Below are 111,522 nucleotides of genomic sequence, written 5' to 3' on the forward strand. Positions count from 1 at the left end.
TGCCGACCTCGCGGGCCACGCGCGTCACTTCGGAGGTGAACACGCCGAGCTGCTTGATCATGGTGTTGACGATGGTCGCCGACTGCAGGAATTCGCCGCGCAGGGGACGCCCATCGACGTCGAGCTTGACGGTCTGGAGCAGGTCGCCCTGTGCCACGGCTGCGACCGCGCGCGTCACCTCGCGGGTCGGCCACAGCAAATCGTCGATCAGCGTGTTGACCGAGCCCTCCATGTCGGCCCAGGAGCCGGAGGCCAGGCCGAACTTCACGCGCTGGCGCGTCTTGCCCTCGCGGCCCACCACCTGGCCGACCAGCTCGAGTTGCTGCGCCATGCGCTGGTTGGCGGCGATGATGTCGTTGAAAGTGTCGGCGAGCTTGCCGTCGATGCCGAGATAGTCGCCGCTCATGCGCACGGAGAAATCGCCGTTGCGCATGGCCTGCAGGGCGAGCAGCAATTCTGCCCGGGAATCGGGCTCCGACATGCCGTTGGTTTTTGGCTTTGGAACGCGACGACCGGAACGTGATGCAGATCCGGGATCGAGGTCGCTCATAATTTGTCCCCCGCAGGCGTCGGCCGATTCCCAGGCAAGACGCGATTGTCAAAATAGAGCGTCAGCCAAATTCGAAATCAAGCGCCAACGTGACGGCGCCAGGAAGTGGAACCTGCTTTGCTCAGCCCGATTAACACAAGTGCGATCCCTCGGAATGGTTCCATCCGGTTCCCAGTTTTTTCCGGGCGGAAGATTTTTTCCGGGCGGAAGAGAAGATAAGGCCGCCTTCGGGTCACCGTCATCTGCCTTCCGGAACGGAGCGCCGGGCGTGCCGTTAGCCCGCAGATACAGGGAGAGCGCACATGAAAGCAGGATTCGTCGTCATCGGCACAGTGATGTTGTTGGCCGGATCGGCGTTGGCGCAGGGCGGCGCGCCCAGCGGCCGTGGTGCCGTGACCGGCGATCCAGCCGCAAGCTCCGCCACCCCACGCGCGGACACACCAACCACGGGTACGTCGACCCGGTCCAATCCCAGCGGTAGCGGCACGTCGAGCTCGGGCGGCAAGGATGACAATGGGGATGCCGGCCGAGACAAGATGCTGGAGGGTAACCGCAGCGCGCAGCCGGAGAGCCGTCAAAAGTAAGGGGCTGCTTGGCAGTCCTACTTGTCTGCCATGGTGCGCTCGGCGTCCCTGACCTGTGAACGCAACATCGGGAGCTGCTCCCGCGCGAAGGCTGCAAGCGCGGCATTGTCGGGCGCCTTGAGATAGCGTTCGAGCAGCTCGATCACAGATTCATACTCGGGAATTTGCGCGGCATAGAAGCTTCTGACGAAAGTCGGTCCGTCCGAGGTTTCGGGCTCGACCAGGCTCGCGCTCGCCGGGGTTGTCTTTGTGACGCGCGGTTCGGTGCCGATCGCCTCCTGAATCTCCTTCAGGGCCTTGTCCCGCCGGGCCGCTTCTTCGGCGCGCAGGGCGGCGAGGTTCTTGACCTCGGCATTACCCTTGAGGTCGGTGCTCTCCAGCAGACCCTGCTGGAAGCGGCTGAAGCTGTAGAGGTCGCTGATGGTCTCGGTTGCGGTCGGCGTGCGGCCGGCCGGCCTTCGCTCCCCGGTGCTGTCGGCAAGCGCTGCAGTGCTGATGAACGCCAAAACTATCGCGAGAAGAATCCGCATGGATATCCAATGGCGGATGGCGGACGAAAGTTCCGCAGATGTTACGATCCGGTAAGGGCGGTTGCGACGCGACGGTTCCGTCCCCAATTCATGTTGATGAAACAGTCCGAGATCTTCAGAGATAACGCCGACAACTGCCTCCAGCTTGCTGAGCGCGCTGAAGGACAGCCGTCACACAATCGTTTTCTGCGCATGGCGAACGCGTGGACGGCACTCGCCAACGAGCAGGATTGGCTCGATGGCGAGGTGCCGCCCGTTCCAGCCCGCATCCGTCAAAAGCAGGATGCGTAATAATGCTCTCGTTTCGTGGATCTGCGTGTGAGACTGCTCACGGACGGCAAGCATGATCATTCGTAACAGTCGATCGCGTTGATTTCCTATTCCGGGAGGTTTTTGCAATGGCTCCACGTCTGGCTCTTCTTTCGCTCATCCTCGCCTTTGGCGTGTCGGTCGCGTTCGCCACGGTGACGACGGTGCGGCAGGTGCATCATGAAAATGCATCGGCCCCGGTGCACTCGGCGCACAGTTAGCAGTCTGATCTCGCGGGTCGGAACCTTCGACGCTCCGGCGCGTAAGCGCTTCAAGACAGCAAAGAGGCGAGAGCTATCATGGCCCATTCCGACCAAGGCATCATCAGAGATCAACGCGGTGAACAGCAGCCACGGGACAAGCAGCGCGCGCAGACCGTACACAAGTCGGAGCCAAAGGGCTCGCCCTCTCGTGAGGCCACGCGCGATCCCAAGCTGAACGACAACAGCAAGACGCCCGGCTCCGGCATGGCGCCGGATGATTCCGGCGACGCGCCGAGCGGCTAATCCATCAGGAACGAAACCGCTCGCAAAGAGTCGAGAGATTGCTTCCGTTGTCATGCCCCCGGTGATCCGGAAGTAATCTCCAAGGACGGCCCCGGCACTCCGTGCCGGGGCCGTTTGCTTGAGCATCAGGCTGGACTAATCCTCGGCGTCCTGCTGCGGATGCCGTTGCGTGTGGCCGTCCGGGCCGCGCCCGAAAACCCCGAACCTGCTCGATTTGACATTCGCCCCCGCGTCGACCGCGGCGGTGGCCAGTCCGAGCTTGAGGAGCTCGCGCACGGCCGCGGCTCGCGTCGGCATGCGATGTTTGAACCGGAAGTCGTCGACCGCGGCCAGTTCTTCCGGTGTCAGCATGACCTGGAGCCGCTCGGCGCGAAGGTCGTTCATGATCAATCACCCAAAGTGAGCAAGTTGAGTAGTTTACTCAACGAACTCATTCGGCCACGGTTCCACAAGATGCGGCTATGGCGCCAAGTTAGCAAAAAAATATAACAAAATCAATAAGTTATATGATGCAAAGGCTCTTGGGCAGGTGTATGCTCCCGGCAAATGGGAGAGACGTCATGACGAACGAAGTCCGATTCCGGCGCAACCATGTCGACGAGAGCGAGGCACCCAGCCCGGTGCGCCTCAGCCACCAGAAGGTCATCGAGCAGGTCGAGCGCTGGGCCAACAGCCCGGGCCTTCAACCGCCGAGATTGCAGCCGTCAACGCATGCCAAGGCGGGCTAGCGCTTCGCAAGGGAAGAGCCCTTGGCCGATAGCGAATGGGCGGACCGGTGCGGTTTGCGGGAGACGATGCGCAGCTTCCGCCTGAGCCACCAGGCCAATACCGAAACGAAGGCCCAGGCTATCAACGCGGCAGCGAAGGCGCCCGGAACGCTCGCAGCCACGGTGAAGTGAAAGACGGCGGCGAATGCCAAGAGACCGATGCTTCCCCAGGCGGCGCCGGCCGCGTCCAGCGCGGCGGCCTCTTGCCCGCGGCGCGTGCCGCTGAGGCCGGCCTTCTCCTTGGTGCGGCGTTCATGGCTTTCGACCAGCGTGGCGCTGGCGCAGAAGATAGCGGGAAGCGCAAGGAAGAGTCCGCCGACGGACACACCGAAGCGCGCCCCCAGAACCCCCGTGAGCACGGTCGCCAGGCCGCCGAGCAGGAAACGAATGCCGTATTCGTACCAGCGTGTCTGCTTCAGCGCGGAGAGCGACAGCTTGACCGGCATCAGGCCGCACCTCCAAAGCCGGCGAGCAGGCCGAAGGCGACCGCAAGCCACACGATAACAGCGAGGACGGTCGCCGGCAGCGCGGACACACGGTATCTGATCAGCAGATGGCAGACGACGACGCTGTAGCAGCCGAGCGCGACCGCGCCATAGATCATGGTCCAGCTTTCGGCCGCGGCATATTGCGGGCCGTGCTGGACGACGGCGATGCCAAGCGTCGCCAGTGCGACTGACGGTGCTGCGCCGAGCAACCCCGCAAAGCTTTTGGGTTTGAGCATATCCCCCAAGATCGCAAAAGCCGAGACGATGATGCCACCGGCGATGAAGCGCACGATATATTCGGTCACGGCTTTTCTCGCCGATTGACTTGCTTGCGGAACGATTGCGTCAGTGTCCATGGCCGCACGAGTCTCTCTACGGCCGCGCCAAGCGCGAAGCCTGCGACCACGTCGCTTGCCCAGTGCGCGAGCACCGCAATCCGTGTCAGCGACAGCGCGATCCCTGCCGTGCGCAGCAATCGGCGCGGCGTCTTCGGCAGCAAGCCCGCCGCCGAGGCAAGTGCGCCCATATGGACTGCGTGACCGGACGGGAAGGCGTCGCGCGCCTGTCCTGAGATGGGTACTCCATGTCGGTGTCCGCGTATGGTCAGCCGGTCTGGCCTGGTCTGATCGAATACGGATTTCAGGACATGCGGCAGGACGGCCGTCGCCAGCGACACGGCCAGAATGTGATTTGCCACGGGCCGCTGTTGCGGCTGCCGAATGTGAGTGTACAGCCACCCTATTGCGGCCAGCGCGAGCAGCACGTGCTCGTCGGCGGCCCAGGTCAATGTCTGCGCCGTATGCTCGACGCCTGAATTGGTGTGATCAGCGATCGTATCCGCGATCGCGGTATCGATCCGGCTGGGTTTGACCTCTACCAATGCCATCGGTCTGCAAGCGTGATGTCCTTTGTGACAGTTTTGTAAAGCCGGGAGACAAAGAAGGTTCCTGGGCTTTGCCTCGTGGCATCAACCTGCAGCGCCCGGACTACGGCTGTCCCGATCCACCCGCGGACCCATACACCTGGCCGGTCGCATAGCTCGCGTCGGCTGCGGCAAGCTGCACGTAAATCGAGGCCAGTTCGGCGGGCTGGCCGGGACGGCCGAGCGGCGTCATGCCGCCGAATTTTTCGAGCTTCTCCATGGTGGCGCCGCCGGAGACCTGCAGCGGCGTCCAGATCGGTCCCGGTGCGACGCCATTGACGCGGATGCCCTTCGGACCCAACTGCTTTGCCAACGATTTGACATAGTTCATCGTCGCTGCCTTGGTCTGCGCGTAGTCGTAGAGCTCCGGCGACGGGTCGTACGCCTGCTCCGATGTCGTGCCGATAATGCACGAACCGGGCTTCAAATGCGGCAGCGCCGCCTTGATGATCCAGAACGGCGCATAGATGTTGGTCTTCATCGTCGCGTCGAAATCTTCGGACGATACGTCGAGGATCGATTCACGGCTCTGCTGGCGTGCGGCATTGCAGACGATGATATCGAGGCCGCCCAGCCCCTGCGTGGCCTGCTCGACCAGCTTCTTGCAGAAAGCCTCATCCTTGAGGTCGCCGGGGATCGCGAGCCCGATACGCCCCTCCTTCTTGATCAGCGCGATAACGTCCTGCGCATCGGGCTCTTCCGCCGGAAGATAGTTGATGGCGACGTCGGCGCCTTCGCGCGCGTAAGCTATCGCAGCGGCGCGGCCCATACCGGAATCGCCGCCGGTGATCAGCGCTTTACGGCCGGCGAGCCGGCCGGAGCCCTTGTAGCTGGTCTCGCCGTGATCCGGAGGCGGCTCCATCTTGCCGGCGAGGCCAGGCCAGGGCTGCGATTGTTTTTTGAACGGCGGCTTTGGAAAGCGGGTGACGGGATCGACCAGGTTCTGCTCGGCCATTTTCTGCTCGGCCATGGAGGCGTCTCCTTTCGCTGTCGAAGAGGCCAGCGAAGCAGCAGCAAGCGTTGCGCTCGCCGCTTGGACGACGTGCCGGCGGGATACTGAAGTCTTGTCTGGATGCGTCATGACGGTCTCCGCGATATCGCGATCTCAATGCGCGGAGAGAGGCATCGTTGCAAACGGGAGGACGCCGACCAGGAGGCCGGCGTCCTCGGAAGATGTTTACTTGGTCTGGCCGACGCTCGGCGCCTTGCCGAGCTCCTTGGCCATGTCGAGATGGTGCTTGAGCGCGGGCAGCGTCTTGCCGGCCCAATCCTTCAGGTCGGAATTGTCGCCGCCCTTGGCGTAACGCTCGAACAGCGAGACCGCGTCCTCGTGGGCACTGACCTGATACGAGTTGTAATCCGAGCTGAAGTCCTTGCCATTCGCGATCTTGAGCTTGTCGAGCTTGCTCTGATGCGAGCTGTCGAGCGCTGTCGGCAGGGTCGCCTGCACCTTGCCGCCGCCGACCAGGCCCTTCAGTTCGCTGCTGGTCTTGGTGTGGTCAGTCACCATCTGCTGCGCAAAAGTCTTCTCCTGCGCGTTGCCCTTCTGCTCGGCAAGTTTGCTCGATTCGATCTCGAACATGTCGCTGATGGCGACTTCCTTGACGAAGTCGGCGGTGGCAGGCGCGACGCCGAGCGCCGAGTTGACGCCGGTTTTCTCGCCGAGCGACTGGGCGAGTGCGGGGCCTGCGAGCAGCACGCAGGCAGCTGCGATGATGGTACGTTTCATGGTCCGATCCCTTTGAATGGGCGCGCAGCCTCTGGCCGCGCGACGTTGCGCCCACCAACACGCTGCATCGGCCGGAGTTCCTAACGGCTAATCCGTCGGTCTCCTCCCGCTCCGTGGGTTGATTGGGTCCGTCGGCTTGCGCCGAAGTCGTTCGGGCAGAAACGGCTCGGTCGGCGTGGCGGTGGCCTCGGCACGTACGTCTGCATGGCTTTGTGCCCGTTCATGCGGCGTCCGGTTGTCGTTGATCTGTCGCTTCACGTCGAGACCATCGACGGGATCGTTGACGCCGTGCTGGATATCGCGGAAATCGCTCATGCTTCACCTCATTCACTTCCAGGCAGGATCTTTGCCAGCACCTGCCGCGCCGCGCCCTTTATCACTCCGCTCTCGTTGGGATCGCCCTTCATCAGCGCAAGAGAGAAGTTCTTGGCCTGCTGCAAGGTGATGTGCGGCGGCAGCGGCGGCACTTCGGGGTCGGTCTTCACCTCCAGCACCACCGGCATCTCGCTCGCGAGCGCTTGGTCCCAAGCCGAGCCTAGCAGCTGCGGGCTGTCGACGTAGATGCCGGAGAGGCCGATCAGCTCGGCAAACCGCGAATAGGACACGTTCGGGATGCGCTGCGATGCCTCGAATTTCGGATCGCCGTTGATGATGCGTTGCTCCCAAGTCACCTGGTTGAGGTCTTCGTTGTTGAAGACGCAGACGATGAAGCGCGGATCCGTCCAGTCGCGCCAATACTTGGCGGCGGTAATCAGCTCCGCCATGTTGTTCATCTGCATCGCGCCGTCGCCGACGAGGGCAATCACCGGCCGGTCGGAATGGGCGTATTTCGCGGCGAGCGCATAGGGCACCGCGGCACCCATCGAGGCGAGGCCGCCTGAGAGCGAGGCCGTCATGCCGCGGCGCATCTTCAGGTCGCGCGCGAACCAGTTGGCGCAGGAGCCGGAATCGCTGGTGATGACGGCACGGTCCGGCAGGCGCGGAGACAGCTCCCAGGCGACGAGCTGCGGATTGACCGGTGCCGCAGGCTGATGTGCACGATCATCCAGCGTCTTCCACCATTTCCCGACGTCGTCCTGGATCCCCTGACGCCAGGCACCGTCACTCTTCGGTTTCAGTCGCGGCAGCAGGGCGCGCAGCGTCTCGGCGGCATCGCCGACGAGACCGACCTCCATGGGAAAGCGGATCGACATCATGCTGGCGTCGATATCGATCTGCACGCCGCGCGCCGCGCCTTCCTTCGGCAGGAATTCGGCATAGGGAAAGGCGGAGCCGACCATCAGCAGCGTGTCGCATTCCATCATCATGTTGTAGCTGGGCTCGGTGCCGAGCAGGCCGATCGAGCCGGTGACCCACGGCAGATCGTCCGGGAGCGCTGCCTTGCCGAGCAGCGCCTTGGCGCAGCCGGCGGACAAGCGGTCGGCGACCGCGATCACCTCCTCGGTGGCGTGGAGCGCGCCGGCGCCGATGAGCATCGCGACCTTCTTGCCGGCGTTGAGCACCTGGGCGGCGCGGTCGAGGTCAGCGTCACGAGGCTTGATGCTTGGCGCGCTATAGCCGATGCCGGAGTGCAGGGTGCCGTGAGCGCGCGGCGGATCCTCGTAGGGCTCCTCCTGGATATCGTTGGGCAGGATGATCACCGTTGGCGTCCGCCGAGCCAACGCGATCCGGATCGACCGATCGATCAGATGCCGGATCTGCGCCGGCGAGGATGCTTGCATGACGTAGGCGCCAGCCACGTCCTTGAACATCGAGACCAGATCGAGTTCCTGCTGATAATGTCCGCCCAGTGCATTGCGTGCCTGCTGACCGACGATCGCGAGCACCGGCTGGTGATCCAGCAGGGCATCATAGAGCCCGGTGATCAGATGCGAGGCGCCGGGGCCCGAAGTTGCGATACAGACCCCGATCTGGCCCGAGAACTTCGCATAGGCCGTCGCCATGAAGGCGGCCATTTCCTCGTGCCGCGCCTGGACGAAACCGATCTTGCCCTCAGCGCGCTGGAGGGCGCCGAATACGCCGTTGATGCCGTCGCCGGGATAGCCAAAGAGGTGGCGCACGCCCCATTGATGCAGACGTTGAACGATGAAGTCGGAGACGGTCTGGGACATCGAGGGCGGCCCTTCGTTTTCCGGTATTTGGTTTCCGGGATTTGAAGCTGAGAGAACCGCCCGTTTCCGGCGATGTTCCTCAAGTCTGACGGAACATGCCGGAACGATCGCGCACCTCATCGGGTTGTCTCCACACTGGCTGAGTGGAGAATTGAGATGTTGAATCAGGGTGAACTGGACCGAGACGAAATGGGTCGGTTGATCGGTAGCGACAAGGTCGAGGGAACATCGGTCTACGGCGCCGATCGCAACAAAATCGGCTCGATCGAACGCGTGATGATCGACAAGGTCAGCGGCAAGGTGTCCTACGCCGTGCTCGGCTTCGGCGGATTTCTGGGCCTCGGCAACGACCATTATCCGCTGCCGTGGCAGTCGCTGAAATACGACACGGAGCTCGGCGGTTACGTCACGGGCATCACCACCAAGGAACTGGAAGGCGCGCCGAAATACGGCGAACGGAGTGATTGGAACTGGGGTGATGACGCCGCGGTTCGCGGCATCAACTCCTATTACGGCGTCCCCTTCGCGTAAGCGTTTCCGCCGAAAGGAAGCTCGATGAGCAAGGAACGGCCTAACGACGATCCTCGGCAGCAGAGCGACTGGGGTTCGCACAAGCAGACGGACAAGCCCTGGAAGGGCACTCCGGAAAAGGAGCAGGGATCGGACGAGGTGAAGCCCGATCTCGAGAAGTGGCACGCGACGAAGACGCACTGACTCCTGGTGCATTTCCCGTGAGAGGCGTGCGCGGCACCCAGTGTGCCGCGCTCGCTTTTTGGGCAGGCGTTCACGAACGCGATGGTGCTCGCAACACAAGCGGAACCATGATCAGGAGTTGCAGTTGGGCTCGCGGCGCGTGTGCCGGCTTTGGCGGCTCTGCCGCCAGTTTGATCCCCAAGAAAGGTGTTCACCGTGGATGCTCAAACACGGGAGCGTGGACCGTCCGCGGAGCAGCCGCTGAGGGCAAAGCAAGCTCCGAAGACATCTCCTGATCAGGCCCCCGACGCCGAGGACGCGAAGCCGGCGCAGGCACCGTCGCTGCGCGACCGAATTCGCGAGCATTGGTTGCTGGCAAGCGTCGGCGCCATCGTCTTGCTGGCAGCTCTGATCGTCGGATTGCTCTACTGGCTCGAGGTGCGCCACTATGAATCCACCGACGATGCCTTCGTCGCGGCGCGCAGCTTTTCCGTGGCCTCCAAGGTCGGCGGCTACGTGACCGACATCCCGGTCACGGACAACCAGCACGTCAAAGCCGGGGACCTTCTCGCCAAGATCGACGAGCGCGACTATCGCATCGCCATCGATCAAGCCAATGCGCAGGTCGCGGTCGCCAGGGCGAACATCGCCAATGTCGAGGCGCAGATCGTTTCGCAGCAGGAGCAGATCAAGCAGGCCCAGGCGCAGCTCGAACAAGCGCAGGCGCAGCTCCAGTTCTCGCAGGAGGAGTTCAAGCGCGCGGAAGATCTTGTCGAGAAGGGCGCTGGCACCGTGCAGCGCCAGCAGCAGACCCGCTCCGATCTTCAGGCGCAGCAGGCCAATACCGAGCGCGCGAAGACCGCGGTAACGGCCGCGCAAGTCGGCATCAAGACGCTGCAGGCGCAGCTTGAGGGCGCCCGGGCGCAGCTCGAGCAGTCGCAGGCGCAGCTCGATCAGGCCAAGCTGAACCTGCAATACACCAGTGTCGTTGCGGCGCAGTCCGGCCGCGTCGTCAAACTCAGCGGCGCCAAGGGCACCTTCGTCAACGCGGGCCAGAGCCTGATGATGTTCGTGCCCGACGAGGTCTGGATCGTCGCCAACTACAAGGAGACGCAGCTCAACGACATGCGGCCGGGCCAGCCGGTCGAGATCCGCATCGACGCCTATCCCGGGCGCAAGCTCACCGGCCATGTCGAGTCCGTGCAGCCGGGCTCCGGCACCGCGTTCAGCCTGCTGCCGGCAGAGAACGCCACCGGCAATTACGTCAAGGTGGTACAGCGCGTGCCGGTGAAGATCGTGGTCGACAGCTGGCCGGCCGATTTGCCCGTTGGTCCCGGCATGTCGGTCGTACCCTGGACCAGGGTGCGATGACCGACACGGCGCAGGGCGGCGCGTCCGCGGGCGGCTGGTCGCCCGAGCGCTCGGCGGCGGGCGGTCATAATCCCTACCTCATCGCATTCGTCGTCTCGATCGCGACCTTCATGGAGGTGCTCGACACCACCATCGCCAACGTTGCCTTGCGCCACATCGCCGGTGGGCTCGCCGTCGGCATCGACGAGAGCACCTACGTCATCACCAGCTATCTCGTCGCCAACGCCATCGTGCTGTCGATCTCGGGCTGGCTGTCGACCGTGATCGGTCGCAAGCGCTTCTACATGATCTGCGTTGCGATCTTCACGGTCTCCTCGCTTTTGTGCGGCTTCGCCTGGAATTTGCAGGCGCTGGTGCTGTTCCGCATCCTTCAGGGCCTTGGCGGCGGCGGCATGGCGACCAGCGAGCAGGCGATCCTCGCCGACTCCTTCCCGCCGCACAAGCGCGGCCAGGCCTTCGCGATCTACGGCGTCGCGGTCGTGGTCGCGCCCGTGGTCGGTCCGACGCTCGGTGGCTGGATCACCGACACCTACACCTGGCACTGGGTGTTCCTGATCAACGTTCCCATGGGATTGCTGTCGCTGTTCCTGGTCGGCACACTGGTCAAGGAGCCCTCGAGTGCGGAGGAGGAGAGGGAGAAGCTGCTGAGCAAGGGCCTGCGGGTTGACTATGTCGGCTTCCTGCTGGTCGCGATCGGGCTCGGCTCGCTCGAATACGTGCTCGACGAAGGCCAGCGCAGCGACTGGTTCGGCTCGAACATGATCGTGTTCTTCGCGGTGCTTTCGGCCGTCTCCCTGCTTGCGCTGATCCCGTGGGAGCTGACGCGCGAGGATCCCATCGTCGATCTCCGCCTGCTCGGCCGCCGCCAGTTCGCCGCCTGCTTTCTGGTCATGCTTGCGACCGGCGCGGTGCTGATCTCGACGACGCAGCTTTTGCCGCAGCTGCTCCAGAGCGATTTGAACTACACCGCGATGCTGGCGGGTCTCGCGCTGTCACCGGGCGGAATCGCGACCCTGGTGCTGATGCCGGTGGTGGGGCGTCTCGTCAGCAGCGTGCAGCCGAAATACCTCATCATGTTCGGTGCCGCCATCGTCGCGTTCTCGATGTGGCATCTCACGGGTCTCACCGGCGACATCACCTATGGCTACGCCGCGATGTCGCGCATCTTTCTCGCCCTCGGTCTGCCTTTCCTGTTCCTGCCGGTCACGACCGCGTCCTATGACGGCGTGCCGCCCGACAAGACCAACCAGGCCTCGGCGCTGATCAACGTCGCACGCAATATCGGCGGCTCCATGGGCGTCGCGCTGGCGCAGACAATTCTGGCGCAGCGCCAGCAATTCCACCAGAGCCGCCTGATCGAGCACGCCGCGCCGTCGGATCTCGGCTATCAGCAGACCATCGAGACGATGACCCGCTTCTTTCAGGCTCAGGGCTCGAATGCCAGCGATGCGGCCGCGCAGGCGGTCGCCTGGGTCGGCCGCACTTTGCAGCACCAAGTCGATTTGCTCGCTTATATCGACGTGTTCTGGACGCTCGCGATCATCGCGGTGCTGATGATCCCGACCGCCGCGGTGCTGCGCCCGATCAAGCTGGGCGCTCCCGCGCGGGGGCATTGAGCCAACGGCCGTTCGGAGAGAAAGGGTGACCGCGGCGCAAAAGTCCGGCTAGACTGGTTCAAGCGTCAAGCAAAAGCCCGGGAGGTAATTTAAGTGAAGACCGCGATCACCGAACTGTTCGGCATCGAGCACCCCATCATCCAGGGCGGCATGCATTTCGTCGGCTTTGCCGAGCTGGCGGCTGCCGTCTCCAATGCCGGCGGGCTCGGCATCATCACCGGTCTCACGCAGAAGACGCCGGAGCTGCTGGCAAAAGAGATCGCACGCTGCCGCGACATGACCGACAAGCCGTTCGGCGTGAACCTCACTTTCCTGCCGACCTTCGCCGCGCCGCCTTATCCGGAATACATCGCGGCGATCGTCGAAGGCGGCATCAAGTCCGTGGAGACCGCCGGCCGCAGCCCGGAAGCCTACATGCCCGCGCTGAAGGCCGCCGGTATCAAGGTCATCCACAAATGCACCTCGGTGCGCCACTCCCTGAAAGCCGAGCGCATCGGATGCGACGCCGTCAGCGTCGACGGCTTTGAGTGTGGCGGCCATCCCGGCGAGGACGACATTCCCAACATGATTTTGCTGCCGCGCGCGGCGGAGGAATTGAAGATTCCGTTCGTCGCGTCCGGCGGCATGGCCGACGGCCGCAGCCTCGTCGCGGCGCTGTCGCTAGGGGCGGCCGGCATGAACATGGGCACGCGCTTCATCGCCACCAAGGAAGCGCCGGTGCACCAGAACGTCAAGAATGCGCTGGTCGCGGCGACCGAGCTCGACACCCGCCTGATCATGCGCAGCCTGCGCAACACCGAGCGCGTCCTGAAGAACGCCAATGTCGACCGCCTGCTCGAGATCGAACGCGAGAAGGGCGACAAGCTGAAGATCGACGACATCCACGACCAGGTCGCGGGCGTCTATCCCAGGATCATGCTGGACGGGCAGATGGACGCGGGCGCGTGGAGCTGCGGCATGGTCGCAGGCCTTATCCACGACATCCCCACCTGCAAGGAACTCGTCGACAGGATCATGGCTGAGGCGGAAACCATCATCCGCACCCGTCTGATGGGGTTTCTTGAAGAGACGGGTGCACCGCGAAAGGTCGCCTGACACCGCCAAACTTCTTAACCACGGCGGCAGTTGACCGCTGGAATTGCGCGCGACGCCTCCTAAATAGAGGTAAATTACCTCTTAACAATCAATTTCAGGAGGCGTCCGTGATTCCAAAGAGCGCTCCTTTTGCAATGGCCGTTGCCCTCGTGCTCGCATGGGGCGGCGTCGCGCGCGCTGACGACTACAAACCCAGTGAATATCTCGGCCTCGATCTTTCGAAGGCGGTGTTGTCGCCGAAGCGGCTCGGGCCCGAAACCCAGTTCGCGCCGGTCGCGCTGGAGGCGCGCGGCGGCAACGAGGCGCAGGCGCGCGCCGAGCCGGTCGACGTGCCGAAGAAGGTCGCCGCCGAACGCGTGCGCGTGTCGGAGCCGAAGGTCGCGCACGCCAAGCCCGCGCAGCCGCGCGGCGCGGCACGCACCAAGCTCGCGCATCGCCATGGCAATCCGCTCGACGCGCAGGCGATGGACACCCGTATCCAGACCTGGCCGTGCCGCAGCGGCGGCATCTGCAACTGGAAGCATTAGGTTCAGCTCCGAGCCGTCATCCGCACGTCGTAAAACCGTAGGCCCGCGGTCAAGAAACCGTAAGCCGGGGGTCAAACGACGCAGGCACCTTCCGTCGCTAGTCGACGAAGGTTTCCTGAATGGTAGCGCTCCGCGCCTCGCGCGCCTGGACCCGGCGGCAATTCCTGGTCCGTTCCACCTCGAGCCTCGCCGTTGCCGCGCTCGCAACGCCGCATCTCAGCCGCGCCGCGGATCGTCCGCAGATCGCAGGCGGCATCCAGTCCGGCGACGTCTCGGATGGCTCCGCCGTGATCTGGGCGCGTGCCGACAGGCCGGCGCGGATGCGGGTGGATTATTCGTCCGGGGAAAGCTTCAAGACCGTCATCGCGTCGGCTTCGCGCGATGCGTCGCCCGATACCGACTTCACCTCGAAACTGCTGCTGGAAGATCTGCCGCCCGGGCAGGACATCTTCTATCGTGTGCGCTTCGACGACATCGCGACCGGCATCGCCGGCGAAAGCCGCATCGGCCATTTCCGCACTGCGCCGGCTGCCGGCCGGTCGATCTCGTTCCTGTGGTCCGGTGATACTGCGGGGCAGGGCTGGGGCATCGACACATCGCGCGGCGGCTACCGCAGCTATCGCACCATGCTCGACAATCGCCCCGACTTCTTCATCCACTCCGGCGACCACATCTACGCCGACTGCACGATCCCCTCCGAGCAGAAGCTGCCGAACGGCGAGATCTGGCGCAATGTCGTGACCGAGGAGAAATCCGAGGTCGCGCACACGCTGGCGCAGTTCCGCGGCAATTACAAATACAACCATCTCGACGAGCACTTCCGCGCCTTCCATGCCGAGGTGCCGATGTTCGCGCAATGGGACGACCACGAGGTCACCAACGACTGGTCGCCGACCGGCAGCTATGACGCCGCCGGCCATGAGGATGACGGCACCCCGCGCCTGGTCGCGCGCGCCCGCCGCGCGTTCTTCGACTTCATGCCGATCCACGACATCGGCGCGCGAAAGGGGCGGGTCTATCGCAAGATCGCCTATGGCCCGCTGCTCGACGTCTTCATGATCGACATGCGCAGCTATCGCGACGAGAGCTGGAACAAGGGCGAAGATCACCGCGGCTGGATCCTGGGCGCCGAACAGCTCGCCTGGCTGAAGCGTGAGCTCGCGGCCTCGCGCGCGACCTGGAAGGTGATCGCGGCCGACCTGCCGATCGGGCTGGTCAGCCTCGATGCGGTTGCACTGGGTAATGGGCCGCTCGACCGGCGCGAGCACGAGATCGCCGATCTTCTCGCGTCCATCAAGCACGCCGGACTCCGCAACATCGTCTGGCTCACCGCCGACATGCATTACACCGCCGCGCACTATTACGATCCGAACAGGGCGCAATTCCAGGAGTTCGAACCGTTCTGGGAATTCGTCTCGGGGCCCTTGCATGCCGGCACCTGGGGGCCGGGCGAGCTCGACAATACCTTTGGTCCGGTCGCGATGTACCAGAACGGGTGCAGCGAGGCGCAGGGGGAAAACCTCGCGCCCTGTTTCGGACTGCAGTTCTTCGGCAAGGTCGACATCGATGGCCGGACCGGCGTGATGACAGTGACGCTGAAGGACGTCGACAACCGGGACCTCTGGTCGGTCGATATCGAGCCGCAGCCGCAGGCGCGTCCAGCCGTGATGGCGCAGCATTCCTGAGGGACGCTAACCCGATCTTGATTGGCCGCATTGCGCCTGCCGCGCTATGCTGTCCATTCCCGCCACCTCTTTTCCATTCCCAAGGAGTCTGCTCACGCAGCATCGCTGCTGGCCTCCGGCGGGCTGAACGATGTCAGGAGCCTTTTCATGGATCATCTCAAGACACAGGGCATCAGCATGCCCAAGCTCGGCCTCGGGACCTTCCGCATGCAGGGCGATGCCTGCCGCGCGGCAGTCGAGAGCGCGCTGTCGATCGGCTATCGCCATATCGATACCGCCGAGATGTACGGCAACGAAGAATCGATCGGCGCCGCGCTCGCCGCGGCCCGGCTGCCCCGGGGCGAGCTGCACGTCACGACGAAAGTCTGGCACGAGAACCTCAGCCCCGACGCCATTCGCCGCGTTTTCGACGCCAGCCTGAAGAAGCTGCGGCTCGACCATGTCGAGCTCTATCTCGTGCACTGGCCGTCCAAGGCGGCGAACTGGGGCGCGGTGTTCGAGACCTTGATGAAGCTGAAGGAGGAGGGGCGCACGCGGGCGATCGGCGTCGCCAACTTCACCACGGCGCTGCTGAAGATCGCGGTCGAGGACATTAAGGCGCCGATCGCCTGCAATCAGATCGAATATCACGCCATGCTCGATCAATCGAAGGTGCTGGCCTATCTCAACGCCAAATCGATCCCGCTGGTGGCCTATTGCCCGTTGGCACAGGGGCGCGCCGCCTCCGATCCGGTGCTGGCCGAGATCGGCGCGAGGCACAATGCAACCGCCGCGCAGGTCGCGCTGAAATGGCTGCTCGACCAGGACGGTGTCGCCGCGATCCCGAAAGCCTCACGCCGAGAGAGCCAGCAGGCCAATCTCGACGCGCTGAAGATCACCCTCGATGATGCCGACCGCAACAAGATCGCCGCGCTGCCGAAGGACAGGCGCTGCGTCAATCCCGGCTTCGCGCCGGCATGGGACTGACCTCGCCGAACGTTTCGTGCAAGCAAAGAAATGGCCCCGCGAGGGGCCATTTCCATATTGCGTTGCGCATTAGTCCCAATGATGGCGGTGACCACGCTTGATCACGACGACGCGGTCGCGATGGCGCCAGCCGCGATGCCAGCCGTGATCGCGATGCATGCCGTATTCGGCGCGGGCACCATACATGCCGTGATGATGACCTCCGCGCTTGATCACCACCGTCTCCGCGCTGGCGAGCGTCGGCAGTGCAACCGCGAGCGCGCCGACAGCGGCAAGCACATAACCAAACTTCTTCATGATGTCCTCCTCCAATGGAATGCAAATCTAAACGGCGCATTCGCGGGAACGTTCCGGAGGAATCGCAGGAGATTTCTGAACGCCTGTTCAGGTGGGTTAATCGCAGCGCTGTTGTGCAGGTGTTGGCGCGCCGGTCGCGACGTATTTGCCGTCCCTGATCGTGTACTCGCCGCGCTCGCTGCGATTGTAGATTGCGCGCAAGCTGCCTTGCTTCGAAAGGAGCAGGCCAAACTCGCGCGTCTGCTGCAGCGATGGGAAGTACACCATCACATTGAGCATGCCGTCGGCGCTGACCGTCGCCGATACCACTTCGTTTTCGTCCTTGGTCTCGCCGAAATTGCGCCGGTACATCACCCTTCCGTCCTTGCGGATCTCGTAAATCAAGAGCGCGCCCTTGTCGCGGTCGGGCCGGACCGCGCAGTCGATCGCCCATGAGCCGAGCAGACCCCATTGCTCAACGGTCGCCGCGAGCGACTCGGCACCAGCCGCCGGCTCGAACGCAACCCACAGCACTGCTGCCGCGATCCAGCGGTTCAAACAACGCCTCATGTTCTGAAAAGCCCCACCTCCGAATGATTCCGAACTGTAGCATCCTGCGAGCAATCGTCCACGCTGACCGCCAATCGCGCGCGAATTTGATCCGCGTCAATGAGGCCGGCCGCTTCCGGGGTAGGATGGCGCTCCCGAAGGCGAAATTGGATAGACCGATGCTGAATCAAGTCAGGGATTTCGCAGGCGAGGTGCTGCCCGGGAGCTGCGCCGTGCCGCCTTATTCCGAGAGCGCGTTTCTGGCCGAGCTGGGCGACCGCTTGAAGTCCTCACGCATGCGCTGCGTCCTGTCGCGGCGGGAGCTTGCCCGCCGCTCCGGGATTTCCGAGCGCTACATCGCCCAGATCGAGGCCGGCAAGGGCAACGTCTCGATCGTGCTGCTGCTGCGGCTGGCCTCCGCGATCCACGGCAGCCAGCCTCAGATCGTCTGAAGGCTCAGGCTCGCTTCTCCACATTGGCGCTGCGGGCCGGCACGCCGAACTCCTTGCGGCAGATCTCGGCTAGCACGGCGACGCCCTCGCGGATCTGCTGATGCGAGGGGCTCGCAAAGCACAGCCGCAGTCGCGATCTGGAGTGGGTTTTGTCGGTCGACCATTCCGGCCCCGGATTGATCGAGACGCCGGCGGCAAGCGCGGCCTGATACAGCTTTAGCGTATCCACCTGATCGGGCAGCTTCACCCACAGGAAGATGCCGCCCTTGGGCTCCTCGAACTCGGCTGCCGTCCCGAACTGCTCGTTGACGGCCTCCATCAGCGTGTCGAGCTTGGTGCGTAGCGCCTTGGTCAGCGCCGGCACGTGGGTCGAGAAATACGGCTTGCAATAGGCAGCGAGCACCATCTGCTCCAACGCGCCGGAGCCGGCGTCCGTCTTCAGCGCCAGCATCCGCGACATCACATCCCAGGGCGCGACGATGAAGCCGACGCGCAGCGCGGGCGCGATCGACTTCGAGAACGAGCCGATATGGATCACGCCGCCGTTCGGGCTCATCGCATAAATCGCCGGCGGCCGCTGCCCTGACCAGACCAGATCGGCATAGCAATCGTCCTCGAAGATCGGCACGCCGTAGTCCGCTGACAGCCGCAACAGCTCGGTGCGGCGGCCCTCCGGCATGATGCTGCCGGTCGGGTTCTGCACGGTCGGAATGGTGTAGATGTATTTCGGCCGGATGCCGCGGCCCTTGAGGTCGGCCAGCGTCGTGGCCAGCACGTCAATGCGCATGCCGTCCTTGTCGAGGGGAATGCCAATCACGTTGACCCCGAGCCGCGCCAGGCGGGTCAGCGAGCCCTGATAGCTATCCTGCTCGAAGATCACGGTATCGCCGCGCGTCAGCAGCGTGGCGTTGACGAGGTCCAGTGCCTGCAGCGAGCCGGACACGATCAGGAGGTCGTCGACCGTGCAGTTGATGCCGGCATCGCGCTTGAGTTTTGTCACCAGGAATTCGCGCAAGGGCAGATAGCCCTGGGGACCATGTGCCAGCCCGTAAGTGGCGAGCGAGCGGCCTTCGCGTTGCAGAGCCAGGTTGGCCGCCTCGATCAGATGATCGAGCGGCACCTGCTCGGAGTCGTTATTGCCGCCGACAAAACTGTATTTGGCAAGGCCCGTCCAGCGCGCAGAGGGGGCCGGCAGCCCTGCGGGAAACAGGGGCGCAAAATCGAAGCTGGACGTCATTGGAGCGTTCCTCGTTCTATTCTTGTCAGGCTGCCGGCTTTGCGCCGGTCAGTCATGCTTCTTGCTTATTTCTTGCCGACCGTCCGGGTCGGACGGCCCTGGCTGATGAAAGCGTAATGCGCATTGGCGACGCCGCCAACCATCAAGGCCTCGACGGCAGGCTCGGCGATCTCGCTTGTTGCGGCCCAATCGACGAGGAAATTGGCTCCGGTCCCGCCGCGTACGTCGTCGGTCGGAATGAAGATCGAGACGGTGGCGAGGGGCTTCAACGCGACGGGTGCCTTCAGATAGCTCTCGACCTGCTTGCCCGCGGTGTCGAAATAGGCGATGCGTTTGACCACCAGTGCTTGCGTCTCGGAGGCGTTGTGCACGCTCAGGGTCACCGAGAAGTCGACGCGCAGCTTGCCCTGGCTCATCGCGACGCTGGAATAGGCGGGCACGTAGAACCCGCCGGAGACGGCGAGTTCTTCTTTTGGCAGTGCGGTGAGGGAATCGGCAAAGCTTTGTTCGATATTGACCTTGGATTGAGCGAACGCGGGCACGGAGCAGGCGAGGGGGCATAGCAGCATTGCAATGGCGAGCCCCATCCGCATGTGACGAATTGCTCGCTTGCCGCGCCGCACTCGATCACTAGGGTGCGGCAAAACGGACCAATCTGGCATGCACGAGCTCATTCGCGACATCACTCTCTGTATCCTGTTTGCCTGGATGCTGGGCCTGCTTGCCCACTTCTCCAGGCAACCGCTGATCCTGGCCTACCTTATCGCGGGCTTCTGTATTGGTCCATTTGGCGCCGGCTGGGTCAAGTCGCAGGAATCGATCAGCGTCATCTCCGAACTCGGCCTGATCTTCATGCTGTTCATGATCGGCTTGGAGATCGACCTGAAGAAGATCGTGCGGGCGGGAAAGGTCATCCTGTTCGCGGCGGGCGGCCAGCTCCTCGGCGGCTGCCTGCTCGGGGCGCTGTTCTTCGTCGGCATCGGCCTGTCGCTCGGTGGGGGCCAGTTCGACGCGGTTTATCTCTGCGTCGCCTGCGCGCTGTCGAGCACCGTCATCATCGTCAAGGTGCTCTACGAGAAGCGCGAGCTCGACACGCTGCCGGGCCGCATCACCCTCGGCGTGCTGGTGCTCCAGGACATCTTCGCGATCCTGTTCCTGGCGGTGCAGCCGAGCCTCGCCAATCTGGAAATCAGCGTCATCCTGCTCTCGATCGGCCGCGTCGCCGTGCTGGTCGCCGCGGCACTGCTGGTGAGCCGCTACGTGCTGCCGCGCCTGTTTCACCAGATCGCCCGCCGCCCCGAGCTGATCCTGCTCGGCGCGCTCGCCTGGTGCTTCCTGGTCGCCGAGACCGCCGAGCGGCTGTCGCTGTCGCGCGAGATGGGCGCCCTGATCGCCGGCGTCTCGCTCTCGACCTTTCCCTACGCGCTCGACGTCACGGCCAAGGTCACGACGCTTCGCGATTTCTTCATCACGCTGTTCTTCGTCGCGCTCGGCATGACCATTCCCGTGCCCGGCCTCTCCGTGATCGGGCTTGCCCTGATGATCGCGGCGTTCACGGTGGTGAGCCGCCTCGTCACCACCTTCGTCCCGCTCTATCTAATGAAGCAGGGCCTGCGCGCCAGCCTGTTGCCGGCCCTGAATCTCGCGCAGATCTCCGAGTTCTCGCTGGTGGTGATCCAGACCGGCGTGGCCGACCATCACATCGCAGCCCAGACGGCGAATGCGGCCTCCTTCGCCTTCGTGGTGCTGGCGGTGCTCTCGACCTTCGTGATGACCCGCAGCGATGAGATCACCCGCTGGGCAATCGGTCCCCTGAAGCGGATCGGCCTGCGCGATCTCGACCACGGCAATGGCCAAGGCGAGGAAGGGCACGAAGGCCATGGCGAGGCGCGCCGCATCGTCATCCTCGGCTTTTTCCGTGCGGCGAGCGCGCTGCTGGCCGAGATCGAACGGCAGGCACCGGTGCTGCTCGAGCAGATCACCGTGATCGACTTCAACCCCAATGTGTACCAGACGCTGCTTTCGCGCGGCCTGCATGTGATCTATGGCGATATCAGCAGCGCCGACACGCTGCTCCATGCCGGCGTCGGCAAGTCCGAGATGATCATCCTCAGCGTACCGGATGCGCTTCTGAAGGGGGCCAGCAACGAGAAGCTGGTCCGCCACGTCCGCACCCTCAACCCGACCGCCATGATCATTGCCACGGCCGATCTGTTGTCGGATGTGGACGAACTCTACGCGGCTGGCGCCAGCTATGTCACCGTGACCCGGCTCAGCGACGCCCACGAGTTGTTCACGGTGATCGAGGCCGCCCAAGCCGGCCTGTTGGCCGACAAGCGTGCCGAACTCGATCAGCGGCTTGGCGAGCGGCGCGAGGTGCTGCCCTGACCGCGCCAGGCCCGCTTCTCACCGGGGCTTTTCCGCGCCCATATCTCTGGAATGCCCGGTGCAAGCCGCCCGTCGGGCAGGGCTGCGGTCCGGCATATGGGTTGCGCCGGGGACACTAGCGCCCCGGCCCAAGTCCGGCTAAGCCTCCGGGCCATAACCGATAGAGATTGGGAAATGCCGGATAACGTCCAGGAAGTCTTGCAGGCCTTTGCCCGGGGTGAGCTCGTGGTCGTCACCGACGACGATGACCGCGAGGGCGAGGGTGATCTGATCGTCGCCGCCTCGTTCTGCACCGCCGAGAAGATGGCATTCATCATCCGCCACACCTCCGGCATCGTTTGCGCGCCGATCACCACCGAAGATGCGCGCCGCCTGCGGCTCGATCCGATGGTGGCCCACAACGATTCCGCGCACACCACCGCATTCACGGTCTCGATCGACTACAAGCCCGACGGCGGCACCGGCATCTCGGCCGAGGAGCGCGCCTCGTGCTGCCGCGCACTGTCCAATCCCAACGCCGGTGCCAACGATTTCGCCCGTCCCGGCCACATCTTCCCGCTGATCGCCAAGGACGGCGGCGTGCTGCTGCGCTCCGGCCATACCGAGGCCGCGGTCGATCTGTGCAAGCTCTCCGGCCTGCCGCCGGTCGGCGTCATCAGCGAGTTGATGAATGACGACGGCAGCGTAATGAAGGGCGAGCAGGTCGCCCGCTTCGCCGCCCAGCACAAGCTCAAGCACGTCACCATCGCCGACATGATCGCCTACCGCCAGGTGCGCGAGAAGCTGATCGAGCGGGTCTCGACCTTCGTCACCGAAAGCCCGATCGGGCCGCTTCAGGGCTATGCCTACCGCTCGCCGTTCGATTCCATCGCCCACGTCGCCTTCGTCTATAACGGCGTCGGCGACGGCAAGAACGTCCTGACACGCTTCCACAAGCCGAACATCGTCAAGGACATCTTCACCGGCCACAAGCGCATGGCGGCGGTGCTCGAGCACTTCAAGACATCGGGCCGTGGCGTTCTGGTCTATCTGCGCGACGGTGCTGCCGGTGTCCCCGTGGCGCCGCTGCCCGATGAGAGCGCGACCGAGGCTGACCGCAACCGGCAGTGGCGTGAAGTCGGCGTCGGTGCACAAATCCTGCGCGATCTCGGCGTCACCTCGATCCGGCATCTCACCTCCTCCGTGCACGACTACAAGGGTCTTTCGGGCTTCGGCATCGAGATCGTCGCCAACGAGCTGCTCGAAAGCTAGCGCTGTCATCCCGGGGTGCGCGAAGCGCATCCCCCGAGGCGCGCCTCGCAGGTCCCCGGGATTCACGCAGACCCGATCATCTGCAACGCAATTGCACTTGTTGCCGCGGCGCTTTACGTTGTCGGGCAAATTTTGACGGAACCAGACGAAAGGACGTTTCATGACCGCGCGCCCTCAGGCCAAGGACAAGCCGGCTTCGGCTTCTTTCCAGTGGGACGATCCGTTCCTGCTCGACGAGCAGCTCACCGAAGACGAGCGCATGGTGCGCGACACCGCGCGCGCCTACGCCCAGGACAAGCTGCTGCCGCGCGTCGCCAAGGCCTATCTCGAAGAGAAGACGGATCGCGAGATCTTCAACGAGATGGGCGAACTCGGCCTGATCGGCATCACGTTGCCGGAGGAATATGGCTGCGCCAATGCAGGCTATGTCGCCTATGGTCTGGTCGCGCGCGAAATCGAACGGGTCGATTCCGGCTACCGCTCGATGAACTCGGTACAGTCGTCGCTGGTGATGTATCCGATCTACGCCTATGGCGACGAGAACCAGCGCAAGAAGTACCTGCCGAAGCTCGCCAGTGGCGAGTGGGTCGGCTGCTTCGGGCTGACCGAGCCTGACGCCGGCTCCGATCCGGCCGGCATGAAAACCCGCGCCGAGAAGGTTTCGGACGGCTATCGCCTGACCGGCAGCAAGATGTGGATCTCGAACGCGCCGATCGCCGACGTGTTCGTGGTCTGGGCCAAGTCGGCCGCGCACGACAACCAGATCCGCGGCTTCGTGCTGGAGAAGGGCATGAAGGGCCTGTCGGCACCGAAGATCGGCGGCAAGCTGTCGCTTCGCGCCTCCATCACCGGCGAGGTCGTGATGGACGGCGTCGTGGTTCCGGAAGACGCGCTGCTGCCCAACGTCTCCGGCCTGAAGGGCCCGTTCGGCTGCCTCAACCGCGCCCGCTACGGTATTTCCTGGGGCGTGCTCGGCGCGGCCGAGGACTGCATGCACCGCGCCCGCCAGTACACGCTCGACCGCAAGCAGTTCGGCAAGCCGCTCGCTGCGACCCAGCTCGTGCAGAAGAAGCTCGCGGACATGCAGACCGAAATCGCGCTGGGCCTTCAGGGCTCGCTCCGCGTCGGCCGCCTGATGGACGAGGGCAAGTTCGCGCCCGAGATGATCTCGATCATGAAGCGCAACAATTGCGGCAAGGCGCTCGACATCGCCCGCGTCGCGCGCGACATGCACGGCGGCAACGGCATCTCGATCGAGTATCACGTGATGCGCCACGTCCATAACCTCGAGACCGTCAACACCTACGAGGGCACCCACGACGTCCACGCCCTGATCCTGGGCCGCGCGATCACGGGTATTCAGGCGTTTTTCTAGGCACGTATTCCGTGGCCGTCGTTTTGCTCAGCTGTCATCGTCCGCGAAAGCGGACGATCCAGTATCCCAGAGACCTCGCCTTCGCCACCGGCGCCACGGCGTACTGGATACCCCGCCTTCGCGGGGTATGACGGCGAGGGTTGGGGCTGCAGTGCACAGGAAGTCCCATGTCCGACAACGACGACGTCCCGTTCAACCGCGAGTTTCCGCTGAAGCCCGGCATCGTCGAGGAGGTCCGCCCCGGTGTGCGGCGCGTGCTCTGTAACAATCCGAGCCCGTTCACTTTCACCGGCACGGTCAGCTACATCGTGGGCCGAGGCAATGTCGCGATCATCGATCCCGGTCCGGACGACGAGGCGCATGCGGCGGCGCTGCTCGATGCTGTCAGCGGCGAGACGGTGAGCCATATCTTCGTCACCCACACCCACCGCGACCATTCGCCGAACACCGCGCGGATCAAGCGGGCGACCGGCGCGGCTGTTTACGCCGAAGGCCCGCACCGCGCCTCGCGCCCGCGTTTCGAGAGCGAGAAGCACAACCCGGAATCCGGCGCCGATCGCGACTTCGCGCCCGATATCAGGATCGCCCATGGCGACGTGGTCGAAGGCGACGGCTGGCGGCTCGAGGCCGTGGCGACACCTGGCCATACCGCCAATCACCTTGCGTTTGCCTGGCCCGAGCGGAAATTCAACTTCGTCGGCGATCACGTGATGGGTTGGTCGACCTCGATCGTAGCGCCGCCCGACGGCTCGATGATCGACTACATGGAATCGCTGGATCGTCTCGCCGCGCGCAAGGAGGATGTGTATTTCTCCGGCCACGGCCCCGAAATTCCGGACGGTCCGCGCTTCGTGCGCTTCCTGATCCGTCATCGCAAGGCGCGCGAGGCCTCCATCCTGCACCGCCTTGCCAAGGGCGAGACCGATATCCCGACCATGGTCCGGGCGATCTATATCGGCATCGATCCAAGGCTCACCACCGCGGCGGGCTACTCCGTGCTGGCGCATCTGGAGGATCTGGTCGCCCGCGGCGTGGTGGCGACGGATGGCGATCCCGTGATCGGCGGGACCTATCGGATGGCGAACGCCTAGCGTTCCGTCACTTCTTCACAGTTTTCGCCGGCGCCTTCGGCGGCGCCACCGGCGTCTTCTTCACCGGCTTGAGTGCGTCGGCATCGGCGGCGGTGTTGAGATCGTCGATGAATTTCTTCACGCGCGCGGCGTTGCTGCCGAGGTCGCTCTCGAAATAGCGCGAGGCGGAGCGGATATCGACGCGGGAATCCTCGCCGTCGGGCACGACGCGGATCGCGATGTCCTCGCGGAACCCCATGATCGGCGAGCGCGCCACCGCCTCGATGCGGCCGATGCGGCGCGGCGGCTGCGGCGCGCGCTCGTCGATGACAAGCCATTTGCGCTTGTTGACCAGCTGAAGCGCGATCGCATAGGCGCGGTCGACTGAAATCTCGAGCTCGATCGGCTCGATATCGGGATAGAATTGACGCTGCTGCTCGGCCGAATAGAGGCCGGCATACACAGCGGTATTGGCACCATCGCCGGTGCGCAGGCGGGCCAGCGCGTCGAAGCGCGGCGGGTCGATCGGGTCGGTGGTGATGTCGTGGATCGCCGGCAGCTTGCGGTATTGCAGGCCGAGATAGGCGGGATAGGCGAGGATCGCGCCGTCGATCAGGAAGGCAAGCAGGATGCGCGCCATGCCGCGCGAGCCGTTCTGCCAGATCGCGGCAAAGCCGGCGAGCCCGAACAGGATCGAGAGCGCCGCAATCCCGAGCCCGCCGAAGAAGGTCGCGAGTGCCGGCTTCATCTCCAGGAAGCCGAACCGGACGATGATGATCGAGACCACCACCGCCACCACCGCGAACACGGCCAGATTGCGCGCCCAGCTCGCGAGACTGGACACGGGCTCCGACTGATAGGGAGCGGAAAACCTGCGGGCCATCGGGTGAGCTCTGCCGGGGTCTTGAGGGCGATGCCGGCCGATCGGGCACGACGATGGGCCGTTGAGACCACGGCTCCGAGGCAAATTCAAGGGTTCCCGGGATGTTACGGCCTGTCATTCCGGGTTCGATGACGTTGGCATCGCCCGGAATGACGGTGTTTGGTTTGGCCGCCTACGCCGCCGCGTTCGGGAAGCGGTATTCTTTGAACTGGTCGCGCAGCGCGGTCTTCAGGATCTTGCCCGTCGCCGTGTGGGGGATGCCGTCGACGAAGGCAACGTCGTCAGGCATCCACCATTTGGCGATCTTGCCGTCCATGAACTTCAGGATGTCCTCGCGGCTGGCCTGCTGGCCCTGCTTGAGCTGCACGATCAGCAGCGGACGCTCGTCCCATTTGGGATGGAACACGCCGATCACGGCGGCTTCCGCCACGGCGGGATGGCCGACGGCGAGGTTTTCCAGCTCGATCGAGGAGATCCACTCGCCCCCGGACTTGATCACGTCTTTGGAGCGGTCGGTGATCCGCATGTAGCCGGCTTCGTCGATGGTCGCGACGTCTCCGGTATCGAAGAAGCCGTCCTCGTCGAGAATATCAGTGTCGACCCGGTAATAAGCCTTGGCGACGGCCGGGCCGGCGACCTTGAGGCGGCCGAAGGTCGTGCCGTCCCACGGCAATTCCTTGCCGGCATCGTCGGTGATCTTCATCTCGACGGCGAACGGCGCATAGCCCTGCATCTGGAGCACGTCGAGCCGGGCCTCGCCGGTCGCGTTCTGGAACGGCGGCTTCAGCGCCGCGACGCTGCCGATCGGGCTCATCTCGGTCATGCCCCAAGCGTGGCGGACGTTCGAGCCCATGTCGAGGAAGGCCTTGATCATCGAGCGCGGCATCGCCGAGCCGCCGCAGATCACCATCTTCAGGTCCGGCAGCTTCAGATTGTTGGCGGTCATGTGCTGGAGCAGCATCAGCCACACCGTGGGCACGCCGGCGGTATGCGTCACCCTCTCGGTCGAGAGCAGCTCATAGACCGAGGCGCCGTCGAGCTTGGCGCCGGGCATGACGAGCTTGGTACCCTGCGAGGGCGCGGAGAAGGCGATGCCCCAGCTGTTGGCGTGGAAGAGCGGCACCACGGGAAGCATGGTCTCGGAGGCGCTGGTACCGAGCGCGTCGACATTGTTGGCCATCAGCGCGTGCAGCACGTTGGAACGATGCGAATACAGCACGCCCTTGGGGTCGCCGGTGGTGCCTGATGTGTAGCACATCGCGGCCGCCGTGTTCTCGTCAAAGTCCTTCCATTTAAACTTGCCGTCGGCCTCCGCAATCCAGTCCTCGTAGGCGACCACGTTCTTCAGCGTCGTCTGCGGCATGTGCGCCTTGTCGGTGAGCACGACGTAGCGTTCCACGCTTGTCAGCTTGTCGGCGATCTTCTCCAGGACCGGAATGAACGTGATGTCGGTCATCACGATGCGGTCCTGCGCATGGTTGATGATCCAGGCAATCTGCTCGGGGAAAAGGCGGGGATTGACGGTATGGCAGATGGCGCCGATCCCCATGATGCCGTACCAGACCTCGAGATGGCGCCAGGTGTTCCAGGCAATCGTTGCGACACGGTCACCGAGCTTGATGCCGTCGCGCTCCAGCATCTGCGAGACCTTGAGCGCCCGCTTGTGGATATCGGCATAGGTGGTGCGATGGATCGGCCCCTCGACCGATCGCGTCACGACCTCCTGCTTGCCATGAATCTTGGCGGCGTGTTCGATGATCCGGTGGCAGAGCAGGGGCCAGTCTTGCATCAAACCAAGCATTCCGTCGTTCCTCCGAGAAGCCGCTGGGCGGATTGTCGCTCTCAGCGTTGGGCCAAAGAATTGTCATGAGTCTTAGCCTGCCCGCCTTTCGCCGCAAATGGTCTTGTCGCGGCTATATGTCCGTCGGCGCGGCAATGGTTACCGTCGTGCTCGGGTTCGCGGATGGGGCGGAGGCGCGCAAAAAATATGGGTCCCCGCTGGACATCTTTGGTATTGCTGCACCACGGCCGCGCGCGACGGTTCATTCCGAAAATGTCTCTGGCAAGATCCCGCTCCCGAGGCCTCGCCCCGAGGAGGCCCCCAAGGCCTCAGCCAAGGCATCGGACGAGTCTCCTTCGGAGACCGACGACAAGCCTTCCGCGGACAAACCTGGCGCCCCGAAGCCCGCCGAGGCGGCGCCGCCGCCCGAGAAGCAGGCCTCGGCGTGCCGCCTCGCGCTGACCGAGGAGATCGCGATCGCGCCCTCGATTCCGGATATCCGCGGGCCGGGCGCCTGCGGCGGTGAGGATCTGGTGCGGCTCGAAGCCATCGTGCTGCCGGACAAGCGCAAGGTGGCGGTCAAGCCGGCGGCGATCCTCCGCTGCACCATGGCGTCCGCAATCGCCGATTGGGTGCGCAAGGACGTGGTGCCGCTGGCCGCGAGCCTCGGCTCGACCATCAGCGATCTCGACAATTTCGACAGCTTCGAGTGCCGCGGCCGCAACCGCGTTGTCGGCGCCATGCTGTCCGAGCACGGCAAGGCCAACGCGATCGACGTGCGCGCCATCAAGCTCGCCAACGGGCAGTCGATCGGCCTGACCGACCGCACCATGCCGCGCGAGGTGCGCGAGCGCGTGCTGCATTCGGTCTGCTCGCGCTTTTCGACCGTGCTCGGCCCCGGCTCGGATTGGTACCACGAGGACCATATCCATCTCGACCTCGCGCAGCGGCGCAACGACTATCGGATATGTCAGTGGAACGTCTGGGATCCCCTGCCGCAGGTTGCCCCGCTCCTGCCGGCGGAACGGCCCGAGGAGGCGCCGCCGCGTGAGGTCGCGGCCAAACCCGAAGCGAAGCCCGAGGCCAAACCCGAAGCCAAGCAGGGAGTTAATGACGAGGCGGCGGAGAAATCTCCTGCGCCCGCGGACAAGCCTGCGGCCGATGGCAATAAAACCCAGCCGCACAAGCCGGCAACAAAAAAGCGCCGGTGAAACCGGCGCTTTTGAATGTCTGAGATCAGGAACCTGATCAGTAGCTGCCCGCCTGGCCGGTTTGGCTGCCGCCGAGTGCGAGGCGCGAATTGTAGGGCGAGTCGCCGTGCTTGGGCTCGAGCACCACAACGAGGGTGCCGACCTTGACGCGATCATAGAGGTCGATCGCGTCCTCGTTGGTCAGGCGGATGCAGCCCGACGAGATCGAGGCGCCGATATATTCCGGCTGGTTGGTGCCGTGAATGCGGAACAACGTGTCCTTGCCGCCGGAGTAGAGATACATCGCGCGGGAGCCCATCGGATTGTCCGGACCGGGGGCGACGAAGGTGGGCACGCCCAGGCGCGAAATTTCGCCGGGGGTGGGGTGCCAGGCCGGCCACTCGGTCTTGCTGCCTACCTTGGCGATGCCCGACCAGGCCATGGCTTCTTCACCGACGGTGATGCCGTAGCGGATCGCCTTGCCGCCATCCATGACGTAGTAGAGGTAATGGTTGTCGGAATCGACCACGATCGAGCCCGGCGATTCCTTGCGGTGGTAATCGACGATAGCGCGGCGGAACGGCTCTGCGACCGCAGTTTTCTCATACCTGACCTTGGCGAGGAGTTCCTTGTCTTTCGGCTTGAACGCCTTGGTGTCGGTCGCCTCGTAATGTGTGGCCTGCATGCAGCCCGACAGCATCAGGCCAGCGGCCAAAATACCAAGCGTAACTTTCAGCGACGACATGATTTGGTTCCAATCAACAACAACAAGCTTTCGCAGGGCTTGAGCAAGCCCAATTCCACGATTCCGTTGGCTCCATTATCGTTGAAATCTGCCACAATTCCAACCTTTCGAAGCTTCTCCCGCGCTGCAAGACCTTACCTGTGGCTTTTCTGCCGCAAGTTTTGCGGGTCAGAGTCGGTTTCTAGGCAAAACCGTCGTAAGTGTCGATTCCGTGCCACAGTTGGGCCACGGCGTCGCCACAAATGCAAACGTTCCGTTAATGTGCTTGTCATCATCAACTTGTCAGAATCGCGCTAAGGGCTGTCAGTCTGTCGCAGGCCCCTGCTGGAGTTGTGCATGTTTTCTGTGTTCGTTTCCTCCGACGCCTCCCTCAAGAAGGCCATCGTCGAGGATCTCGCGGCAGTCCCGGAGCATGCGGTCTGGATCGACCTCGTCAACCCGACCGCGGCCGAGGACAAAGCCGTCGAGAGGCTCTCGGGGATTGCGATCCCCACCCGGGAAGACATGCAGGAGATCGAGATCTCCAGCCGTCTCTATATGGAGAACGGCGCGCGCTACATGACCGCGACGCTGATGTGCCACTCCGATACCGATATGCCCCGGACCACGGCGGTGACCTTCATTCTCGGCGACCACCGCCTGGTAACGGTGCGCTATGACCAGCCCAAGCCCTTTGCGCTGGTCGAGGCCAAGCTGGCGCGTTCCTGCACGCCGGCCGTCACCGGCGAAATGGTGCTGATGGAGCTGCTCGATGCCGTGATCGACCGCTGCGCCGACATCCTGGAGCGCTGCGGCGCCGAGATCGATCAGGTCTCGCATGACATCTTTGAGCCGGAGAGCGAGCGCCACGGTCACGCCAAGCAATATTCGCAAATCCTGATCTCGATCGGCCGCAAGGGCGATCTGACCTCCAAGGTTCGCGAGAGCCTGGTCTCGATCGGCCGCGTCGTCGCCTTCCTTTCCGCGGTGGTGGAGGGCGTGAAATGGTCGAAGGACATGCGTGAGCAGCTCAAGACCATGCAGCGCGACGTCGTCTCGCTGACCGACCACGCCTCCTACCTCTCCAGCAAGATCACCTTCGTGCTCGACGCCATGCTCGGCGTCGTCAATCTCGAGCAGAACAACATCATCAAGCTGTTTTCGGTCATGGCGGTCGTCCTGATGCCGCCGACGCTGATCGCCTCGATCTACGGCATGAACTTCAAGTCGATGCCGGAACTCGAATGGGCGCACGGCTATCCGTTCGCGCTGGTCTTGATGCTGATCGCGGCGATCGTTCCCTATTGGATCTTCAAGTGGAAGAAGTGGCTGTAATAGCTACCGAGACCTTACGCCGGACGCAGAGACACGGTGTCTGGTGTCGCAGAATAGAGCGGGATTGCGGCCGCACCGCGATGTATGCTCGCCGCCCCAATTCCTCCGGTAAAATTTGAGCGGTGGACTGAACGTTTGCGCGAAACTTGTCTGCGATAAGCAGAGTGTTAGCCGCGAGGAACAGCCATGGTTGAAAAACAAATAACGTCGCCCCGCAACGTCATCAATCTGGCGAACTATCGTCAGGTCCTGGCGAGCGGCAAGGCGTCGTCGATGTCGGCGCGCATGTGCCGGCACTGTGGTGCTCCGCTGCTCGACGGCGAGAACGACGACGATTGCTCGACTGCAATCAGCACGGCCGCTCCGCAGCCACGCGAGAGGTCACGTCGGATTCGACTCGATTGAGGAACGGAAGCTAAGGGCGATCCAGGTCTTGCGGCGGCGTTGTCTGGATCGCCTTGCTTCCCCGGCGTTGTTTCCAACATCATCATTGCGAGGAGCTCGCGACAAAGTTGCGAAGCAATTTTGCGCTGAAGCGACGAATTAATGACGAGGTAGCCTACACGTGCTGGCCGCCGTTGATGTGGATCTCGGCGCCGTTGACGTAAGAACTGGTGTCCGTGCACAGCACGTAGATGATCTTGGCGACCTCGTCGGGCGTGCCGAGCCGGTGCATCGGGATCTGCTGGTCGACGATCTTCTCGGTGCCCGGCGACAGGATCGAGGTGTCGATCTCGCCGGGTGCGATCGCGTTGACGCGCACGCCGACGCGGCCGAAATCGGAGGCCATCTCGCGCGTCAGGGATGCGAGCGCGGCCTTCGAGGTGGCGTAGGCCGCGCCCGCGAAGGGATGCACGCGCGAGCCCGCGATCGAGGTGACGTTCACGACAGAGCCCTTGGCCGTCTTCAGTTCCTCGATCAGTCCGCGCGCCATCATGATCGGCGCGAAGAAGTTGACGTTGAACACGTGCGTCCAGGTGTCGAGGTCGGTGTCGATCGAGCCGAGCCTGGAGCCGCCGGCGCCCTTCGGTGAGATCGCGGCGTTGTTGACCAGCGCATGCAGCATTCCGCCTTCGAGCCGGTCGCGGATGTCGGAGATCGCGCGGGTGGTATCGGCGGGGGTGGCGAGGTCGACCTGGATATGGTCCTCAGGGCCTGCGTCCCACGGACAATCCTCCGGGAACGGATGTCGCGAGCAGGTGATCACGCGCCAGCCGGCCGAGGAGAAACGGATCACGGTGGCATGGCCGATGCCGCGGCTAGCCCCGGTCAGGAGCAGCGTGCGGCGCGGCGCATTGGAAGGCTGCGGCATGAAGGTCTTTCAGGTTGGAGCATGATCCGGACCCGGAGGGGCTTTCCGAAAGGATCATGCTCGAACAAAACACTAGGGATACATCCGCGTCTTGGACCATTTCTGGCCGGCCGCGTCACGGCGAAATTCGATGCGGTCGTGCAGGCGGAATGGGCGGTCGTGCCAGAACTCGATACGCGCCGGCGTGATACGCCAGCCGCTCCAGCCCGGCGGACGCGGCACCTCGCCGATGACGTGCTTGGCGGCGACCTTGGCGATCGCCTGCTCGAAGGCGAAGCGGCTCTCGAGCTCTTGCGACTGCTTGCTCGCCCAGGCGCCGATCTGCGCCTGCTTCGGGCGGGTGGCGAAATAGGCGTCGGCCTCGGCCTCGGTCACCGGCGTCACGTTGCCGCGGATGCGGACCTGACGGCGCAGCGACTTCCAGTGAAAAAGTAACGCCGCCTTAGGATTTGCGGCGAGTTCGCGGCCCTTCTGGCTGGCGATGTGGCTGTAGAAGACGAAACCATCGGTATCGAAGCCCTTCATCAGCACCATGCGCACGTCCGGCAGGCCATCGGCATCGACGGTGGCGAGCGCCATGGCGTTCGGATCGTTCGGCTCGCTCTTGATGGCTTCGTTCAGCCAGGCCTCGAACAGCGCAAAGGGCTCGTCGGCGGCGGTGAAATCACCGGATGTTAAGGGTGTCTGGTGTTTCATCGAGGTCGTGTCGGTCATGTCTGGGGTCCGAGTTGCGTCCTGCGGTCCAAAACGCGTTGTTGTCTGCTACCGCCCTATATAGGGTATGGGGACGCGTTGGCCTATCGGCGATCCGGCCGTCCGGCTTCGTCATGACGATCATTCTGATCGGGCTCGGCACCGGCGGTTGCAGCTTTTCCCGCAATGACAAGAGTGCCTACGCCAAGGCCGACGACAGCGACCTCACCGGCTCGATCGCAATGCCGGCCAAGGCGCCGACCGACACTGATCTCGCCTTCGCCCGCAACGCTGCCTCCGACGTCCTCAGCAAGAACGACAAGGATTCCAGCCAGCATTGGGAGAACCCGGAAACCGGGGCGCGCGGTTCGGTCACGCCGATCGCGCAATCCTATGCCGCTGAAGACGGCCGCAAGTGCCGCGACTTCCTGGCGAGCTACGTCAACGGCAGCACCGAAAGCTGGCTCCAGGGTGCGGGCTGCCAAAGCAGCCGTGGCAGTTGGGAGATTCATACGCTAAAGCCGTGGCGGAGCTAGGAATCGCTTCACCTGGCTAGTTGCAAAAATGCCACTCGCCCCCCACATGAGGCTCAAGTGGGGCGGGGAGCCCTTTGAACAATTCGATTTCTTGAAGGAGACGTGACGGATGCGCGACCCCTATGAGGTCTTGGGGGTGCCGCGGAGCGCCAACGCTGCCGCGATCAAGAGCGCCTATCGCAAGCTTGCCAAGAAGCACCATCCCGACAGCAACAAGAACGACCCGAAGGCGGCCGAGCGCTTCGCTGAGCTCAATACGGCCAACGAGATCCTCGGCGACGAGGACAAGCGCAAGCAATTTGACCGCGGCGAGATCGACGCCGACGGCAAGCCGCGCTTCCAGGGTTTTCCGGGCGGCGGCGGTGGGCCGCGCGGGCGCGCGGGTCCCGGCGGGTTCGAGAGCTATACGTTCCGCGGCGGCGGCGCAGGCCCTGGTCCGGGCGGAGGCGCGTTCGAGGACATCCTCAACAGCATGTTCGGCGGTGGGCCGCGTCCGCGGCCCGGCGCCGGCGGCGGTGCCCAGTTCGAATTCGACACCGGCGGTATCGGGCTCGATCTCGACGTTAATGTCGCCATGACCGTCTCGCTGGAGGAGGCGGTCAAGGGCGGCGAGAAGCGCGTTCGGCTGCCGAATGGCAAGGAACTCAACGTCAAGATTCCGGCCGGCGTCACCGAGGGCCAGCAGATCCGGTTGCGGGGACAGGGCGAGAGCGCTCAGGGCCATCCGCCGGGCGATCTCCTGATCACGATCGGCATCGCCCAGCATCCGTTCTTCAAGATCGAGGGCGCCGATCTCAGGATCGACCTGCCGGTCACGCTTTACGAGGCGGTGCTTGGCGGCAAGGTCCGCGTGCCCACCCTCGGCAATGCCGTGGAACTGTCGGTCCCGCAAAACACCTCCAGCGGCCGGACCTTCCGCCTTAAGGGCAAGGGACTGCCAAAAGCTGGCGGAACCGGGGATCTCTTCGTCACCATCAGGATTATGTTACCGGACGGGAACGACGCCGAGCTTGAAGCATTGATGGAGAAGTGGCGGGACCAGCACCCCTACAATCCGCGTAGCGGGCTTGGTTAAGCGTGATCCGGAAAGTGTGAAGGGGTTCTCCTAAAGACTGAGAGCGTCGTCCATCGAGATGATGCTCATCATATGCCCGAGGCGTGGTAGCCCTTCTTGGCTCACATGCTCGACGTGTCGGCTGTCCGGCGGGGCAGCCGATAAAAAGGTGCGGCCTCGAGAGGGGGACCAGCGCGGTACCAAAAACCCCAATCGAGGCCGCCCGCGTCGATCGGCGGATCGAACGCTGCTCATTTTCGCGTGATCATCCGGTGCGATAATGAGACGCGCCGATGTCTTCATTCCAAATTTTCAATGTCGGAATCGAGGCACCGCGTTTGCGTGGTTGTCTAGGTGCCGCTTTTCTCTGCCTGGTCGTAGACCGCCTGCGCCACTTTGGTCAGCCGATCCCGGTCGCCGCCACCGCTGACGACGTAGCCGACGCCGCGCTCCGACCAGAACAGCGCCCCGTCCTTGTCCGTTCTGGCGTAGCGCATCTGCGTCGCGCCATTCTCGGTCTTGGCGGTGTAGATCGTGTACCGCTCGCCCGAGGCGCCCTCATACATCAGGAACGACGCCGGCCCGTTCGGCCCCGGCAAAAGCCGGCCACCGACGAGCTTCAGTCCACTCGCCTCCAGGTTCGGTGCAAACACGGTCCAGCCGCAGCGTCTGGTCAGCCAGGCCTGGAGGTGGTCGCGCTCGTTGCCGCCGACCTCGACCGGATGGCGGACCTCGACGACATAGAGCCGGTGGGCGTCGAGCGCGTCGGTCGTAAAACTCTGGAAGGTCGACGGCGCGTTGGCGGCGCCATGCCCCAGCCAGCCGGCGGCGCCGCCGGCGACGAAGGCCACCAGCACGGCCGCGGCTGCGCCATAGAGCCAGTGCCGCGGGCGGCGCTCCAGCCGTTCCAACTCAAGCCGCGCCGGCACCGGCTCCTGGGCAACCGAATCGTAGCGGGCGTGCAGCATCTCGGCCATGGCGCGCCAGGACTGCACGCGCTCGCCATCCTCAGGCTGCGCGGCAAGCCAGGCCTCGACGTCGGCGCGGCGTTCGGCCGGCAGCTCGCCGTCGACATAGGCGTGCAGTTCGTCCTCGGTCACTGGGATCTTGCGGTCGTTCATATCGATCGTCTCTGGCTCTGCGGCCCAAAATGTTCTTCGTGGTTCAACTGCGCCGCTTCCCATGCCATGCAGGAGGAACGACCGGCGCGATGCATCAATCCTGGCATCATTTCACCCGCCTGAGCGCCGGGCGCTCACCCTCCAGCGAGGCTTTGACGTGGGCGCGGGCGCGTGCCAGGCGCGACATCACCGTGCCGATCGGCACGCCCTGGATGTCGGCGACCTCGCGGTAGCTCATGCCCTCCAGCATCACCAGGAGCAGCACCGAGCGTTGCTCCTCGACGAGCGTCGCCAGCGCCCTCTCGATATCGCGCCCTTCGGCTTCGGTCCCGCTGGCATCCGGATTGTTCTCCGTCAGCTGCATGAATTGCGGTCGCCGTGCCAGCGAGCGCCGCCGGTTCTTGTTGAGGTTGGTCAGGATCGTATAGAGCCAGCTCCTGACGTCGCCCCCGAGAAACAGGCGCTCCGAACGCAGCGCCCGCACCAGCGTATCCTGCACCAGATCGTCGGCCGCATCCGCCTCGCGCGTGAGCGCGCGGGCGTAGCGGCGCAATGCCGGGATCATGGCTTCAACGCTTTGGCGAAACGCACTCATTGCGGTCTTGACGTCCTGATGTTCGGCGCGAGCGCCACAACGATCATAACACCCGAGCGGAACGGCTATTCCGGCGCTTGAAACAGCGTTAACGCCGCGTATTAGGACTGTACCGCAACGGAGGGCTGGTGTACCTCCAAACCTCACCGGGAGCTCGACGGGACGTTAGCAAATGGCGCAGAATTCAGGTCTGATGCAGGGCAAGCGGGGCGTGGTCCTCGGCGTTGCCAACAACCGCTCGATCGCCTGGGGCATTGCCAAGGCATGCCACGCGGCCGGCGCCGAGCTTGCCTTCACCTACCAGGGCGATGCGCTGAAGAAGCGCGTCGAGCCGCTCGCCGCCGAGATCGGCGGGCTCGTGCTCGGCCATTGCGACGTCACCGATGCCGCAACCATCGATGCGGCCTTCGCGGTGCTGAAGGAGAAGTGGGGCAAGATCGACTTCCTGGTGCATGCGATCGCCTATGGCGAGCAGCTCGACGGCCGCTACGTCGACACCACGCAGGAGAATTTTTCGAAGTCCCTGCTGATCTCCTGCTATTCGTTCACGGCCGTGGCGCAGCGCGCCGAGAAGCTGATGACCGACGGCGGCTCGCTCATCACGCTCAGCTATTACGGCGCCGAGAAGTGGATGCCGCATTACAACGTAATGGGCGTCGCGAAAGCGGCGCTCGAAGCAAGCGTGCGTTATCTCGCCGCCGATCTCGGCGAGAAGAACATCCGCGTCAACGCGATCTCGGCGGGGCCGATCAAGACCCTCGCGGCGTCCGGCATCGGCGATTTCAGATATATCCTGAAGTGGAACGAAGCCAACGCACCGCTGCGGCGCAACGTCTCCACGGAAGACGTCGGCGGCAGCGCGCTGTATTTCCTCTCCGACCTCTCGCGCGGCGTCACCGGCGAGGTGCACCACGTCGATTCCGGCTATCACGTGCTCGGCATGAAGCGCCCGGACGCGCCGGACATTTCGTTCGGCGGGAAGGACTAATTTTTCAGCCAGCAATGCCCGTGCCCACGATCTATTATCTGCGCCACGGCGAGACCGAGTGGAACGCGCTCGGGAGGCTTCAGGGCATCAAGGACATTCCGCTGAACGCGCGCGGTCGCGGTCAGGCCGTGCAGGCCGGCGGCATTCTCGCCGATCTGTTCAAGCGCGAGGGCCGCGACAAGGCTGCATTACCCTACGTGTCGAGTCCGCTTGGCCGCGCGCGAGAGACCATGGAACTGGCGCGGAGCAAGCTCGAACTGCCGACTGCGGACTATACGCTCGACGATCGCCTGCGTGAGATCGGCTACGGCACCTGGGAGGGACTGACGCTGGCCGAGTGCGAGGCCTCCGATCCCGACATCTACGCCCGGCGCCTCGCCGACAAATGGACAGTGGGCCCCGCGGGCGGGGAGACCTACGCCGATGTCCAGGTCCGCGTGCGCGCCTGGTACGACCAGCTTCGGACCGACACCGTCGCAGTCGCCCATGGCGGGACCTGCCGGGCCCTGATGGTTTCACTCGGCCTGGAGACGCCGGCGAGCGCCGCCGAACTCTACATCGAGCAGGGCGCCGTCTACGTGTTCCGCGACGGGCGGCTGGAGAAGTTTAGTTAAGCCGGCTCGCCGTCTCCGTGGCGGCTGCGGGTTTGACCCCCGGCGCCCCGCGCGTTACCACACGCGGGAACCGAGCCTGCGAGCAGCGATGTCCTTCAACACCTTCGGCCACATGTTCCGCGTCACGACCTTCGGCGAGAGCCATGGGGTGGCGATTGGCTGCGTGGTCGACGGCTGCCCGCCCATGATCCCGCTCGTCGAAGCCGACATCCAGGGTGATCTTGATCGCCGCCGGCCCGGCCAGTCGCGCTTCACGACCCAGCGTCAGGAGCCGGACCAGGTCAAGATCCTCTCCGGCGTGATGGCGCATCCGGAGACCGGCGTGCAGGTGACGACGGGCACGCCGATCGGGCTCCTGATCGAGAACACCGACCAGCGCTCGAAGGACTATTCCGAGATCAAGGACAAGTTTCGCCCTGGTCATGCCGACTTCACCTATGAAGCGAAGTACGGCCTGCGCGACTATCGCGGCGGCGGCCGCTCGTCGGCGCGCGAGACCGCCACGCGCGTCGCCGCCGGCGCGATCGCGCGAAAGGTGCTGCCCGACGTGAAGGTGCGCGGCGCGCTGGTGCAGATGGGCCCGCACAAGATCGACCGCGCGAAGTGGGACTGGGACGAGATTGCGAAAAATCCGTTCTTCTGTCCCGACAAGGACAAGGCCGCGTTCTTCGAGATCTATCTCGACGGCATCCGCAAGAGCGGCTCCTCGATCGGCGCGGTGATCGAGGTCGTCGCCGAAGGTGTGCCGGCAGGCCTTGGCGCGCCGATCTACGCCAAGCTCGACGCCGAGCTCGCCGCCGCAATGATGAGCATCAATGCGGTGAAGGGCGTCGAGATCGGCGCCGGCTTTGCCGCGGCCGAACTCACCGGCGAAGAGAACGCCGACGAGATGCGCACCGGCAATGACGGCACGCGTTTTCTGTCCAACCACGCCGGCGGCGTGCTGGGCGGCATCTCCACGGGGCAGCCGGTGGTGGTGCGTTTCGCGGTCAAGCCGACCTCGTCGATCCTGCAGCCGCGCCTCACCGTCGATCGCAACGGTGCCGACACCGAGATCATGACCAAGGGCCGCCACGATCCCTGCGTCGGCATCCGCGCCGTCCCCGTCGGCGAAGCCATGATGGCCTGTGTGCTGGCGGATCATTTCCTGCGCGACCGCGGCCAAGTCGGGCGCTAGCGTTGCGCGAGGCGCTTGTACCGCGCTACTAGCCCACCGCGCAGCTTGACGATCCCACAACTTCGTCGGCAAATGCAGCCATGGAAAGCTCCGATCTCCAACGTATCACCAGCTGGCTGATCGACGGCGCCTGGTCGTCCAAGGCCCCGGCCGAGATGACGGCGGAAGCCTGCGAACGGATGGTCGCAGCCGGTCTGCCGCTATGGCGGTTCGGCATCTTCATCCGCACGCTGCATCCCGAAATTTTCGGTCGCAACTTCATCTGGCGGGAGGGCGAGGAGGTCGAGATCGGCACGGTCGATTTCGAGATACTGGAGACGCCGGAATTCGCCAGAAGTCCGCTACGGGTCGTGTTCGAGCAGGGACTTGAGGTGCGGGGACGCATGGACGATCCCGGCAGCAAGTATTTTCCGTTTCTCGACGACATGCGTGCCGAAGGCGTAACCGACTACGTCGCGATGCCAATGCCGTTTCTCGACGGCTCGGTCCACGCGACGAGCTGGACCACGCGCCATCCAGGCGGCTTCACCGATGACCACATCGCGGCGATTCACGCCATCGTCAAGCCGCTCGCGCGCATCACCGAGATCATCAGCCTGCGCCGCACCGCCGAGATGCTGCTCGACACCTATGTCGGCAATCGTGCCGGCGCGCGCATCCTTGGCGGTCAGATCCGCCGCGGCCACAACGACACCATGCAGGCTGCGATCTGGCTCTCCGATCTGCGCGGCTTCACCGCACTGTCGGACCGGCTGCCGGCCGAGACCGTGGTCGAGATCCTCAACCATTATTTCGACTGCCAGGTCGCCGCGATCCGCGGCCATGGCGGCGAGGTGCTGAAATTCATGGGCGATGGCCTGCTCGCGGTGTTCCCGATCGACGAATACGTCGGCGATGCCGCGCATGTCTGCACGCGGGTGCTGGAGGCGGCGCGCGAATCCCGCGCCAGCGTCGAGGCGCTCGCGTATCCTGTCGGCGACGTCATCGAGCGCTTCCGTTTCGGCGTGGCGCTCCACGTCGGGAATATCCTCTACGGCAATATCGGTGGCGGCAACCGCCTCGACTTCACCTGCATCGGCCCGGCCGTGAACCTTGCCGCCAGGCTCGAGAAGATCACGGGTCGCCTGGGGCGGACCGTCGTGGCCTCGGAAATGTTCGCCAATGTCTGCCGCCACGACTGGCACGAGCTCGGCGAATTCCCGATCGCGGGCTTTTCAAAGGCGCAGCGCGTGTACGGGCTGACGGAGGAGAGGCCGGTGGCGATGGCCTGAGGTCGTCCTCGGAGGTCCGCCGCCGCCAACCCGGTGAGCAGAATTCAGGCGTTCGACGCCATCACCGACTTCAGCGGTACATCCAGCTGATAGACAAATCCGGACGGTTCGTAGGCCAGCCGCACCTGTCCGTTCAGTTGCTGGCCGAGCGACTCGATCATCCGGGTGCCGTAGCTCCGTCGTGTCGGCGGCGCCACCGCAGGGCCGCCGCTTTCGCTCCACTTCAGGCGCAGCCTTTGCTCGATCTCGTCGACCGTCCATACGATCTCGACATGGCCGGAGGAACTGGACAGCGCGCCGAACTTCGTCGTGTTGGTGCAGAGCTCGTTGAATGTCATCGCGAGCGCTATCACGGCACCGGATGTGATCCTGAGGTCCGGCCCATTGAAATGGAATCGTCGGCCCCCCTGACTGTCATAGGGATCGGTGGCGCCGCTCAGGGTATGAGTGAGGCTCGCATTTGACCAGCTGACCTGTATCAACAGGTCGTGGGCACGCCCTAACGCCAGCAAGCGGCCATCCATGGCTTTTTGGCCTTGCTCCAGACTGATTGCGGTCCGGAAGCTCTGGGCTGCGATTGCGCTCACCGTCGCGAGCGTATTCTTGATGCGATGATGCAGCTCTCCGAGGATGAGCTTTTGCAACTTGTCGGCAGCCTCGCGTTCGTGGGCTTCGATGCCGGCTTGAGCGAGCAGGACCTTGGCGTCGGTGTCGGCCTGTTCCAGCAACAGGCGCAGATTGTCGTTTTCCGCTACCAGAACCGATTCCTGTGGCGATCGAGCAACCTCAAGGTTGTCCCCAGGATCCGTCGTTGTGGTCGGAAGGATTTTTAGCGCGCCCGCTCCGATCATGGTTTGCAACTGCGAGATCATTTCGTCGACGGCGAGCGGCTTGCGAAAGAAGCGGCTGTCGGCCGGCGTTTCGTTTTCAGACGGCTTTACCTGACCGGAAACCAGCACGATCTTGATGGCAGGCCAGCGATCGTGCACCGCGTGGGCCAGCTTCAAGCCGTCCATGGTCCCGGGCATCTGGATGTCGCTGAACAGAAGCGAGATGTCTGACCGCGACTCGAGGATCGCGATGGCTTCGTCGGCGTTGACGGCCTGCACAGGGCAGAAGCCTGCATCCTCCACGATATCGACCGCGCGCATGCGCAGGATCATCTCGTCTTCGACGACGAGAACATTCGGCAAGGAGGTTGGAGGTGTTGACATCTGTGCACGATACTTTCCTGGACATCCGACAAGCTCGGCCGGCGCTTTGCGATTGTTGGTTTAGCGGCGCGCCGTCACCAAACGAGCTTCATGAACCCTGACATCGGATTCACCTCGGCGCAGACACGACGCTTCGAAGTCCGGCCAGACCTGGCCCAGGCAGTTCCGGGTCACCGGGTGGCTCGCCAGCCGGTCCGCCTTCGCCAAAGCAACGGTTTCGCGCGCTTTCACTTGCGGAGCGAAGCCGGGCAACACCATTACGGACACTCCGAGGAGCGCGAACATCGCGAACGCGATAAAAGATTTCATCATGGGGGCTGCTTTGGCTGTTGACCGCCCCGTTTCGTTTGGGGACGCTGTTACAACAACCAAAATGAAATATAGTTCATTTCATACAACTTATATTTGAGGTGTGATTTGCAGGCGGATGCCGCCCTCGGCCCGGATCGTCACTCGACGTGAACAGGCCGCCGACCAGGTTGGCTTGCCACTACCTCGGTGTTTTGGGACCAGGCAGGCTTATCCAGTCATGAATGTGCGAGGCCGTTTCGCTCAATCGCGCCGCTCTGAGCAGCGCTTCCCGCTGGACGCCGGGCGGGGCAATCTCTGCGCGACGACGAGCCTCGGCTGCCAATTGGGCAAGGCGATTGCTCAGCGGGATGGTTCTCTTGGTTGTGTCTTGCATAGGACGCTCCGCATTGGGCGGGAGCGCAAAGACTCTCTCAGTCACCGACGGATGCCGTGACGGTCCGGTGATGGCTTACCATGCGCCTGTTGACGGCCAATAGATACATTATTCGGCAGGGCAGATTCGGCGCCGAAATCGAAAGAGGGCGCCAAAGCACCAAAGCCGGACCGGTGCCGCTACTCCTCCGGCTCCGTCGTGAACAGCAGCGGATAGCCCTTGGTGCGGCCGGCGTCGGTGGCGCGGGTGGCCTTGGTCTCGGCGACGTCCTTGGTGAAAACCGCGACCACGCAGGCGCCGAGCTTGTGGGCGGTGATCATCACCTTGTAGGCCTGATCCTCGGTCATGCGGAATTCGGCTTTGAGGATCATCGTGACGAATTCGCGGGGCGTAAAGTCGTCGTTGATCAGGATGACCTTATGCAGCTTCGGTCGCTCGACCTTGGTCTTCGTCCTGGTTTTCGGTTTGGCAACAGTGTCGGCCATCGCTTCTGAAACGCCTTGGTGCAGTTGAGCTTCCAGCCAACCGATCATATTGCAGGACGCCGTCCTTCTCCAAGATGCTAGGCGCGCTTGTCATATGCGGCTCCGGATGAGCAGGAATGCGCCGCTGCGCTCGGCTCTTACGGAAGCGCGCGGACGAGTTGCATTGCGGCGATGAGGGATGCAACGGACAACACTACCGATCCAATCATGTAGGCGGCCGAGGCCCATGTCTGTCCACGCTCGACCAGAGACCAGGCATCCAGCGAGAACGTCGAGAATGTGGTGTATCCGCCGCAAATCCCCACCGTCAGAAATATCCGGACGGCTTGCGGCAGGTTCCACCTCGTCGCGAACATCGCGGTGAAAACCCCGATCAGGAACGATCCCGTTACGTTGATGATCAGGGTGCCCCAGGGGAAATCGGTGCCGAACGCTCGGCCTGAACCGATCGCAACGAGATAGCGCACGACTGCGCCAAGCGCTCCACCAGCGGCGACCGCCAGAATGAATTGGACGTTCAACGTCTCGTTCCCCCGTTTGCCATTTCCATCATGTATCCTCCGTTACCAGCCCGCCGCCGACGGCAAATAGTCCCATCAGCGCGATCAGCGCAAAGCCGAGCCCGGCCAGGAAGGTGCCGGCCGGACCATAGCTATCCCACAGCGCGCCGGCGATCACGCTTGCGGCCAGCAAGGCAAGGCCGGTGAACAGGTTGAAATAGCCGAACGCGGTGCCGCGCAGGCTCGGTGGCGCTGCGTCAGCGACGAGGGCCGAGAGCAGGCCTTGCGTCAATCCCATATGCAGTCCCCACAGCGCGACGCCGAGGGCGAGGCCGCCAAGGTTTGGCAGCAGTGCGAGCGCGAGATCGGCGCCGGCGAGGAAGACGAGGCCGAGCGCGAGCAGGCCGGTGCGGTTGATCCGGTCCGAGAGCACGCCGGCCGGATAGGCCGACAACGCATAGACGATGTTCATCAGCACCAGCACGGCCGGCACCCACATCGCATTGAGCCCGATGTTCTGCGCGCGCAGAATCAGGAAGGCCTCGCTGAAACGCGCTAGCGTGAACACGACGCCAACCGCGACGACACGCCAGTACACGGATCCAAGCTGGCGCATCGCGGCCATGTTGAGCGGATTCTTTGACGGCTCCCGGCCTGGGTCAGGCTCCGGCTCGCTCACCGCGAACACGATCAGTCCGAACGACAGGAACGCCGGCAGCACCGCCACCCAGAACACCAGCGTAAAATTGTCCACCGTCCACCACATCAGGCCGATCGCGATGAGCGGCCCGACGAACGCACCGATGGTGTCGAGCGACTGCCGCAGGCCGAAGCTCGCGCCGCGCAGGCCGATGGGCGCGATATCGGCGATCAGTGCATCGCGCGGCGCGCCGCGAATGCCCTTGCCGACGCGGTCGATGAAGCGCGCGGCAACCAGCCATCCGACGCTGGGGGCAAGCGGGAACAGCGGTTTTGTCAGCGCGGCCAGCCCGTAGCCGAGCGCGGCGAGCAATTTGCGCCGGCCGAGCCAGTCGGACAACGCGCCGGAGAAGATTTTCGTGATCGAGGCGGTCGCCTCGGCAATGCCCTCGATGAAGCCGACGGTGAGCGTGGAGGCGCCGAGAACGGTGACGAGATAGACCGGCAGCAGCGCGTGGATCATCTCGGAAGAGACGTCCATCAGCATCGAGACGAAGCCGAGCACCCAGATCCCCCTGGGCAGGCCCGCACGTGCAGCATTCGGTGTTGTCGTCGTCACGTCCAGGACTTCTCCTCGGCCTCTGCTTGATCTCTGCTTGACCTCTCCTCGGCCTTCGCATCCAGGCAACAAAAAACCCGCCAGCGGCGGGTTTGTCCATGCTCCCGCCGAAGGCAGAGGCCTGAAAATTGCCCCTCCTCAAGCAGGAGTCATCAGCCCACTACGGTCACAGGCCGCCGGGCGGTTGTCGGGGGACTCCATCCCCATCTGTCCGGCCAGCCTAACATGGAAATCGCGCCGGACAAGTGGGCGAGGGTGCACTGTCCAGTGGCCCGTCGGTCCGGGAGCGCACCGCGCGTGACGGCGCCAGTCCAGCGGCGCGAGCGCGGCAACATCGCGGCAGCTTTGCGCAATGCTTCGCAATTCCCGCCCGCAAATGCCTGACTGGCAAATGCCTAACTGGAATGTGAAGCGCGAGCGATCTTCGGACTTTGCGGCAAGGCGATTGCATGTCACCATCACGTCATACGACGGGAGGCTGCGATGCGCTTGCTGTTCTCGATCGGGGCTGTGCTGGTGACCGGCATGTTCGCCGGAGGGGACGTCGCGGGCATCGCGGCACCAGGACCCAAATTTGAGTCGCCCAGACTGGCGCTGCTCAAAAATCAGCCGCAGCGGCAAGCAGCCGACAGAGACGCGCAGACAGTCGATGTCGAGCTGATCCTCGCTGTCGATGTCTCCTACTCCATGGACATGGACGAGCTCGCGATCCAGCGCGAAGGCTATGCGCAGGCGATCCAGTCGAAGGAATTCCTGCAGGCGCTGAAGCTGGGTCCGAACGGCCGCATCGCGGTGACCTATTTCGAGTGGGCCGCCTCGACCGACCAGAAGATCATCATTCCCTGGCGCCTGATCGACGGACCGGAGACCGCCGATGCCGTCGCCGCCGAAATCATGAAGACGCCGATCCGGCGCGCCTCGCGCACCTCGATCTCCGGCGCGATCAGTTTCGCGATGCCGCTGTTCGATGAGGATCCCTATCGGGGGCTGCGTCGCGTGATCGACATTTCCGGCGACGGTCCCAACAACAATGGCACTCCGGTCACGATCGCGCGCGACGCGGCGATCGAGAAGGGCATCGTCATCAACGGCCTGCCGATCATGGTCAAGGAGCCCTCCTATTCGACCATGGATATCGACAATCTCGATTTCTACTATGAGGATTGCGTCATCGGCGGTCCCGGTTCCTTCGTCATCACGATCAAGGACCGCGACAAGTTCAAGGAAGCCATCCGCACCAAGCTCTTGATGGAGGTTGCGGGCCGTATGCCGGAGCGCCCCGTGACGCGGGTTGCGGAGAAGGACAAGGAGCCGCGTGTGAACTGCATGATCGGCGAGAAGATCTGGTCGGACCGCTGGGGTCGCTGAGCGCTGTACCCGAACGAGACCTTTTGCCCTATTTGCCCGCGATGGAATTTTAACCATGCGTTAACTGTTGCGTGGCCCTAATCGGCTGCTTCCAATTGTTTCCGGATACTGTTCTGACGTTCCTGTCGGGGCGCGAACCAAGCGGGCCCGTCAGACAAATCCGCCGAGCAATCCAATGGCCATCGTCTCATCGAGCACCAGCCAGATTTCTCCCGCTCTCGAGCGGGTGTATCACCAGAGCTCGCTGCTCGGTGAGTGGAAAGGCAATTGGGCTGGCAACAACCAGCCCGTCAGCTTCAAGGTCGTGAACATCCGCGGTGCCCGGGCGCAGGTCGAGTACACCCATAACGGGCGCACGGAGCGCGGTTTTGGCGAGGTCGCCGGTTCGCTTCTCACCTTCGGCACGGTCACGGTCGGCACCAAGGACGGCAAGAGTCTGGTGCTGTTGTCATCTGCGGGCGCGGGCAAGCAGACCGCGACTCTCGAGAAGCAGGCGCCGCCGGCCTCCGACAGCCGCCTGATGGGAAGCTGGGGCGGCTATTCCAGTGACAATGGCAAGAGCGCGAGCTTCAGGGTCCTCGCTGTCAACGGCAACGAAGCGCAGGTCAGCGTCACCACCGATGGCGTCACCCGTCAGGGCACCGGCACCGTCTACAAGAACGTCATCATGTTCGGGCAGGCCCAGATTGCGACCGACGACGGGCAGAACGGCAAGATCATCTACCAGGTCCGCAACAAGTCCTTCGTCGTGCCCGTGACGAAATATCCGCCGTCGGATACATCGTCCTCGGTGGACAGAACGGCGTAACGCCTCGCCGTGGTTTGCCGCGGCCTGATGTCGGCGCCGCCACAGTACCGCAATCGAACGCTTCGAGTTACCTGGCACGAGCGGTGGCGGCGGCGGAACGCTCTCGACCTTTTTGTCGCCGTGGGAACCGTGCAAGACCTCGGAAACGCGTGCGGGAGTTGATTGAAACGACGCTCCGGGCCGACTCCACTGGCCTTCGGGGCATCCGTCGCGTATAATTTCCGCACTTCCTTGACGGTCATCTCAATGTCCAGCCTCACAGATTCCCGCGCCTTCGCAATTCTCTTCGCCGTGCTTTGCCTCGGCGGAGCATCGGCTCATGCGCAGGTGGCGCCCGTGAGGTATTGGATACCGGGCGGTCCTTTCGGTTGGGGCGGCAGTGTCGGCCAGAGTGCCGACGCCTACGGCAACTTTCCAAGCTTGAAGGCCGGCGATGCCGACGGAAGCTACAGTTTTCGTCCCGGGTTCTTTGTCGGAAGCGAGCGCGGCAATCTCGGTTTGAACGGTTTCAGCCAGAGCGGGCCCGTCGGCAATTTCAGCGCGCTCTCCTACGATGGCACGCAATTTGGTTACAACACCAAGACCGCGGGCGGCATGCCCGTCACGTTCTTTGCCGGTTTCGACACGCTGAAATACGGCGGCGGCATTGGCAGCTCGCTTGCGCCGCTCACCTCCAGCGCCTCGCCCGGCTATGGCGCATTTGCGGGTGTCGAGTTCAAGCCGACCTCCAACCTCAGCCTGTCGTTCGGCGCCGGCTTCACCCAGCAGCAATCCGGGCGCATGGACAGCGACATCAACTCGTCGATACTGCCCGGCGAGTCACCGGCGCTGGGCGGTCTTCGCCGTTAGCGCGTGAACTTCGCCACCAGTTCGACATGCGGCGTATGCCGGAACTGGTCGACCGGCACCACGGCATCCATCTTGTAGCCGCCGTCGATCAGCAGCCGCGCGTCGCGGGCAAAGGTCGCGACGTTGCAGGAGACCGCGACCACCACAGGCACCTTGCTCGCGGCGAGCTTCAAGGCCTGCGCCTGCGCGCCCTGGCGCGGCGGGTCGAACACGACGGCGTCGAAATCGCGCAGCTCCGGCGCCACCAGGGGACGGCGAAACAGATCGCGCGGCTCGGCCTTGATCGGCTTGAGCCCCGGCGTCCGCGCGGCTTTTTCGAGCGCTGCAATGGCGCCGGCGTCATTGTCATGGGCGGTGACGCGGGCCTTCTCGGCGAGGCGCAACGCGAACGGACCGACGCCGCAGAAGAGGTCGAGAACGTTCTTCGCCTTGCCGATGCGCTCGGCCACCAGCGACGCAAGCGTCTCTTCGCCGGCGACGGTTGCCTGCAGGAACGAGCCCGGCGGCAGCGTCACTTCGGCGCGGCCCATCTGCACGGTCGGCGGCAGGCGTTGCAGCACCAGCTCGCCGTGCCGTGTCATCCGCGCCAGGCGATGCTGCTCGGCGACGCGCGAGAGCGCCGTCACGAGCGGCGTTGGCAGCGGGCCGGAGCCGCGCACGTCGATGTCGAGACCGTTGGCGGTCGCGGTGACCTGGATGTCCAGCGGTTTCGTCACCGGCATTCTGGACGTCAGCAGTTCGGCGAGCGCCCAGCCGGCATCGAGTGCACCCGCGAGCCCGGGATCGAGGATCGGGCAGCGATCGATCGGGATGACGTCGTGCGAGCTGGCAGCCGAGAAGCCGACCTTGAGGATGTCATGGGTGCCGAACCGCCCGTGCAGCGTGATGCGCCTGCGTCCCGCACCGTGGGCATCGACCAGCGACGCCACCTCGCAGTCGATGCCGGCCTGGGCCAGGGTCTCGACCACGATGCCGCGCTTCCAGGCGTGATACGGTTCACTCGCCCAGTGCTGGATCGCGCAGCCGCCACAGACGCCGAAATGCGGACAGAACGGCGTGACGCGCTCGGGGCTGGCGACGTCCACCGCGAGCAGCTTGCGGCGGTCGGGATGATTGCCGACGACATGATCGACTTCGACGGTCTCGCCGCCGAGCGTGTAGGGCACATAGATGGCTTCCCCAGCGTCGAGCGAGACGCCGTCGCCGCGATGGCCGACGTGATCGATCGTCACGCGCTCAACCACGGCGCGCGCCCAGGAAGAATTCGATGTTGCCGTCGCCGCCGGTGATCGCCGATGGGAACACCTCGATATCGGTGCAGCCGAGCGAGGCCGCAAAGGCGGCGATGTCGTCGCAGATCTCACGGTGCACGGCGGCGTCGCGGACGATGCCCTTCTTGTTGTGCTTCCGGTCCGCCTCGAACTGCGGCTTGATCAGTGCCAGCAGGCTCATCGGCGCGGCCGCCAGCGACAGCGCCACGGGCAGCACCGTCTTGAGCGAGATGAAGCTGACGTCGATCACGACGACATCCGGCCGCGCCGGCAAACGCTTGCCGTCATAGGCGCGGATGTCGGTCTCTTCCATCGACACGATCTTGGAGTGACCGCGCAGCGAGGGATGCAGCTGACTGGTGCCGACATCGACGGCAAAGACGAGACTTGCGCCATTCGCCAGCAGCACCTCGGTGAATCCGCCGGTGGACGCGCCGACGTCGAGGCAGACATGGTCCTCGATCTCGATCGGGTAGCGCTCCAGTGCGTCGGCGAGCTTGACCCCGCCGCGGGAGACGTAGGGGTGCGCGGGCTCGGCCTGGATCACGGCGTCCTCGGCGATCGTCTCCGACGGCTTTGCGACCTGCTTGTCGTCGGCCGTGACGAGCCCGGCCTCGATCGCCGCGCGCGCCCGCGCCCGGCTCTCGAACAGGCCGCGCTCGACCAGCAGAACATCCGCGCGCTTGCGGGCAGGGGACATCATCTCTCCGAAAGACGCCTGAGGCGCTTATGTAGCGATCAATCGCGCGGCCGCCATCCGGACGCAAGCCTCGAACGCGGCCAAATCGTGCCAGACGTCGATCGGCATCTGCGCCGGCGTCACCAGCGGGCAGCCATGCAGCTCCAGCGCATGGATCATCATGAGATTGTCGACGAGGCCAAAATCCTCGACCGTCAGCCCCTGCGCGTCGACTAGTCGCCCGTCCTCGGACGTCACGACCATGAAGCGACTGAGGCGGTCGGCATAGGCGGCGCCGTCATTGGAATAGGCGAGGCAGAACTTGCGGCGGCCGGCCATGTAGCCGAGCTCGTAGACGGTGCCGGGATCGGCGCCCGCGCCGCGGAACGGCGTGAGGTTGGCGATGATCGCATCGGCCGAGTCCATCATCGCCTCGTTGCCGCAAAAGATCTGCCGCGAGGCGTCGGGAGCGGCGAGGTCGATCTCGTTGTCGAGGGGATAGAGGCCGGTGAGGCCGTGCGCAGCACAGATCGCGGCCTTCTGCCGGCCGATTTCGACCGCATCTGGCAGGAACACGTCGGGGCCTGCCAGGTAGATTTTCATCGAGCTGCTTCGCGGAAGGTCGAAGCTCGCTGTCAGGCGAGCTTGACCGTCTCGGCCTTGACGTCCTTGCCGAGCGCCTCGAACACCTTGGCGACGATGCCCTTGGCGTCGAGACCGGCACGACCGTACATCGCCGCCGGGGTGTCGTGGTCCTGGAACACGTCGGGCAGCACCATGGTGCGGAACCGCACCAGGCCGCTGTCGAGCGCGCCCTGATCGCTCAGGTACTGCGCGACATGCGAGCCGAAACCGCCGACCGAGCCTTCCTCGATGGTGATGAGGATCTCGTGGTCGCGCGCGAGCTTGAGCACCAGCTCGGTGTCCAGCGGCTTCATGAAGCGCGCATCCGCGATCGTGGTCGAAAGGCCGTGGGCTGCGAGCTCGTCGGCGGCCTTCTCGCATTCGGCAAGGCGCGTGCCGAAGGAGAGCAGGGCAATCTTGCTGCCCTGGCGGACGATGCGGCCCTTGCCGATCTCGAGCGGAATGCCGACTTCGGGCATCTCGATGCCGCGGCCTTCGCCGCGCGGATAGCGCAGCGAGCTCGGACGATCGTTGATCGCGACCTGCGTTGCAACCATGTGCACCAGCTCGGCTTCGTCGGCCGCGGCCATGATCACCATGTTCGGCAGACAGCCGAGATAGGCGTTGTCGAACGAGCCGGCATGGGTGGCGCCGTCGGCGCCGACGAGGCCGGCGCGGTCGATGGCGAAGCGCACGGGCAGGCTCTGGATCGCGACGTCATGCACGATCTGGTCGTAGCCGCGCTGCAGGAAGGTCGAGTAGATCGCGCAGAACGGCTTGTAGCCTTCGGTGGCTAGGCCGGCGGCGAACGTCACTGCGTGCTGCTCGGCAATGCCGACGTCGAAGGTGCGGTCCGGGAACGCCTTGTTGAAGATGTCTACGCCGGTGCCGGAGGGCATCGCCGCGGTGATGGCGACGATCTTGTCGTCCTTCTCCGCTTCCTTGACGAGGCTCTGGCCGAACACGTTCTGATAGGCCGGTGCATTCGGCTTGGACTTGGCCTGGGTGCCGGTCGCAACGTCGAACTTGACCACGGCGTGGTACTTGTCGGCGGAGGCTTCCGCCGGGCCGTAGCCCTTGCCCTTCTGCGTCACGACGTGAACCAGGATCGGGCCGGTCTCCATGTCGCGCACGTTCTTCAGCACGGGCAGGAGATGGTCGAGGTTATGACCGTCGATCGGGCCGACATAGTAGAAGCCGAGCTCCTCGAACAGCGTGCCGCCGTCCATCATGAAGCCGCGGGAATATTCCTCGACGCGGTTGGCGCGGCTGGCGATGATCTTGGGCAAGCGCTTGTTGATCTGCTTGGCCGCATCGCGCAGCGTGCGGTAGGTCTTGCCCGAGTAGAGCCGCGACAGGTAGGCGCTCATCGCGCCGACCGGCGGCGCGATCGACATGTCGTTGTCGTTGAGGATGACGATCAGGCGCGAGTTCATCGCACCCGCATTGTTCATGGCCTCATAGGCCATGCCCGCCGACATCGCGCCGTCACCGATGACGGCGATAACGTTGTTCTTGCCGCCGGCGAGGTCGCGCGCGACCGCCATGCCGAGGCCGGCGGAGATCGAGGTCGAGGAATGCGCGGCGCCGAACGGATCGTAATCGCTCTCGCTGCGCTTGGTGAAGCCGGACAGGCCGCCGCCGGTGCGCAGCGTGCGGATGCGATCGCGCCGGCCGGTGAGGATCTTGTGCGGATAGGCCTGGTGGCCGACGTCCCAGATCAGCCGGTCGCGCGGGGTGTCGAAGACGTAATGGATCGCAGTGGTGAGCTCGACCACGCCGAGGCCTGCGCCGAAATGACCGCCGGTCACCGAGACGGCATCGATGGTCTCCTGACGCAGCTCGTCGGCGACCTGGCGAACCTGCTCGACCTTGAGCTTGCGCAGGTCGTCCGGCGTCCGGATGGTGTCGAGAAGCGGCGTTTTACTATATGCGTTCACGGCGATTTCCAATTTGTCAGCGCCGGAAGATCGTTCCGGTGCGCGATGGGTTTGCTCAATATCGGCGCAGCGCGAGTCCTTAAACCGTCGGAGCCACCTGCATGGGGCAAAGCCCCGTCTTCAAGCTTAGGTGAGCTTAAGTGCTCTCCGGTTCAGTCTCTGTGATCCCTGTCACTTAGATCGGCTTCGTCCATTCCAGCCAATTCATCAGCAGTTTGAAGCGCTTGTCGTCGGTAATCAGTGCCCACGCAAGGCTTACAAAAAGCCACACTCCGCGCAGCTTTACACCAAAGCTTGGGCCAAAGCCAACCCGCTGGGCCGATTGCGGGCATGCACCTGCAACCCCCGGGCCAAAGTGGTTAATCCCGGCGCCAGCTCAAGAGTTCCAAGCTTGCTCGGTTCCTCGGCAGGTTTTTGGGGTGTGAGAAGCTGCTTTAGACGGAATTTCAGGAGACGACGGGCCCTCGTGAGGGAGTTCCATGATCTTCCTGGGCCCCGGTTCCCTGGATCAAAGCAGCCGCAGCGGCCCGACACGGGCGTGCAATCATGAAAAATTGCGGGTGGCCGATGCGTAGGATGGGCGGCTTTGAAGGCGGCCCTTACTGGACGTCGAGCGGCGCGGTGCCGATGGCCTGGCCGCTGGCATCGGTGGTGATCTTGTCGACGCGCGCCTCAGCCTGGCGCAGCAACTCCTCGCAGCGGCGCTTCAGGGCCTCGCCGCGCTCGTAGATCGTCACGGATTCCTCGAGGGGCACCTTGCCGTCCTCGAGCCGCTTCACGATCGTTTCGAGCTCCTCGATGGCGCGTTCGAAGGTCAGCCTGGAGACGTCGATTTGGGTATTTTCGGCCATATAAGTTTCCGATTGCCCGATTCGCTTCACGTCGGAGAAAGCAAAGTTTTGCGGGCGCAATGTGGCGGGTGCGTCAGGCGCCCATCAGGGCGCCGACATGCGCCGTAACAGATTCTTTCAGTCCTTGCAGGTCGTAGCCGCCTTCGAGCACAGAAACAACGCGCCCCCCTGCGGTCTTGTCGGCGAGGTCCATCAGCTTGCGCGTCACCCAGGCATAATCCTCCGCGCGCAAATTCAGCGACGCCAGCGGATCGCGATAATGCGCGTCGAAGCCGGCAGAGATGACGAGCAGCTCCGGGCTGAATTTTTCGAGCTGCGGCAGGATCAAATTCTCGAACGCGATGCGGAATTCCGGCCCGCCGTCCTCGGAGGCGAGCGGCGCGTTGACGATGGTGTCGTGGTCGCCGCGCTCGCTCTTGGCACCGGTGCCCGGAAACAGCGGCATCTGGTGCGTCGAGCAGTACATCACGGTCGGGTCCGACCAGAAGATGTCCTGCGTGCCGTTGCCGTGATGCACGTCGAAATCGACGATGGCCGCGCGCTTGATGCCGTATTTGCGCTGCGCGTGGCGCGCGGCGATGGCGACGTTGTCGAAGAAGCAGAAGCCCATCGGTTTGCCGATCTCGGCGTGGTGGCCGGGCGGGCGCACCGCGACGAAGGCATTGCGATGCTCGCCCGCCATCACCGCTTCGGTCGCCGCGACCGCGCCGCCGACGCCGCGCATCACCGCTTCCCACGTGCCCGGCGACATTGAGGTGTCGCCATCGATATAGACCTGTCCGCTGGTCGGCGCGATGTGGCGCAGCTCCGTGACGTAGTGCTCGTTGTGGCAGAGCGTGACGAGATCGAGATCGCCCTCCGGTGCCTGGTCGCGCACCAGGAACTGGAAGCGCTCATGCGACAGCGCCTCCTCCACCGCGCGCAGGCGGTCCGGCCTTTCAGGGTGTCCCGGCGGCGTGACGTGGTCGAGGCAGGCCTTGTGGGAGAGGAGAAGCGTACTCATCAGTCGGCCTCATGGGATGCGGGCTCTCGACGTCGCTTGGCGCATCCGGCGCCAAAACGCAAATGCAAAACCCAATCTATGCGTTCCCCCGGGAATGGCAAAGGGTGGTCCCGGACCGGTCCGTTTGATCCGGATCAATTCACGCGCAGGATGCGGCTCAGCGGCAGCGGCCCGATCGGTCCGTGCGCCCTGAAGAACGCGAACAGCGCGTCGGCGTCGTAGCCGCCATATTGCAGCCCCGTGCCTTGTTTGACGACCGTGAAGCCGTCGCCACCGACTGCGAGGTAATCGTTGAGGGTGACGCGGTAGCCGCTTCCGGCTTCGATCGGTCTGCCATTGAGCGTCATCTTCTCGTTGATCACGCGCTCGCCGTACGGCTTCGCCGCATCCCAGGCGTAACTGAACCCGTTCGAGACCTGGAGAATCCGCGGCCGCTTCGGATCGAGCCATTGCTGCTCCGGCATGTCCTTGAGCTGGCTGCCCGTGAGCGTCATGGTGACGAGCCGATTGCGAAACGGCTGGCTGGCGAAAACGTCGCCGAAGGTGATCGCGCCGTTCTCCTTTGGAACGATGTCGGTGCGGATGCCGCCTGGATTGGTGAGCGCGATGACGGCACCGCCATCCTTGGCGTCCCGGGTCGCGGCGAGCTGCGCGTCCGCAATGACGTCGCCGAGCGCGCTTTCGCCGGCCTCGTTCGGCACCCGCGACAGCGTCTGCGTCACCGATCCAGCCGGGCGATTGGCGATCGGCGCCGAAAGTCTGTCGTAGGCATCGATCAGTGCGGTCTGCTCGGGATCCCTAGGCAGCGAGGCATTGGCGACGAGGACGTTCTCGGCCTTGGCGCTGACGACGTCGCGCGTTGCCGGATCGAGCTTGAGATCGATCGCGGTGACCAGCGTACCGTATTTGTCGCCGCTGGTGACGAGCCGCCCGTCAACATCGCAGACATAAGCACGATGGGTGTGGCCGCTGACGACGACGTCGACGGCGCGATCGAATTTCTTCACGATGTCGACGATCGGCCCGGTGATGGCAGGGCATTCATTGTAGTCACCGGCCGGCTCGCCGCCCTGGTGGATCAGCACCACGATCGCCTCGACCCCGCGCGCCTTCAGCTGCGGCACCAGCGCGTTCACAGTCTCGGCTTCGTCGCGGAATTCGAGGCCCGTGACGCCCGATGGCGAGACGATGCCCGCGGTCTCCTTCAAGGTGAGCCCGATGAAGGCGATGGGGATGCCCTCGAACTCCCTGATTTCGTAAGGCGGCAGCACGCTCCTGCCGGTCGTGGTCTCGATGGTGGACGCCGCGAGATAGTGGAATTTGGCGCCCGTAAAGGGATGCGGCCCCTGACAGCCGTCGACGGGATGACAACCCCCGTTCTGCATCCGCAACAGCTCGGTCTTGCCCTCGTCGAATTCGTGATTGCCGACCGAACTGATCGCGAGCCCCATCATCGAGAGCGACTCGATCGAAGGCTCGTCGTGGAACATTGCCGACAGGAACGGGCTCGCGCCGATCAGGTCGCCGGCGGCGACGAAGATCGTGTTCTTGTGGCCCTCGCGCAGCTGCTTCACCAGCGTCGCCATGTATTCGGCACCGCCGGCGGCCACCATCACCTTCCTGGACTTGTCCTCGGGATCGCTGATCCGGATGCCGCCCGGCGGCTGGCGCAGATTGCCGTGGAAATCGTTGATCGCGAGGATGCGCAGCTCGACGGGTGCGGCGGTTTGGGCGGACGCGGGCAGGGCGGCGAGCGCGAGCGAGAAGACGGTCAGGCGGAGAACATGTCGCATGGAACCAGACTAGTCGTTCCGCACGAAGATTTCACGAAAGTTCTCGCCGTCATTCCGCGGCGATGCGCCGGACGACAGCCTATTTTTTCTTCTTCCTGTTCGCAAACGCGTTGAAGGCAGCGGTGGCTTCTTCCGACTTCAGCCGCTCACCGAACAAATGGGCCTCCTGATCGATGCGGCGGGTGAGCTCCTCGGATGCCACGCGCAGCAGTTTGCGCGAGGTCGCGACCGCTTCGGCGGGGAGCCTGCAGATATCGCGCGCCACCTTGCGCGCCTCGACCTCGGTATGCCCCGGCGAGACCACGGTGTTGACGAAGCCGGCGGCATGCGCTTCGGCGGCCGTAAAAGTCCGTCCCATCACCAGCATGGCGAAGGCGCGCTGGTAGCCCATCGTGTTCGGCATCAAAAGGCTGGACGCGCCGACCGGCACCAGCCCGAGATGGATGTAGGGCGCGGAGAAGGTCGCCGCGTTCGAGGCCAGCACATAGTCGCAATGGAACAGCATCACGGTGCCCATGCCGATCGACGCGCCGTCCACGGCCGCGATCACTGGCTTGGCGTTGAGTGCGAGCGAATAGAGAAACTTGGCGCCGTCGGACAGCGTCTCGGGGCGCGACGTATCGGCGTGCATGAAATCGTCGATGTCGTCGCCGGCGGTGAACACGCCGGAGCCGCCGGTGATGATCATGCAGCGGATGTCGGGATTGTTCTGCGCGGTGTCGATCGCGCGGCTCATCTCCCGATACATGTCCTGCGTGATCGCGTTCTTCTTGCTCGGGCGACGCAGGGTGATCACGCGCGTTCCGCGCTCTTCGGTGACGATGATGTTGCCATTCGGCATGAAGGGGCCCCTGCGGTCGCCGCGACACTGACATTGGCTAGACTCGCGAAACGTCAGCCTACATCATCTTGCAGGCGTGCCAATGCGCTGGCTCGACCTTTTGGAGACCGAATTCGCGTGAGACGGGCGCATCACGCTCCCCGCCGTGCTGCGCGATGCAACAATCGGCTACTTTTTCATTTGAAAAACCCCTGGTTGTGGTGCACGATCGCCTCGCGCCGTTCCATTTGGCCGATTGCCCGATTGATGATTGCCGCTACGCGTGTTGACGAATCCTCGCTGCACTATCGCGGCTGGCGCGTCGTGCTGGCCTGCTTCCTGATGGCTTTCTTCATGTTCGGCTTCGGTCTGTACGGCCAGGGCGTCTATCTCGCCGAGCTGCAGCGCGCCCATGGCTGGCCGGGCACGCTGGTCTCTGCGGCCAGCACCTTCTCCTTTCTCCTGACTGCCGTGCTCGTCATCTTCACCGACGATCTGCTCGCCCGCATCGGGCTGCGGTCGCTGATCCTGTGCGGACTGTCGGCGCTCGGCGCTTCGACGGTGCTGCTGGCGCTGCTGCAGACGCCCTGGCAGCTCTACCTCGCCTATGCGCTGATGTCGGTCGGCTGGACCGGCATGGGCACGGTGGTGATCGCGACCGTGCTGAACTCCTGGTTCGAACGGCGCCGCGGGCTCGCGCTCAGCCTCGCCTACAACGGCGCGACCTGCGGCGGCATCGTGCTCGTGCCGCTGCTGCTGACGCTGAGCGGCAGCATCGGCTTCCGTTCCGCGATGCTGGCAGCCACGCTGGCGATGATGGTGCTGGTGCTGCCGGTGGTGGTCATCTTCACAGGCTGGCCGACGGAAATGCCGCCGACGCCGGGCGGGGATTCATTCGATGGCGGCACCGCCGTGCCTGCGGTTCACTCGCGCAAGACGCTGCTCGCCAACGCGGCGTTCTGGACCATGGTGCTGCCGATCGCGATCGCGCTGCTGGCGCAGATGGGATTCATCATCCACCAGGTGACGTTCCTCGAACCGCTGATCGGCCGCGCCAGTGCGGGCCTTGCCGTCACCATCATGGCGGCGATGGCGGTGGTCGGGCGCCTGTCGCTCGGCCTGTTCGTGGACCGGCTCGATCCGCGGCTCGCCTGCGCGGCATCGATGACGAGCCAGGCGGCGGCTCTGTTCGTGCTTCTGCAAACCACGAACCCGACCGTGCTGCTCGCGTGCTGCGCCGTCTACGGTTTCTCGATCGGCAACATGATCACGTTCCCGCCTTTGATCATCCAGCGCGAGATCGGCGCCAGCGCCTTCGCCGCCGCGATGGGACTGGGCACCTCGATCAGCGGCATCGTCAGTGCCTTCGGCCCCGGCATCGTCGGTCTTGTACGCAGCGTAACCGGCGATTACACGAGCGCGTTTGCGATGTGCGTGGTGCTAGATCTGGTGGCGACGGCCGTTGTGCTGTGGCGGCCGGGGAGACGCACGAAGCTCGCGGCTTCGTAGCCCGGATGGAGCGCAGCGCAATCCGGGGCCGTCATCGCTCGTGGCACGAATCCTGGATTGCGCTGCGCTCAATCCAGGCTACGCATCGCAGCTATCCCAGCAGCACCGCATCCGCCGCCGCGACCGACTCCGCGCTCTCCGTCACGGTGCGCTCGAGCGCGCCAGCCTGTACGGCAATGTTCTCGGCGAAGAAGCGCGCCAGCGAGACGTAGCGCGCGGCGTCCGTGATGCCATCGGATTTCGCGGCGAGCGCTTCGGATGCCAGCATGCAGCCGCCGAGCGTGGCGCCGAACTGCTGCAGATATGGCGTCGCGCCGGCCAGCGCCTCGTTCGGCGCGGACGCAACCCGCTCTAGCAGCCATTTGCTGGTGCGGGTCAGCGCCTCCAGTGCCTCGCGCAATTTCACGCCGGTGGTGCCGAAGGCGGGATCGTTGGAGGCTTCGACCTGCTTCACGATGGCCGAGAGCTCGTCGAGCAGCGCCCACACCGATGCGCCGCCGTTGGCCGCGAGCTTTCGCGTGACGAGGTCGATGGCCTGGATGCCGTTGGTGCCCTCGTAGATCGCGGTGATGCGGGCATCGCGATAGTGCTGCGCCGCGCCGGTCTCCTCGATGAAGCCCATGCCGCCATGCACCTGCACGCCGAGATAGGCGACCTCGTTGCCGATGTCGGTGGAATAGCCCTTGGCCATCGGCGTCAGCAGCGCCGCGCGCGCGGCAGCGTCGGCGCGGACCTTCGGATCCCTGGCGCGCGTCGAGACGTCGATCGCCACCGCGGTCGCATAGCAGATGGTGCGCGCCGCCGCGGTCTGCGCCCGCATCCGCATCAGCATGCGCTTGACGTCGGGATGCACGAAGATCGGATCGGAGCCGTCACTCTTGTTGCCGAGGGCGCGGCCCTGCTTGCGCTCTTGTGCGTACGATAATGCCTGCTGATAGGCGCGGTCGGCGACACCGACGCCTTCGAGGCCGACGCCGAGGCGGGCCTGGTTCATCATCGTGAACATGCAGCGCATGCCCTGGTTCTCTTCGCCGACCAGGAAACCGATCGCGCCGCCATGATCGCCCATGGTCATGGTGCAGGTCGGGGAGGCATGCATGCCAAGCTTGTGCTCGACACCAGAGGCAAAAATGTCGTTGCGCTGCCCCAGCGAGCCGTCTTCGTTGACCATGAATTTGGGAACGAGGAACAGCGAGATCCCCTTGGTGCCGGCGGGCGCGTCCGGCAGACGCGCCAGCACGAAATGCACGATGTTGTCGGTCATGTCGTGCTCGCCATAGGTGATGAAGATCTTCGTCCCCTTGATGCGATAGGTGCCGTCGGCCTGCTTCTCGGCGCGGGTGCGCAGCGCGCCGACGTCGGAGCCGGCCTGCGGCTCGGTCAGCTGCATCGTGCCGGTCCATTCGCCGGAGACGAGCTTCTCGAGATAGATGTTCTTCAGCTCGTCGCTGCCATGCGCGTCCAGCGCCTCCATCGCCGACGCCGTCAGCAGCGGGCAGAGGCCGAAGGCGACGTTCGAGGCGCTCCAGATCTCGGTGCAGGCCGCGTTGATCGCGAGCGGCAGGCCCTGGCCGCCGAAATCCTCGGGGCCGGAGACCGCGTTCCAGCCGCCCTCGGTCCAGCGCTTGTAGGCATCCGGCCAGCCCGGCGCGGTCGTGACCTTGCCGTCGCTGAGCTTGATGCCGTGCTCGTCGCCGACCTTGTTCAGCGGCGCCAGCACGTCGGTTGCGAACTTGCCGGCTTCCTCCAGCACGGCGCTCACGATATCGCCGTCGAAATCGCCGTAATGGCCGGCCTCCATGGCAGCCTTCAGGCCGGCGCCGTGGTTGAGCGACAGCAGCATGTCAGAGATCGGCGCGCGGTAGGTCATGGCTCACTCCCGGAGAGACAGGTCTTGGCGTCGTATTCCCATGAAACGGCGGAGGTCTCAACTGTCGGGAGGGGGTGGCGGAACGCCTGTCGGGAGCGGGGGGCGTAGCGCTCATATAGCGCCAGCGGCGCCTGTGGTATTTTGCCCCTCCGGGCGGTTGAAATGCCGCGCCGCTCCCTATAGACCGGCACCACTCGAGGGAATCCGCGGACGCTCGTGTCGCCGCCGTTCCCAAAGGGCCTGATGGGGCGTAGCCAAGTGGTAAGGCAGCGGATTTTGATTCCGCCATTCGGAGGTTCGATCCCTCCCGCCCCAGCCAGCGCTTAGCTCGCGGCGCTTACTCGGTCGCTTCCATGTGGTTTTGGTCGACGACCCGCAGCGTCCGTCGCACCATGCCCTCGACAATGACCGCCGACTCGCTTGGACGCAGATGGATCGCCGTGGACCTGAGCAGCCATGGCAACACCGCCTGCTCGAGCCGCTCCTCATAGGCGTGGCGCATCATGTCGAAGGCCATCAAGCCTGGACCCGCCAGGATGACGTGGTGCGGTCGCAGCACCGATATCGTTGCAGCGACCGCCTCCGCCAGCGCGCGACCTGCCTGCAGGAACAGGTGCTCGAGACGTGGATCTCCGCCCAGTGCGCGCTCGCGCAGCAAGGCCATCTGTCCCTCGGACGGCTGCTGCGAGTCCGCCGGCGGCAGATCGAGAAAGGTGCGGGCGTCGCGGTAGAGCGCATAATCAGCAAGATAAGCCTCGATACAGCCGCGCTGGCCGCAGCGGCATTGCGGGCCGTCCGGCGCCAGCTTGACATGGCCGATCTCGCTGCCGGCGCCCCAGCGTGCTTCACCATCGGCAACGACGCCCATCCCGATGCCGTGACCGACCATGATCGTGGCCGAGAGGCCTTCCGCCAATGCCGGTTCGGCGGCCGTGAGGGCGAGCGCGACCGCGACAGCGTCGTTCGCCATCACGACCTCGACCCCGAACGCCTGACGTATCGGCGTCGCCAGATCGACTTCGGTGATCGACAGCGCGGGACTCCACAGCGTCGTGCCGGTGTCGACGTTCACGATGCCTTGCAGCGCGATCCCGATTCCCAACAGCCGATGGCGCGGCGTCTCCGTCGCATCGAGCAGCGCATTGATCTGCGCGATCACGAGATCGCGCAGCGCGCCTGCATCGAGCGCGCGCGTCGACAGTGCAAGTCGCGACTGCGCCACGCCGGAGCCCCGGAAATCCGCGATCAGCGTCTCGATCAGGTTCATGCGCACGGAGATCGCCACGATGCGCCCGAACTCCGGGTTCAGGGTCAGCAGCACGGCCGGCCGGCCGCGGCGACGGCCATTCGGCCCGTCCGCATCCTCTTCCTCGCCGTCCTCGGACCACGGCGTTGCCGCCGTCTCCGTCTCGCACAGCAGCTCTTCCGCGATCAGCCGCGACGTCAGGCCGGAAACAGCCGGGAAGCTCAGGCCTGTACTCCGGGCGAGCGCCACGCGTGGCAGCGGCCCCTGGCGTCGCAAGACGTCGACGAGCCGGCCGCGGTTGGATTCGCGGGCCGTGTTTGACACGCGTCTGGACGGCTCAATTTGGTCAACCATGCTGCCTCTTTAATTCATCACGTAAATTTAATGGAGGGGACGAGATGCCCATGTGACCGGAAAAGCACAATCGGATTCGGTTTTCAGCAGCCATATTTACTATTATCGTACCATCTGTACTATTTAGACTTGAAGAAGGGGCAAGTACATCCTGATCCGGCTGGTTTGCCCTGCGGCATTTGTTCGCGACGTAAATAAAAGATGGCGCATAAGCGCTTTGAAACCCCTGAACGGGGTGACCAAGGGAGGTGTACATGAACGGATCGATCAAGAAACTCATGGTGTCGCTGTTTGTGACCGGAGCTGCGCTGGCCGTCGCTACGGGGGCGGCGCAGGCCCAGCAGAAAAAGACCATCGCGCTGGTGACCAATGCCGCGGCCGATTTCTGGACCATCGCCGGCCGCGGGCTCGAGAAGGCTCAGAAGGAGCACCCGGAATACGACATCCAGTTGATCGTCACGAACGAAGCGACCGCGGCAGGCCAGCGGCGCGAGCTGGACGACCTGCTGGTGCGCGGCGTCGCCGGTATCTCGATCTCGGTCGACGATGCGCCGCACGCAACCGAAGAGCTCAACAAGGTTGCGGCCAAGACCGTGCTGATCACGACGGATAGCGACGCGCCGCAGAGTAATCGTCTCGCCTATATCGGTACCGACAACGTCGCGGCCGGGCGGCAGGCTGGCGAAGAGATCAAGAAGGCGCTGCCGAACGGCGGCAAGATCGCGCTGTTCGTCGGCACGATGGACGCGGACAATGCCCGCGAGCGGGTGCAGGGCATCAAGGACGCGATCGCCGGCACCAAGGTTGAGCTGGTAGATGTGTTCACCGACCAGGTGGACTTCGCCAAGGCCAAGGCGAACATGGAGAACGTGCTGGTCAAATATCCCGACATCGCGCTGTTGTCCGGGCTTTGGAGCTACGAGACACCGCTGATCTATGACGCGGTCAAGGCGGCGGGCAAGGCCGGCAAGGTGAAGATCGTCGGTTTCGACGAGGACCAGCGCACGCTGCGGGGTGTTTCCGACGGCACGATCGAGTCGACGGTGGTGCAGCAGCCCTACGAGTTCGGCTATCTCTCCGCCACCAACATCATCAAGACGCTGAACGGCGACAAGTCCTGGATCCCGGCGGGCGGCAAGCTGATCGTGCCGACCAAGGTGATCAGCAAGTCCAACGTCGCTGCATTCACCGCAGACATGAAGAACCTCCTCAAGAAGTGAGTATCAGGCGCCCGGCGGCACGGCCGCCGGGCGTCGTGCGGGAGGAAATGAATGGCGGAAATCCTGTTCGAACTCGCCGGGATCAGCAAATCCTATCCCGGGGTCATGGCCCTCGATGACGTCAGTTTGCGCGTGGATCGCGGCGAGGTCGTGGGCCTGATCGGCGAGAACGGCGCCGGCAAGTCGACGCTGATGCGCGTGCTGGGCGGCGTGATCGCGCCGAGCGAGGGCGTGATCCGCATCGGCGGCACCGACCACGCACGTGTGACGGTGACCGAGGCGACGCAGGCCGGCATCGCCTTCGTGCACCAGGAACTGAACCTGTTCGAGAATCTCGACGTCGCTGCCAACGTGTTTATCGGGCGCGAGAAGCTGATGGGCGGGCCGCTGAAGCTGGTGGACAATGCCGAGATGCGTGATCGCGTCACGCCGCTGCTGGAGCGGCTGGGTGCCGATTTCGCGCCGGATACGCTGGTCGAAGACCTCTCCATCGCCGAGCGTCAAATGGTGGAGATCGCCAAGGCGCTCTCGATCGACGCCCGCGTGATCATCATGGACGAGCCGACCTCCAGCCTGACGATTTCGGAGACCGAACGGCTGCTGGAAGTGATTGCCGATCTGAAGGCGCACGGCATTTCGGTGATCTATATCTCTCACCGGCTCGGCGAGATCATGACCTGCGCTGACCGCGTCGTGGTGCTGCGCGACGGGCGCACTGTTGGCGAGTTGGCGCGGGACCAGCTGAGCCACGCCGCAATGATCCGGCTGATGATCGGCCGCGACCTGAAAGCGCTGCATACCCCGCCGAAACAGGCGCCGCAGCCGGGCGGCTGCGATATCGTCGGCGTCGTGACATCAGCCTTCCCCGACCGGCAGGTTGATCTTTCCGTGCGGCATGGCGAGATCCTGGGCTTGGCGGGGCTCGTGGGCGCCGGCCGCACTTCTCTTGCCCGCGCAGCGTTTGGCATTGACCCGCTGCTGGGCGGCGAGATCAGGATCGACAACGCACCGGTCGCTGTCGCGTCGCCGCGCGACGCGATCAGCCAAGGCATCTATCTGGTGCCGGAGGACCGCAAGAAATCCGGGCTCGTGCTGGAATTGCCGATCCGCGAGAACATGACGCTGGCGAGCCTGTTGGATCATGCGCGGATGTGGCTGGTCAGCGGCGCAGCCGAGCGCAAGGTCGCGAAAGAGCAGGTCAGGCGCCTCTCCATCAAGGCGCCAAGCATCGACATGGAGGTGGTGACGCTCTCCGGCGGCAACCAGCAGAAGGTCGTGCTGGGCAAATGGCTGTCCATGCAGCCGCGCGTGATGTTCTTCGACGAGCCGACCCGCGGCATCGACGTCGGCGCCAAGGGCGAGATCTACGCGTTGATGCGCGAGCTTGCCGACCAAGGCGTCGCGATCGTGATGATTTCCTCGGACATGGAGGAGGTTATCGGAGTCTCCGACCGCGTGGCGGTGATGCATGAAGGCAGCGTCAGCGGCGTGCTCGAGCGGGAGCAGTTCAGCGAATACAACGTATTGCGACTGGCCATGGGCCAGGCGCTCGAAACCGCGGAAGCGGCCGCGCCATGATCAGGAAAGAGCTCGGTCTGGGATTGCTGCTGGTGGTGATCGCCGCCATCACGGGCGCGATCAATCCCGCCTTCCTGTCGCTGGTGAACCTCTTGAACATGGCCAATCTGATCGGCCTGTTCGGTGTGTTCGCGCTCGGCGAGGGGCTCGTGATCATCACCGGCGGCATCGACCTGTCGCTCGGCTCGATGTTTGCGCTGCTCGGCGTCGTGTTCGTCGACCTTCTGACGACCTACGAGGTGCCGTGGCCCCTGGCGCTCGTGGCCGTGCTGCTGGGCGGGCTGGTGCTTGGCGGCATCCAGGGTTTCCTGATCACCCGGCTGAAAATGCAGCCCTTCATCGTGACGCTGTGTGGCTTGCTGATCTATCGCGGCGCCGCCCGCTACTACACGAGCGATTCGACCCGCGGCTTCGGTTACGGCGACGAGGCGGCGACACTGAGCAACATCGCTTCGGGCAATGTAGCGGGAATCCCGAACACCTTCATCCTCCTGATCATCCTTGCGCTGATCCTCGGCGTGCTGCTGCACCGCTCGGTCTACGGGCGCTGGCTTTATGCCGTCGGCAAGAACGAGGAAGCCGCGCGCTTCTCGGGCATCAGCACGAACTTCGTGATCGCAACCGCCTATATCATCAGCGGCGGGCTCGCCGGAGTTTCGACGGTCTTGTTCGTGTTCTACACGAACTCGGTCTCGCCGAGCTCCTTCGGCAATTTCTACGAGCTCTACGCGATCGCGGCCGCCGTCCTGGGCGGGTGCAGCTTGCGCGGCGGCGAGGGGTCTATTCTCGGCATCGTGCTGGGCACGGCGCTGCTGCAGGTGTTGCAGAACCTGGTGAACATCCTGGGCATTCCCAATTCGCTGAATTTCGCGGTGATGGGCACGGTCATTCTGATCGGCGTGTTGGCGGATCAGCAATTGCAGGCGCGACGGCGGCGCAAGCAGGCACTGGCCGGCGTCGCCCGCGCCGCACCGAAATCGACATTGGCCGATCAAGTCAAGGGCGCGTCACCGCGCGCCGCGGATGCGTTGCCGGCGAGAACGGGTGATCGGGCATGACGGATCCAGGCTCCAGTTGACACAAGGCTGCCTGGTCGGCGGCCGCTGGGGAGGGAGTGCGTTCCAGGCTCGAGGGCTTTGGGCAGGGACGTGAGGCGAAACAAGCAAAGCCTGAGACGGCGGGAGGACGAGTAAAATGTTGCGCAGGTTTATAAACACCGCAGGGGTGTGCGGTGTGGGGATTGCTTTCTCATCGCTGTTTTGCGGTGGAGTATATGCGGCCGATTTTTCGACGAAAGCTGCACCTGTTCCGTATGGTACGGCTGACGATTTCTGGACGCGGCCGTATCTGTTCGGCGATCTCGGCAGGACCAAGCTAAAGGAACAGGGCATCGAGCTGGGCCTGACGCTCGGCAACGAATCCGTCGGCAACCTCTCGGGTGGAAGCAGGAACACCGCAGCCAACGCCGGTCAGTTGTGGTTCGGCGCGAAGCTGGATATGGGAAAACTCGCCGGCATCCCCGGCGGCACCGTCGGTCTCACGCTGGTCGACCGCTTCGGCAAGAACCTGAATACCGAAGCGGACATTCCCGCCTTGCAGCTGACCAACGAAGTGTTCGGCCGCGGCAATATTCTGCGCCTGACGCAGCTCTATTACTCGCAGAAGCTTTTCGATGACCGCCTTGAACTCAAGGGCGGCCGTCTTCCGGTCGGCTCCGACTTCTTCTTCGGGCTGTGCGAGTTCATCAACCTGACCTTCTGCGGCGGTCAGCCCGGCAACATCCAGGGTGGCTACATCTACAATTGGCCGGTGAGCCAGTGGGCCGGTGTCGTGCATTACAAGATCGCGCCGGAATTCACGGTGTCGGTCGGTGTCTACGATGCCAATCCGGGTTACCTGACGACGTCAGACCCGGGCGTCTACTTCCTGCCCGGCATTCCCGCCTCGAATCGCGCCAGTGGCGTGATGGTGCCGGTGGAGTTGGTCTGGGCGCCGAAGGGCCCCTTGACCGGGACCTGGAGACTTGGCGGCTGGTACGACAGCGCCTCCTCCATTGATGGCGGTCTTCCGGGTGTTATCAGCACCATCCCGGGCGTCGGTGGCGTCCCGGATCAAAATATTAGTGATCAACGCGGCCGCTTCGGCGTTTACGAGTCGATCCTGCAGCGGTTGACCGTCGAGGGTCCGGGCGCGCAGGGTTGGTATACCTTCCTCAATACCACCGTCGCCGATCATCGGACCTCGTACCAGGATTACCAGATCGCCCTGGGCTTCAGGCATACCGGAACGTTCTCGTGGCGTCCCCAGGACGAAGTCGGCTTCGCGGTGGGAACGACCCACGTGAACACGGCTGCCCTCAGTCCCAACGCCGGCGGCAACGAAGTGCCGCTCGAAGTCTGGTACGGATGGCAGGCGACCGGCTGGCTGAACCTCAAGTTCGACGCCCAGTATGTCATCAATCCCGGTGGGCGCGGCTACAACGCGGTGGGCGTGAAGACCGACAACGCCGTGGTTCTTGGCATGCGCACCGAGGTCCACTTCTGACGGGACGCTCACCCGTCTGATGCGAAAGGTGGGGCATGCCCGTCCCACCGGAGCGCACAACATGTGGCGGCTCCACTCAGCGGAGCCGCCCGGCCGCGACTTCGGTCATTACGACGTTGCTGCGGCCAGGCGCGGGACTTGGTGATCACCTATCCCTCGTACTGGTCCGGTCCCATCGCCCAAAGCGATTGATCGTGGCCGGATGCGTAGTTGCGATTGTTCAGCGCCGGATTGCGATTGACCATCGGCCGCATGAACATCGGATGGGTTGCGCTGCGCACCTCGTGCTCGACCGTGAACAGCGGCTCGCCACTGTCGAGATCGACGATGTCGCAGAAGCGGTACTGATATTGATTGTCCTCGCGCGAGATCAGATCGCGCGCCAGCAGCTTGCGATAAGGGCCGGAGAAATCGGTGATGTACATCTGCACATGGTGGCCGTCATAGTCGCCTTGCGGCCGATCGGTCTCGCGAAACAACAAATGCTGGTCGCGGCCGGTCTTCACGGCGGCAACCGTGCCGTCGCCGTTCCGCAACTCGGATGGCATGCCAATGATCTCGGGGTAGAAGGCACAGATGCGCGGGGCGGATCCCACCGGCACGTCGAACTCGACATAGGGAATGCCGAGCGCGACGCGGCCGAAGCGCGCGGCGTCGGGCTCGTAGCAGCGCAAGCGGTTGCCCCACGGACAAATCGCCTCGACATGGTCGTTATGCTCGGTGAAGGCGAACGCGGTGCCCTCGAGCTTCTTCGCGACCGACGCCAATCGCGCCAGCAGCGCCTCGCGGCCCGCGATGACCAGCCCGACATGACCGCGCAGCACCTGCGGCCGGCCGCTCGGCAAATGAAACTGACTTCGTCCGGCGTTGATCCACATATTGGTGTCGGACACCATCAGATAGGGATCGCGGGTGAGCCCAAGGCCTGCGACATAGAACAGCGTGGCAAGCCGCTGGTCCGGGACCTGGATGTTGACGTGCTCGAAATGGATCGCGTTGCCGAGATCTTCTTGGGATCGATCGAATTGTTGCGGCATGGACAAGGCTCTGATCGGGGAGGGACAGGTCCATACTAGAGCACAATTTCCGCCAGTCGAAATGATTCGCCCGATCACTCTCGAGGGTGGACATGGTCTCCGTTGCCACCTTGCCGCAAATGCCAATCCCTGTAAGCTGACGAAAAGCACAAAGGAAAGAGATCGATGGGAGGGGTTCTGGACGGCGTCCGGGTTCTCGATTTCGGGCGCTATATCGCGGGGCCCTATTGCGCGACCTTGCTGGCCGAATTCGGCGCCGAGGTCATTCGCGTGGAGAAGCGCGACGGCAGCGAGGATCGCTTCGTGGCGCCGGTCGGCGAAAACGGCGAAGGTGCGCTGTTCCTTCAGGTCAACCGCAACAAGAAGTGCCTCACGCTCGATCCGATGAAGCCGGAAGGGCAGGAGGTGATGCGCCGCCTGATTGCGACCGCGGACGTGGTCGTCGCCAATCTGCCGCCGCAGACCTTGCGCGCGATGAAGCTCGACTACGACTCGCTGAAGGCGATCAAGCCGGACATCATCCTGACGACCGCCACCGCGTTCGGCGGGCCGGGGCCATGGTCCGACCGCGTCGGCTTCGACGGCGTCGGCCAGGTGATGTCGGGCTCGGTGTACATGACGGGCGCCGGCGATCCGCCCTACCGGGCCGCGGTCAACTGGGTTGATTTCGGGACCGCGCTGCATTGCGCGTTCGGCACGCTCGCCGCGCTGATCGAGCGCGGCAAATCCGGGCGAGGGCAGATCGTCGAGGGCGCATTGCTGGCAACCGCCTTGTCCTTCACCAACGCGACGCTGATCGAGCAGGCCGTCATCAACGTCAATCGGGTGCCGACAGGCAATCTCGGCCAGACCGCGGCGCCCGCCGACATCTACCGCACCAGGGACGGCTGGGTCCTGTGCCAGGTCACGGGGCATCCGCTGTTCAAGCGCTGGGCGAAACTGATGGGCGAGGAGGAGGTCTGGCTGAACGATCCGCGCTTTGCCGACGACATCAGCCGCGGCAACAACGGCCCTGTCATCAGCGAGCGGATGGCGCGCTGGTGCGCCGAGCGCACCACGCAGGAAGCCGTCGACACCCTGGGCAAGGCCATGATTCCGACCGGCCCCGTGCTGAGCCCGCAGCAGGCGCTCGATCATCCGCACGTCCGCGCCGCCGGATTCATGCAGGACGTCGACTATCCAGGTCTGCCGAAGCCCGCACCGGTGGCGCGGGCCGCCGTCCGCCTGTCGGAAACGCCCGGCAAAATCGCGACGCGCCCGCCCACGCTCGGCGAGCATACCGATGTTATCCTGACCGAGCTCGGCTACGACAAGGCCGCGATCGCGGCGCTCCGGCAAGGCGGCATCGTCTAGCGGTGAACAATGGCACCTGCATGGCGGCTTGCCGTTGTGATCGCCGCGCTTTGCCGCAAGTTGAGCAATTTCTTCAACGCCCGGGCATCGGCGGGCGCCGCGCTCTTCTGGTCGTTGTCGAAATAGACGTAGACGTCGCAACCCTGTCGCTTCCAGGACTTGATGCGCCGCGCCCATTGCGCGAGCGTGGGTTTCGTATAGTGCCCGTGATAGCGCCCGCTTGGTCCGTGTCCGCGCACATAGACGAAATCCGCCGTGCGCTTCCACGGCGCGGGTGCGTCGTGATGGTCGGACAGGCACAGCGAGATGTTCTCGTCGGCCAGCATCCGCAAGATGCGCGGCTGATACCAGCTCGGATGACGGAATTCGAAACTGTAACGCCGCTTCCGCGACAACAGCTTGAAGAAGCCGGCGAGGCGGTCCGCGTCGGCTTCGAATTGCGGCGGCAGCTGGAACAGGATCGGGCCGGCCTTGCCGCCGAGCCGTGAGATGCGATCCTCGAGCAGCTCGAGGCTGTTCACCGAGCGATCCGACAGGCGCTTCCAATGCGTGATGAATTTCGAGGCCTTCCAGGCGAAGACGAAATCGCGGCCGGTCTGGTCTCGCCATCCCTTGACGGCCTCGGGCGTCGGGGTGCGGTAGAACACTCCGTTCAGCTCGGTGGTGTCGAACTGCCCGGCGTAATAGCTCAGCTGCTGCTTCAGCGTCACGCCCTCGGGAAAGAACGGGCCTCGCCAGGAGGCGTAATGCCAGCCGGAAGTTCCGATCAGAACGCGCGCCATGTTTGCAGTGTCCATCCGTTGCATTTGCCGGATGGGAACGTCCGTGCGGCCGATACGTTGCTCGTGAGCTTGATCAACGCAGGACCGGAACCGATGTACGCGCTGTTTGAAGGCAACAAGCAGATCGGCGACCCCTTTCCCTCCGAGAAGGAGGTGTGGGAAGCCGCATTGATCGAGGGGCTGGTGACCGACGTGCCGGTCGCGGACGAGGAGGGCGGCAGGCTTCTGCCCGCCGGCTATCACGTCGCGCAGGTCGAGGAGACGTTCGAGCCGAAGCCGGGCTGGAAGCTGCCGCGCGAGATCTCCTGAGCGGGCCTAGTTCGAGGCCAGCGCCGCCTTGGCGACTTCTGCCATCCAGCCTGATGCCACCGGCAGGATCGCGTCATTGAAATCATAGCGCGGGCCGTGCAGCTCGGCGCCATCACGCAATTCGCCATTACCGATCCAGACGAAGGCGCCGGGGCGCCGCGAGAGAAAGTGGGCGAAATCCTCACCGGCCATGCTGGGCGCGAGGTCGCGCCGCAACTCGGTCCGCACCTTGTCCGCGGCGAGGCGCGCGAGATCTGCCTCGGCCGGCGTGTTGATCACCACGCCGACGCCAATGACGATCTCGGGCGTCACCTTGACGCCGAAGCTCGTGGCAATCCCGGCGCAGATCTGTTCGATCCGCGCCACGACGGTGTCCTTCACCGCATCGCGATGGTAACGCAGCGTGCCGCCGATCGAGACGCGTCCGGCGATCTGGTTGCGTGCCGTGCCGCCTTCGAGCGTGCAGAGCGAGAGCACGGCGGTGTCGAGCGGATCGACGCTACGCGACACGATCGATTGCAACGCCACGATCAAATGGCCGGCCGCCATCACGGGATCGCGGGTCAGATGCGGCATGCCGGCGTGTCCGGCATGGCCGTCGATGGTGATGGTGACACGCCCGCCGGAGGCCATGACGACGCCGTCATGGACCGCGATGGTGCCGGCAGCAAGGCCCGGCCAGTTGTGAAATCCGAACACCCGCTGCATCGGAAAGCGCTCGAACAGCCCGGCCGCGACCATCGCGCGCGAGCCGCCATAACCTTCCTCGGCCGGCTGGAAGATGAAATCGACCGTCCCGCTCCAGCTGGTGTCGGCGGCGAGCAGCGCGGCGGCGCCGAGCAGCGAAGCGGTATGCCCGTCATGGCCGCAGGCATGCATCACACCGGGATTTTGCGAAGCGTAAGCCAGCCCAGTATCTTCGGTGATCGGCAGCGCATCCATGTCGGCGCGCAGGCCGACGCGGCCCTGGGCGTGCCCGCGCGTCAGGGTCGCGACGATGCCGTGGCCGCCAACCCCGGCCTCGAAGGAAATGCCGAGCTCGGTGAGCTTGTCCTGCACGAAGGCGGCGGTAGCTTTCTCCTGGAGGGACAGTTCGGGATGCGCATGCAAATGCCGGCGCCACGCGGTCAGTTTCTGGTGCAGCTTGGGTGTCAAGGCGGGAATCTCACAGCTTGTATGTCGGCCTCAACACCATAGCCGAATAACTGCAGCTTGCATCAGGCGTCAGCGAATGCCTCGCGTGCAGCAACGCGTCCCGCCTACGCCGACAGCTTCGCCAGCCCGTCCCAGTCGAAGCTGATGCCGTGGCCGAGACGGTCCGGCGCGAGCGCAAGCCCGTCCTCCAGCACCAGCGGATGCTCGATATATTTGTCGAGCCCAAAACCGTGCGCCTCCAGATACGAACGGTTCGGGCAGGCCGCGAGCAGGTGCACGGTGATGTCGTGCGCGCCATGGCTGGTGACGGGCAGGTTGAACGCCTCCGCAAGCCGCGCGATCTTCATGAAGGCGGAGACGCCGCCGCAATTGGTGACGTCAGGCTCGGGATAGGACACCGCGCCCGCGACGATGTAATTCTTGAACTCCCACAGCGAACGCAAATTCTCGCCCGCCGCGATCGGCACGCCACCGGCCTGCATGATGCGGACATGGCCCGCGACGTCGTCGGGAATGATCGGCTCCTCGAGCCAGGTGAGGTCGTAGGGTTGGAACGCGCGGGCGGCGCGGATCGCTTCCTCGACCGTCCATTTCATGTTGGCATCCACCATCAGCGGAAAGCCGTCGCCGAGATGCTGTCGCATCGCGGAGACCTTCGCTATGTCGGTTTTGAGATCGGGCCGGCCGACCTTCATCTTGATGGCGCGAAAGCCTTTGGCGAGATTGCCGTCGGTTTGCTCCAGCAGCGCCTCGACCGAGAGATCGAGGTCGATGCCGCCGGCATAGCAGGGCACGCGCGCATCGAACCCGCCGAGCAATCGATACAGCGGCAATTTCGCGCGCCGCGCCTTCAAATCCCACAGCGCGATGTCGAGTGCCGAAAGCGCCAGCACCGCCGGCCCGCCGCGGCCGCCGTAATGCAGCGCCCACCAGACCTGATGCCAGATCGCCTCGGTGTCATCGGCCTCGCGGCCCTCGACCAGCGGCGGGATTTCGCGCTTGAGGATGTCGGCGACGGCGCCGCCATTGCGCCCGACTGTGTAGGTGTAGCCGACGCCTTCGGCGCCATCGGCATCGTGGATGCGGCAGGTGATCAGCTCGAACGCCGCGATGTCGCCATGGGTCGAGTCGGAGAGCATGACGGGGAGGGGGATCCGGTAGAATCCGGTCTCGATGTTTGAAATGCGTGCCATGCGACCTCCCTGCGTTTTCTTTGCAGGCTAGGCCGGCGCGCACCGTCCGGCAAGCGCGCGCCGTGCAAGGCAGCTCACCGCATCGTTGCGAGCTGCACGGCCAGCGCGCAGGCGCGATCGTATTCGTCCAGATTGATCCACTCGTCGACCGTGTGCACCTCATTCTGGCCGGCGCCGAAGGTCACGGTCGGAACACCGTGGCGGACCATCCAGTTGGCATCGAGGCCGCCATTGGCGGTGCGAACGTTCGGCGTGCCGCCGACGGCGGACACGGCGTCCACTGCGCGTTTGACGACGGGAAGGTTGTCCTTCATGCGGAACGGGAAGTAATCGGTCTCGGCCTTGAACTTGACCTTGCCGGACTTGCCTTGCGCGTTGGTGACCTTCTTGGCCGCCTTCTCGAACGCGGCCTTGTAGGCTTTCGTGATCTCCTTGAAGAATTTTCCGTCATGGCTGCGGCTTTCCCCGCGCACATGCACGTAGTCGGTGACGACATTGGTGGCGTCGCCCGCAGGCCGCCCTTCGCCGCCGGTGACGGGGCCGACATTGCTGGTGCCTTGCTGCTTGCGCTTGACCACCTTGCCGAACCAGCCGCCGGCCTTCACATCGGCGAGCGCGAGGGCCATGATCATGGTCGATGAAATGCCGCGCTCCGGCGCGACGCCGGCATGCGAGGCGCGGCCGAAGATTTCCACGGTCCAGCGGTCGGCACCCACGGCGCCGATGACGACGTTGGAGGCCGAGCCGCCGTCATAGTTGAAGGCCATCACCGGCGAGCCGAGCTCGTCCAGCTTGACGTGGCGCGCGCCATAGAGCCCGCTCTCCTCGCGCACGCAGAACAGCAGCGTGATCGGCGGATGATCGAGTTGCTGCTTTTCGAGCTCGGCGGCCAGCGTCACCAGCACGCCGCAGCCGCACCGGTTGTCGCCGCCGAGGGCGGTCTTGGCGTCATTGACGATCTTGCGACCCGACTTCTTCGGCTTGGCGCCGGCGCAGAGCGGCACGGTGTCCATGTGGGTCATGAACATGATGCGCGGCTGGTTGTGCAGCGCGCCGCGGCCGGGCAGGTCGACGATGAGGTTGCCGGTCTCGGTCGGCACCGGAATGCGGGTATTGGCGTCGTCGAGCCGGATCGCCTTCGCCGGCACGCCGCTCTCCTTCAGCGCGGCCGTGAGCTCACGCCCGATCGCCGCCTCCTGTCCTGTGACGCCCTCAACGGCGAGAAAGCGCATAAGGCGGTCGGTCGCGGCTTTGGTGTCGACAGGCATGAGATATCCCCTTGATGCAGGACTCTACTCTATCGCCGGTCTTGGCGAGGTGTAGACCAAAAAGATCAGCGCGCCGATGCCAAGCATGGCTGCCATGAAAAGCAGCACCGCCGGCAGCCCCGCGAACGCCGCCACCGCGCCGGTGACCGACTGCATCAGCGCCGCGCCGAGGAAGAAGGCGAGGTTGATCGCCGCGAGCGCCTTGCCTGCCACTTGCGCGTCGACCAGCTGCCGCGACATGCCGAACAGCAGCGGCTGCGCCGAGGTCGCCAAGCCGATGAGCACGAACAGCACCAGGTCGTATTGCGGTGGCATCACGGGCACGCCGAACAACACGGAGACCGCGTAGTGCGGCGCCCCTAACGCCATCAGCGCCAGCAGCATTGCGCCGACCAGGTGCGTTCCCGCCACCAGCGCGCGGCGGCGGCCGATTCTGCGGTCGATCATGCCGACGAGAAGCGGACCGGCAATCATCGCCAGCGTGAACGCGCCGAGCTGGTTGCCGGCCTCGACCCGCGACAATCCCTTGACCTGCATCAGCCACGGCCCGCCCCACAGGCCGCGCAGCACCAGCGAGGTCGCAAGCGACACCAGCGCCAGCGCGATCAGGCCGCGCAAGGGCCGCGACAGTCCGAGCCTGAGCACCTCGATCATCTGCGACAGCGGCGAGGATTCGTCCTTGTGCTCGGCGGGCTGGTTCGGCACCAGGAGGAACACCGCGAGCGCCACGGCGACGCCGCCGAGCGCCGAGATCAAGAACCCGGCGCGCCAGCCGTAAGTGTCGACCACGAAGGCGAGCGGGCTCGACGACAACAGCATGCCGATATTGCCGATCGAGAGGATCGCGCCCGACCACAGCCCGAAGCGCGCGGCCGACAATTGCTTGGCCGCCAACGTCATCGGGCACATCAGCATGCCGGAGGTGGCAACGCCCAGCAGAACCTGACCGACGGCGAAGCTTTCGGGTCCCGACGCAAAGCCGGACGCGATGGCGCCGACCACGGTTCCCGCGAGCAGGCTCAGCGACACCGGCCGCACGCCAAAGCGATCCATCGCCGCACCGACCGGGATCTGCGCAGCCGCAAACGCGAACGGATAGACCGAGGTGAGGCTCGCCAGCGCCTGGGGTTCGATGCCGAAATCGGCCGCCATCAGGTCGAGGCTGACGGCGGGAATGGTACGCAGCAAGGTCGAGAGCATGTGCCCGCAGGCCAGCGCAAGCAGCGCAAAGATCAGCGCGCGGGTGGCTCCCGCGTCGTGGGTGGCGGCGGTGGTCATGGGCGTTGCGTCCCGAGAAGGTTTCGGGTGGGGTTACATGATTGGCGGGTGCATGCCAACATCGGGAACGCCATGCCCGCAATGTCATTCCCGCAATGTCGTGGATGCACAAGGCAACGGACGCGCAAGATCCTAAACGCGCAAGGCAAGCAGCATCATGTATCTCGGCATCGATCTCGGCACCTCCGCCGTCAAAATCGTTCTGGTCGACAACGCGCAGCGCGTGGTGGCGAGCCGCAGCCGGTCGCTTACGGTCTCCTCGCCGCGTCCCGGCCATTGCGAGCAGGAGCCGGCACAGTGGATCGAGGCGACTTTCGCGACGCTGGACGCGCTGAAGGCGGATCACGCGCGCGAACTGGCCGAGGTCGAGGGCATCGGCCTGTCCGGCCAGATGCACGGCGCGACGTTGCTCGACGGCAACCACACGCCGTTGCGGCCCTGCATTCTCTGGAATGACGGACGGTCCTTTGCGGAATGCGCCGAGCTGGAGCGGCGCTGGCCCGCCTTGCGGACGACGACGGGCAACAAGGCGATGCCGGGATTCACCGCGCCAAAATTGCTGTGGGTCGCCAGGCACGAACCGGAGATCTTCGCGGCGACAAAACTCGTGCTGCAACCTAAGGCCTATCTGCGCCTGGTGCTGACGGGCGAGGCGATCGAGGATGTCTCGGACGCCTCGGGTTCGCTGTGGCTCGATGTTGTCAGCCGCGATTGGTCGGATGAGGGGCTCGCCGCGACCGCGCTGTCGCGCCGGCAGATGCCGCGTCTGGTCGAGGGCTGCGCGCCGGCGGCACGGCTGCGGAGCGAGTTGGCGCAGCGCTGGGGCATGACCAGGCAATCGATGCTCGCCGGCGGGGCCGGCGACAATCCGGCGGGAGCCGTCGGCATCGGCGCCGTCAATCCCGGCGCAGCCTTCATTTCGCTCGGAACGTCCGGCGCATTGCTGGTGCCGACCAAGACGATCGCGGCCAACCCGGAGCGGGTCGTGCACACCTTCTGTCACGCCGTCCCCGACCGATGGATTCAGGCCGGCGCGATCCTCTCGGCGGCTTCGTGCCTGGCCTGGATCGCGCGGCTGTTGGGGACTTCCGAGGCCGACCTGTTGGCGCCGCTCGGGTTGCGCCCGAGCGCGCCGTCGCCGGTCAGCTTCCTGCCGTACCTCTCCGGCGAACGCACCCCGCACGATGACCCCGACGTGCGCGGCATGCTCGATGGCCTCAGTCACGCCACCGATCGTGACGCGGTCGTGCAAGCCGTGCTCGAAGGCGTCGCCTTCGCGCTTGCGGATTGCCGGGACGTGCTTGCCGAGACAGGACTGGCGATCGCGGAGGCCGATGTCATCGGCGGCGGTTCGCGGTCGCGGTTCTGGTTGTCGGTGCTGGCCAATGTCCTCAACATCCCCATGCATCGCTTTGCCGACGGCGAGACGGGCGCGGCGTTCGGTGCGGCGCGGCTCGGCCGCCTCGCCGTCACCGGTGAGGCGATCGACGCCGTCTGCACCGCGCCACGGCGCGTCGAGACGTTCGAGCCCGACGGCGCGCTTGCGCAGGCCTATGCCGAGCGGCTGCCGGAATGGCGCCGCCTGTACCGTCCGCGGCGCTGATCGCGATACGCGATGATGTGGCGAAGAAAAGGCATCACGCGCGAGATCGGTTCCGTCTGCAAAAGATAAAAGCAGCGCCGGACCGTTGGTCGGCATGCGGGAGGTATTGCCCTGCGCCACAACCTTTTGTTTAATGCTCGCACCCGCGCCGGGGACCAACGAGACGCGGGTGAGATTGCGATGCCGCCGTCGGCGCATCGGGGAGGTGTGATGAGCGAGCCCATCCTCGAGATGCGCCGGGTCTCTAAATCGTTCTTCAGCATCAAGGCGCTGCGCGACGTCGACCTCACCGTCTACGCGGGCGAGATCCACGCTTTGATGGGCGAGAACGGCGCCGGCAAATCCACCCTGATGAAGATCTTGTCGGGTGCCTACCGGCCGGACCCGGGCAGCGAAATCCGCATCGACGGCCAGCCCGTGCAGATCAGCGGCCCGCTCGGCGGCCGCGCGGCCGGCATCGCGATCATCTATCAGGAGCTCTCGCTCGCCCCCAATCTGAGCGTTGCGGAGAATATCTATCTCGGTCGCGAGGTCTCCCGCGGCGGCTTGCTGGCGCGCGAGGCGATGCAGGCCGGCGTCGGTCCGATCCTGGCGCGGCTCGGCGCGGATTTCACGCCGCAGACGCTGGTCGCCAATCTCTCGATGGGCCAGCGCCAATTGGTCGAGATCGCGCGCGCGCTGCACGCCCGCTCCAGGATCCTGATCATGGACGAGCCGACCACCGCGCTGTCGGCCGGTGAGAGCGAAAGGCTGTTCGCGCTGATCCGCCAGCTGCGCGCCGAAGGTCTCGCCATCATCTACATCTCGCATCGCATGGACGAGGTCTATGCGCTCGGCGATCGCGTCACGGTGCTGCGCGACGGCACGCTGGTCGGTTCGCTCGACAAGGCAGACATCCGCGCCGACACCATCGTCCGGATGATGGTGGGACGCGACGTCTCGTCCTTCTACAAGAAGGAGCATGATCCCAAGAATGAGGCGCGATCGGGAGCTCCCGTGCTTGCGGCCGTCGACGTCGCCGACGGCAGGCGCGTCAAGGGATGTTCGCTGACGGTGCATGCGGGCGAGGTCGTCGGTCTTGCCGGCCTGGTTGGCGCCGGCCGCACCGAGCTTGCGCATCTCATCATCGGCGCCGCGCCGATGGTCTCCGGCCATGTCGAGATCGAGGGGCGCGCGGTCTCGATCCGCACGCCGGGCGAGGCGCTGGACGCCGGCATTGCCTATCTCACCGAGGATAGGAAGGCGCTCGGCCTGTTCCTCGACATGTCCTGCCTCGACAACATCAATCTCGCGGTGCTCGGCCGCGATGCGAAATTCGGCGGCATCCTCGACCGCGACAAGGCCCGTGACCGCGCCAAGCGCGCGTTCGCGGGCCTCGGCATCCGTGCTGCGAATGTCGGTGTTCCCGCCGGCGGGCTCTCCGGCGGCAACCAGCAGAAAGTGCTGCTGTCGCGGCTGCTCGCGATCGGCCCGAAGATCCTGATCCTCGACGAGCCGACGCGCGGCGTCGACGTCGGCGCCAAGTCCGAGATCTATTCGATCATCGACAATCTCGCGAAGTCGGGCACCGCGGTTCTCGTCATCTCGTCCGACCTGCCCGAGATCATCGGCATCTGCGACCGCGTCATCGTGATGCGCGCAGGACATATCGCCGGACAGATCCGGCGCAACGCGACATCGCCGCTCAGTCAGGAGGAGATCATGGCCCTCGCCACCGGAACGGAGCAGCTCGATGCCTGAGAACGGCGCCTCCTCAAGCACCGCCCCCGTGGCGCCCGGTCTTGCCGCCGCGCAGGAGACGAAGCGGCAGCGGACGCGGATGATCATTCGCGCGGTCGGCATGCTGCCGGTGCTGCTGTTGCTGTGCATCGGCTTTCACGTGCTGTCGGACGGCCGCTTCTTCACCGGCCAGAACATCGGCATCGTAGTGCAGCAATCCGCGGTCAATACCGTCCTGGCCGCAGGCATGACCTTCGTTATCCTCACCGGCGGCATCGACCTTTCGGTCGGCTCCATCCTGGCGGCATCGGCGATGGCCGGGCTGATCATCTCCAAATTCCCCGATCTCGGGGTGCTGTGGTTGCCGGCCGCGGTGCTCACCGGTGCGGTCTTCGGCGTTCTCAATGGCGGCTTGATCGCGCTGATGCGCCTGCCGCCCTTCATCGTCACGCTGGGATCATTGACCGCCGTGCGCGGCGCGGCGCGCCTGCTCGGCGCCGACACCACCGTGTTCAATCCGTCGATCCCCTATGCCTTCATCGGCAACGGCGCCTTGACCCTCATTCCCGGCGTGTTGTCGATTCCCTGGCTCTGGGTGATTGCGTTGCTGGTCATCCTGGTGTCGTGGCTGGTGCTCAAGCGCACCGTGCTCGGGGTGCACATCTACGCGGTCGGCGGCAACGAGAGCGCGGCGCGGCTCGCCGGCATCAAGGTCTGGGCCGTGCTGATCTTCGTCTACGGCGTGTCCGGCCTGCTCGCCGGGCTCGGCGGCGCAATGCAGGCGGCGCGCCTCTATGCCGCCAATGGCCTGCAGCTCGGCCAATCCTACGAGCTCGACGCCATCACCGCCGTGATCCTGGGCGGCACCTCCTTTGTCGGCGGCATCGGCTCGATCTGGGGAACGCTGGTCGGCGCGCTGATCATTGCGGTGTTGTCGAACGGCCTGATCCTGATCGGCGTGTCCGACGTCTGGCAATATGTGATCAAGGGCCTGGTGATCATCGGCGCGGTCGCACTGGACCGCTATCGGCTGCAGGGCTCGGCCCGGACCTGAGAGCAAGAAATGCAGCCGGCACTGCGCCGTCATGTTCATTCCGTCACGGCAACTGGTCGCCGCGCCGGAGCTTCAAACAGACCAGGGAGGAAGCCAATGTTGAAGTCGATCTCGTTTGCCGGCGCCGCGATGGCGCTCGTCCTGAGCTCCGCGCCGTCCGGCGCCAAGGAGCTCAAGTCGATCGGCGTTTCGCTGGGTTCGCTCGGCAATCCGTTCTTCGTCGCGTTGTCGAAGGGCGCCGAGTTCGAGGCCAAGAAGACCAACCCCAACGTGAAGATCACCACCGTCGGCTTCGAATATGATCTCGGCAAGCAGGTCACCCAGATCGACAATTTCATTGCCGCGGGCGTCGACCTGATCCTGCTCAATCCCGGCGATCCCAAGGCGGTCGGCCCGGCGATCAAGAAGGCGCAGGCCGCCGGCATCGTCGTCGTCGCCGTCGACACCGCGGCCGAAGGCGCCGACGCCACGGTGACCACCAACAATGTCCAGGCCGGCGAGATCTCCTGCCAGTACATCGTCGACAAGCTCGGGGGCAAGGGCGACGTCATCATCGAGAACGGCCCGCAGGTCTCCGCGGTGATCGATCGCGTTGTCGGCTGCAAGAACGTGTTCGGCAAGAACCCCGGCATCAAGGTCCTGTCCAACGACCAGGACGGCAAGGGCTCGCGCGAAGGCGGCCTCACGGTGGCGCAGGGCTATCTGACCCGCTTCGCCAAGATCGACGCCATCTTCGCCATCAACGATCCGCAGGCGATCGGCACCGACCTTGCGGCGCGCCAGCAGCAGCGCACCGGCATCGTCATCACCGCGGTCGACGGCGCACCCGATATCGAAGCAGCGCTCAAGGACCCGCAGGCGACGCAGATCCAGGCCTCCGCCTCGCAGGACCCGTTCTTCATGGCCCGCCGCGCCGTGCAGGTCGGCGTCAACATTCTCAACGGCCAGAAGCCGGCGTCCACCGTCGAGTTGCTGCCGTCCAAACTCGTGACGCGCGACAATGTCGGCGAGTACAAGGGATGGACCTCGGACCGCTCGCAGTAGCAGGCGGAAGACGGCCGGCGCCGGATGCGGCGCTGGCCGGCTTGCGTGGCGTGGTGCTAGCTCGGCATGCAGCGGTTGACCGGGGCTGGGTCGACCGCTCTCTCGTTAGGCTCATGATCACGAGGTCGTAGGTTCAAATCCCGTCTCTCATCATAGTCGCAGGCTCGACCAGCCGACGTCCGCTTTTCGACACGAAGCGGGCCCCTGGCTTTCAATGCACCAGTTCGGCTTGTGACCCGTTGCGGACATCAGGCGCATCGTTACCAAACCGTCGATAGGCCCGGTCCGCATGTTCCTAATTGGAGGTGCCGAAGAGCAACTCGTTGAGCCATAGCAAAAGGACGCCTATAGCAAGGGTTGTAAGGAAAGCGAGCCCCAGCCACATCGATTGACGATATAAGACGTAGTACTCCTTTGAAAAATCGCTTGGCAGCGGCGTCCTGAGCGAGAACAGGCTGCCGCGCCGCTCCACATACTCACCCATCCTGAGAAACGAAGCGCGGACTCCCATAGCCAGGGTCACAACAGCACATCCCCAATCTACAGCGATTAGAAAATGAAGAAAGTCGCGGAGGACTTCACGCAGGAGGTGCATTGAAAAAAGAACCTTGGACGCCTGAATCGGCGGCCCTTTTCATATCAGGCCAGGCCCGCAATGTCGCCGGTTGGCCCAAGGCTGCCTAACTCAGTGCTCGTCCGAGCGTCGGCTGTCGAGGGAACACCGGAAGTGGCTCGAAGCGCCCTCGATCGCCGATTGTGACCCGAACGAGACATTGGCAGGTGACCTTCACACCTATAGCATGATGCGATGCACATCGATAATGAGATAGTTGATGCTTGGGGTTGGCGGGGGGTACGGCCACGTGCATTTGTCATGCAGAATGAATTTGGCAATGTGATCTTCACTGATGAAGACGGGCAATATTGGCGCATCTGCCCAGAGGAATTGACTTGCGAGGTTGTCGCGATCAACGGAGAGAACTTTGCAAGGCTGCAAGATACGGACGAATTCTTGAAAGATTGGACTATGCGCGAACTCGTTGAACAAGTTCGCACAATGTTGGGGATGCCAGATGCTCAGCGATGCTACTGCCTGAAAATCCCCGCCACCCTGGGCGGTGCTTACGCGCTCGCCAATATTGGAACTATCGATAGAGCAGAACTGATCTCATTCTCGGGCCACGTTGCGAAACAGATCAATGATCTTCCCGACGGAGCCCAGATCCGGCTAAAGATCACCGATTAAGCTTCAGAGTGTGGTACTCCCTTGTGCGCACTTCTACTGCTCTCCAAACGCCAGCCGTCGCTGAACGAGAAGCGAAAGCGCGTTTCCCATGGCTCCAATAAGTCTGCATTTGGCCCATAGCTGACCTGTCCCGCGCAGCCGATCCATAATCGCTTGTGACCCTTAGCGGACCTCGCGCCGCTTTGGCTCAGGTGCGGACATCAAGTTGTCGTCGGACAATTCCACCGGGGTTGCGCAGCGGCATCGTGTGTTGGTGGGTTGCGCCGCAGTGTCAATGCGTTACCACGATGAAATCCGTGTCTTTTCCCGTCTCCTGGCTAATTCCGTTGTCGGAAACAATCAACGAAGAGGCCGGCGTCAGGAGTTCAGAGATCTTCTCAACCGTATCCTGGGGCATTTCGATACGGTTGAGCGCAGCGCTGGCTTTGTCGGGTAACGGTCCCGGCGCGGTTTGCTTTGCTTCTCGCCGTTTCGTGGCAGCTTCGGACATACTGGGCAATTCCTCTGGAATCGACACGACGCTCCAGCGAATAGCCGTTCCCTCGTTCTGGAATTCCATTGCGGTAAACACGTGCGTTCCCAGCGGCTCCTCCGGATTTTCGATCTTGACCGGGACATCAAACAACGGCGTGAAGCCCTGACGCACGAACAGCTTGCTCAACTTGCGACTGACGAAGATGGAGATCGGGACGATCTTTTTGGGCACGCTTGCAGCGGGAGCCGAGCCCGGCTCCTGGAGACTGGCGGCTTCTGGAGTCTCGGCGTTTGACACCACTGATCCCTGCGTTGCCGCGGCTGCACCGATGCTCTTGGTTGCGACGGTGGCACTCTGGAATTCGGACGAACCGGACGCGGCTTTCGGTTGAAAAAGATGCGGATTGGTTATCTCGACCGGCTGGGCATCACCATGCGCAATGATCACGCGCGTGCCGCGCTTCGTGAGATGCCAGAGTCGAACGGCAAAATCATCTTTCAAACGGATGCAGCCGTGTGACGCTGGATGCCCAGGCACGACACCGGCGTGCAACGCTATCCCTGACCAGGTGATGCGTTGCATGTAGGGCATGGGGGCGGCGCTATAAATATTTGAACGGTGCCATCGTTGTTTGCTGATGACGCTGAAGACGCCGAGGGGCGTCGGATGCCCTTCCATTCCCGTGGACACCGAAGAGCTTGCAATCAGCGCCCCGTTGTCAAAAAGCGAGACCCGTTGGTCTGCTATCGAGATGATGATCTGGAGCGGGCCCTTCGGAAGGGGCTCGGGCCGAACGCTCTTCGCCGTTTCAGAGTTTGTCTGCCGATGGTGGTGCTTGTCTTTGTACGGAGCGTATTGGCTTCGCCAGAACGTGTGTTGGGGTCCAAACAGAAATTGAGCGTGTGCGATCCCCGCAGGGAGCATGAAAATGGCGAATACAGCGATTGATATCGCACGCTGCATTGCTGGTAATTCCTTAACGAACATCGCCCGGTCCCATAGGCGCGGTTCCATCGTTTCGAGACGATGCGCGAAGCCGAAGCCTGATGCGTCATTCTGACAGCGCACCAAGCCTCTCCTCCAAATCCGGTCGCAGTGGGTCGAAAATTGGACCGAGCTCACAATTAGCGTGGGAGTTGCCGCTGGAGACGGGCGCGATTGCTTGTGATCGACGCGTTGCAATGGGGCAACACGTTTTAGAAAAATCGACGAGTGGCCGTTTGTGCCATTGCGCGACCCACATTGATCCCAAGAATGATCCTCTTCGCATGCTTGGCTTTTCTACACGGCTCCGGTGGAGCCTATGGGGGCGACGGCATCATGAACCCGCGGCGACTTATGATAGTGGCGCCGACGTTTTGCGGAACGGTCGTTCTCGCGGGGTGGATCGTTGGCTGGCTGGCCGGCTTCGGTCCGGCCGGCTCCGAGAACGCCCGCGCAGTGACAGTCCAGGACCGCGCAGCATCTCTCGCCGCCACCGCGAGGCTCCCGGATGAACCGCAGGCAATCGCAATGGGCAACACCGGACCCGCGGACGCCGCTGTCGCTAGCGCCGAAGTGGCGACAGCCGCTGAGCCCGCGGCGGGGACGGCCACCGACACGACGGCGGCCTCGGATAAATCGGAATCGATCGTCGTGGCCGCGTTGCCCGGTCCGTCGCAAACGCTGTCGGCCCATTTACCGCCTGCGCAGGACTCGGTGGACTTGGGCCACCACGATGTCGCCCAGCCGGCGCCGACCACGTGCGGTGCATCCGGCGGTGCCTCCAGCACGGGGCCGCGGGATTTCCGGTATCTCATTTGTTATGTCTGGTCCGAACTGCCGCCTGCCGAGAAGCCGGCGGCGATCGTCTTGCGTTCGTTCAAGGACATCCCGGTCGGGACGCCGGTGGAAGAGATCAAGCGCGCGTCCGACGCTTTCGGTCTGGATTTCACTTTCATGAAGGCCGTGGCCAAGGTCGAGTCCGGTTTCGACCCCAAGCAGCGCACCGGGTCGTATATCGGGCTGTTCCAGCTGAGCAAATACGAGTTCGGAAAATTCGGCTCCGGAGACATTCTTAATCCCCGCGATAATGCCGTTGCGGCAGCCTACAAGGTCATCACGGAAGGCATTCTATTCCAGTGGGTGACGCACAGAAAGCCGGACTTGAACGATCTCTACCTGATCCATCAACAGGGCTGGGAAGGCGCCGCGGAGCACCTCAGCCAACCCAATCGCATCGCCTGGAAATCGATGTGCGCCACTGGCGAAGGCAGGGAGAAGGGCGAAAAATGGTGCAGGCGCGCGATCTGGGGCAATACGCTTCCGGCCGTCAAAGAGGCGTGGAAATCCGTGGAGAAGCTGACGTCGGAAGCGTTCGTCGGAATGTGGCGCGAGCGGGTTGCTCATTTCCAATCGAAATACATGGGCACCGCGACCGCCGACGCCGAGCGGGCGCAGGCGCCAGTGAATGTCCGTTGAGTGGTTAGCAGGAGTTGCCGCACCCGCGGGCGAGCGGGGCTTCACCGTCGCCGGTCGCGCGGATGCACTTTACATCGTCAACGACGCGCTCGGGTCGTTCTTGCTGCTAGCGAGGCCATCGATCAGGTGCTGATGATGTCTGCTTGTGGCCCGAAGGCTAAGTGTCCGGCACGCCGGCAGCTAGGGCCATAGCGGACATCGAGAATACGCGGGCAGATCGACGCGAATGACCCGAAGCGGAGCACCTTGAAAGTGAAGTCAAGTCATGATTCCGGGCATGAAGCATCGGACGCGCGGATGGCCGTCTATGTAATGCCTCCAGACCATTGTACGGCCGAAGCGGTTTGGTTCTGTGACAACCGCACCGTCAGGTACGAGCACCCATTCGCCGTCGATGAGGACGCGGTAACGGCCCCGACTGGACTCCCAATCGGCATCGGACACTATGTATCCGTCGGCATCGGTACAGCACTTTCCAAATTCGCTCTGCAAGCTTTCGAACCAAGACTTCAGCGGAGAATGGTCGTATCGGCCATCGTCGCGCGCAAGGACCGGCGTCAGGAGCAACGCTGACCCCAGCAACGATGCCGCAAGTTTCGCTGGAAACATCTGTTTGCCTCCGCGATATTCGCCCGCCGATCCGCTGGCTTGGTGCGGCTTAGGCTGGCAACCCGGAAACCAAGTCCGTTGCAACTGCCGCTGACGAGTGACGACAGCTACGATCGCTCGATGCTGTGATGGGACAGTTCATTCCCATCCCCACTGACGTGAGTCCGGAAGTTCGAGCGAAGGTTCAAATACAACAACGCTTCAACTAAAGGTCAGTGCAGCTGCTTCTTTGGCCTAGCCTGCCCTTAGCCGACCTCCAGGCTGGCGCCGAGCTTGTCGCTCATGACGGCGTAGCCGACCAAAGCCCTCACAGACCAAAGGAAATGACCCACGGTGGACGTCTGCAGGGCATCTGTTGCGGGTCTCTGCAAGCGTGTTCGTCAACAATGATTGCGATCTACGCTGGTCGCCCGCAACGTCTATTCGGCAACTCGCGACAGCTCCGCAAGGCGCTTCAACGCATCATCCAGCACGGCCTGGTCCTGCGTTCGTTCAGCGACCGCATCACGCGTGAATGCGCCATGCGTTCGCGCATTCTGATTTCCCTTCGGCGCGCCTGTTCTCCGTGCGCCGCCGTGCATGCGGCAGCGGACCTTGCCGTGCACGGCCGGCGCGCGGCAGGTGGTGCCGTTTCGCGTTTCGGCGCCACAGCGCGGGCTCGTCCACATCGCACGCGTGTTGCGAATGTGGTCGCCGCTCATGCATTGCTGCCTTGCCTGGATTCGGCGTGTTCGCACGCGCCGGCCTCACGCGGCGGGACCAGTCCTGCGGCTGTCGCAACGTTCGGCTCCGCGACGATCAGGCTCGCGTGTTGCGTCACGTTGCCCACGATCGCCCTGCCGCCATCCTGCACCGACAAGTTCCGGACCGTGATCGCACGCTCGCCGTTGTTGCGGTGGCGGCTGAGTGCCTCGATCTGGCTTGCGAAGGTGCGGGCCAGCCGGGTCAGCGCGCGTGTGAGGCTCTCCTGCTGCGGAATGTCATCGGTGAGGGCGAGGCGGCAGGCGGAGCGCATCGCTGCCGCGTGAACCGACGCCATCTGCACCGCGAGCATGGCCTCGATCGAGTCCTTCGGCGCGATGCTCTTCACCAGCGAGATCATGAATGCGAGATTGGCTTCATCGGGCTTGCGTCCAGTCATGCTGGCCTTCACCAATTGCTTGAGGAGGCCATGCAGCGCGTCGCGGTCGGCGGCGCCGAGCGCCTCGGCCAGCAGCCGTTCGCCGGCTTGGGGGTCGGCATGGAGGATCGCAATCCCCCGCTTGTAGAGCTTGATCCGCGGGCTCGCGTCGGGGCCGCTGCGATCGTTTGCCGCAACCGGCAGCGTGCCGTGGTGTTTCGCAGATGTCGTCATGTGCTGTGTCCTTTGCTCGCGCGGGCTCATTGCGCGCGAAATCGATCGCTCGCTGCGCGCCTGTGGGATTTTTGAGATTTCGATGAAGGGCTTACGCGCAATCGCCGCGAGCCCCCCGTGGTCGGGCGGCGTGGACGCTGGCGATTGTTGCGATGGTGGCATTCTGCCAGTGTTTTGCCCGACGAGTCAAACGGCATTACGAAGCGCGCAATCCTCGTTCGTGCCAATCCGCGTTCGTGCAAGTCCTTGTTCTTGCAGTTGCCGGCTACTGTGCATGGGGTTGTTTTCGCATTTTTTGTTTCGGAGGGGCCCTGACTTGCCGCGCGACGGAATGCCGGCGCGCAAACGCGATTGCGAAATCCGGCGCGCCCGCTCATCATGATGTGCGAATGCGCTGCGTCATGCCAAAGCGCCGCGAGCGTCTGGGGAGAAAACGAATGCAACGAACGCTTCGCCTGCTGGCGATCGTCGCCGGATTGTGCGTGACGACGGAGGCCCTCGCGCAGAAATATCCGGCGCGGCCTGTCAAGATCATGGTCGGCTTCAGCGCGGGCGGCCCGGTCGACGTCGTCGCGCGCATCGTCGCCGATCGGCTGAGCAACAAGCTCGGACAAGCCTTCGTGGTCGAGAACCGCGCCGGCGCCAACGGCATGATCGCCGCCGAAGGCGTCGCGCGTGCGGAAGGCGACGGCTACACGATGCTGGCCTGCAACTCCTCCACGATCACGCTCAACAAGACGCTCTTCAAGGACATCCGCTACGATCCGGAAAAGGACTTCGCGCCGCTCACCACCGTCGTGTCGGCGCCGCTCGTGCTGGTGGTCAATCCGGAGAACCCCAAGACGGCCAACATCAACACCGTCGCCGATCTCGTCGCCGCGGCAAAGGCTGCGCCCGGCGCGCTTGCCTACGGCTCGGGCGGCAACGGCAACCTCGCCCATCTCGCCATGGAGTTGCTCAGCCAGAAGGCCGGCGTCAAGATGATCCACGTGCCCTATCGCGGTGGTGCTGCGTCCGAGGTCGGCATCCTCGCGCAGGAGGTCCTGGCGGTGTTCGATCCCTTGTCCGCCGTGCCGCTGGTGAAGGCCGGCAAGCTGCGCGCGCTCGCGGTGTCCTCAGCCGAGCGGCTGCCGGCGCTGCCTGATGTGCCGACCGTCGCCGAAGCCGGCTATCCCGGCTTCGACATCTCGTTCTGGGTCGGCTTCTTCATGCCGAAGGCAACGCCCGCGCCGACGCTCGAGATGCTGCACCGGGAGATCGTCGCCGCCGCCAACGATCCGGTGTTACGGGAGCGGCTGGAGACGCAGGGCGTCGTCAGCGTGCTGAGTCCGGCTGAGTATGCTGCGAAGATCGCCAAGGAGACCAGGGAGCTCGCCGAAGTGGTGGCGGCGGCGAACATCAAGGCGGAGTAGCGCGTCTGCTTGGCGTGATGCCGACCACCTGAGCCAGCCGCTCGAGCAGCGGGCGCTGCCCCGCGTTGATCTTGTCGTGCGCTTCTGCGAGCGTGAACCATTCGGCACGGTCGACCTCGGGGAAGGTCTGGCGTTTGCCGCTGCGCGGCGGCCATTCCATCTCGAAACTGTTGCTGCGAATGCTGCGCAAATCGACGTCGAACTCGGCCGCGAACGCGGTGACGACCTTTCCGCCGCGCTGCTTGACCTGGCCAAGCGAAGTCAGCGGCACGGACAGCTCAAGTCCAAGCTCCTCGGCAAACTCCCGTCGCGCTGTGGTTTCTGCGTCTTCTTCGTCGGCATACTCGCCCTTCGGGACCGACCAGGCGCCGAGGTCCTTGTTGCGCCAGAACGGCCCGCCGGGATGAACGAGCAGGACCTCGATCTCCCCGCGCTTCCGATAGGCAACGATCCCGGCACTTTTCGAAGGCATCGCAGGTTCCGTGCAGGCAGCGCATTCGCCCGGGAAAAAGTGGAACAGACGGTTTTAGCGCAGGTTAATAGCCAACGCTTTAACCGAACAAGGGAGTGAACCATGATCCGCCTGTTGGCAACAACCGCCTTAGGGCTGGTGCTGGCGAACGCCGCCTTTGCGCAATCGCCAAGCAGCAACACCAAGTCCGACCAGACGCCGCAATCCCAGTCCAATTCCACAGCTCCGTCCAACACGTCGCCGTCTGGCGCAGCACAAACGCAGCAGTCGCCATCGCAGCCGCAGCAATCATCAACGCCGGGAGCGTCGACACAGAATACCCAGGCGACGACCCCGTCTTCCGGGTCGGCCAATTCCGGCTCCGGGACCAACGCCACCAACAGCGCGGACACGTCCTCCCGGCCGCCCAGCGGTACGGCAAACTCCAACACGGCCGGCAACCAGCCCGCCTCGCAGCAGAGCGCCAATCCGCCGGCGGCGAACTCGAACCAGACGCAGGATCGCTCCAACCCTCCGGCGAACACTACCAATCAGGCGCAGCAGGCGCCTGGTGCATCTGGAACCAACCAGGCCCAGCAATCGCCAAACACGCCGAGCAGCAATCAGGCGCAGGACCAGCGGACCGGTGCCAATTCACAGGCCGCCGCCCGCACTGACGTCAACCTCAACAAACAGCAGGAGACCAAGATCAGCGCGTCCATCTCCCATCTCAACGTGCGGCCGCTGACCAGCGTCAACTTCTCGCTCAACGTCGGCACGGTCGTGCCGCGCGATGTCCAGCTGTCGACGCTGCCACCCGACGTCGTCGAGATCGTGCCGCAATATCGCGGCTATAGCTTTGCGCTGGTGAAGGATGAGATCGTGGTGGTCGATCCGGCGACATACAAGATCGTGACGGTGCTGCCGTACTCTGGACAATCCACGGCGACAACGACGACGACGCGCGAGCGCAGCGCCAGCAAGTTTTCGGATCGCGACCGTGAAGTGATCCGCAAGCATGCGAAGACCCGCACCGAGGGACGGAGCGAACGACAGACCACCGGCAGCACTGCGCGGTCCGAGATTCACGTTGGTGACCGCGTTCCCGAGAGTGTCGAGGTCGAGGAATTCCCGAGCACCGTCTACCGGGACGCGCCCGACCTGCGCGAGTACCGCTACATTCACCGCGATACGCGGACCTATGTCGTCGAGCCCGGCGAACGCCGCATCATCGAGGAGATCGACTAGTCCACGAACCATCGGAAGCCGCTCCATCGAGCGGCTTCCGGATTTGCGCATCAGCCCGAAGATCGTTCGCGCGCTGCAAAACGGATGGCGCGGGCCTTCGTGCTCTTTCCCGCCGCGCGCGCGGCGATCATGCTGCGTGCCTTGCCCGGGGTGCTCTTTCGGATCAGGGACGCGAGCCGCTCGCGTGCGCGGCTGGCGGTCAATCGCGCCGCCAGTTGCTCTGCCTTGCGAATGATGGTCGTGACCGAGGGCGTCAGGTTCACCGGAACCCAGGCGACGTCTTTGGTCTTGGACAGGCTGCCGATGCCTTCGCATGGCGCCTCGCGCGGCAGGTCGATCCGGATCGCCAGGGCTTCCGCACGTTCGGTCCAGTCCTCGGCCCTGGTGCCGGTGATGATGCGGACATAGTCGCGTGTCTCACGCGGCAGCTCGCTCTCTTTGGCAAGCCATTTCTGGATCCGGCCGGGACCTGCGTTGTAGGCGGCTGCGGCAAGGCCGAGATTGCCGAAATCGTCGCGCAGCTTGCGCAGGAATTTGGCCGATGCCGGCAGCGCCTTCATCGCATCGAACGGATCATCCAGCCCGACCTCGGCTGCCGTTTCCGGCATGAACTGTGCGACGCCTTGCGCGCCGGCCTGGCTGACCTCGTTGGACTTGAAGCGGCTCTCCTGCCAGATCAAACGCGCGAAGAACGGCACGGGAATGCCGCTGGCTTCGGCAGCGCCACGAAGCGCGTGGCAGAAGCGCTCCGTCGGCGAAACCGGCGCCTGCGCGACGGGGTCGATCGTATCCGGCGGCTCGGGTGTCTCCTCATAGGCCGCGCGCGCATTGGCGAGCTCGAGGGCCTGCACGTTTGCAAGGAACAGCTCGACCACCGGAACAAGTGGCGCGGCCTGAGTGTTTTGAAGAACGGTGTGATCGAAAGCTGATGTTTGGCGGGACGCCGACGGATCGAAGTCGCACATCAGAATCATGAACGCGGCGCAAGCCGCGACGACAAATCGCATTTGCTGGAGCAACCTCGAACTGTGGGTGAACGGCCAGCGGTGCGCCGGCGATAAGGAGTTATTAACCGAGCGATTGCGGCAAAGCTGCGGTCTCGTCGGTTCCGCCGGTGTTACTACGGTGTTCCCGACGGGAAACTCTCTTCCCCGCGATTTTGCGGGCATGGCGAATTGGGACGAGCGAGATGATGCGGTGGATGCTTGGCGCGGTGATTTCGCTGTCGGTGATTTCTCCGGCGCTTGCGGGCAATCTCGATGCAGCAGCGGTAAACGACGCTGCGCGTCCCGCAAAGCAACCTGCTAGCGACAAGCTCAACGCATCGATCGTGAAGCTTCAGATTCTGCTCGATCGTGCCCGGTTCTCGCCCGGGGAGATCGACGGCAAGCTCGGCGAGAACGCGCACAAGGCGCTCAAGGCATTCGCTGAGCAGAACGCCGTTGCATCCGACAAAACGATCGTACCGGAGCTTTGGGACAAGTTGAATGGAGCGAACGAAGGCCCTGTCCTCGTCGAATACAAGATCACGGACGCGGATGTGAAGGGCCCGTTTCTGAAGGAACTGCCCGGCAAGCTCGATGACATGAAGCAGCTGAAGGCGCTGAGCTACACCAGTCCGCTCGAAGGGCTTGCCGAGAAATTCCACATGAGCGGAGACCTGCTTCGGACGCTCAATCCCGGCAAGTCCTTCGACAAGGCTGGAGAGACGATTACCGTTGCGAATGTCTCTGCACGAAGCGAGCTGCCAGCCGTTGCGCGGCTCGAGATCGACAAGAAGAACGGCACGCTGAAAGCATTCGACGGGGGCGGCACCCTGATCGCATTCTATCCCGCGTCAATCGGAAGTCCGGATCGTCCGACGCCGAGCGGTACGCTCAAGGTCACCAGCACTCACGAGAATCCGGTCTATCACTACAACCCCGACTACAAGTTCAGAAGCGTCAAATCGAAAAGGCCGTTCGATGTTCAGCCGGGCCCGAACAATCCGGTGGGAGCATACTGGATCGGCTTGTCCGCTCAGGGTTACGGCATCCACGGAACGGCGGAGCCTGACAGGGTCAGCAAGTCCGCGTCGCATGGCTGCGTCAGGCTGACCAATTGGGACGTGCGCGCGCTGGGCGAGCACGTCAAGCGCGGCACGCCGGTGGTCTTCCTGGATGCGCCGACGGACTCCTCGTCCAGGCAGCAGGTGAAGTCCGGCGGCAGGCGCGCCTCGAACTAGTCTTTAGGAAAATCCTTGCGCATCGCGATCTCGGCGGCATCGCCGGGCGATAGCACGGTCTGGTCGAACGCTGCTTGCGGCCTCGTCATGATATCGTACAGCGAGATGCCCTTGATCGGCTTGCCCATGAGCTCGCGGACGCAGTCGGCGAGTGTGCCGTTGTAGACGAGATAGGGCGGACCTCGATCCTTCTGCCTCTCGCCTTTCAGCGACGGCCACTTTTTCAGTTCGGCCGGCGCGTCATAGGCGATCGGCGATTTCTCTTTAAGCATGCGCTTGGCCCCTGAAGGCGCGGATAGCCCGGAAGCTAGGGCGGCCCGGTAAAACGCCTGTTAAAGAATTAGTTCAAATCAGCCGGCAACAAAGGCGAGCAGGGTGCCGTTCGCCTTGGCCGGCGGCGCGCAGATCGCAGACCCGCTGCGCACCGCTGCCGAACCAAGCGCCTTCTCGGTGGCCGCGAGATCGCCGCTCACAAGCACCAGGGCAGCGCCACCGCGTTCGGAAAGACCCGCGAGGGGCACGCCGGGATAGCGTTTGCCGAGCTGCTCCAGCGTCAAATAGACGAAATCGGCACGATCGCCACCGGAGGGTACGGTCACCGCGCCGTCGGCCTCGGCCTTCGGCTCGCGGTCGATCAGCCGCCCCAGATGCGCAGCTTCCTTCGCGGGCTCGGGCGTCGCGATCAACGTCTGCTTGATGCGCCTGGCCGCATTGGCGTGCTTCATCAGCTCGGGAATCCACACCGTGTCGCGCGTCTTGTGCTGGCAGGCGAAAATGCGCACGCCGCCGGGCGCTTCCGCGGTCGGCCACATGAAGGTGCGGAATTTCGCCGCCGAAACCGTGCCGTCAGGCAGCGTCACGGGCCGCTCGAAATCGGTCGGGCCGATCGGCTCCAGGCCGCGCGCGCGGATCTCCTCCGCGCCGGCGGTGGAATCGACCGCGGTGAAGGCGATGCGCTCGATGCCTTCGCCGCGCTTGTCGAGGAAGGCACGCGCCGGCGCGTTGTGCTCGGTCGCCGCGAGCACGCCGAGCAGCTCCATATAATCCGGGTCGAACATGATGGTGTAGTTGCCGGTGCCCATATGTGCGCTGTGAGTGCCGCGCGGCGAGATGGTGAAGCCGAGCTGCCGGTAGTTCTCGGCGGCTTTGTCGAGGTCCTGAACCATGACCACGGCGTGGTCGATACCGATGACGTTCTTGAGAGCCACTGTTCTTTCCCCGCATGCAAACTGGACCGCCGCTGGCGGCGCAAGTCCTGTCTACGCCGGATAAACGGTCAAGTCATTTTCAAATCGGCGGGACATGCGGAAAATTCATTCCGCGAAAGGCGATATCGACGCGCGATGGCGTCAGCGCGCCTGCTCGATATAGGCGGCGAGGATGGCGCGCTCCTCGCTGGTCATTTCGGTGATGTTGCCCGGCGGCATCGCATTGGACCAGGCGGCGACGCGGCCGATCAGGCGGATGTTGCGATGGATGTGCTCGGGCGCGTCGAGCAATATGCCCTTCGGCGCGGTCACGATGCCGGCCCAGACCGGCTCGGTCGCGTGGCACATGCTGCAGCGGGACATCACGATCTCCTCGACATTGGCAAGCGTCGGCTGCGCCGACAGCGCGCTTGTCTTGACCTCGCGCGGGCCGGCCGCCGAGAGGAAGAGGATCGCGATCACGCCGACGGCTGCGACACCCCACACCCACCACGGCGATCTGCGTCCGGCATGGCCCTCGTTGAAGAAATGACGGATCACGGGACCGAGCGCCAGGATGATGGCGACGATAATCCAGTTGAAGCGGGTGGCATAGAGCAGGGGATAGTGGTTGCTGATCATCAGCACGACGACAGGCAGCGTCAGATAGTTGTTGTGAACCGAGCGCTCCTTGCTTGACTTGCCGAGCTTTGGATCGGGCGCCTGCCCTGCGAGAAGGGCGGCTACGATCTTCTTCTGGTTCGGGATGATCAGCGTGAAGACGTTGGCGACCATGATGGTGCCGATGATCGCCCCGATCTGGTTGAAGGCGCCGCGCCCGCTCAGCACATGGGTGAAGGCGTAGGTCAATGCGACCAGGAACAGATAGCCGCCGATGGCGAAGGGCAGCTCGCGCTGCGCGAGCCCGGTACGGCAGGCGCCTTCATAGAGCAGCCACGCCAGCGCGAGGCTGCAGAGGCTGAACAGGCCGGCCTGGAATGGCGTGAGGTCGAGGATCGACCTGTCGACAAGGAACAAATCGGCCTCGAGATAATACACCAGCACCATCAGCGCGAAGCCGGACAGCCAGGTGGTGTAGGCCTCCCATTTGAACCAGGTCAGCTCGTCCGGCATCTGGGCGGGCGCGACCAGATATTTCATGATGCGGTAGAAGCCGCCGCCATGGACTTGCCAGGCCTCGCCTTGCACGCCGTCCGGCAGATCGGACCGGGGATGAAGGCTCAAGTCGAGGGCGATGAAATAGAAGGAACTGCCGATCCAGGCGATCGCGGCGACCACGTGCAGCCAGCGGAGCAGCAGGCTCGCCCATTCCGATATGATGGATCCCCACATGATCACCCCAACAGATGCGACCCCGATGCCGCAGCCTTGATGACCGCAACCGGCGGTCCCGCCCTTACAATGTGTCGCACCGATCAGCCGCATTTTCCAGTACGATGGGCAGCGGCTGATGCACATCGTGCGGGCATGAGCTGACGTGGGATTCGGCAGGTACTTGACGTGTCGCAGAACGCTTGCGTGTCGATCGGCGTTGATGCGCCAGACGTGACGGCCAGGAGGAAACGACGTGAGGAACAGGATTTCGTTCGTGGCGATGTCCGCGGGGTGGCTGGTCGCGGTCGCGACCTGCGCACAGGCGGAGCCGGTGCTGCAGGGCAAGCACGCCTACGGCGATTGGCAGGCCGACAAGCCTGGCACGGTCAGGTTGATCCGGCCGCAGGATCTGGTCAGGCCTGGGGCCACGCGGTCGGTTGCGAGCTCGTCGCGCGTGGTGCCGCGTCCGCCGGAGGGGGCGCTTCAGGTCCCGGTCGGCTTCAAGATCGAGCTGTTCGCCGAGGGTCTGCGCGCTCCGCGCATCGTGCGCGTGGCGCCGAACGGCGATGCCTTCGTCGCGGAGACGCGCGCGGGCACCATCCGCGTGTTGCGCGCCGGCGAAGGCGGCAAGGCCGCGACCAACGAGGTCTTCGCTGCCGGACTGCGGCAGCCGTTCGGCATCGCCTTCTTTCCGAACGGCGACAATCCGCAATGGGTCTATGTCGCCAACACCGACAGCGTCGTCCGCTTTCCCTATCAGGCCGGCGATCTCAAGGCGCGTGGCAAGGCGGAGACGATCGTCGCGAGCCTGCCGCATGACGGCGGTCATTCCACCCGCGACGTCGTCTTCACGCCCGACAACAGGCGCATGCTGGTGTCGGTCGGCTCGCTCAGCAACGTCGCCGAGGGCATGGGCACGCCGCCGGGTGGAGTGGAAGCCTGGTCGAAAGCGCAGCCGCTCGGTGCGGCCTGGGCGAGCGAGACCGAGCGCGCCACGGTGCTCGCCTTCACCCCCGAGGGCAAGGAGCGGAAGATCTACGCCACCGGCATCCGCAACTGTGTCGGTCTTGCGATCCAGCCGCAGACGGGGCTGCCCTGGTGCTCGACCAACGAGCGCGACGGGCTCGGCGACGATCTCGTGCCTGACTATGTGACGAGCGTGAAGGAGGGCGCGTTCTACGGCTGGCCATGGTTCTATATCGGCGGCAACGAAGACCCGCGCCACGCCGGCGCGCGGCCGGACCTCAAGGACAAGGTGACGGTGCCTGATGTGCTGGTGCAGCCGCACTCGGCCTCGCTCGGCATGACCTTCTATCAGGGCACGCAGTTTCCGTCAGAGTATCAGGGCGATGCTTTCGCGGCCGAGCACGGCTCCTGGAACCGGTCGAAGCGCACCGGCTACAAGGTGATCCGCATCCGGATGAAGGACGGCAAGCCGACCGGCGAGTATGAGGATTTTGTCACGGGATTCGTGGTGAGCGATACCGAGGTATGGGGGCGGCCGGTCGGTGTTGCCGTGGCAAAGGATGGGGCGCTGCTGGTGTCGGAGGACGGCAACGGCACGATCTGGCGGGTAAGCCGTTAGCCTCGCCACGGAGGTAGGTGCGCCCTCGCCCCTTGCGGGAGAGGGTGGCTCGCCGCGCAGCGGCGGGACGGGTGAGGGGTTCTATCGGCGAACTCCTCTGCGTGTGCGGAGAGAAACCCCTCATCCGGCGCTTCGCGCCACCTTCTCCCGCAAGGGGAGAAGGGAAGACGCACTGCGCTTGCGGCGCTCACCCCCGTCGCACACTCGCGCCGCCATCCACCGGCAACGTCACACCCGTGATGAAATTCGCCTCGTCCGATGCCAGGAACAGCGCGGCATTCGCGACGTCCCACCCCGTTCCCATCTTCCTGCGCAGCGGCACCTTGCTGTCGCGTTCGGCTTCGACTTCGGCGCGGGTCTTGTGCCATTCGCGGGCGCGGGTGTCGACGGCCATCGGTGTGTTCATCAGGCCCGGCAGGATGACGTTGGCGCGGATGCCGTATTCGGCGTTCTGGTAGGCGAGCTGTTCGGTGAAGGCGATCATCGCCGACTTGGTCGCCTTGTAGGCGACGTAAGGATAGGTGGTGATCGCCGCCATCGAGGAGATGTTGATGATCGCGCCGCTGTTTTGCGCGCGCATGATCGGGATCACCTCTTTCGCCGCCCAAATGCAGCTCTTCAGATTGATGGCGACGACGCGGTCGAAGGCCTCCTCGGTGATTTGCAGCAGCTCGGCGTCGCCGCCGGCCAGGCTGACGCCGACATTGTTGTGCAGCACGTCGATCCGGCCCCAGCGCGCCTGCGCCTCCGCGACCATCGCCTTGATGTCGGCGGATTTTGTGACGTCGGCCCTGAACGCCGCGGCGGTGCCATGCTTTGCGGCGATCATGGCGGCGGTTTCCTGCGCCGATTCCAGATGATGATCGACGCAAAGCACCTTGGCGCCCTCGCGCGCGAAGGTCAGCGCAGTGGCGCGGCCGTTGCCCATGCCTTCGCCGGGACTCTGGCCGGCGCCCACGACGATCGCAACCTTGTCCTTCAAGCGCATGTCAGTTCACTCCCGGGATCGGATACTGCTGGAGTACCTCTTTGTAATATGGCTCGTTGTCGATCTTCATGGTGGCGAGCACGCGCACCACGCCGCAATAGAAGGCGATGGTCAGCACGAGGTCGACCATGTGCTCGTCCGAGAGATGCTGCTTGATCTCGGCAAAGGTCGCATCCGACATCGCGAGCTCGCGCACCATCTCGCGGGTACCTTTCAGGATCGCCTTGGCCTGCGGCTCGAGCGTCGAGGGCTTGCCCTCGGTCTCAGCCATCAGGCCGGCGATGTCGTCATCGGTGACGCCGAACTCCTTGCCGATCTTCACGTGGTGAGTGAACTCGTATTCCGACTTCTCCATCCAGCCGACCTGGAGGATCGCAAGCTCCCGCAGGCGCGGGTCGAGCTTGCTCTTGAAGCGGATGTAGCCGCCAATGCCGTTGAAGGCGCGCGCCATCTCCGGCGAGTTGACCAACAGCTTGTGCAGATTGGTGTTGCGCTTGAGCATGTCGCGATATTCGGGCGCGACCTGGTCGGCCTCGAGATAGGGCAGGCGGGCCATCCCTGATGTTCCTTTCAGTGTTCTTGTGATTCACGTTCGGGGGCTTGCAGCGTCACCCCGCCGTCCACCACCAGCACCTGTCCGGTGATATAGCGCGCAAAATTGCTGAGCAGGAATTTGACGGCATGGCCAACGTCCCAGCCGGTGCCTTCCGTTTTCAGCAAAGACGCCTTGGCCCGCTGGGCGCGCGCCTGTTCGCTCATGCCGCGGCCATAGACCATCGGCGTGTACATCGGCCCGGGGCAGATGCAATTGACGCGGATGTTGTCGCGGCCGTGGTCGACCGCCATTGCGCGGGTCAGGCCGATGATCGCGGCTTTCGAGGTCGAATAGGTCGTCAGGCCGCGCGGCCGCAGCGCCGAGATCGAGGAGATGTTGACGATCGCGCCGCCCCGCGCGGTCTTGATCATGGCAGGGATCGCGTGCTTGGAGAGCAGGAACATGCTCTCGACATTGACCTGCATGACGCGGCGATATTGCTCGGGCGCTTCGTCGACCACGCTGCCGCGGCTGCCGATGCCGACATTGTTGTCGAGGAAATCGAGCTGGCCCCAGCGGTCGAGCGCGGCTTCGACCAGCGTCCTGCAATCGCTCTCGCTGGTGACGTCGCCGCCATGCGCCGCGGCCGTGCCGCCTTCGGCTGCGATCATCTCCGCGGTGCGTTCGGCGAGCTTGAGGTCGCGATCGGCCACCAGCACTTTGGCGCCGGCGCGAGCCAGTAGAATTGCGGCGGCGCGGCCGTTGCCGATGCCGTCGCCGGCAGCGCCGCCGCCGCTGACCAGCGCCACCTTGCCGGCGAGACCGGGATCGTCCTCGGGCCCCTGCATGTCGTTTCATCCCGATTATTTTCGTGCACTCTAGCAATCGCCCCGAGCGGAGAGAAGGGCCGGGCTCCCGCTTTCATGTCATTGACATCGCATGGAATTGCATGCCGCCGCACGAGAAGGGCGAACGATCGACGCGCCGTTAGGAACCGACCTCACGAGATCGCGTTTGTTGCGGAGCCTTTCCCGCGCTAGGCTCTGTCCCGGGGCTTCCCAACCGCCAGTGGCTTGCCGATGAATCTGCTCGATCCACAAGGGCCTGTGGCTGCGGCCAACAGCACCATCCTGGTCGATTCCGTCTTCATCATGCTCGCGATCGTGGTGCCGACCATCATCGCCATCCTGGCCTTTGCATTCTGGTTTCGCGCCTCGAATCCCAAAGCAAAGTTTCAGCCCGACTTCGTCTATTCCGGGCGGGTGGAGATGGTGGTGTGGGCGATCCCCGCGCTCACCGTGATCCTGCTCGGCGGCGTCGCCTGGATCGGCTCGCACCAGCTCGATCCCGCGGCACCCGTGCCCGGCACCGGCAGCCCGGTTCGCATCCAGGCCGTCTCGCTCGATTGGAAATGGCTCTTCATTTATCCGGACCAGCGCATCGCCACCGTCAATACGCTGACGGTGCCGGCAGGCGCCGAGCTGAATTTCCAGCTGACGTCCTCGAGCGTGATGAACACATTCTTCATCCCGCAACTCGGCAGCATGATCTACACCATGAACGGCATGGTGACGAAGCTGAACCTGCGCGCCGACAATGAGGGCAAGCTCCAGGGGTTGTCGGCACATTTCTCCGGCGACGGGTTTCCGGACATGATGTTCGACGTCAACGTGGTCTCGCCGCTCGCCTTTCCGGATTGGGTGGCGACCACGGCGAAGAGCGATGCTGTCCTCAATGAGGACAGCTACAAGAAGCTGATGCAGCAAGGCATCGAAAAGGGCAGGCCGACCTACCGGCTGGATGACCCCAGGCTGTTTGATCTGATCGCGACCCAGCACATTCCGCCGGGACCGGGTCCGGAGCTCGCATCCGAGGCCGGTCGGTCGCACAGTGGAGGCCATGATGCTCGGTAAGCTCGATTGGTCGGCCATTCCGTTCGATCAACCCATCCCGCTGGTCGCAGGCGCCGTGGTGCTGATTGGGATTCTCGCCGTGCTGGCCTGGGTCGTGGTGAAGGGGCATCTGCCGTATCTCTGGCACGAGTGGATCACCAGCGTCGACCACAAGCGGATCGGCGTGATGTACATCCTGCTGGCCTCGGTGATGCTACTGCGCGGCGGCAGCGACGCCATCATGATGCGGATCCAGCAGGCGGTGGCCTACCAGTCGCAAGGCTATCTGCCGCCGGAGCACTACAACCAGATATTCTCCGCGCACGGCACCATCATGATCTTCTTCGTGGCGATGCCGTTCGTGATCGGACTGATGAATCTCATCGTGCCGCTCCAGCTTGGCGTACGAGATGTCGCTTTCCCGACGCTCAATTCGGTCGGCTTCTGGCTGACCGCGACCGGTGCGCTGCTGGTCAATCTCTCGCTCGTGATCGGCGAGTTCGCCCGGACCGGCTGGCTCGCGTTTCCGCCGCTGTCGGAGCTGTCCTACTCGCCGGGCGTCGGCGTCGATTATTACGCGTGGTCGCTGCAGATCTCCGGCGTCGGCACGTTGGTTGCCGGCATCAATCTCGTGACGACAGTGCTGAAGCTGCGCACCAAGGGCATGAACTATCTGCGCATGCCGATGTTCTGCTGGACCACGCTGGCCTCGAACCTCCTGATCGTCGCGGCTTTCCCGATTTTGACCGCCACCCTCGCGATGCTGCTGCTCGACCGCTATCTCGGCTTCCACTTCTTCACCAATGAGGCCGGCGGCAATGTCATGATGTTCATGAATCTGATCTGGGCCTGGGGGCATCCCGAGGTCTACATCCTGGTGCTGCCGGCCTTCGGCATCTTCTCCGAGGTGGTCTCGACCTTCTCCGGCAAGGCGCTGTTTGGCTATCGCTCGATGGTGCTGGCAACCATGGCGATCTGCGTCATCTCCTTCATGGTCTGGCTGCATCACTTCTTCACGATGGGAGCGGGCCCCGACGTCAACGCTATCTTCGGCATTGCCAGCATGATCATCGCGATACCGACCGGGGTGAAGATCTACAACTGGCTGTTCACGATGTATGGCGGCCGCATCCGCTTCGAGACGCCGATGCTGTGGTCGATAGGCTTCATGGTCACCTTCATCATCGGCGGATTGACGGGCGTGTTGGTCGCGGTGCCGCCGGCCGATTTCATCCTCCACAACAGCATGTTCCTGGTCGCGCACTTCCACAACGTCATCATCGGCGGCGTGCTGTTCGGAGCCTTCGCCGGCTTTGAGTACTGGTTCCCAAAGGCGTTCGGCTTTCGCCTCAACGACCGCTGGGGCAAGCTCGCGTTCTGGTTCACTTTCCTCGGCTTCTACGTCACCTTCATCCCGCTCTACGTCGCCGGCATGCTCGGCATGACACGGCGCATGCAGCACTATGACGTCGCGGCGTGGCGGCCCTGGATGCTGGTTGCAGCCGTCGGCATGGCCGTGCTGACGATTGGCGTGATCTGCCAGATCGTGCAGCTCGTGGTCAGCATCCGCAGCCGCGAAGCCCTGCGCGACCGCACCGGTGATCCCTGGGACGGCCGTTCGCTGGAATGGGCGACGTCGTCGCCGCCGCCGGTTTTCAACTTCGCTTTCAACCCCGATGTGCGCGGCGAGGATGCCTACTGGGATCTGAAGACCCATGCCAAGCAGCAATCCCTCGATCATGATGCGCCCGAGTATCATGACATCGAGATGCCCAGGAACTCGCCGACCGGGTTCGTCTGCGCGTTCTTCGCCACGGTCATGGGCTTTGCGCTGATCTGGCACATTTGGTGGATGGTGATCTTGGGCGGTATCGGAGCGTTCGCGACCTTCGTCGTGTTCGCCTGGCGCGACCATGACGAATACGTCATTCCGGCCGAGGAGGTCGCGGCGATAGACCGCGTCAACCTTGAGGAGCGGCGTAGCCTCGTCAGCATGGCGGGGACAGTCTGATGTCAATGACCGCGACCGCCGGCCGTGCGCACGCCGATCCCCATCACATCGGGCTCGTCATCGAGCATCCCGGCCCGGCGCCGAAGCGCATCGTGACCGCCTATGGCTTCTGGGTCTTCCTGCTCTCCGACATCGTGATGTTCTCCTGCTTCTTTGCGGCCTATGCGGTGCTGGCCGACCAGACCGCCGGCGGCCCGAAGGGTTCGGAGATATTCGAGCAGCGGAACGTCGCGATCGAGACTGTCTGCCTGCTGCTGTCGAGTTTCACGTGCGGCATGGCGAGCATCGCGGCCGATGTGCGCAACCGGTTCTGGTTCTATCTCGGGATGGCGGTGACGTGTTTGCTCGGCCTCATCTTTCTCGTCATTGAGTTTCGCGAATTCGCTGATCTCGTTGCCCGCGGCTATGGCCCATCGCGCAGCGCTTTCCTGACCTCGTTCTTCTCGCTGGTCGGCTGCCACGGCCTCCACGTCTCGGCCGGCATATTGTGGCTTCTCACCATGATGGCCCAGGTCTTCGCAAAGGGTTTTCGTGCCGACGTGCTGCGCCGGATGATGTGCTTCGCGCTGTTCTGGCATGCGCTCGACATCGTCTGGGTCGGAGTCTTCTCCGTCGTCTATTTGCTTGGGAGTGGCGTATGAGCGATCAGACGCATATGCCGGCCGGTCATGACCTTGCGCCGGGCGATGAGGAGCAACACAGTGTCGGCACGCGCATCCTCGGTTACGTGGTCGGTCTTGTTCTCGCGCTGCTGCTGACGGCGACCTCGTTCTTCATCGCCGGCACGGATCTGGTCTGGCAGCCTTCGATTCCCGTCGCGCTGATCGTGCTGGCGATCGCGCAGATGGGCGTGCACCTCGTGTTCTTCCTGCACATCACCACCGGCCCCGACAACACCAACAACGTGCTGGCGCTGGCTTTCGGACTGTTGGTGGTCTTCCTGGTGGTCGGTGGCACTGTCTGGATCATGGCGCATCTGAATGCGAACATGCCGGCCATGGATCAGATCATGCCGATGCGCCGCTAAGGGCGCACAAAAAAGAAGAGCCGCTTGTTGCGACAAGCGGCCCAAGTCTAGGGAGGAAACGCCCGAGCAAAGCAATCGGGCCGGAGCCGGATTGCCGCCAAGGAAACGCTCGCGCAAAGCGCTTGCGTACGCTTACAAATGCAGCAACTCCCGATAGAGTTCAATTCCGGATGAATACTGTCTCCGGTTGCCGCTCACGGGTGCGTGATGGGCGTCGTTATTTCGGCCGCCGGCAATTGTAGGCCTTGCGGAAGCCCGCAGCCTGGGCGTCGTCCTCCGAGCAGAACCAGCGGTCCGGTCTGGTGGTCGCGGGGTAGCTCGGGCAGCCCCGTAAATGGTAGATGCCGATATTGCCGGTCACGCGCGCGCGGACCGCAAGCTTGCCCTTGATGCCACAGCTCGGCGGCATCGTCAGATCCTCAGGAAACAACACCGCGCGAATCTCCTTGTCGCGGTCGGCGCGGCAGGCGGCGCCCAGGAGCGCGCCGTCCTTCTTGCCGGCGCGGAATTCCTGCGGTGCAACAAAGCAGCCCTTCCAGATTCCGGCCGAGGTTGATTTGGCGTCGGCCGCGGCCGACTTGATGTTCGCCTTGACCGGCTCCCGGGCAATGGCATAGCCGAGCTTGACGAGCTGCTCGTTCAAGCTAGTCTTGTCGCCTTCGGCCGTGCAGATCGCGCGGTGCCGCTTGCCAAAACTCTTTTCCGGTCCGACATCGTCGCAACGCACCGATCGCTTGCCAATCAGCTTGGCGAGCTGGTCGCGGGCCTCGATGCCGCAGGTCCAGGGATCGGCGTGATCGTCGATGCAGACCTGGTCCAGCTCGGGTGCGTCGACGCCGTCGAGGCGGTAGGTGACGTCGCCGAGCTGGATGGCGTTGCCGTCGCGGACCGTCGCGGCGGCGGTCAGCGCCGAGGCCGGGCCGGAGGTGCCCAGAAATCCGGACAGGGCAATAAAGGAAACGAGCGCAAAAGCGCGGGCGCTGGCAAAGGACTTTCGGAAGGACATAAGGTCTCGCTATCGATGGCTCGTGCGCCTTGTTCCTAGCATCCGGATGTGGCGATACCAATGGTCTGCGCCCCGCGAAGTGCGACATTCCGACCTCGCGGCTTTACTCAGCCGTAGCTCTGATCCTATCGTTCGCGGGCCTTGCGGAGCGGAGGCCGAATCGCCCGGGAAGCGGCGAAGGGAGGAAAAATTTGCGATGAAAGACCCTGTGGACGTCCTGATCATCGGCGCCGGCGCTTCCGGCGCGGCGGTGGCGTGGTCGCTGGCCGAGACCAAGATGCATATTCTCTGCCTGGAGCAGGGCGGCTGGATGAACCCGGCGGAATATCCCAGCACGGGCCGGGACTGGGAGGCCAAGTTCTACGGCGAGTGGTCGTCGAGCCCCAACGTCCGCGGCCGCCCCGAAGACTATCCGATCAACGACGACGATTCGCCGATCAAAGTCGTCAACTATAATGCGGTCGGCGGCTCGACGGTGATGTACACCGCGCACTGGCCGCGGCTGCATCCCTCCGATTTCAAGGTGAGGACGCTCGACGGCGTCGCCGACGACTGGCCGATCGACTACGACGCGCTGACCCCGTTCTTCGAAGAGAACGACCGGATGATGGGCACGTCCGGCCTGTCGGGCGATCCGCTCTCACCGCTGACGCATCCGCCGATGCCGCAACAGCCGATGGGGTTGTCCGGTGCGATCATCGGCAAGACCATGAACAAGCTCGGCTGGCACTGGTGGCCGTCGGATACGACAGTCGCGACCATGGACTACGAGGGCCGCGCGCGCTGCATCAATCTCGGCCATTGCACGCCAGCCTGCGCGCAAGGCGCCAAGTCCTCGACCGACATCACCTATTGGCCGCACGCGGTCCGCGCCGGCGTCGAGCTGCGTACACACTGCCGGGTGCGCGAGATCACCACCGACGAGAACGGCATGGCCACCGGCGTGGTCTATTACGACAAGGACGGCGTCGAGCAGTTCCAGCCGGCGCATGTCGTCATCATCGCCTGCAACGGCGTCGGGACGCCGCGGCTGCTGCTGAATTCGGCATCGAATCGCTTTCCGAACGGGCTTGCCAATTCGTCCGGCCTCGTCGGCAAGAACCTGATGTTCCATCCTTATGCGCAGATCTACGGCTACGTAAAAGAGCCGACCGATAGCAACCGCGCGCCGCCGACCTGCCTGTGGAGCAAGGAATGGTATGACACGGACCTCTCGCGCGGCTTCGTGCGCGGCTATGGCGTTCAGTTCGTGCGCGGCGCGGGGCCGGTGTTCGAGGCTGTCGTCAGCGAGCAGAAGGGCATTCTGCCGTGGGGCGCCGATCATCACCGCATCTTCCGCAAGCTCAACGGCCACCGGCTCGGCTTTTCCGCGATCTGCGAGGACCTGCCGGAGGAGCATAACCAAGTCACGCTCGATCCGGTCTTGAAGGACGGCCACGGCATTCCCGCGCCGAAGATCGACTACACGATCAGCGAGAACAGCCGGAAGATGATGGAGCATGCGCTGGCGCGCGGGCGGGAGATTCTCGAAACCGCGGGGGCGAGCGACATCTGCGTCAACTCGCCGATCCCGTGGGGCGGCTGGCATCTGCTCGGCACGGCACGCATGGGCGCCGACCCCGAACGCTCCGTCGTCAATGAATGGGGCCGCTCGCACGACGTCAAGAATCTCTTCATCGTCGATGGCAGCATCTTCGTCACCTCGGGCGGGGTGAACCCGACGTCCACCATTCAGGCCCTTGCGCTCTACATCGCCGACCAGATGAAGCAGCGCCTCGCCAATTTGTTCGATTGAGGCCGACATGTCCGCAGACAATCAACTGACACGCAGCCAGTGCGACGACCTCCGCGCTATCGCCGCGATGATCGTTCCCGCGAGCGATGAGTACAAGGTGCCCGGCGCCGACGACCCCGCGATCCAGGCTGACATGCTGGCGACGCTGGGGCGTGACGCCAAATTGGTGGCGGCGGCGCTCGACCATCTGGGGCGGCTCGCGGGCCGACCGTTCGCCGAGCTCGATGCGGCCAGGCGCGATGCGGTGGCGCAGGAGTTTCGCAGTTCCGGCGGCGCGGCTGCCGCGACGCTCGTCCGCGTGGTGCTGCAATGCTACTACCGCGACGACCGTGTGCTGCGCGCGCTCGGCCTCGAGCTACGCGCGCCGTTCCCCCTGGGTTACGTGCTGCCGGATGGCGACTGGTCGTTGCTGGATCCGGTCAAGGCAAGGGCGGGCACGCTGCGACGGGCGCCCTAGCCACCCGGGCAGTCCAGCCTTGCGCCCCGGACGGGTCCCTTGCGCCTCACGGAGCAGGCCACCATCTGTGTGAGCCTCAAGGACTCCTATCATGCTGGATTTCACCTCAGATACCGTCGATGACGCCGCGTCATCGCGAACGGAAACGGCTGTCCCGGTCGACGACCGGGCCCTGCTGGACGCCTATTCCAATGCCGTCATCGACGTGACCGACCGCGTCGGTCCGGCCGTGGTGCGCGTCGAGACCGGACCAAAGGTGCCGAAAGGCCGCGAGCGCGGCGGGCTCGGCTCGGGCATCGTGATCTCGCCGGACGGACTCGTGCTCACCAATAGCCACGTGGTCGGCTCGTCGAAGGAGATCCGGCTGCGCGACGTCGAGGGCCATGTCGGCGACGCCCGGGTGCTCGGCGTCGATCCCGACACTGACCTTGCGCTGCTCCGCGCCAACGGCGTGCGGGACTTGCCCTATGCGGCGCTCGGCAACTCCAAGACCTTGCGGCGCGGTCAGCTCGTGATCGCGATCGGCAACCCGCTCGGCTTTGAATCGACCGTTACCGCCGGAGTGGTCTCGGCGCTCGGGCGCTCGATCCGCTCGGTCAGTGGCCGCACCATAGAGGACGTGATCCAGACTGATGCTGCGCTCAACCCCGGCAATTCGGGCGGGCCGCTGGTGTCGTCGAATGCCGAGGTGATCGGCATCAACACCGCGATCATCAATGGCGCGCAAGGCATCTGCTTCGCGGTCGCCAGCAACACCGCGCAATTCGTGCTGTCGGAAATCATCCGCCACGGCTATGTCCGCCGCGCCTATATCGGCGTGGCCGGCCAGACCGCGCCGATCCCGCGGCGGCACGCGGTGCTGGCCGGCGTCGAGAACAAGATGGGCGCGCTGCTGGCGCAGATCGAGCCGGACGGGCCGGCCGCGAAGGCGGGCCTGTTGTCCGGCGATGTCGTGATCGGCCTCGACGGCGTCGAGATCAACGGCGTCGACGATCTGATCCGTGTGCTCGATCGCGACCGGATCGGCCGGCGGCTGGCGATGGACGTGCTGCGGTTCGGCCGCCTGCGGGCGATCGATATCGATCCGGTCGAGCGCAAGCCGGCCCGCTAGCGTGTGGGCGCCCAAGCGGGGTATGACGGTGTCATGCCTCGCTTCGGGAACCCCGCCGCATGATGCCGGCGCATGAGACCTACGATGTCATCGTCGTCGGCGCCGGCGCCGGTGGCATGACGGCTGCGGCCGTCGCCGCCGCCGAGGGCCTGCGCGTGCTCGTGATCGAGAAGACCGCTTTCGTCGGCGGCACGACCGCATGGTCCGACGGCATGATCTGGATTCCCGCCAATGCCAAAATGAAAGAGGCGGGGCTCTCCGATAGCGTCACGGACGCCGTGCGATATTTGTCGAACACGGTGCCGGAGCCCGCCAATGCGGGCCTCCGCGCCGCTTTCCTCGCGCGCGGACCGGAGGCAGTCGCCTATCTCCAAGCCAACACGCAAGTGCGGCTCCAGCCGGTCAAGGCCTGTCCGGACTATTATCCGAGCGATTGGGCGCGACGCCGGGTGGGCGCGTGCTCGAGCCGGTCGTCTTCGACGGCACGCAGCTGGGCGCGCATTTCGCGCGGGTGCGCGCGCCGCTGCCGGAGTTCACGTTGTTCGGCGGGATGATGGTCAACCGCCTCGACATCCCGCATCTGCGGCGGGTCGGAAAATCGCTGCGCTCGGCTCTTCGCGCGGCGCGGCTGGTTTCGGAGTATGCGTGGCAGCGCCTGCGCAGCCCGCGCGGCACGACGCTGCATCTCGGAAATGCGCTCGCCGCGCGGCTGTATGCCTCGCTGCTGGCCCGGCAGGTCGAGATCCTCTTTAGTGCGGACGTCGAAGGCCTGTCGACGCAGGGCGAGCGCGTCGGCGGCGTAATTATCCGTCATGGGGCGCGCGATCGGCTGATTGCCGCGCGACGTGGTGTGGTGCTGGCGACCGGCGGCTTTTCACACGACGCGACCTTGCGCAAACGCTTCTTCCCACCCGCGGCCGGATTTATCTCGGCGGCCCACACGTCCGGTACGGGCGACGGGCTCCGCCTCGCGACCGCAACCGGCGCAGCGCTCAATACGGATGCGACGAGCCCGGCCTATTGGGTGCCGGCCTCGCTATTCCGGCGCGCCGATGGCAGCCGCGGCGTTTTCCCGCACATGGTGACCGACCGCGCCAAGCCCGGCGTGATCGCCGTCAATGCGGCCGGCCGGCGCTTCGTCAACGAGGCACTCTCCTACCACGAGTTCGTGCTCGCCATGCTGCGCGATGGCGACGGCGAACCAGACCGGCCGTTCTATCTGATCTGCGACCGTCCGTTCCTTTGGAGCTACGGCCTTGGCCGCATCAAGCCGTTCACGCGCAGTGTCCGGCGCTATGTGGCGAGCGGGGAGTTGGTCGAGGCCGCTGATATCGCGCAGCTCGCCGCGAAGATCGGCATCAAGCCGTCGACACTCGCGGCGACCATCGCGAGCTACAACGAAGGCGCAAAGGAGGGCCGCGATCCCGAATTCGGACGCGGAAGCACGATCTATCAACGCCATCTCGGAGACGCAGCTCACAAGCCCAACCCGTGCGTCGCGCCCATCCTCTGTGCGCCGTACTTTGCGATGCGGATTTATCCGGCTGATCTCGGCACGGCGATTGGCCTGAAGGTGGATGCCCAGGCGCGCGTGTTGCGCGAGGACGGCACGCCGGTTGCCGGGCTCTATGCGTGCGGCAACGACATGGGCTCGATCATGAACGGCAATTGTCCCGGGCCGGGGCTCGCGTTGGGACCGGCACTGACATTCGGGTACATCGCAGGGCGCCATCTGGCGGAGGGGAGTGTGGCAGCGGCGCCGATCGCCGCTACGACGTCGGTCTAACTATCTCCACTGCAGTCATTGCGAGCGCAGCGAAGCAATCCAGACTGTCTCTGCGGAAAGATTCTGGATTGCTTCGTCGCAAGGGCTCCTCGCAATGACGGCGAGAGGGTTCGGGCCTACCGCTACTCCGCAGCCGCCGCAAAGCGGCTGTTCTCCAGTTCCGCTTCCAGCCGCGCCTTCTCCGCCGCCGCCAGTTTGATATTGGCTTCCTTGACATGCCCGAAGCCGCGGATGGTCTCCGGCAGCCGCGCGAGCCTCGCCAGCAGCGGGATCTGCTCCGCTTTCAGCCCGGCGATCCGCTGATCGATCATGTCGAGATAATCCGCGACCAGCTTCCGCTCAGTCCGGCGCTCCTCGGTTCGGCCGAACGGATCGAACGCGCCGCCGCGCAGGAACTTCACCCTGGCGAGGACGCGGAAGGCGTGGATCATCCAGCCGCCGAATTCCTTCTTCTGGAGATGTCCGGTGGTCTTGTCGCGCTGCGCGAAGATCGGCGGGGCCAGATAGAACTTCAGCTTGAAGTCGCCGTCGAATTTCTCCGAGACCTTCTTGGAGAAGCTGCCATCGGTGTAGAGCCGCGCGACCTCGTACTCGTCCTTGTAGGACATCAGCTTGAACAGGTTTTTCGCGACAGCCTCGGTCAGCTCCGTGGACGCTGGCGAGGCAGCCGCTTCCGCCTTGCGCGCCTTGGCGACAGCGGCGAGATAGCGGTCCGCGTAGGCCCTGTCCTGATAGCCGGTCAAAAACTCCGCGCGCGTCGCGATGATGTCGTCGAGCGACTTCGTCGGCGCGGAGGCCCGGCTCCTGAATTGCAGCACGCTACGCACCCGCGACATGTCGTGGGCGGCGAGTCGTCCCCAGCTGAAGGCGAGCTTGTTCATTTCGATCGCGGCCCCGTTGATCTCGATGGCGCGCAAGAGCGCCTCCAACGACAACGGAATCGCGCCCTTCTGGAAGGCGAAGCCGAGCATGAACGGGTTGGTCGCGATCGAATCGCCCATCAGCGCCGAGGCAATGCCGGTGGCGTCGATGATGTCGAGGTTCTTGTCGCCGACAGCGTCCCGCAGCACCGTCTGCATCGTGCCCGCCTCGAAATCGATGTCGGGGTTTTGCACGAAGCTCGCGGTCGGCTGCAGGTCAGCGTTGACGTAGGCCTTGGTCACGCCGCGTTCGGCGCGGCTGAGCGCGGAGGGACCTGCCGAGACGATCATGTCGCAGCCGAGAATGACGTCGGCGCCGCCCGTGGTGATCCGGACCGCGGAGATGTCTTCCGGCTTCGCGGCGATGCGCACATGGCTCATCACCGCGCCGTTCTTCTGCGACAGGCCGGTGAAGTCGAGCGCCGAGCAGCCGCGGCCGTCGACATGGGCGGCCATGCCGAGCAGGGCGCCGATGGTGATGACGCCGGTGCCGCCGATGCCGGTGACGAGGATGTTGTAGGGGGCGTCGAGCTCACGCGCGGGTGGCAGCGGCAGGTCGGCAAACAACTGGCCCGAGGCCACCGCCGAGGTCTTGATCCGCTTGAGCGTGCCGCCATGCACGGTCACGAAACTCGGGCAAAAACCCTCGACGCAGGAGAAGTCCTTGTTGCAGTTCGACTGATCGATCTGGCGCTTGCGGCCGAACTCGGTCTCCAGCGGCTGCACCGAAACGCAGTTCGAGGCTTGCGAGCAATCGCCGCAGCCTTCGCAGACGAGCTCGTTGATGAAGGCGCGCTTGGCGGGATCCGGATACAGCCCGCGCTTGCGGCGGCGGCGCTTTTCCGCGGCGCAGGTCTGATCGTAGACGATGACCGTAAGGCCCTTGATGTCGCGCAGCTCGCGCTGCACGGCGTCGAGCTCGCGGCGGTGATGGACGGTCGCGCCTTGCGGGAAGTAGTTGCCGTCAGGGTATTTGGTGGGATCGTCCGAGACGATCGCGAGGCGCTTGACGCCCTCGGCCCAGACCTGATGCGCGATCTGGGCGACGTTGAAGGCGCCCTCGGCCGGCTGACCGCCGGTCATCGCGACGGCGTCGTTGTAGAGGATCTTGTAGGTGATGCTGATGCCAGCGGCCGACGCCGCGCGGAGGGCAAGCAGTCCGGAATGGGTGTAGGTGCCGTCGCCGAGGTTCTGGAAGATGTGCTTCTCGGTGGTGAAGGGCGCTTGTCCGATCCAGTTCACGCCCTCGGCGCCCATATGCGAGATCAAATCGGTGCGGCGGGTCGGCATGCTCAAAGCCATGCCGTGGCAACCGATGCCGGCCATGGCGCGGCTGCCCTCGGGCACGCGCGTCGAGGTGTTGTGCGGACAGCCCGAGCAGAAGAACGGCGTGCGCGCGAGCTTGATTTGCGCGGAGGCCGGAACAGGAGTGTCGAAGGCCTCGAGCCGGGCGAGGCGCTGCTCCAGCACCGGGCTGTGGTGGCCGAGCTTGCGCAGCCGGGCCACCAGCGCGGATGCAACGAGAGTCGGCGTCAGCTCGCCCTCGCTTGGCAATAGCGGCGCGCCGCGCTCGTCGCGTTTTCCCGTCACGGTCGGGCGCCTGGACGCATCGATATTGTAGAGGATGCGCATCAGCTGGTCTTCGATGAAGCCGCGCTTCTCCTCGACGACCAGCACGTCCTGAAGTCCTTCGGCGAAGCGCCTGGCCCCGCTTTCCTCCAGCGGCCAGGTCAGTGCGACCTTGTAGATGCGCAAGCCCAAATCCTGCGCGTCCTTGTCGGTAATGCCCAGATCGGCCAGCGCCTGCCGCAGATCGAGATAAGC

General features: G+C 64.3%; 112 protein-coding genes, 1 tRNA gene and 1 riboswitch (2 of these 114 only partly in view). Of the genes, 57 read left to right on the forward strand and 56 right to left on the reverse strand.

The window, feature by feature from the left end:
- Positions 1-550, reverse strand: partial view of a HAMP domain-containing protein gene (locus N551_RS0121820; protein ID WP_027568678.1) — the 5' portion only. It extends 5,741 nt beyond the left edge of the window; the window shows 550 of its 6,291 coding nt (coding positions 1-550); the start codon lies at positions 548-550; its stop codon lies beyond the left edge, outside the window.
- Between the two features lie 302 nt (positions 551-852).
- Here N551_RS0121820 and N551_RS0121825 point away from each other — a divergent pair, with 302 nt between their 5' ends.
- The gene (locus N551_RS0121825) at positions 853-1,134 is read left to right on the forward strand and encodes a hypothetical protein (RefSeq protein WP_027568679.1); all 282 of its coding nucleotides are present in this window, start codon (positions 853-855) and stop codon (positions 1,132-1,134) included.
- 17 nt (positions 1,135-1,151) lie between these two features.
- On the opposite strand, the gene N551_RS0121830 is transcribed toward N551_RS0121825, so the two are convergent.
- Positions 1,152-1,664 carry a DUF4142 domain-containing protein gene (locus tag N551_RS0121830; protein ID WP_027568680.1) on the reverse strand — a complete coding sequence of 171 codons (513 nt, stop codon included), beginning with the start codon at positions 1,662-1,664 and terminating at the stop codon, positions 1,152-1,154.
- Between the two features lie 96 nt (positions 1,665-1,760).
- Between N551_RS0121830 and N551_RS0121835 the strand changes: the two genes are divergently transcribed.
- The 3 genes from N551_RS0121835 to N551_RS0121840 all read left to right on the forward strand — a co-directional run bounded on the left by N551_RS0121835 (position 1,761) and on the right by N551_RS0121840 (position 2,479).
- Positions 1,761-1,955 carry a hypothetical protein gene (locus N551_RS0121835; protein ID WP_027516515.1) on the forward strand — a complete coding sequence of 65 codons (195 nt, stop codon included), beginning with the start codon at positions 1,761-1,763 and terminating at the stop codon, positions 1,953-1,955.
- Positions 1,956-2,062: 107 nt separating this feature from the next.
- Positions 2,063-2,194 carry a hypothetical protein gene (locus tag N551_RS39580; RefSeq protein ID WP_256379041.1) on the forward strand — a complete coding sequence of 44 codons (132 nt, stop codon included), beginning with the start codon at positions 2,063-2,065 and terminating at the stop codon, positions 2,192-2,194.
- A gap of 78 nt (positions 2,195-2,272) precedes the next feature.
- Complete coding sequence (locus tag N551_RS0121840; protein ID WP_007594775.1) at positions 2,273-2,479, forward strand: hypothetical protein; 207 nt, start codon at positions 2,273-2,275, stop codon at positions 2,477-2,479.
- Between the two features lie 135 nt (positions 2,480-2,614).
- Here N551_RS0121840 and N551_RS0121845 read toward each other — a convergent pair whose 3' ends face one another.
- Positions 2,615-2,863: a hypothetical protein gene (locus N551_RS0121845; protein WP_027568681.1), complete on the reverse strand. Its 249-nt coding sequence runs from the start codon at positions 2,861-2,863 to the stop codon at positions 2,615-2,617.
- A 176-nt stretch (positions 2,864-3,039) separates the two neighbouring features.
- On the opposite strand from N551_RS0121845, the gene N551_RS38960 reads away from it, so the two are divergent.
- On the forward strand, positions 3,040-3,207 hold the full coding sequence (locus tag N551_RS38960; protein ID WP_197031180.1) for a hypothetical protein: 168 nt from the start codon (positions 3,040-3,042) through the stop codon (positions 3,205-3,207).
- On the opposite strand, the gene N551_RS0121855 is transcribed toward N551_RS38960, so the two are convergent.
- From N551_RS0121855 to N551_RS0121885, 7 genes are all read right to left on the reverse strand, one after another.
- Entirely contained in the window at positions 3,204-3,692 is a 489-nt protein-coding gene (locus N551_RS0121855) for a DUF3147 family protein (protein WP_027568682.1), read from the reverse strand. The two genes, N551_RS38960 and N551_RS0121855, sit on opposite strands and share 4 nt — an antisense overlap.
- Entirely contained in the window at positions 3,692-4,039 is a 348-nt protein-coding gene (locus N551_RS0121860) for a DUF3147 family protein (RefSeq protein ID WP_027568683.1), read from the reverse strand. The genes N551_RS0121855 and N551_RS0121860 overlap by 1 nt, the downstream gene beginning before the upstream one ends.
- Complete coding sequence (locus N551_RS0121865) at positions 4,036-4,620, reverse strand: phosphatase PAP2 family protein (RefSeq protein WP_027568684.1); 585 nt, start codon at positions 4,618-4,620, stop codon at positions 4,036-4,038. Before N551_RS0121865 ends, N551_RS0121860 begins: the two co-directional genes overlap by 4 nt.
- Positions 4,621-4,720: 100 nt before the next feature.
- Positions 4,721-5,611, reverse strand: coding sequence for an SDR family oxidoreductase (locus tag N551_RS0121870; RefSeq protein WP_027568685.1), 891 nt, complete (start codon positions 5,609-5,611; stop codon positions 4,721-4,723).
- Positions 5,612-5,833: 222 nt separating this feature from the next.
- The gene (locus N551_RS0121875) at positions 5,834-6,385 is read right to left on the reverse strand and encodes a DUF4142 domain-containing protein (protein WP_027568686.1); all 552 of its coding nucleotides are present in this window, start codon (positions 6,383-6,385) and stop codon (positions 5,834-5,836) included.
- Positions 6,386-6,472: 87 nt separating this feature from the next.
- The gene (locus N551_RS0121880; RefSeq protein ID WP_027568687.1) at positions 6,473-6,700 is read right to left on the reverse strand and encodes a hypothetical protein; all 228 of its coding nucleotides are present in this window, start codon (positions 6,698-6,700) and stop codon (positions 6,473-6,475) included.
- Positions 6,701-6,708: 8 nt separating this feature from the next.
- Positions 6,709-8,496, reverse strand: coding sequence for a thiamine pyrophosphate-requiring protein (locus tag N551_RS0121885; RefSeq protein ID WP_027568688.1), 1,788 nt, complete (start codon positions 8,494-8,496; stop codon positions 6,709-6,711).
- A gap of 156 nt (positions 8,497-8,652) precedes the next feature.
- On the opposite strand from N551_RS0121885, the gene N551_RS0121890 reads away from it, so the two are divergent.
- The 8 genes from N551_RS0121890 to N551_RS0121925 all read left to right on the forward strand — a co-directional run bounded on the left by N551_RS0121890 (position 8,653) and on the right by N551_RS0121925 (position 16,449).
- Positions 8,653-9,027, forward strand: a complete 375-nt coding sequence (locus N551_RS0121890; RefSeq protein ID WP_027568689.1) for a PRC-barrel domain-containing protein — start codon at positions 8,653-8,655, stop codon at positions 9,025-9,027.
- A 24-nt stretch (positions 9,028-9,051) separates the two neighbouring features.
- Positions 9,052-9,210: a hypothetical protein gene (locus tag N551_RS38965; protein WP_007594751.1), complete on the forward strand. Its 159-nt coding sequence runs from the start codon at positions 9,052-9,054 to the stop codon at positions 9,208-9,210.
- 195 nt (positions 9,211-9,405) lie between these two features.
- Entirely contained in the window at positions 9,406-10,560 is a 1,155-nt protein-coding gene (locus tag N551_RS0121900; protein ID WP_027568690.1) for an HlyD family secretion protein, read from the forward strand.
- Positions 10,557-12,176 carry a DHA2 family efflux MFS transporter permease subunit gene (locus tag N551_RS0121905; RefSeq protein WP_027568691.1) on the forward strand — a complete coding sequence of 540 codons (1,620 nt, stop codon included), beginning with the start codon at positions 10,557-10,559 and terminating at the stop codon, positions 12,174-12,176. Before N551_RS0121900 ends, N551_RS0121905 begins: the two co-directional genes overlap by 4 nt.
- 93 nt (positions 12,177-12,269) lie before the next feature.
- Complete coding sequence (locus N551_RS0121910) at positions 12,270-13,271, forward strand: nitronate monooxygenase family protein (RefSeq protein WP_027568692.1); 1,002 nt, start codon at positions 12,270-12,272, stop codon at positions 13,269-13,271.
- Positions 13,272-13,405: 134 nt separating this feature from the next.
- On the forward strand, positions 13,406-13,798 hold the full coding sequence (locus N551_RS0121915) for a hypothetical protein (protein WP_249802878.1): 393 nt from the start codon (positions 13,406-13,408) through the stop codon (positions 13,796-13,798).
- A 119-nt stretch (positions 13,799-13,917) separates the two neighbouring features.
- On the forward strand, positions 13,918-15,483 hold the full coding sequence (locus tag N551_RS0121920) for an alkaline phosphatase (RefSeq protein ID WP_027568694.1): 1,566 nt from the start codon (positions 13,918-13,920) through the stop codon (positions 15,481-15,483).
- A 147-nt stretch (positions 15,484-15,630) separates the two neighbouring features.
- Positions 15,631-16,449 carry an aldo/keto reductase gene (locus tag N551_RS0121925; RefSeq protein ID WP_027568695.1) on the forward strand — a complete coding sequence of 273 codons (819 nt, stop codon included), beginning with the start codon at positions 15,631-15,633 and terminating at the stop codon, positions 16,447-16,449.
- 69 nt (positions 16,450-16,518) lie between these two features.
- On the opposite strand, the gene N551_RS0121930 is transcribed toward N551_RS0121925, so the two are convergent.
- Positions 16,519-16,746: a hypothetical protein gene (locus N551_RS0121930; protein WP_027516531.1), complete on the reverse strand. Its 228-nt coding sequence runs from the start codon at positions 16,744-16,746 to the stop codon at positions 16,519-16,521.
- A gap of 96 nt (positions 16,747-16,842) precedes the next feature.
- Positions 16,843-17,295, reverse strand: coding sequence for a hypothetical protein (locus tag N551_RS0121935; RefSeq protein ID WP_027568696.1), 453 nt, complete (start codon positions 17,293-17,295; stop codon positions 16,843-16,845).
- A 158-nt stretch (positions 17,296-17,453) separates the two neighbouring features.
- On the opposite strand from N551_RS0121935, the gene N551_RS0121940 reads away from it, so the two are divergent.
- On the forward strand, positions 17,454-17,726 hold the full coding sequence (locus tag N551_RS0121940; protein WP_018456224.1) for a helix-turn-helix domain-containing protein: 273 nt from the start codon (positions 17,454-17,456) through the stop codon (positions 17,724-17,726).
- 4 nt (positions 17,727-17,730) lie between these two features.
- On the opposite strand, the gene N551_RS0121945 is transcribed toward N551_RS0121940, so the two are convergent.
- Entirely contained in the window at positions 17,731-18,963 is a 1,233-nt protein-coding gene (locus tag N551_RS0121945) for a PLP-dependent aminotransferase family protein (protein ID WP_027568697.1), read from the reverse strand.
- A gap of 65 nt (positions 18,964-19,028) precedes the next feature.
- The gene (locus N551_RS0121950) at positions 19,029-19,556 is read right to left on the reverse strand and encodes a DUF3124 domain-containing protein (protein ID WP_027568698.1); all 528 of its coding nucleotides are present in this window, start codon (positions 19,554-19,556) and stop codon (positions 19,029-19,031) included.
- Between the two features lie 67 nt (positions 19,557-19,623).
- Here N551_RS0121950 and N551_RS0121955 point away from each other — a divergent pair, with 67 nt between their 5' ends.
- From N551_RS0121955 to N551_RS0121970, 4 genes are all read left to right on the forward strand, one after another.
- Complete coding sequence (locus N551_RS0121955) at positions 19,624-21,351, forward strand: cation:proton antiporter (protein ID WP_027568699.1); 1,728 nt, start codon at positions 19,624-19,626, stop codon at positions 21,349-21,351.
- 174 nt (positions 21,352-21,525) lie between these two features.
- On the forward strand, positions 21,526-22,602 hold the full coding sequence (gene ribB / locus N551_RS0121960) for a 3,4-dihydroxy-2-butanone-4-phosphate synthase (RefSeq protein ID WP_027568700.1): 1,077 nt from the start codon (positions 21,526-21,528) through the stop codon (positions 22,600-22,602).
- 160 nt (positions 22,603-22,762) lie between these two features.
- A complete protein-coding gene (locus tag N551_RS0121965) occupies positions 22,763-23,977 on the forward strand; it encodes an acyl-CoA dehydrogenase (RefSeq protein WP_007594720.1) in 1,215 nt (404 codons plus the stop codon).
- A 167-nt stretch (positions 23,978-24,144) separates the two neighbouring features.
- Positions 24,145-25,068 (forward strand): MBL fold metallo-hydrolase, encoded by a 924-nt coding sequence (locus N551_RS0121970; protein WP_027568701.1) that lies wholly within the window; start codon positions 24,145-24,147, stop codon positions 25,066-25,068.
- A gap of 7 nt (positions 25,069-25,075) precedes the next feature.
- On the opposite strand, the gene N551_RS0121975 is transcribed toward N551_RS0121970, so the two are convergent.
- Both N551_RS0121975 and N551_RS0121980 read right to left on the reverse strand, forming a co-directional pair.
- Positions 25,076-25,930: a DUF1499 domain-containing protein gene (locus tag N551_RS0121975; RefSeq protein WP_007594716.1), complete on the reverse strand. Its 855-nt coding sequence runs from the start codon at positions 25,928-25,930 to the stop codon at positions 25,076-25,078.
- Between the two features lie 172 nt (positions 25,931-26,102).
- Positions 26,103-27,731, reverse strand: coding sequence for a fatty-acid--CoA ligase (locus tag N551_RS0121980; protein ID WP_027568702.1), 1,629 nt, complete (start codon positions 27,729-27,731; stop codon positions 26,103-26,105).
- Between the two features lie 65 nt (positions 27,732-27,796).
- On the opposite strand from N551_RS0121980, the gene N551_RS0121985 reads away from it, so the two are divergent.
- The gene (locus N551_RS0121985; RefSeq protein ID WP_027568703.1) at positions 27,797-28,921 is read left to right on the forward strand and encodes an extensin family protein; all 1,125 of its coding nucleotides are present in this window, start codon (positions 27,797-27,799) and stop codon (positions 28,919-28,921) included.
- A gap of 37 nt (positions 28,922-28,958) precedes the next feature.
- Here N551_RS0121985 and N551_RS0121990 read toward each other — a convergent pair whose 3' ends face one another.
- Complete coding sequence (locus N551_RS0121990; RefSeq protein ID WP_027568704.1) at positions 28,959-29,645, reverse strand: L,D-transpeptidase; 687 nt, start codon at positions 29,643-29,645, stop codon at positions 28,959-28,961.
- Positions 29,646-29,981: 336 nt separating this feature from the next.
- Here N551_RS0121990 and N551_RS0121995 point away from each other — a divergent pair, with 336 nt between their 5' ends.
- Complete coding sequence (locus N551_RS0121995; protein WP_027568705.1) at positions 29,982-30,959, forward strand: magnesium transporter CorA family protein; 978 nt, start codon at positions 29,982-29,984, stop codon at positions 30,957-30,959.
- Between the two features lie 186 nt (positions 30,960-31,145).
- Positions 31,146-31,364 carry a hypothetical protein gene (locus N551_RS37350; RefSeq protein WP_027568706.1) on the forward strand — a complete coding sequence of 73 codons (219 nt, stop codon included), beginning with the start codon at positions 31,146-31,148 and terminating at the stop codon, positions 31,362-31,364.
- A gap of 154 nt (positions 31,365-31,518) precedes the next feature.
- On the opposite strand, the gene N551_RS0122005 is transcribed toward N551_RS37350, so the two are convergent.
- On the reverse strand, positions 31,519-32,271 hold the full coding sequence (locus N551_RS0122005) for an SDR family NAD(P)-dependent oxidoreductase (protein ID WP_007607375.1): 753 nt from the start codon (positions 32,269-32,271) through the stop codon (positions 31,519-31,521).
- Positions 32,272-32,343: 72 nt separating this feature from the next.
- Positions 32,344-32,985: a pyridoxamine 5'-phosphate oxidase gene (pdxH, locus tag N551_RS0122010; protein ID WP_027568707.1), complete on the reverse strand. Its 642-nt coding sequence runs from the start codon at positions 32,983-32,985 to the stop codon at positions 32,344-32,346.
- A 113-nt stretch (positions 32,986-33,098) separates the two neighbouring features.
- Here pdxH and N551_RS0122015 point away from each other — a divergent pair, with 113 nt between their 5' ends.
- Positions 33,099-33,500, forward strand: coding sequence for an RT0821/Lpp0805 family surface protein (locus N551_RS0122015; RefSeq protein ID WP_027516547.1), 402 nt, complete (start codon positions 33,099-33,101; stop codon positions 33,498-33,500).
- Positions 33,501-33,609: 109 nt separating this feature from the next.
- Positions 33,610-34,575 (forward strand): DnaJ C-terminal domain-containing protein, encoded by a 966-nt coding sequence (locus tag N551_RS0122020; RefSeq protein WP_027568708.1) that lies wholly within the window; start codon positions 33,610-33,612, stop codon positions 34,573-34,575.
- A gap of 329 nt (positions 34,576-34,904) precedes the next feature.
- Here the strand turns inward: N551_RS0122020 and N551_RS0122025 are convergent, their stop codons facing one another.
- The gene (locus tag N551_RS0122025; protein ID WP_027568709.1) at positions 34,905-35,675 is read right to left on the reverse strand and encodes an anti-sigma factor; all 771 of its coding nucleotides are present in this window, start codon (positions 35,673-35,675) and stop codon (positions 34,905-34,907) included.
- Between the two features lie 106 nt (positions 35,676-35,781).
- Entirely contained in the window at positions 35,782-36,270 is a 489-nt protein-coding gene (locus N551_RS0122030; protein WP_007594679.1) for a sigma-70 family RNA polymerase sigma factor, read from the reverse strand.
- A gap of 172 nt (positions 36,271-36,442) precedes the next feature.
- Between N551_RS0122030 and fabI the strand changes: the two genes are divergently transcribed.
- The 4 genes from fabI to N551_RS0122050 all read left to right on the forward strand — a co-directional run bounded on the left by fabI (position 36,443) and on the right by N551_RS0122050 (position 40,320).
- Positions 36,443-37,258 carry an enoyl-ACP reductase FabI gene (gene fabI, locus N551_RS0122035; protein WP_027568710.1) on the forward strand — a complete coding sequence of 272 codons (816 nt, stop codon included), beginning with the start codon at positions 36,443-36,445 and terminating at the stop codon, positions 37,256-37,258.
- Between the two features lie 14 nt (positions 37,259-37,272).
- Positions 37,273-37,872 (forward strand): histidine phosphatase family protein, encoded by a 600-nt coding sequence (locus N551_RS0122040; protein WP_027568711.1) that lies wholly within the window; start codon positions 37,273-37,275, stop codon positions 37,870-37,872.
- A gap of 88 nt (positions 37,873-37,960) precedes the next feature.
- The gene (gene aroC, locus N551_RS0122045; protein WP_027568712.1) at positions 37,961-39,049 is read left to right on the forward strand and encodes a chorismate synthase; all 1,089 of its coding nucleotides are present in this window, start codon (positions 37,961-37,963) and stop codon (positions 39,047-39,049) included.
- Between the two features lie 80 nt (positions 39,050-39,129).
- Positions 39,130-40,320, forward strand: coding sequence for an adenylate/guanylate cyclase domain-containing protein (locus tag N551_RS0122050; protein WP_027568713.1), 1,191 nt, complete (start codon positions 39,130-39,132; stop codon positions 40,318-40,320).
- Positions 40,321-40,364: 44 nt separating this feature from the next.
- On the opposite strand, the gene N551_RS0122055 is transcribed toward N551_RS0122050, so the two are convergent.
- From N551_RS0122055 to N551_RS0122075, 5 genes are all read right to left on the reverse strand, one after another.
- Positions 40,365-41,534 carry a sensor histidine kinase gene (locus tag N551_RS0122055; RefSeq protein WP_027568714.1) on the reverse strand — a complete coding sequence of 390 codons (1,170 nt, stop codon included), beginning with the start codon at positions 41,532-41,534 and terminating at the stop codon, positions 40,365-40,367.
- Between the two features lie 60 nt (positions 41,535-41,594).
- A complete protein-coding gene (locus N551_RS0122060; RefSeq protein WP_027568715.1) occupies positions 41,595-41,846 on the reverse strand; it encodes a hypothetical protein in 252 nt (83 codons plus the stop codon).
- Between the two features lie 552 nt (positions 41,847-42,398).
- Entirely contained in the window at positions 42,399-42,704 is a 306-nt protein-coding gene (gene clpS, locus N551_RS0122065; protein WP_027568716.1) for an ATP-dependent Clp protease adapter ClpS, read from the reverse strand.
- A 137-nt stretch (positions 42,705-42,841) separates the two neighbouring features.
- The gene (gene crcB / locus N551_RS0122070) at positions 42,842-43,225 is read right to left on the reverse strand and encodes a fluoride efflux transporter CrcB (RefSeq protein WP_027568717.1); all 384 of its coding nucleotides are present in this window, start codon (positions 43,223-43,225) and stop codon (positions 42,842-42,844) included.
- A 28-nt stretch (positions 43,226-43,253) separates the two neighbouring features.
- Positions 43,254-44,462 (reverse strand): MFS transporter, encoded by a 1,209-nt coding sequence (locus tag N551_RS0122075; RefSeq protein WP_035961745.1) that lies wholly within the window; start codon positions 44,460-44,462, stop codon positions 43,254-43,256.
- A 136-nt stretch (positions 44,463-44,598) separates the two neighbouring features.
- A riboswitch (Fluoride riboswitch) is annotated at positions 44,599-44,676 on the reverse strand.
- Positions 44,677-44,945: 269 nt separating this feature from the next.
- On the opposite strand from N551_RS0122075, the gene N551_RS0122080 reads away from it, so the two are divergent.
- The 3 genes from N551_RS0122080 (at position 44,946) to N551_RS0122090 (ending at position 47,487) form a co-directional block, all read left to right on the forward strand.
- Complete coding sequence (locus tag N551_RS0122080; protein WP_027568719.1) at positions 44,946-45,830, forward strand: DUF1194 domain-containing protein; 885 nt, start codon at positions 44,946-44,948, stop codon at positions 45,828-45,830.
- Between the two features lie 175 nt (positions 45,831-46,005).
- Entirely contained in the window at positions 46,006-46,638 is a 633-nt protein-coding gene (locus N551_RS0122085) for a hypothetical protein (protein WP_027568720.1), read from the forward strand.
- 246 nt (positions 46,639-46,884) lie between these two features.
- Entirely contained in the window at positions 46,885-47,487 is a 603-nt protein-coding gene (locus N551_RS0122090) for a hypothetical protein (RefSeq protein WP_027568721.1), read from the forward strand.
- Here N551_RS0122090 and N551_RS0122095 read toward each other — a convergent pair.
- From N551_RS0122095 to N551_RS0122135, 8 genes are all read right to left on the reverse strand, one after another.
- Positions 47,484-48,731, reverse strand: coding sequence for a class I SAM-dependent RNA methyltransferase (locus N551_RS0122095; protein WP_027568722.1), 1,248 nt, complete (start codon positions 48,729-48,731; stop codon positions 47,484-47,486). The two genes, N551_RS0122090 and N551_RS0122095, sit on opposite strands and share 4 nt — an antisense overlap.
- Entirely contained in the window at positions 48,724-49,458 is a 735-nt protein-coding gene (locus N551_RS0122100; protein WP_027568723.1) for a TlyA family RNA methyltransferase, read from the reverse strand. Before N551_RS0122100 ends, N551_RS0122095 begins: the two co-directional genes overlap by 8 nt.
- A 27-nt stretch (positions 49,459-49,485) precedes the next feature.
- Positions 49,486-50,040 (reverse strand): nucleoside 2-deoxyribosyltransferase, encoded by a 555-nt coding sequence (locus N551_RS0122105; RefSeq protein WP_027568724.1) that lies wholly within the window; start codon positions 50,038-50,040, stop codon positions 49,486-49,488.
- A 32-nt stretch (positions 50,041-50,072) separates the two neighbouring features.
- Positions 50,073-52,001 carry a 1-deoxy-D-xylulose-5-phosphate synthase gene (dxs, locus tag N551_RS0122110; protein ID WP_027568725.1) on the reverse strand — a complete coding sequence of 643 codons (1,929 nt, stop codon included), beginning with the start codon at positions 51,999-52,001 and terminating at the stop codon, positions 50,073-50,075.
- A gap of 599 nt (positions 52,002-52,600) precedes the next feature.
- Entirely contained in the window at positions 52,601-52,852 is a 252-nt protein-coding gene (locus tag N551_RS0122120) for an exodeoxyribonuclease VII small subunit (RefSeq protein WP_027568726.1), read from the reverse strand.
- Between the two features lie 73 nt (positions 52,853-52,925).
- Positions 52,926-53,855 (reverse strand): histone deacetylase family protein, encoded by a 930-nt coding sequence (locus N551_RS0122125; RefSeq protein WP_018456262.1) that lies wholly within the window; start codon positions 53,853-53,855, stop codon positions 52,926-52,928.
- A gap of 134 nt (positions 53,856-53,989) precedes the next feature.
- Positions 53,990-55,648: a bifunctional UDP-sugar hydrolase/5'-nucleotidase gene (locus N551_RS0122130; protein ID WP_027568727.1), complete on the reverse strand. Its 1,659-nt coding sequence runs from the start codon at positions 55,646-55,648 to the stop codon at positions 53,990-53,992.
- Positions 55,649-55,727: 79 nt separating this feature from the next.
- Positions 55,728-56,489, reverse strand: a complete 762-nt coding sequence (locus N551_RS0122135; protein WP_027516571.1) for an enoyl-CoA hydratase-related protein — start codon at positions 56,487-56,489, stop codon at positions 55,728-55,730.
- Between the two features lie 246 nt (positions 56,490-56,735).
- Between N551_RS0122135 and N551_RS0122140 the strand changes: the two genes are divergently transcribed.
- A complete protein-coding gene (locus N551_RS0122140; RefSeq protein ID WP_027568728.1) occupies positions 56,736-57,977 on the forward strand; it encodes an MFS transporter in 1,242 nt (413 codons plus the stop codon).
- 91 nt (positions 57,978-58,068) lie between these two features.
- On the opposite strand, the gene N551_RS0122145 is transcribed toward N551_RS0122140, so the two are convergent.
- The gene (locus N551_RS0122145; protein WP_027568729.1) at positions 58,069-59,847 is read right to left on the reverse strand and encodes an acyl-CoA dehydrogenase; all 1,779 of its coding nucleotides are present in this window, start codon (positions 59,845-59,847) and stop codon (positions 58,069-58,071) included.
- Between the two features lie 244 nt (positions 59,848-60,091).
- Between N551_RS0122145 and N551_RS0122150 the strand changes: the two genes are divergently transcribed.
- Positions 60,092-60,166, forward strand: a tRNA-Gln gene (locus N551_RS0122150).
- A gap of 18 nt (positions 60,167-60,184) precedes the next feature.
- Here the strand turns inward: N551_RS0122150 and N551_RS0122155 are convergent.
- Complete coding sequence (locus tag N551_RS0122155) at positions 60,185-61,447, reverse strand: ROK family protein (RefSeq protein WP_027568730.1); 1,263 nt, start codon at positions 61,445-61,447, stop codon at positions 60,185-60,187.
- A gap of 254 nt (positions 61,448-61,701) precedes the next feature.
- On the opposite strand from N551_RS0122155, the gene N551_RS0122160 reads away from it, so the two are divergent.
- The 4 genes from N551_RS0122160 (at position 61,702) to N551_RS0122175 (ending at position 66,789) form a co-directional block, all read left to right on the forward strand.
- Complete coding sequence (locus tag N551_RS0122160) at positions 61,702-62,667, forward strand: sugar-binding protein (RefSeq protein ID WP_027568731.1); 966 nt, start codon at positions 61,702-61,704, stop codon at positions 62,665-62,667.
- 51 nt (positions 62,668-62,718) lie between these two features.
- On the forward strand, positions 62,719-64,245 hold the full coding sequence (locus tag N551_RS0122165; RefSeq protein ID WP_027568732.1) for a sugar ABC transporter ATP-binding protein: 1,527 nt from the start codon (positions 62,719-62,721) through the stop codon (positions 64,243-64,245).
- Complete coding sequence (locus tag N551_RS0122170; RefSeq protein ID WP_027568733.1) at positions 64,242-65,303, forward strand: ABC transporter permease; 1,062 nt, start codon at positions 64,242-64,244, stop codon at positions 65,301-65,303. Before N551_RS0122165 ends, N551_RS0122170 begins: the two co-directional genes overlap by 4 nt.
- Before the next feature lie 136 nt (positions 65,304-65,439).
- On the forward strand, positions 65,440-66,789 hold the full coding sequence (locus N551_RS0122175; protein WP_027568734.1) for a carbohydrate porin: 1,350 nt from the start codon (positions 65,440-65,442) through the stop codon (positions 66,787-66,789).
- 149 nt (positions 66,790-66,938) lie between these two features.
- On the opposite strand, the gene N551_RS0122180 is transcribed toward N551_RS0122175, so the two are convergent.
- Positions 66,939-67,826, reverse strand: a complete 888-nt coding sequence (locus tag N551_RS0122180) for a VOC family protein (protein WP_027568735.1) — start codon at positions 67,824-67,826, stop codon at positions 66,939-66,941.
- A gap of 165 nt (positions 67,827-67,991) precedes the next feature.
- Between N551_RS0122180 and N551_RS0122185 the strand changes: the two genes are divergently transcribed.
- The gene (locus N551_RS0122185; protein ID WP_027568736.1) at positions 67,992-69,179 is read left to right on the forward strand and encodes a CaiB/BaiF CoA-transferase family protein; all 1,188 of its coding nucleotides are present in this window, start codon (positions 67,992-67,994) and stop codon (positions 69,177-69,179) included.
- On the opposite strand, the gene N551_RS0122190 is transcribed toward N551_RS0122185, so the two are convergent.
- Entirely contained in the window at positions 69,176-69,961 is a 786-nt protein-coding gene (locus tag N551_RS0122190; RefSeq protein WP_027568737.1) for a DUF72 domain-containing protein, read from the reverse strand. The genes N551_RS0122185 and N551_RS0122190 overlap by 4 nt on opposite strands.
- A gap of 93 nt (positions 69,962-70,054) precedes the next feature.
- Between N551_RS0122190 and N551_RS0122195 the strand changes: the two genes are divergently transcribed.
- Positions 70,055-70,270 (forward strand): hypothetical protein, encoded by a 216-nt coding sequence (locus N551_RS0122195; RefSeq protein ID WP_007607539.1) that lies wholly within the window; start codon positions 70,055-70,057, stop codon positions 70,268-70,270.
- 6 nt (positions 70,271-70,276) lie between these two features.
- On the opposite strand, the gene N551_RS0122200 is transcribed toward N551_RS0122195, so the two are convergent.
- The 4 genes from N551_RS0122200 to N551_RS0122215 all read right to left on the reverse strand — a co-directional run bounded on the left by N551_RS0122200 (position 70,277) and on the right by N551_RS0122215 (position 75,164).
- Positions 70,277-71,425, reverse strand: coding sequence for an amidohydrolase (locus tag N551_RS0122200; RefSeq protein WP_027568738.1), 1,149 nt, complete (start codon positions 71,423-71,425; stop codon positions 70,277-70,279).
- A 104-nt stretch (positions 71,426-71,529) separates the two neighbouring features.
- Entirely contained in the window at positions 71,530-72,618 is a 1,089-nt protein-coding gene (locus tag N551_RS0122205) for a mandelate racemase/muconate lactonizing enzyme family protein (RefSeq protein WP_027568739.1), read from the reverse strand.
- Positions 72,619-72,692: 74 nt separating this feature from the next.
- Positions 72,693-73,886: a M20/M25/M40 family metallo-hydrolase gene (locus N551_RS0122210; RefSeq protein WP_027568740.1), complete on the reverse strand. Its 1,194-nt coding sequence runs from the start codon at positions 73,884-73,886 to the stop codon at positions 72,693-72,695.
- Positions 73,887-73,910: 24 nt separating this feature from the next.
- Positions 73,911-75,164 (reverse strand): MFS transporter, encoded by a 1,254-nt coding sequence (locus N551_RS0122215; RefSeq protein ID WP_027568741.1) that lies wholly within the window; start codon positions 75,162-75,164, stop codon positions 73,911-73,913.
- A 157-nt stretch (positions 75,165-75,321) separates the two neighbouring features.
- On the opposite strand from N551_RS0122215, the gene xylB reads away from it, so the two are divergent.
- The 5 genes from xylB to N551_RS0122245 all read left to right on the forward strand — a co-directional run bounded on the left by xylB (position 75,322) and on the right by N551_RS0122245 (position 81,830).
- Complete coding sequence (xylB, locus tag N551_RS0122220) at positions 75,322-76,767, forward strand: xylulokinase (protein WP_027568742.1); 1,446 nt, start codon at positions 75,322-75,324, stop codon at positions 76,765-76,767.
- Between the two features lie 210 nt (positions 76,768-76,977).
- A complete protein-coding gene (locus tag N551_RS0122225) occupies positions 76,978-78,507 on the forward strand; it encodes a sugar ABC transporter ATP-binding protein (protein ID WP_027568743.1) in 1,530 nt (509 codons plus the stop codon).
- A complete protein-coding gene (locus N551_RS0122230; RefSeq protein WP_027568744.1) occupies positions 78,500-79,540 on the forward strand; it encodes a ribose ABC transporter permease in 1,041 nt (346 codons plus the stop codon). Before N551_RS0122225 ends, N551_RS0122230 begins: the two co-directional genes overlap by 8 nt.
- Positions 79,541-79,636: 96 nt before the next feature.
- Complete coding sequence (locus N551_RS0122235; protein ID WP_027568745.1) at positions 79,637-80,584, forward strand: ABC transporter substrate-binding protein; 948 nt, start codon at positions 79,637-79,639, stop codon at positions 80,582-80,584.
- Positions 80,585-81,458: 874 nt separating this feature from the next.
- Complete coding sequence (locus tag N551_RS0122245) at positions 81,459-81,830, forward strand: T6SS immunity protein Tdi1 domain-containing protein (RefSeq protein ID WP_197031181.1); 372 nt, start codon at positions 81,459-81,461, stop codon at positions 81,828-81,830.
- Positions 81,831-82,101: 271 nt separating this feature from the next.
- On the opposite strand, the gene N551_RS0122250 is transcribed toward N551_RS0122245, so the two are convergent.
- Positions 82,102-83,373 (reverse strand): L,D-transpeptidase, encoded by a 1,272-nt coding sequence (locus N551_RS0122250; RefSeq protein WP_245287867.1) that lies wholly within the window; start codon positions 83,371-83,373, stop codon positions 82,102-82,104.
- 270 nt (positions 83,374-83,643) lie between these two features.
- Between N551_RS0122250 and N551_RS0122255 the strand changes: the two genes are divergently transcribed.
- Positions 83,644-84,765 carry a transglycosylase SLT domain-containing protein gene (locus tag N551_RS0122255; protein ID WP_245287868.1) on the forward strand — a complete coding sequence of 374 codons (1,122 nt, stop codon included), beginning with the start codon at positions 83,644-83,646 and terminating at the stop codon, positions 84,763-84,765.
- A gap of 258 nt (positions 84,766-85,023) precedes the next feature.
- Here the strand turns inward: N551_RS0122255 and N551_RS39420 are convergent, their stop codons facing one another.
- From N551_RS39420 to N551_RS0122275, 3 genes are all read right to left on the reverse strand, one after another.
- Complete coding sequence (locus tag N551_RS39420; RefSeq protein ID WP_081747933.1) at positions 85,024-85,374, reverse strand: hypothetical protein; 351 nt, start codon at positions 85,372-85,374, stop codon at positions 85,024-85,026.
- Between the two features lie 419 nt (positions 85,375-85,793).
- The gene (locus tag N551_RS0122270) at positions 85,794-86,075 is read right to left on the reverse strand and encodes an HGGxSTG domain-containing protein (RefSeq protein ID WP_027568751.1); all 282 of its coding nucleotides are present in this window, start codon (positions 86,073-86,075) and stop codon (positions 85,794-85,796) included.
- The gene (locus N551_RS0122275; protein ID WP_027568752.1) at positions 86,072-86,728 is read right to left on the reverse strand and encodes a hypothetical protein; all 657 of its coding nucleotides are present in this window, start codon (positions 86,726-86,728) and stop codon (positions 86,072-86,074) included. The genes N551_RS0122270 and N551_RS0122275 overlap by 4 nt, the downstream gene beginning before the upstream one ends.
- 437 nt (positions 86,729-87,165) lie before the next feature.
- On the opposite strand from N551_RS0122275, the gene N551_RS0122280 reads away from it, so the two are divergent.
- A complete protein-coding gene (locus N551_RS0122280) occupies positions 87,166-88,140 on the forward strand; it encodes a tripartite tricarboxylate transporter substrate binding protein (RefSeq protein ID WP_027568753.1) in 975 nt (324 codons plus the stop codon).
- Here the strand turns inward: N551_RS0122280 and N551_RS0122285 are convergent.
- Entirely contained in the window at positions 88,127-88,612 is a 486-nt protein-coding gene (locus N551_RS0122285) for an NUDIX domain-containing protein (protein ID WP_027568754.1), read from the reverse strand. The two genes, N551_RS0122280 and N551_RS0122285, sit on opposite strands and share 14 nt — an antisense overlap.
- 102 nt (positions 88,613-88,714) lie before the next feature.
- On the opposite strand from N551_RS0122285, the gene N551_RS0122290 reads away from it, so the two are divergent.
- Positions 88,715-89,839, forward strand: a complete 1,125-nt coding sequence (locus N551_RS0122290; RefSeq protein WP_027568755.1) for a DUF1236 domain-containing protein — start codon at positions 88,715-88,717, stop codon at positions 89,837-89,839.
- 50 nt (positions 89,840-89,889) lie between these two features.
- Here the strand turns inward: N551_RS0122290 and N551_RS0122295 are convergent, their stop codons facing one another.
- Positions 89,890-90,846, reverse strand: a complete 957-nt coding sequence (locus tag N551_RS0122295) for a lytic transglycosylase domain-containing protein (RefSeq protein ID WP_027568756.1) — start codon at positions 90,844-90,846, stop codon at positions 89,890-89,892.
- Positions 90,847-91,028: 182 nt separating this feature from the next.
- On the opposite strand from N551_RS0122295, the gene N551_RS0122300 reads away from it, so the two are divergent.
- Positions 91,029-92,063 carry a L,D-transpeptidase gene (locus N551_RS0122300; protein WP_027568757.1) on the forward strand — a complete coding sequence of 345 codons (1,035 nt, stop codon included), beginning with the start codon at positions 91,029-91,031 and terminating at the stop codon, positions 92,061-92,063.
- Here N551_RS0122300 and N551_RS0122305 read toward each other — a convergent pair.
- From N551_RS0122305 to N551_RS0122315, 3 genes are all read right to left on the reverse strand, one after another.
- Entirely contained in the window at positions 92,060-92,335 is a 276-nt protein-coding gene (locus N551_RS0122305) for a hypothetical protein (RefSeq protein ID WP_027568758.1), read from the reverse strand. The genes N551_RS0122300 and N551_RS0122305 overlap by 4 nt on opposite strands.
- A gap of 78 nt (positions 92,336-92,413) precedes the next feature.
- Positions 92,414-93,271, reverse strand: coding sequence for a VOC family protein (locus N551_RS0122310; protein ID WP_027568759.1), 858 nt, complete (start codon positions 93,269-93,271; stop codon positions 92,414-92,416).
- A 141-nt stretch (positions 93,272-93,412) separates the two neighbouring features.
- Positions 93,413-94,603: a urate hydroxylase PuuD gene (locus tag N551_RS0122315; RefSeq protein WP_027568760.1), complete on the reverse strand. Its 1,191-nt coding sequence runs from the start codon at positions 94,601-94,603 to the stop codon at positions 93,413-93,415.
- 235 nt (positions 94,604-94,838) lie between these two features.
- On the opposite strand from N551_RS0122315, the gene N551_RS0122320 reads away from it, so the two are divergent.
- On the forward strand, positions 94,839-96,170 hold the full coding sequence (locus tag N551_RS0122320; RefSeq protein WP_027568761.1) for a sorbosone dehydrogenase family protein: 1,332 nt from the start codon (positions 94,839-94,841) through the stop codon (positions 96,168-96,170).
- Positions 96,171-96,357: 187 nt separating this feature from the next.
- Here N551_RS0122320 and N551_RS0122325 read toward each other — a convergent pair whose 3' ends face one another.
- From N551_RS0122325 to N551_RS0122335, 3 genes are read right to left on the reverse strand one after another with little or no spacing between them, the layout of a single operon-like run.
- Positions 96,358-97,158, reverse strand: a complete 801-nt coding sequence (locus tag N551_RS0122325) for an SDR family NAD(P)-dependent oxidoreductase (RefSeq protein ID WP_027568762.1) — start codon at positions 97,156-97,158, stop codon at positions 96,358-96,360.
- Position 97,159: 1 nt separating this feature from the next.
- Positions 97,160-97,714 carry a carboxymuconolactone decarboxylase family protein gene (locus tag N551_RS0122330; protein ID WP_027568763.1) on the reverse strand — a complete coding sequence of 185 codons (555 nt, stop codon included), beginning with the start codon at positions 97,712-97,714 and terminating at the stop codon, positions 97,160-97,162.
- Positions 97,715-97,728: 14 nt separating this feature from the next.
- The gene (locus N551_RS0122335) at positions 97,729-98,541 is read right to left on the reverse strand and encodes an SDR family NAD(P)-dependent oxidoreductase (RefSeq protein WP_027568764.1); all 813 of its coding nucleotides are present in this window, start codon (positions 98,539-98,541) and stop codon (positions 97,729-97,731) included.
- A gap of 231 nt (positions 98,542-98,772) precedes the next feature.
- Here N551_RS0122335 and N551_RS0122340 point away from each other — a divergent pair, with 231 nt between their 5' ends.
- The 4 genes from N551_RS0122340 to cyoD are packed head-to-tail and all read left to right on the forward strand — an operon-like array spanning position 98,773 to position 102,623.
- Entirely contained in the window at positions 98,773-99,606 is an 834-nt protein-coding gene (locus N551_RS0122340) for a ubiquinol oxidase subunit II (RefSeq protein ID WP_027568765.1), read from the forward strand.
- Entirely contained in the window at positions 99,596-101,596 is a 2,001-nt protein-coding gene (gene cyoB, locus N551_RS0122345; RefSeq protein WP_027568766.1) for a cytochrome o ubiquinol oxidase subunit I, read from the forward strand. The genes N551_RS0122340 and cyoB overlap by 11 nt, the downstream gene beginning before the upstream one ends.
- Positions 101,596-102,237, forward strand: coding sequence for a cytochrome (ubi)quinol oxidase subunit III (locus N551_RS0122350; protein WP_027568767.1), 642 nt, complete (start codon positions 101,596-101,598; stop codon positions 102,235-102,237). The genes cyoB and N551_RS0122350 overlap by 1 nt, the downstream gene beginning before the upstream one ends.
- Entirely contained in the window at positions 102,234-102,623 is a 390-nt protein-coding gene (cyoD, locus tag N551_RS0122355) for a cytochrome o ubiquinol oxidase subunit IV (RefSeq protein WP_018457172.1), read from the forward strand. Before N551_RS0122350 ends, cyoD begins: the two co-directional genes overlap by 4 nt.
- 217 nt (positions 102,624-102,840) lie before the next feature.
- On the opposite strand, the gene N551_RS0122360 is transcribed toward cyoD, so the two are convergent.
- A complete protein-coding gene (locus N551_RS0122360; RefSeq protein ID WP_027568768.1) occupies positions 102,841-103,629 on the reverse strand; it encodes a thermonuclease family protein in 789 nt (262 codons plus the stop codon).
- Between the two features lie 196 nt (positions 103,630-103,825).
- Here N551_RS0122360 and N551_RS0122365 point away from each other — a divergent pair, with 196 nt between their 5' ends.
- The 5 genes from N551_RS0122365 to N551_RS36165 all read left to right on the forward strand — a co-directional run bounded on the left by N551_RS0122365 (position 103,826) and on the right by N551_RS36165 (position 108,778).
- Entirely contained in the window at positions 103,826-105,424 is a 1,599-nt protein-coding gene (locus tag N551_RS0122365) for a GMC family oxidoreductase (protein ID WP_027568769.1), read from the forward strand.
- A 7-nt stretch (positions 105,425-105,431) separates the two neighbouring features.
- The gene (locus N551_RS0122370; RefSeq protein WP_027568770.1) at positions 105,432-105,881 is read left to right on the forward strand and encodes a hypothetical protein; all 450 of its coding nucleotides are present in this window, start codon (positions 105,432-105,434) and stop codon (positions 105,879-105,881) included.
- 91 nt (positions 105,882-105,972) lie between these two features.
- Positions 105,973-106,992: a S1C family serine protease gene (locus N551_RS0122375; RefSeq protein WP_027568771.1), complete on the forward strand. Its 1,020-nt coding sequence runs from the start codon at positions 105,973-105,975 to the stop codon at positions 106,990-106,992.
- Between the two features lie 59 nt (positions 106,993-107,051).
- Entirely contained in the window at positions 107,052-107,546 is a 495-nt protein-coding gene (locus tag N551_RS39770; RefSeq protein WP_371180080.1) for an FAD-dependent oxidoreductase, read from the forward strand.
- Positions 107,450-108,778, forward strand: coding sequence for an FAD-binding protein (locus N551_RS36165; RefSeq protein ID WP_256379042.1), 1,329 nt, complete (start codon positions 107,450-107,452; stop codon positions 108,776-108,778). The genes N551_RS39770 and N551_RS36165 overlap by 97 nt, the downstream gene beginning before the upstream one ends.
- A gap of 122 nt (positions 108,779-108,900) precedes the next feature.
- Here the strand turns inward: N551_RS36165 and N551_RS0122385 are convergent, their stop codons facing one another.
- Positions 108,901-111,522, reverse strand: the 3' portion of a protein-coding gene (locus N551_RS0122385) for an indolepyruvate ferredoxin oxidoreductase family protein (protein ID WP_027568772.1). 855 nt of this gene lie beyond the right edge of the window; 2,622 of the gene's 3,477 nt are visible here — the last part of the coding sequence; the start codon falls outside the window, past its right edge; it ends in the stop codon at positions 108,901-108,903.

The sequence above is a fragment of the Bradyrhizobium sp. URHA0013 genome (genome assembly GCF_000518345.1).
In the GTDB taxonomy this organism is placed as follows: Bacteria; Pseudomonadota; Alphaproteobacteria; order Rhizobiales; family Xanthobacteraceae; genus Bradyrhizobium.

Bases quoted from the DNA above. Each gene is read 5' to 3' on its own strand.
- N551_RS0121925 (WP_027568695.1), top strand. From the start codon at position 15,631: ATGGATCATCTCAAGACACAGGGCATCAGCATGCCCAAGCTCGGCCTC.
- N551_RS38965 (WP_007594751.1), top strand. From the start codon at position 9,052: ATGAGCAAGGAACGGCCTAACGACGATCCTCGGCAGCAGAGCGACTGG.
- N551_RS0122085 (WP_027568720.1), top strand. From the start codon at position 46,006: ATGGCCATCGTCTCATCGAGCACCAGCCAGATTTCTCCCGCTCTCGAG.
- N551_RS0122080 (WP_027568719.1), top strand. From the start codon at position 44,946: ATGCGCTTGCTGTTCTCGATCGGGGCTGTGCTGGTGACCGGCATGTTC.
- N551_RS0121915 (WP_249802878.1), top strand. From the start codon at position 13,406: ATGGCCGTTGCCCTCGTGCTCGCATGGGGCGGCGTCGCGCGCGCTGAC.
- N551_RS0122300 (WP_027568757.1), top strand. From the start codon at position 91,029: ATGATGCGGTGGATGCTTGGCGCGGTGATTTCGCTGTCGGTGATTTCT.
- N551_RS0122290 (WP_027568755.1), top strand. From the start codon at position 88,715: ATGATCCGCCTGTTGGCAACAACCGCCTTAGGGCTGGTGCTGGCGAAC.
- N551_RS0122370 (WP_027568770.1), top strand. From the start codon at position 105,432: ATGTCCGCAGACAATCAACTGACACGCAGCCAGTGCGACGACCTCCGC.
- N551_RS0121875 (WP_027568686.1), bottom strand. From the start codon at position 6,385: ATGAAACGTACCATCATCGCAGCTGCCTGCGTGCTGCTCGCAGGCCCC.
- N551_RS0121975 (WP_007594716.1), bottom strand. From the start codon at position 25,930: ATGGCCCGCAGGTTTTCCGCTCCCTATCAGTCGGAGCCCGTGTCCAGT.
- cyoD (WP_018457172.1), top strand. From the start codon at position 102,234: ATGAGCGATCAGACGCATATGCCGGCCGGTCATGACCTTGCGCCGGGC.
- N551_RS0122280 (WP_027568753.1), top strand. From the start codon at position 87,166: ATGCAACGAACGCTTCGCCTGCTGGCGATCGTCGCCGGATTGTGCGTG.
- N551_RS0122060 (WP_027568715.1), bottom strand. From the start codon at position 41,846: ATGATGAAATCTTTTATCGCGTTCGCGATGTTCGCGCTCCTCGGAGTG.
- pdxH (WP_027568707.1), bottom strand. From the start codon at position 32,985: ATGACCGACACGACCTCGATGAAACACCAGACACCCTTAACATCCGGT.
- N551_RS39580 (WP_256379041.1), top strand. From the start codon at position 2,063: ATGGCTCCACGTCTGGCTCTTCTTTCGCTCATCCTCGCCTTTGGCGTG.
- N551_RS0121985 (WP_027568703.1), top strand. From the start codon at position 27,797: ATGAGTCTTAGCCTGCCCGCCTTTCGCCGCAAATGGTCTTGTCGCGGC.
- N551_RS0122155 (WP_027568730.1), bottom strand. From the start codon at position 61,447: ATGGTTGACCAAATTGAGCCGTCCAGACGCGTGTCAAACACGGCCCGC.
- xylB (WP_027568742.1), top strand. From the start codon at position 75,322: ATGTATCTCGGCATCGATCTCGGCACCTCCGCCGTCAAAATCGTTCTG.
- N551_RS0122090 (WP_027568721.1), top strand. From the start codon at position 46,885: ATGTCCAGCCTCACAGATTCCCGCGCCTTCGCAATTCTCTTCGCCGTG.
- N551_RS38960 (WP_197031180.1), top strand. From the start codon at position 3,040: ATGACGAACGAAGTCCGATTCCGGCGCAACCATGTCGACGAGAGCGAG.
- N551_RS0122350 (WP_027568767.1), top strand. From the start codon at position 101,596: ATGTCAATGACCGCGACCGCCGGCCGTGCGCACGCCGATCCCCATCAC.
- N551_RS0122305 (WP_027568758.1), bottom strand. From the start codon at position 92,335: ATGCTTAAAGAGAAATCGCCGATCGCCTATGACGCGCCGGCCGAACTG.
- N551_RS0121920 (WP_027568694.1), top strand. From the start codon at position 13,918: ATGGTAGCGCTCCGCGCCTCGCGCGCCTGGACCCGGCGGCAATTCCTG.
- N551_RS0122180 (WP_027568735.1), bottom strand. From the start codon at position 67,826: ATGCCGCAACAATTCGATCGATCCCAAGAAGATCTCGGCAACGCGATC.
- N551_RS0122055 (WP_027568714.1), bottom strand. From the start codon at position 41,534: ATGTCAACACCTCCAACCTCCTTGCCGAATGTTCTCGTCGTCGAAGAC.
- N551_RS0121845 (WP_027568681.1), bottom strand. From the start codon at position 2,863: ATGAACGACCTTCGCGCCGAGCGGCTCCAGGTCATGCTGACACCGGAA.
- N551_RS0122215 (WP_027568741.1), bottom strand. From the start codon at position 75,164: ATGACCACCGCCGCCACCCACGACGCGGGAGCCACCCGCGCGCTGATC.
- N551_RS0122375 (WP_027568771.1), top strand. From the start codon at position 105,973: ATGCTGGATTTCACCTCAGATACCGTCGATGACGCCGCGTCATCGCGA.
- N551_RS0121990 (WP_027568704.1), bottom strand. From the start codon at position 29,645: ATGTCGTCGCTGAAAGTTACGCTTGGTATTTTGGCCGCTGGCCTGATG.
- N551_RS0122125 (WP_018456262.1), bottom strand. From the start codon at position 53,855: ATGAGTACGCTTCTCCTCTCCCACAAGGCCTGCCTCGACCACGTCACG.
- N551_RS0122270 (WP_027568751.1), bottom strand. From the start codon at position 86,075: ATGAGCGGCGACCACATTCGCAACACGCGTGCGATGTGGACGAGCCCG.
- N551_RS0122175 (WP_027568734.1), top strand. From the start codon at position 65,440: ATGTTGCGCAGGTTTATAAACACCGCAGGGGTGTGCGGTGTGGGGATT.
- aroC (WP_027568712.1), top strand. From the start codon at position 37,961: ATGTCCTTCAACACCTTCGGCCACATGTTCCGCGTCACGACCTTCGGC.
- N551_RS0121935 (WP_027568696.1), bottom strand. From the start codon at position 17,295: ATGAGGCGTTGTTTGAACCGCTGGATCGCGGCAGCAGTGCTGTGGGTT.
- N551_RS0122255 (WP_245287868.1), top strand. From the start codon at position 83,644: ATGATAGTGGCGCCGACGTTTTGCGGAACGGTCGTTCTCGCGGGGTGG.
- N551_RS0121980 (WP_027568702.1), bottom strand. From the start codon at position 27,731: ATGCTTGGTTTGATGCAAGACTGGCCCCTGCTCTGCCACCGGATCATC.
- N551_RS0122235 (WP_027568745.1), top strand. From the start codon at position 79,637: ATGTTGAAGTCGATCTCGTTTGCCGGCGCCGCGATGGCGCTCGTCCTG.
- N551_RS0122165 (WP_027568732.1), top strand. From the start codon at position 62,719: ATGGCGGAAATCCTGTTCGAACTCGCCGGGATCAGCAAATCCTATCCC.
- N551_RS0122210 (WP_027568740.1), bottom strand. From the start codon at position 73,886: ATGCCTGTCGACACCAAAGCCGCGACCGACCGCCTTATGCGCTTTCTC.
- N551_RS0122275 (WP_027568752.1), bottom strand. From the start codon at position 86,728: ATGACGACATCTGCGAAACACCACGGCACGCTGCCGGTTGCGGCAAAC.
- N551_RS0122190 (WP_027568737.1), bottom strand. From the start codon at position 69,961: ATGGCGCGCGTTCTGATCGGAACTTCCGGCTGGCATTACGCCTCCTGG.
- N551_RS0121885 (WP_027568688.1), bottom strand. From the start codon at position 8,496: ATGTCCCAGACCGTCTCCGACTTCATCGTTCAACGTCTGCATCAATGG.
- N551_RS0122135 (WP_027516571.1), bottom strand. From the start codon at position 56,489: ATGCCGAATGGCAACATCATCGTCACCGAAGAGCGCGGAACGCGCGTG.
- N551_RS0121940 (WP_018456224.1), top strand. From the start codon at position 17,454: ATGCTGAATCAAGTCAGGGATTTCGCAGGCGAGGTGCTGCCCGGGAGC.
- N551_RS0122020 (WP_027568708.1), top strand. From the start codon at position 33,610: ATGCGCGACCCCTATGAGGTCTTGGGGGTGCCGCGGAGCGCCAACGCT.
- N551_RS0121955 (WP_027568699.1), top strand. From the start codon at position 19,624: ATGCACGAGCTCATTCGCGACATCACTCTCTGTATCCTGTTTGCCTGG.
- N551_RS0121995 (WP_027568705.1), top strand. From the start codon at position 29,982: ATGTTTTCTGTGTTCGTTTCCTCCGACGCCTCCCTCAAGAAGGCCATC.
- N551_RS0121930 (WP_027516531.1), bottom strand. From the start codon at position 16,746: ATGAAGAAGTTTGGTTATGTGCTTGCCGCTGTCGGCGCGCTCGCGGTT.
- N551_RS0122205 (WP_027568739.1), bottom strand. From the start codon at position 72,618: ATGGCACGCATTTCAAACATCGAGACCGGATTCTACCGGATCCCCCTC.
- N551_RS0121945 (WP_027568697.1), bottom strand. From the start codon at position 18,963: ATGACGTCCAGCTTCGATTTTGCGCCCCTGTTTCCCGCAGGGCTGCCG.
- N551_RS0122025 (WP_027568709.1), bottom strand. From the start codon at position 35,675: ATGAACGACCGCAAGATCCCAGTGACCGAGGACGAACTGCACGCCTAT.
- N551_RS0122335 (WP_027568764.1), bottom strand. From the start codon at position 98,541: ATGCAGGGGCCCGAGGACGATCCCGGTCTCGCCGGCAAGGTGGCGCTG.
- N551_RS0122245 (WP_197031181.1), top strand. From the start codon at position 81,459: ATGCAGAATGAATTTGGCAATGTGATCTTCACTGATGAAGACGGGCAA.
- N551_RS0121970 (WP_027568701.1), top strand. From the start codon at position 24,145: ATGTCCGACAACGACGACGTCCCGTTCAACCGCGAGTTTCCGCTGAAG.
- N551_RS0122040 (WP_027568711.1), top strand. From the start codon at position 37,273: ATGCCCGTGCCCACGATCTATTATCTGCGCCACGGCGAGACCGAGTGG.
- N551_RS39420 (WP_081747933.1), bottom strand. From the start codon at position 85,374: ATGTTTCCAGCGAAACTTGCGGCATCGTTGCTGGGGTCAGCGTTGCTC.
- N551_RS0121870 (WP_027568685.1), bottom strand. From the start codon at position 5,611: ATGGCCGAGCAGAACCTGGTCGATCCCGTCACCCGCTTTCCAAAGCCG.
- N551_RS0121835 (WP_027516515.1), top strand. From the start codon at position 1,761: ATGAAACAGTCCGAGATCTTCAGAGATAACGCCGACAACTGCCTCCAG.
- N551_RS0122100 (WP_027568723.1), bottom strand. From the start codon at position 49,458: ATGTCCCCTGCCCGCAAGCGCGCGGATGTTCTGCTGGTCGAGCGCGGC.
- N551_RS0122105 (WP_027568724.1), bottom strand. From the start codon at position 50,040: ATGAAAATCTACCTGGCAGGCCCCGACGTGTTCCTGCCAGATGCGGTC.
- N551_RS0121965 (WP_007594720.1), top strand. From the start codon at position 22,763: ATGACCGCGCGCCCTCAGGCCAAGGACAAGCCGGCTTCGGCTTCTTTC.
- N551_RS0122140 (WP_027568728.1), top strand. From the start codon at position 56,736: ATGATTGCCGCTACGCGTGTTGACGAATCCTCGCTGCACTATCGCGGC.
- N551_RS37350 (WP_027568706.1), top strand. From the start codon at position 31,146: ATGGTTGAAAAACAAATAACGTCGCCCCGCAACGTCATCAATCTGGCG.
- N551_RS39770 (WP_371180080.1), top strand. From the start codon at position 107,052: ATGATGCCGGCGCATGAGACCTACGATGTCATCGTCGTCGGCGCCGGC.
- fabI (WP_027568710.1), top strand. From the start codon at position 36,443: ATGGCGCAGAATTCAGGTCTGATGCAGGGCAAGCGGGGCGTGGTCCTC.
- N551_RS0122170 (WP_027568733.1), top strand. From the start codon at position 64,242: ATGATCAGGAAAGAGCTCGGTCTGGGATTGCTGCTGGTGGTGATCGCC.
- N551_RS0121950 (WP_027568698.1), bottom strand. From the start codon at position 19,556: ATGCGGATGGGGCTCGCCATTGCAATGCTGCTATGCCCCCTCGCCTGC.
- N551_RS0121905 (WP_027568691.1), top strand. From the start codon at position 10,557: ATGACCGACACGGCGCAGGGCGGCGCGTCCGCGGGCGGCTGGTCGCCC.
- N551_RS0121890 (WP_027568689.1), top strand. From the start codon at position 8,653: ATGTTGAATCAGGGTGAACTGGACCGAGACGAAATGGGTCGGTTGATC.
- N551_RS0121855 (WP_027568682.1), bottom strand. From the start codon at position 3,692: ATGCCGGTCAAGCTGTCGCTCTCCGCGCTGAAGCAGACACGCTGGTAC.
- N551_RS0122225 (WP_027568743.1), top strand. From the start codon at position 76,978: ATGAGCGAGCCCATCCTCGAGATGCGCCGGGTCTCTAAATCGTTCTTC.
- N551_RS0122295 (WP_027568756.1), bottom strand. From the start codon at position 90,846: ATGCGATTTGTCGTCGCGGCTTGCGCCGCGTTCATGATTCTGATGTGC.
- N551_RS0121880 (WP_027568687.1), bottom strand. From the start codon at position 6,700: ATGAGCGATTTCCGCGATATCCAGCACGGCGTCAACGATCCCGTCGAT.
- N551_RS0122365 (WP_027568769.1), top strand. From the start codon at position 103,826: ATGAAAGACCCTGTGGACGTCCTGATCATCGGCGCCGGCGCTTCCGGC.
- N551_RS0122315 (WP_027568760.1), bottom strand. From the start codon at position 94,603: ATGTGGGGATCCATCATATCGGAATGGGCGAGCCTGCTGCTCCGCTGG.
- N551_RS0122330 (WP_027568763.1), bottom strand. From the start codon at position 97,714: ATGGCCCGCCTGCCCTATCTCGAGGCCGACCAGGTCGCGCCCGAATAT.
- ribB (WP_027568700.1), top strand. From the start codon at position 21,526: ATGCCGGATAACGTCCAGGAAGTCTTGCAGGCCTTTGCCCGGGGTGAG.
- N551_RS0122360 (WP_027568768.1), bottom strand. From the start codon at position 103,629: ATGTCCTTCCGAAAGTCCTTTGCCAGCGCCCGCGCTTTTGCGCTCGTT.
- N551_RS0122340 (WP_027568765.1), top strand. From the start codon at position 98,773: ATGAATCTGCTCGATCCACAAGGGCCTGTGGCTGCGGCCAACAGCACC.
- N551_RS0122230 (WP_027568744.1), top strand. From the start codon at position 78,500: ATGCCTGAGAACGGCGCCTCCTCAAGCACCGCCCCCGTGGCGCCCGGT.
- N551_RS0122325 (WP_027568762.1), bottom strand. From the start codon at position 97,158: ATGCGCTTGAAGGACAAGGTTGCGATCGTCGTGGGCGCCGGCCAGAGT.
- N551_RS0122030 (WP_007594679.1), bottom strand. From the start codon at position 36,270: ATGAGTGCGTTTCGCCAAAGCGTTGAAGCCATGATCCCGGCATTGCGC.
- clpS (WP_027568716.1), bottom strand. From the start codon at position 42,704: ATGGCCGACACTGTTGCCAAACCGAAAACCAGGACGAAGACCAAGGTC.
- N551_RS0121830 (WP_027568680.1), bottom strand. From the start codon at position 1,664: ATGCGGATTCTTCTCGCGATAGTTTTGGCGTTCATCAGCACTGCAGCG.
- N551_RS0122005 (WP_007607375.1), bottom strand. From the start codon at position 32,271: ATGCCGCAGCCTTCCAATGCGCCGCGCCGCACGCTGCTCCTGACCGGG.
- N551_RS0122195 (WP_007607539.1), top strand. From the start codon at position 70,055: ATGTACGCGCTGTTTGAAGGCAACAAGCAGATCGGCGACCCCTTTCCC.
- N551_RS0122185 (WP_027568736.1), top strand. From the start codon at position 67,992: ATGGGAGGGGTTCTGGACGGCGTCCGGGTTCTCGATTTCGGGCGCTAT.
- N551_RS0122160 (WP_027568731.1), top strand. From the start codon at position 61,702: ATGAACGGATCGATCAAGAAACTCATGGTGTCGCTGTTTGTGACCGGA.
- N551_RS0122130 (WP_027568727.1), bottom strand. From the start codon at position 55,648: ATGCGACATGTTCTCCGCCTGACCGTCTTCTCGCTCGCGCTCGCCGCC.
- N551_RS0121840 (WP_007594775.1), top strand. From the start codon at position 2,273: ATGGCCCATTCCGACCAAGGCATCATCAGAGATCAACGCGGTGAACAG.
- N551_RS0122120 (WP_027568726.1), bottom strand. From the start codon at position 52,852: ATGGCCGAAAATACCCAAATCGACGTCTCCAGGCTGACCTTCGAACGC.
- cyoB (WP_027568766.1), top strand. From the start codon at position 99,596: ATGCTCGGTAAGCTCGATTGGTCGGCCATTCCGTTCGATCAACCCATC.
- N551_RS0121825 (WP_027568679.1), top strand. From the start codon at position 853: ATGAAAGCAGGATTCGTCGTCATCGGCACAGTGATGTTGTTGGCCGGA.
- N551_RS0122285 (WP_027568754.1), bottom strand. From the start codon at position 88,612: ATGCCTTCGAAAAGTGCCGGGATCGTTGCCTATCGGAAGCGCGGGGAG.
- N551_RS0121865 (WP_027568684.1), bottom strand. From the start codon at position 4,620: ATGGCATTGGTAGAGGTCAAACCCAGCCGGATCGATACCGCGATCGCG.
- N551_RS0122015 (WP_027516547.1), top strand. From the start codon at position 33,099: ATGACGATCATTCTGATCGGGCTCGGCACCGGCGGTTGCAGCTTTTCC.
- N551_RS0122145 (WP_027568729.1), bottom strand. From the start codon at position 59,847: ATGACCTACCGCGCGCCGATCTCTGACATGCTGCTGTCGCTCAACCAC.
- N551_RS0122050 (WP_027568713.1), top strand. From the start codon at position 39,130: ATGGAAAGCTCCGATCTCCAACGTATCACCAGCTGGCTGATCGACGGC.